We start from the raw sequence: 115343 nt of genomic DNA, 5'->3' as shown, positions 1-115343 counted from the left end.
TTGACGCGGTTGACGTAGTCGCACCCTGATTATCAGTGGCAATTGCAGTCACTTGGGTTGCGCCTAAAGCGGCAGTCCAATCGGTTTGGAAAGGCGCTTGTGTGATGACGGCGATCGATACGCCATCAATCAAAAATTCAACCTGTGCCACGCTACCATCGCTATCAGACGCCGTGGCTTGCAGCGTGATTAAGCTGCCTTGTGGGATTTGTGCATTATTGGCAGGAGAAACGAGATTTAGCGTGGGTGGAACATTGCCACCACCGCTGTCACACTGCCCGAGTGATAGCCAAAATGCCCAGGGGCCGTTATTGCTTGCAGGATCATTTCCCTGCGTCCAATAGTTAGCTTGATAGGCTGCGTTAGATTGCGTCACTTTATCGCCGGACGTATAAATGGCGGCCGTATCCCAAGAGCCCAAGCCATCACAGTTATAGGCTTGAGCTTGGTAGCTTATCCCTAACGTTGTAATAATGGCGGCTCTGAGTAGATAAGAACTCATTGTTCTCTCCTTTGCTTATGAATAATTAACCCGTTCCCAAGTAACTTGACGTGGTGGCCTGCAATACGCGAGATAAAGACAAGGCAACATCAAGTAGGCAGGGTATATAACTAATAAGCTAGAGGACGAGAATTGCACTCTAAATAACTGATAATTTTAATTATCTCAACTCAAAATCACGGCATGATTTCAACATCAACACCGCTTGCAAATCTTTTTCGGCGGACTTCACGAACTCACCTAATCACACGTCGTTGAGAAATTGATATGGTCAATATTATTTTGGTGAGGTGGATGGATAAAAATGCCGGCTCTGTTAGCCGGCATCGAAAATACAAAATGTATGGTGGGTTTTCGTAACCAATAGAAACGCTACGTTTATAGCGACAAAATAACCCCAGCAAGCGCAGCACTCATCAAGTTAGCCAGCACGCCAGCGCTGATCGCTCGAAAACCATATTGAGAGATGAAGCTGCGACGCTCTGGCACCAAACTGCCCAAACCACCGATCAATACTGCCATGGTCGAAATATTGGCAAAGCCGCACAGAGCAAAAGTTACAATCGCTTGAGAATGTTCACTGAGCGAATCTTTTACGTCCATCAATTGGATAAAAGCGACAAACTCGTTCACGACAATTTTATTACCAATAAGTGAGCCTGCTGTCATCGCTTCGCTCCATGGAATGCCCACCAGCCACGCAACTGGAGCAAATAGGTAGCCTAAAATCAACTCAAAGCTAAGGGTTAAGCCAAACAGACCGCCCACCCAGCCCAATAGGCCGTTGAGTAGCGCAATCACACTGATAAAGGCCAGTAACGTTGCCCCAACCGCAACCGCGATACGAAGCCCAGACATTGCACCATCAGCTACGGCTTCAACCACATTAGTTGCTTTTGGTATCTCAACCTCTTCGTTGGCCACCTGCTGACTTTGCGCTTCGGTTTCCGGCACCAAAATTTTCGCCATCAACAAACCGGCTGGAGCTGACATAAATGCCGCCGCAATAAGATAGTTAAGGTTAACGCCCAGTGAGGCATAACCCACTAACGTACCACCCGCAACCGAGGCTAAGCCACACGTCATCACCGCAAAAAATTGCGAATCACTCATGTGCTTTAAATAGGGCTTAACGACTAACGGCGCTTCAATCATGCCGACAAAAATGTTCGCCGTGGCTGACAGTGACTCTGCACGCCCCGTACCCAATAATTTTTGCAAACCACCGCCAATCAAATTAATCACTTTAGGCATCAAACCAATGTGGTACAAACCGGAGATCAAAGCGGAGAAGAAAATGATGATGCCAAGCACATTAATCGCAAACACAAAACCAACGCTACCATTGGCTAAACCGCCAAAGAGAAAGCCAATTCCCTCTTGCCCATAATTGATCAAATTCGATACCGCACCCGTGACACTGTTGAGCACTTCTTTCCCCATAGGGACATACAGAACCAATAGTGCAAAGCCTACTTGCAATAAAAAAGCGAGCGACACGGTTCTAAATTGGATGTTTTTTCTATTGGTAGAAAGTAGCCAAGCCGTAAATAAGATGGCGACGACGCCAAGTAATGAGTTCATTTGCTGTCAATCCAGATAACGGGGATAGGAAAGGCGCGCATTCTATCGTGCGAAAACGAATGCGCAAGTCGCAAATGTTACAGAGGTGTGCTTAAAAATAGCAGCCTTAAGCCTCTTATTTCAAGCTGTTGATTTGTAACAAGCTAAACGATTGCTTAGGCTTATCTTTTCCATATAGAAAAGATGTTTCTGAGTTGGGAAATAATAATTCGTACTCATTACACTTTTGTCAAACGGATGTAAGGCTCTAACTGAGTATCCCAGTAGCAAGGTGTACCGATTAAAGCCTTGATAAATTCAATCACGGCTGAGGTTTTCTTCGGCATATGTTGTCGGCTCGGGTAAACCGCATAAAAAGGCATACTTTGATTTGCGTGCCAATCTGGCAACAACTGGATCAGTTTACCAGTTCGAAATTCATCTCGAATTAAATAAGTCGCCAAGTAAGCAACACCCCACCCTGCCACGGCGGCGTCACGCACGGCTTCGGCTAAATCCACCGAATAGTTACCCGACACATTGATGTTGACCTTTTGCTCTGGATTAGCAAACGACCAACTGGTGTAATCTCGCTCCCAACTGCGGTAGATAAGGCAGTTGTGACCTAACAGATCACCAGGTGTCTGAGGGGGTGAATGGTTTAATAAGTATTCCGGTGACGCCGCCAGCACAAATTGGCAATCGGCGAGACGCTGCGCCACGTACCCTTCCGGCAAATGTTCGTTGTTGGTCACCCACAAATCAAGCCCTTCTTCGAGCATATCGACTCTATAATCGAACAAATGCACTTCCACTTGTAGTTTTGGATAACGCTGACGAAGCGCCTCCAGTGCTGGCAAAATGTGCAAAGAACCAAACGACTGTGAAAGACCAAGCTTAATCAGCCCAGACACCTCATCACGCTGGCTTTCCATTTCAGACTGCGCAGCATCCATCAACCCAACGACCGCAATACAATGGCGATAAAAAGCCTCTCCAGCCTCGGTTGTGGTGAAGCTGCGGGTGGTTCGCTGAACGAGCTTCACCCCGAGCGAGGCTTCCAGTAAGGCCAACTGCTTACTAACATGCGATACTGATACGCCTAAGCTTTTGGCCGCAGCGGTAAAGCCTTGATGTTTGATTAACGCAGCAAATATCACCATTTGCCCTGCACGTTCAACTAGCACACGCTCTCCAGAAATAGCAAAGGGCTCATGATGAGCCCTTTGCGTTCAATTAAGGTTCAAATCAATAGGTAATTCTATCCGCCAAATGGCTCACCGCGAGGGCGAAATAATATGAACGGTTCCACTTCATCAACACATTATAGTTGTTGTATACCAAGTAAACGCGGCCATTTTCATCATCTGGCATGATAAGCCAAGCTTGAACGTTGTCTAAATTAGGCAGTGGTTTACCTTCGTAACGGGTAATACCGAGCTTGTTCCACTCTCTCAATGATTTCCCTTTTTCGGGCTGTCGCCCTTCTAAAGTGCGGTCAAAGCCATGCGGAACTTTAACTTGACGGCCCCAAGTGTATTTATCATCCCATCCCGATTGGCTGAGATAATTGGCCGTCGACGCGAATACATCTTCCTTTGAGCGCCAAATGTCTTTTTTGCCATCGCCATTACCATCGGAAGCGAACGCCAAAAACGAACTCGGCATAAACTGGCATTGTCCCATCGCGCCAGCCCATGAACCTTTCATCTCATCAGCTTGGATATGACCTTGCTGTAGAATTTGCAACGCGGCCATCGTCTCCTTGCGGAAAAATTCTTCTCGACGACCGTCATAAGCCATAGTCGTCAGCGCATCAATAACACTAAAACCACCGGTCAACGCACCAAAATTACTTTCTACGCCCCACAAAGCCACGATAAAGCGCGGCTGTACGCCATATTGCTCGCCAATGCGGCTAAGCTCTGCATAGTGCTTTTCATACAGCGCCTTTGCTTGGTTCACTTTCCATTCTGGAACCGCGCGTGGGATATATTCATCCAGCGTCAGTTTCTTTTCTGGTTGATTGCGATCGGCCGTCACAGCACGTGGCTTGTACTCCACATTTTTAAACGCATCGATTAAAATTTGCTCTGAAATGCCTTCATTTCGTGCTTGCTGCTTCAAGCCTTCGACATAGTGTTCAAAACTAACCTCATTCGCCATCAATGGCGTGGAGAGGCTTAATCCCAATACGACTGACAATAACTTTCTCAAATCGTCCTCCTTGAGCTGAAAACTTAGCTATCTTTTTGCTGAGCCTTTTGCTGCTTATATTGTTCTAATAAATTTTGTGGCGGTGGCGGTAACTGTAGGAAAAAGCCCTCATTTTCTAGAGACTCTTTTACTTTTTCAATGTTCACTTGGGCAAGTGTACGCCCTTCCAGTTTCACTACCATGACTAAAGTAGGTTTACCGAACATCGCCATTAATGTGTCAGGAACCTGTGAAAAGTCATCCTTTTTGGGGATATAGAGATAGGTACCTTCTTTTTTAGAGCTTTTGTAGATAGAGCAAAGCATGACAAACCTTTTATTGTAATAAACTGGCTTTTCGAGCCAATTAAGTTAGAAACGTTAAACTTTTACCAAATTTGAGATTAAAACAAACATTTGACCGCAAGATAACTTGCTGAGCTAAGTCAGGGAATATAACATGACAACCCTAGTTTCAGGCAACGCCCTTTCTAGTGAAGCCATTAGTTATTGAGGTCAATATAAGATGTCGAATACTCCTGACCTAAAAGGTAGCAGTTTTACTTTGTCAGTGTTACACCTTTGCGACAGTGAAGTTGCCAATACCGTTGAGTTTCTCAAGGAAAAAGTCGCCCAAGCTCCTGCTTTTTTTGCCTCTGCACCTGTGGTGATCAATATTGCTAAAGTGATTGGCGATATTGATTTTGCGATACTCAAACAAGGCATCACTGAAGCGGGAATGATCCCGGTCGGTGTGACAGGTTGCCGTGATAAACGCAGCCAAAACTTAGCCTCAGAAGCTGGCTTTGCCGTGATGGCAGCAAGCAAGTCGCCTTCTCAAGCACCCGCTCAAATAGCGCCAACCAAGGTGATTCGCACGCCCATTCGCTCTGGCCAGCAAGTGTATGCCAAAGATAGCGATTTAGTGATCCTCAATCACGTCAGCGCGGGGGCCGAAGTGATCGCCGATGGTTCAATTCACATTCATGGTTCACTGCGCGGAAGGGCCATTGCCGGTGCCAGCGGCCAAACGGAAGCAAAAATTATTTGTCACGATTTACAAGCAGAGCTGGTCTCCATTGCTGGAAATTATTGGCTTAGCGATCAAATTGAAAGTGAGTTTTGGCAGAAGAAAGTGATGCTCAGCATGGTTGATGATTCACTGCATTTTGAAACGCTCACGATTTAAAATTAACAAGGAAAACATAATGGCACGCATTATTGTTGTAACGTCAGGAAAAGGCGGCGTTGGTAAAACAACCTCAAGCGCAGCAATTGCTTCTGGCTTGGCTTTAAAAGGTAAAAAGACAGCGGTCATCGATTTTGATATCGGTCTGCGTAACCTTGACTTAATCATGGGTTGTGAGCGCCGCGTGGTGTACGACTTTGTTAACGTCATCAACGGTGAGGCGACACTTAACCAAGCGATGATCAAAGATAAACGCACCGAAAACCTGTTTATTCTGCCTGCCTCACAAACCCGTGATAAAGATGCACTCACCAAAGAGGGCGTAAAGCGCGTTTTGGATGAACTCGATACGATGGGCTTTGATTTCGTCATTTGCGACTCACCAGCAGGTATTGAGCAAGGCGCGTTGATGGCTTTGTACTTTGCTGATGAAGCGATTGTAACGACGAACCCTGAAGTCTCTTCCGTGCGCGACTCGGACCGCATTTTAGGGATTTTGGATTCCAAATCAATGCGCTCAGAGCAAGGGTTAGAGCCTGTTAAACAGCACCTTTTATTAACCCGTTATAACCCTACTCGCGTGACACAAGGTGAAATGTTGAGCGTGGAAGATGTTGAAGAGATTTTACATATCTCTTTACTTGGCGTGATCCCAGAAAGCCAAGCGGTGCTTAATGCCTCCAACAAAGGTGTTCCGGTTATTTTTGACGATCAATCAGACGCAGGCCAAGCTTATGCTGACGCTGTCGAGCGCTTATTAGGGCAAGAAGTCGAGTTTCGTTTTCTAACGGAGCAGAAAAAGGGCATCTTTAAACGACTTTTCGGGGGTTAATATTATGTCTCTACTTGAGTTTTTCCGACCACAAAAGAAAACGACCTCAGCAAGCCTTGCCAAAGAGCGTTTGCAAATTATCGTCGCCGAACGTCGTAGTGAAAATGACCCTGCACCGACCTATTTGCCTCAATTGAAAGAAGACATTCTCAAGGTGATCGCCAAATACGTCGCGGTTGACCCTTCGATGGTTGAAGTCTCTTTTGAGCACAAAGATGATGATATCTCTGTGCTGGAATTGAACGTGAAACTGCCAGACGAAGAAAAGTAATCCTTATGATAAAAGAGCCTGCAAAATTGCAGGCTCTTTCTCTTTACTAACCAATTTTACTCAACCAATTTGTTGAGCCGTTCACCGAGAATAGGTAAGCGCCAACTCTGCATCACATCCGGCAATTGCGCGGGATCTCTCTCTTTCTTCCACACCCAACTCAATAGCTGGTTGAGCTGTTTTTTAGAGGCTAAAAATTCAGTCGCTAAACCCGTGGTTTGAGACACTGATTTAACTTCATCTTTCAACCGTTTAAACAACTGTTTATAGCCGGGATAGTCCATCAAAGGGTCGATTTTAGGTGGGTATTGATCAGCCGGAGTCTGCTGGCCCGCTTTCACCAATGCAATGATTTTGGCACTGTGACGTTGAATCGATCTCGGATCGGCCCCTTCATCAATCATACGGCTTGCACTCGTCAATCCCAAACGAGCGATAGTCAGCAAATCTGTCTCTTTGACCACAAAATTGAGCGCCAAATCACGGCGTACCGCCTCTTCGTAGCGCCAAGTAGCTAAGGGTTTGAGAATCGCTAATTCTTGCGGTGTTAGTTGCCATGCCCCTTTGATATCCAAATAGGCCAAATCGGGATTAGTCTGTTTAATGCGTTTGACGCTCAATAGTTCAGATTCTTGCTGCGCCGCTTGCCACCAGCCCGCCTGCGTCACTTTATCAAGTAATTTCTCGTAAATCGGCAGCAAATAAAACACATCGGCGGCAGCGTAATCCAACTGCTTTTGCGATAAAGGCCTTGCTAACCAATCAGTACGCGATTCACTTTTATCAATTTCAATCCCTAAGAATTCATTAACCAATGCGGCAAATCCGGTAGACAGTCCATGGCCGAGAAAGGCTGCCATTACTTGTGTATCGACCATTGGAAACGGTGTACAGCCAAATGCATTATGAAACACTTCGAGATCTTCACCACACGCATGCAGCACTTTGAGCACGGAGGTGTCTTGCAGTAGCTCGACAAAAGGGGCCATGTCATCAAAGGCAAGTGGGTCGATTAAAGAGAGGTTTTCACCATCATAAAGCTGGATCAATCCGAGCTGTGGGTAAAAGGTACGCACTCGGACAAACTCGGTATCGAGCATCACCACATCGGCATCTCGCGCGGCAAGGCATACATGTTGTAGGTCGTTAGGCTGGGTAATTATTTGGTAGTTCACTAATGGCTCACTTTGGGCAACCCTACTAGAGGGGACATAAAAATGCCGACGGTTTGAGTCGGCATTCTAGCACTATTTTTTCATACTGACTTGATGCTTAGGCACGTTTTGTTTGTTCAATTGCCGCATCATTTTCTTCACGAAGTACGCGGCGTAAAATTTTACCCACATTACTCTTTGGTAAATCTTCCCTAAACTCAATCAACTTAGGCACTTTATAGCCAGTCAAATGTTTACGGCAATGGGCAATGATTTCATCTTTGGTTAAGCTCGGATCACGCTTAACCACATAAATCTTGACGATTTCACCAGACACTTCATGAGGCTGGCCGATAGCGGCCACTTCTAATACTTTGCCATGTAGTGCAACCACATCTTCAATCTCATTAGGATAGACGTTGAATCCAGAGACTAAAATCATGTCTTTTTTGCGATCGACAATATAGACCATTCCTTGCTCATCAAACTTGACGATATCGCCTGTAGAGAGCCAACCATCGGCATCAATCACTTCTTTCGTCGCTTCCGGTCTTTGCCAATAACCTTGCATCACTTGTGGGCCACGCACTTGCAACTCACCGACTTGATCATACGCCAGCACTTTGCCTTCATCATCAATAATTCGCACTTCGGTTGAAGGAACGGGTAAACCAATGGCTCCCGAATAATCACTTAAATCATAAGGATTACCTGTCACCAGTGGTGCACATTCAGTCAAACCGTAACCTTCAAGCAGGTGGATACCCGTCACTTTTTTCCACTGATCGGCCACCGCGCGCTGTACCGCCATGCCACCACCAACAGAAAGCTTAAGATTTTTGAAATCAAGTTCATGGAAATCTTCGTTGTTGACCAACGCATTAAACAGCGTATTCACCCCCGTAATGGCAGTAAATGGGTACTTTTGCAGCTCTTTGACAAAGCCTGGAATATCGCGTGGATTAGTAATCAATAGGTTACGCCCACCCATTTCGACGAACAGTAAACAGTTTACGGTCAGTGCAAATACGTGATAAAGCGGTAATGCCGTCACAACCAGTTCGCGGCCTTCGGCCAATACTGGGCCATATGCCCCTTTTGCTTGGAGCACATTCGCAATCATGTTGCGGTGGGTCAGAATTGCCCCTTTTGCCACACCGGTTGTACCACCGGTATATTGTAAAAATGCAATGTCGTCGCCAGACATAAAAGGCTTCACATACTGTAAACGGCGACCTTTGTGCAACGCCTTACGCATGGAAATGGCACCTGGTAAGTCATATTTTGGCACCATCCCTTTCACATATTTCACAACGAAATCAACCAACGTCCCTTTTGCTCTAGGTAACATCTGTCCAAGGCTGGTCAATACCACATGTTTTACCGAGGTATTTTCAACAATTTGCTCTAAGGTATTGGCAAAATTCGAGACGATGACGATCGCCTTTGCATCGGCGTCATTCAGTTGATGTTCAAGCTCTCGCGGGGTGTACAACGGGTTAACATTCACCGCAATCAACCCGGCTCGTAATACGCCAAATAACGCGACCGGATACTGCAATAGGTTAGGCATCATTAAGGCGACACGATCACCTTTTTTCAGCTTTAGCTCATTTTGCAAATAGGCGGCAAATGCTCGGCTGCGCTCTTCCAGTTTACGAAAAGTCATGACCGAACCCATATTCATAAAGGCTGGTTGATCGGCATATTTATGAACCGATTGCTCAAACATTTCGACCAAAGAGAGGTACTGATCAGGGTTGATGAATTCAGGTACGTCAGTTGGATAGCGTGAAAGCCAAGGTTTCTCCACGGTAATACTCCTCGTTATTGGCGGCTGCTCTACGGCGATATTTTTATGTGCGCTATTACAGCACAGCCAAAGCGCTTGAGCACGAAACACTCAAACACTTGTTTAAATTTTGTTAACTAAGCCAAAAATTAGTTCAGCGACTTGCGAAGGTTGCTCAAGATGGCAATGATGACCACCAGAAATAGTGAACATCTCTTGCCGATCATCGGCGAAATAGCCTCGAGCGGCTCGTAACTCAGAAAAACCGTGTGTACCGAGAATCACACGTTGTGGGCATTGGATGTGCGCCATTATGTGCTGAGCATGCTCATACGACATGCGATACAAGGAATCGCTGTTTAACTGTGGGTCATGACGCCAATACCACTCGTCATTGCACAGCTCAACCCCTCGAATAACGATGGGTTGGATCAAGGCTGCTTCTAACTGGTTGACTTCGGCTCGGCGAGCAACAGCGTATTCTAAGTTAGGTAACCTACGACGAGGCTTACGCCGGATCCGCTGGCGGCTGAGTACGCCATTGCGCAGCCTGGCCACACTCTCTAGTGGCGATTCAGCCAATGGAGCCATTCCTTCGATTTGAACTAATCCTGCGACTTGCTCAGGAAAGGCGGCACTATAGCAACTTGCGATTAAAGCACCAAGGGAATGCCCTACGATCACTAACCTGTTTGGTGATAAGTTGAGCAAAAATGAGTAAATATCATCAATATAGTCATGAAATGGGTAAAAATGACCGTCGGCTTTATGGCTTGAAAGGCCATGTCCCGGTAAATCGATTGCGCAAAGGTGTAACTGTGGATTAAGGTGACTTAACGCTTTGATAACGGTAAGAAAACTGGATGAATTATCTAACCAACCATGCAAAAAAACGACCGATAAGTCGGCCGTTTGTGCGTTTCCCAACTCTTGAGTCGCAATCATTCCTTGCGCAAGAGAGTACTGTTTTTGTTGCATCGCTATTTCACTTCTTGTACCACGCGCCCTTCACGAGCACCAATGTACATTTGACGACAATATAAGCTGTGGCAAGGGTACATATAAGTACCGAGATCATTCACGACCACTCTTTCTTCAACTCGCCACAAATGTAGCCCTTTTACGGCCATGGTTGGGAAAGTGTATTCAAACTCACCCACTTTGGCTTTTTCTGGAGCAAGGCTGGTTCCCACTAGCGTCACCAAACGATCTTTCGCATAAGCCACTGGGTCAACAAACCCGTCAACATAGCCAACAAAACGCCCTTGCGGTTCGCGGTCGATATCCGGTCGGCCTGATGAGCTAATTGGCAAATTGACTATTTCAATCCGTGTTTTATCCGCCAAATTAGTCACACTGGCGATGACGCCGCCCAGCCGGACTTCATCTTGTTCATTGGTTGGCGTATTGACCCAAGTGGCGTAATCGGTGATCACGGCATCACTACTGGCACGAAGATCATCCGGTAAGCTTGAGCATGCACCAAGCAGCAATGTGGACGATAACAATAGTAGCGTTTTAGAAGTGGAAAAAGATCGCATCATAATGACCTTGTTGGATTAGATGTAGATATCGACTCCAATCAGTTGAGCAAGTTCCTCTTTTTTTGCTTGGTTCATCACGTCCATGTACTCTTCCATCGCCTTTCTTGATCGGCCTTCAGGAAGATCGTATTCCAGATTAGCCCGATGAATCTCTGATGGATCGACATGACGAATTGAATGAGAAACAGCATTCGCCACCTTAGTAGGTTGGCCTACTCCGGTTTTGGCATCGCCTTTCTTTACCCCATTGTTCTTATTTGCGCGATTAGCCCTATTGCTACCGGGCACTATCGCAGGAGGTAAACCGTTAATTGAAACCATACTGTTCCTATTCAATTAGAGCAAGACGAATGCAACGCCTTGCCTTTCACTGATTATTCTCGGCCCGGTAACTTCTTCCAAGCCACGTTATCACGCAGGTAAACAGGGCTCGACTCTTCGACTGTTAGCGTGTTTCCTTTAGCAAACTCATACTGAGCAAGAAACACCATATCCTGTGCATCTGGGTACAAGACTTCCCCCATTTGACACGAGATAGGCAACGTATCTAACTCTTCTTTATAAGCCGCCCAACCCGTTCCAGCGCAGCCCCAAGTGATGCTGTCAGCTTTGATTTGCTCAGCAAGAGTATTAGGAGCAATGACGCACTCTGCATCTATCTCTTGCCAAGAGCCATCTTCTTGACGTGTATAACGACCCCAGTAAATCTCACTCATTCTGGCGTCAATTGCACACGCCACCTGCTGGTAACCCTGTAAACGATAGCAGCCTTGCGCCATCGCTGCCAGGGTCGAAATACCTATCATAGGTAAATCAGCACCGAATGCTAAACCTTGTGCAATTCCAATGCCAATCCGTACTCCGGTAAAACTGCCCGGACCACGGCCAAAGGCTAGCGCGTCTAGTTCCTGTAAGGTGATGCCCGCTTCTTTGAGGACGGAATCCACCATGGGTAGAATTTTTTTGGTGTGATCGCGAGGGGCAACTTCACTGCGAACGTACAGTTTGCCGTTCATCATTAAAGCAACAGAACAGTTCTCTGTTGCTGTGTCTAAGGCAAGGATCTTTGCGCTCATTACTGTCTCTAATTGTTGTTAATAGTTACGGGTGTCGTGACTGAAATTTGACTTAAGAAATCTTTTACTTTGTCCAAATCCCGCGTACGTGGAATGGGCGGTAAACTGGCAAGAAATAGCCCACCGTAGTCACGGGTGACTAAACGGTTATCACAAATGATCAGTACACCTTTGTCATGTTTATCGCGGATCAAACGCCCGACCCCTTGTTTCAAGGTGATGACGGCATCGGGTAGTTGTACTTGCGCAAATGGATCTCCACCGCGCATTCGGCAATCTTCAATTCGCGCTTTCAACAACGGATCATCCGGTGCGGTAAATGGAAGTTTGTCGATAATAACACAGCTTAATGCGTCACCTCTAACATCTATCCCTTCCCAAAATGCCCCTGTCGCGACCAATAAGGCATTACCTAATTCCATAAATTCGGCCAACGTTTTTTGTTTACTCGTCTCCCCTTGCATCAGCACTGGCACGGTTAACACTTCTCGAAAACGTTCACCTAACTCGCGCATCATGCTGTGGGAAGTACACAAAAAGAAGCAGCGGCCTTGGTTTTGCTCAATCACTGGCGACAAAATACGCACCAATTTATCGGCAAGGCCTGGGCTATTGGGTTCAGGTAAATAGCGTGGCACACACAGCCGTGCCTGCTGCTGATAGTCAAACGGGCTTGGTAATGAAAACTGAGCTTGGGGCTTTAGCCCTAAACGCTGAGTGAAATGGCTAAAATCGTCGTTTACGGCCAAAGTTGCGGAGGTGAAAATCCATGCGCCCTGCTTTTGTTGCACCTGTTCGTGAAATTTATCGGCCACCGAAAGTGGGGTGATGTGTAAACTAAAATGACGCGGCGTGGTGTCATACCAATAGGAATAACCGGTAATAGAGACATCACACACTCGATCAATTCGTCCTTTGATTAAGTTGGCGCGCTCAAATGCGGTATCCAATAACTGGCTGTGACCTAACGCGAGTTTTAACACATCGATAGCAAAATCTAAGCTGTCTCGCAAACGCGCTAATTCTCGCGAAATCGATGGTGAAGCTAACGCCTCACGCCAGTTGCCTCGAAAACTGGGTTCACCCAACACAATGCGTAAATCCATCGCTGACTGCACCAGTTTATCGCCCACTTTCTGCAATTGGCGCATATCTTTTGCTTCAGTGCGATAGCCGATTTCAATATCTTTCGCCAGCTCTTGAACTTGGCGACTGGAGACTGATTGACCAAAATATTGGCTGGCGATATCCGGTAACTGATGCGCTTCGTCGAAGATAAAGACCTCTGCTTCGGGGATCAACTCACCAAACCCGGTTTCTTTGATCGCCAGATCGGCCAGAAAAAGGTGATGGTTGACCACGACAACGTCGGCATCCATCGCCTTTTTGCGCGCTTTAGAGACAAAACAGTCGACGTAACTTGGACACTCTTTGCCAAGGCAATTGTCGTTGGTTGAGGTGATGGTTGGAATGACCGCACTGTCTTCAGGCAACTCTTCACATTCGCCTAAATCACCACTTTTGGTTTCCGATGACCAACGACGCACTTTCACTAATTGAGTCAGCAGCTGTGGATCAGATTGGTTGGTGTGGCTTTCCACCATTTGGCGGCTTAGCCTATCAAGGCACAGATAGTTTGCTCGGCCTTTTAATAGCGCAACATTGCCATAGAAACCGAGCGCATCAATCATCAAGGGTAAATCACGATGAAAAAGCTGCTCTTGTAGGTTTTTAGAACCCGTACTGATAATGACTTTTTTACCACTGAGCAGCGCAGGCACCAGATACGCAAAGGTTTTGCCTGTACCAGTCCCTGCTTCAACCACTAATTGCGATTGTTGGGCAATCGCCTTAGCGACCGCTTCAGCCATGTCAATTTGCGCTTGTCGAGCTTGAAAACCGGCAATGGCCTTGCCTAATGCGCCTTGTGAAGAGAAGGTTTTTGCAATCATCAAAAAGTGGAGGTAAGTGTTCGTTGCGGGGCATTATGTCAGGTTTGATGAGCTGGCGCGAATCCAAGTGCAACCCGCGCCAGTTAGGTGTGTTCTATTTGCGATTGAGGTAACGAGATAACCAAGCTGGTCCTTCGTACCCATTCTCCGTTTGGGTCATTGCTTTTGCCGCCTCGGCGGGTGACGCTCGGTTCTCCCACATGTCTTCCAAAATGATTTCGTCAATTTGATGGTCTCCCATCAATGCACTCACTCTTTCCATATACAGCTTTCGTGCGAGGAGTTCTCTATCCATAAATACCGCCTTAAGACACTCTGTGAGGAAGAAATTTAGTAAAAGCCTAACGGTGAACCCGTTTATATATTGAAACCAACTTAATAATAGATTAATTATAGCCCTTATATTGCGGGGCGCCTCACCGTTCACACGCTCACGAATTAGTTTTTAGAACGAAAAAAATCATGCACGGAAGTAATTAATAATGGAAAGAAAAACACTGCTCACTCATTGTAGTGATGCGCCCGGACTTATCTCTAAAATCACGAACATTTGTTATAAACATCAACTCAATATTATTCATAATAATGAGTATGTTGATAACATCAGTGGTCACTTTTTTATGCGTACTGAATTGGAAGGCTACTTTAACGACACCACCCTTTTAGCCGACCTTGACCAAGCCTTGCCTGCACACGCAAAACGTAAACTGATTGATTCTTCGCGCAAACGCATCGTTATTTTGGTGACTAAAGAAGCACATTGCTTGGGCGATATTTTGATTAAGAATTATGATGGCAGCTTGGATGTCGATATTGCTGCAGTGATTGGCAATTACGATACGCTGCAAAATCTGACCGAAAAGTTTGATATCCCGTATCACCATGTTTCTCATGAAGGGCTAAACCGCGAGGAACATGAGCAGAAATTGTTAGAAGTGCTGGACCAATATCACGCCGACTATTTGGTCCTCGCCAAATACATGCGGGTACTCACTCCTGGTTTTGTCGATAAGTACCATCACAAAATTATTAATATTCACCACAGTTTTTTACCGGCATTCATTGGTGCAAAACCTTACCAGCAAGCATACGAGCGCGGTGTAAAAATCATTGGTGCGACGGCGCACTTTGTCACTAATGATTTAGATGAAGGCCCGATTATTAAGCAAGATGTGATCCCGGTTGATCACACATTCAGCGCGCAAAACATGGCGCAAGCTGGACGGGATGTTGAGAAAAATGTGCTGAGTAAAGCCTTGAACAAAGTTATCAACGATCACGTTTTTGTTTATGGCAACAAAACGGTCATTTTATAGCAAAGCGAAGACTGTTCTTCACGAACATAGGAAAGACAAAAGGCGCGATTTGCGCCTTTTGTTGTTTTACGATTGCTGGCTGATCACTCCAAGTGATAGCACCACCGGCTAGCTTGGACCATAGATTATAACTTAATCGCCAGCTCTACCCCCTGACGAATCGCACGCACAGCATCAAGCTCACCAGCATAATCGGCACCACCAATCACATGCATCTTCTCACCCAATGATGCCCATTTATCTTCAAAAGGACGTACCGATTCTTGCCCGGCACAAATCACAATTTTATCGGCGTCTAACAGCAAAGGATTACCGTCAAGCGTGATATGTAAACCGTCAGCGGCAATTTTTTCATAACCGACACCACCCAGTAGATTCACTCCACGCTTTTCTAAGGTGCGTTTATGGATCCAACCTGTGGTCTTACCGGGGCCTTTACCTACTCGTCCTTTGCGACGCTGCAATAGCCATACCGTTTTCTCACTCATACAATCGGGAAATGGGTACAAACCTCCGGGATAAGCAATCTCTTTATCGATGCCCCAATCATGCAGCCAATCATCAAGCGTATGCTCTGTCGGCTCAGTCAACATAGTGGCGACGTCGACACCAATTCCGCCAGCACCAACAATCGCGACTTTTTCGCCAACGGGTGTTTTTTCACGGATCAGCGTTTGGTAATCCACCACCTTTTCTAGGTTATCAATACCATCAATTTTTACTTTTCTCGGCTCGACACCCGACGCCATCACTACTTCATCGTACGGTTCGAGCATCTCAAAATTGACGTCAGTATCTAAATGCAGATGCACACCGGTTTGATCAATACGATTTGCAAAGTAGCGAATGGTTTCTCGAAACTCTTCTTTGCCGGGAATTTGCATCGCCAAACGGAACTGGCCACCAATGCGATCATTTTTTTCAAACAGATCAACATGATGCCCACGCTCAGCCAAGGTAGTCGCGCAAGCAAGTCCCGCAGGACCTGCGCCAATCACCGCCATTTTTTTCGGCTGAGCCGCAGGGCGAATAACCATTTCCGTTTCATAGCAGGCCCGCGGGTTAACGAGGCAACTGGCCCGTTTGCCTTTAAATACGTTATCTAAACAGGCTTGGTTACAGCCGATACACGTATTGATCAGCGCGGCTTTTCCTTGCTCGGCTTTGGCAACAAATTCTGGATCGGCAAGAAACGGACGCGCCATCGACACCATATCCGCTTGACCCGTTGCTAATATTTTTTCTGCTTCTTCTGGAGTGTTGATACGATTACAGGTCACGACGGGCACAGAGAGATGTGGGCGGATCTTTTCCGTTACCCAAGTAAAAGCAGCACGGGGTACTTGAGTCGCTATCGTTGGAACGCGCGCTTCATGCCAACCGATGCCCGTATTGATAATGGTCACGCCAGCTTGTTCAAGTGCCTTAGCGAGCATTAAAACCTCTTCAAAAGTACTGCCCTCTTCGACTAAATCCAGCATTGAAAGGCGGAAAATGATGATGAACTCTTTACCAACCACTGCGCGAATCGCTTTCACTATCTCAATGGGTAAACGGATACGATTTTCGTAACTACCGCCCCAATCGTCGTAACGCATGTTGGTACGTTTACAGATAAATTGGTTGATCAAATACCCTTCCGAGCCCATCACTTCCACACCATCGTATCCTGCAAGGTGAGCTAATTCAGCACTACTGACAAAGGCATCAATGGTTTTTTTTATCTGACGGGCACTCATTTCACTCGGTGCAAAACGCGCAATAGGTGCTTTAATCGCCGAAGCACTTTGAGCAAAAGGGTGCATTGCGTATCGGCCTGCGTGCAGCAATTGCAAGGCGATTTTTCCACCTTGGCGATGCACTGCCTCAGTTACAACTTGGTGTGCACGCGCATGTTTTGCCTTGCTAAATTCGGCACTGAAAGGGTGAAGTCGACCGCGCAAATTAGGCGAAAACCCGCCCGTCACAATCAGCCCAACCCCACCTTTTGCACGCTCTTCATAAAAAGCGGCCAGCTTATGGAGCCCTTCCTTGTGCTCTTCTAATCCCGTGTGCATTGATCCCATCAATACACGGTTGCGTAACTGAGTAAATCCTAAATCCAAAGGCTCTAACAGATGTGGGTACATGGCGACTTCACTTTTATAATTATGCGTTATGGTCTGACCAGAATATTATTGCCCACAAAAAAAATCAAACAAGTGTTTACATTTTTGTAACACCGATCAATCTTGCGGTTGTTTGGGTATACTAGATCACGTAGGATGTAAGCCATTAATATCTCAAGGTTAATCCCTTGATTCATTTAAACACGCTTGCGAATAGCCGCAGTGGAGAAACAATGAAATCACTATTTCGATTTATCGGTTTGATATTTAAAGGTTTTTGGAAAATCATTACCTTTATTCGTTTAGCCTTAACCAACCTGTTCTTTTTGCTCAGTATTGCACTGATTTATTTCTTGTATGTGCATGCCGATTCTCCCCTGCCTACCATAGAAAAAGAGTCCGCATTAGTAATGAACTTATCAGGACCGATTGTTGAACAGAGTTCTTACATCAATCCGATGGATTCAATGACTGGTTCATTTTTTGGCAAAGACTTGCCCAAAGAAAATGTATTATTTGATGTAGTAGAGACCATTCGCCATGCGAAAGACGATGCGAAAATCACAGGCATTGTGCTCGCTCTCGGAGAAATGCCTGAAACCAACCTCACTAAGCTACGTTACATTGCTAAAGCGTTGAACGAATTTAAAGCCACGGGCAAACCCATCTACGCGGTGGGAGATTTCTATAATCAAAGCCAATATTATTTGGCAAGCTACGCCGATAAAGTCTATTTGGCACCGGATGGCGCAGTGATGCTGAAAGGCTACAGTGCCTATTCAATGTACTACAAAACTTTGCTGGAAAAGCTGGACGTTAATACGCACGTTTTCCGTGTCGGGACTTATAAATCAGCCATTGAGCCATTTATTCGTGACGATATGTCCGACGCGGCGAAAGAGTCCGCCTCTCGCTGGTTAACGCAGTTGTGGGGAGCGTACGTTGATGACGTAGCGACCAACCGTAAGATTGACGGGAAAACGTTAAACCCATCAATGGATGAATTTCTGACGCAATTAAAAGCGACCGAGGGTGATCTCGCTGCTTTATCATTAAAATTAGGGTTAGTGGATGAATTGGCCACTCGCCAACAAATGCGCCTATCGCTCGCCGAAACATTTGGCAGCAATGGAGAAGATAGCTACAACGCCGTAGGTTACTACGAATATCAAGCCACCATTAGGCCACAGTTTAACGCTGATATGGACGATGTGGCCGTGATCGTGGCTAGTGGTACCATCATGGATGGAGATCACCCACGAGGCACAGTCGGTGGTGATACCACCGCCGCATTACTTCGCCAAGCGCGTAACGATGATAAAGTCAAAGCCGTCGTATTGCGTGTGGACAGCCCAGGAGGCAGCGCCTTTGCCTCCGAAGTTATTCGTAATGAAATTCAAGCGTTAAAAGACGCAGGCAAACCGGTTGTCGTCTCAATGTCAAGCCTTGCAGCGTCTGGCGGTTATTGGATTTCAATGAGTGCGGATAAAATTATCGCGCAGCCAACCACGTTAACCGGTTCGATTGGTATTTTTAGTGTCATCACCACATTCGAAAAAGGACTCAATAAATTGGGGGTTTATACCGATGGCGTAGGAACCTCACCTTTTTCTGGTGTCGGTGTCACCACAGGGCTAACAAAAGGCGTGGCCAACGCACTGCAACTGGGCATTAACCATGGTTACCAGCGTTTCATTAGTTTGGTGGGAGAGAACCGTGGCCTTTCATTGGCACAAGTCGATCAGGTCGCGCAAGGCCGCGTATGGACAGGACAAGATGCGATGGATCATGGTTTAGTCGATCAAATGGGTGACTTTGATGATGCCATTAAGCTCGCAGCACAACTGGCAAAATTAGAGACCTACAATATTTATTGGGTAGAAGAACCCCTTTCACCCGCTGAGCAATTCTTGCAAGACATCATGAATCAAGTGCAAGTTCGCTTCGGTTTTGATGTATCAACACTAGTGCCAGCGTCGCTGCAACCTGTAGCAAAACAATGGGTGCAAGATGCCAGCTTGCTCAACCATTTTAATGATCCGAAAGGGCAATATGCGTTCTGCCTAAACTGCCAAGTTCAGTAGCAATATCAATCTGTAATGACTAAAAACCATTGGGGCGCTTTGTGTTGAGCGCCCCTTTTTATATTAAGTGAATACGCTATAATCCCCCGCTCTGTTCCCCTACACGAGTGATTTCTAGCTATGGCAAGAAAACATATCTACATCGCCTACACTGGCGGTACTATCGGCATGCTAAAATCCGACCATGGTTATGTCCCTATTGCGGGCTTCATGGAAAAACAACTCGCAAGTATGCCTGAGTTTCAGCGCCCTGAAATGCCTGAGTTCACCATTCATGAATATGACCCTCTGATTGACTCCTCGGACATGACACCTGAAGATTGGCAACAAATCGCCAACGATATTCGAGATAATTATGATAAATACGATGGCTTTGTGATTTTACATGGTACGGATACCATGGCTTACACGGCATCGGCACTCTCTTTCATGCTGGAAAACTTGGGTAAACCCGTCATTGTGACAGGCTCACAAATTCCGTTGGCCGAATTGCGCTCTGACGGACAAGCGAATTTACTTAATGCGTTGCACATCGCCGCTAATTACCCCATCAATGAAGTGACGTTATTCTTCAATAATCAGTTGATGCGGGGTAACCGCAGTGTCAAATCACACGCCGATGGTTTTAATGCGTTTACCTCGCCGAACCTTCCTCCGCTGTTAGAAGCTGGGATCAATATTCAAATCAGCAGTAACGTTAAAGTTGGCGAACAGCCGCAAGGAGCCTTCCGAGTCCATAACATTACACCACAACCGATCGGTGTGATTACCATGTACCCTGGCATCTCTCACGAAGTGATCCGCAATACCTTATTACAGCCAGTCAACGCGATGATTTTGCTGACTTTTGGTGTGGGAAATGCACCTCAAAATGCGCAACTATTAGCGCATTTAAAAGAAGCCTCAGAACGTGGCGTGATCGTCATGAACTTAACTCAATGCTTAGCAGGTAAAGTCAACATGGGGGGTTACGCGACAGGCTGTGCCCTTGCAGAAGCAGGCGTGATCAGCGGCTACGACATGACACCCGAAGCCGCTTTAGCCAAGCTTCACTATTTACTGAGCCAGAATCTTTCTTATGAAGAAGTGAAGCAGAAAATGCAGGAAGTATTACGTGGTGAAATGAGCTTATAGCTTTAAGCACCCACAATATATTTTCCCTTCATTAACAAAATCCCCAACTCAATGAATTGGGGATTTTTGTATTCTGTACAAGTCAAATAGACTCATTCGTGGTTTGGATTGACTCGAACAATATCGTCTTGTCCGTTTTGAAAGCGCTTTTTAAGCTCATTTTTTGACTTAAAACTGATTTCTCCACCGGCGGCAACTGTCATATGGTCCGCTTCTACATTATGCTTAGATTGATACAACATCACAGCTTGCATGCATGAATCTCGCTGTGTTTGTGAAAGTGGTGTACCTTCGGGCCACTTACCCGTTTCAACAGCGTGCATTAATCGCTTGTAAGCTTCGGGGGTGATGGCGTTAATGAGTTGATCGGCATCCATGGTCTATCCTTAATTAACGAATTCGTCACAAACATAACTTGCCATGATATTGAGTCAAGACAAGCCCAATAAATAAGTGTATTTGATCACAAGCTAATATTATGAATTTGATAAAAGTGCCCATGATTCTCAGCCTATCACTTCTTATAAGTGGCTGCTTTGAGAATAACAGAGATACCGACAAGCTATGTGCAGATAATCCTAATTTGCGCTGTGAAAGGCTCAATATAAATGATGGGCAATGTAGAGTTCCACGCACGGACCTCATCTGGCATCGATTTGAAGTACTTAAAAATCCAAGCGATAGCAACAAGATTAAAGAATACGGATTAGTTCAAGCTTATCGAAAATGTCTCGAGCTCGCTTCACAAATTCAAGCTATTGATCAAACGGAACTGAAACAACGTCGATTTTCAGCACTCGTCAATACAGGGAAAGATTTAGAGCAGATTGAAAAAGAGCTTCAGTCATCCAGCTCCGCGGAAACCTTATACTTTCTCTGGAGTCAGATTGGTGATAAAAGTGCACAAAGAAAATTCTTACAACGTGAAGGTAAACCCGAGCTAGATACAGCAGAAATGCAATACGCTCTCGCTACTTTTTATGTTCAACGGGATCGAGAAAAAGCAATCTATTTGCTCCATCGAACCTTAGAACTCAGCCCAAAAGGCAGTATCAACCTTGATGCTATCAAATCTCTTGCCAGTACCAACCAAATTCTCAAACAGAAAGAAAAAGCTTACATTTGGGCGATGGTAGGAAAAACATTCAATGTGCCGGTTGCTTCAGAGACAGAACTCAAATTGCTGTATGGGTTTGATCAAGAAAAATTTGATGCACTCGACGATATCGCCGAAAAAATCGTTGACGCTATCAAAAATGGACAGTTTAAACCAGAGCTCATTCCTCTCGACTTTGCCAACTAACAAAATGTAATCATAAAACAAAGAGCGGTGATAAGTTCACCGCTTTTTCACTTTTTGTTGAAAATTAACGACACTGAATTGACACAAAATCGTTCACCTGTTGTTTGAGGTCCATCAGGAAAAACATGCCCTAGATGGCTATCACACACCGCACAACGGATCTCAGTTCGAATCATTCCATGCGTTAAATCTTCAAGATAGCGGATTGCAGTATCATTGATCGGTGCATCAAAACTTGGCCAACCACACCCCGAATCATACTTATTGTTGGAGACAAATAACGGGCTGCTGCAACAGGTACACGCGTACACACCTGTGTCACGATTATGTAATAACTTGCCACTAAACGGGGCTTCTGTACCGCGTTGACGGCAAACATAAAACTCATCATCCGTTAGTCTTTCACGCCAGTATTCATCAGGCTTAACATTATTCTCAATCTTCGATTTCACTTACAAAACTTCCCTTCTTCTCAATATTGCACTGGTACTTTTTATGCCAAAAACTTGCATACTCCACTCTTTGTAGCACATACTTTCTCACCATGAAATGGTAGGTATGTGATTTCTAACTGCCTTAGAAGGCTAAAGTATTTTACGCCAACTGAAAGTAAACAGAAGCGGTATAAAGTTTAAAATTTAATCACTTACGATTAATTGTGAAAAAAAGCGTCGCTTTTTTTTGACTTTAAACAAGTTAAGTCCGATTATCTGTTGCAGACATTTACTGGATTCTGTAATTTTACTACCAGTTATCTTTAATCAGAAATTAAGTTGTGGAGCAACTATAATGACTATCAAAGTAGGTATTAACGGTTTTGGCCGTATCGGTCGTTTCGTATTCCGTGCAGCGCAAGAGCGCAACGACATCGAAGTTGTAGGTATTAACGACCTTATCGACGTAGATTATATGGCATACATGTTAAAGTATGACTCAACTCATGGCCGTTTCAACGGTACTGTTGAAGTTGAAGCTGGCAACCTAGTTGTAAACGGCAAAACTGTACGTGTAACAGCTGAGCGTAACCCAGAAGATCTAAAATGGGATGCAATCGGTGTTGACGTGGTTGCTGAAGCAACAGGTCTATTCCTAGACGATGCAACCGCTCGTAAGCACATCATTGCTGGCGCGAAAAAAGTTGTTCTAACTGGTCCTTCAAAAGACGCGACTCCAATGTTCGTAATGGGTGTTAACCACGCTTCTTACGCTGGCCAAGACATCGTTTCTAACGCTTCTTGTACTACAAACTGCCTAGCACCTATCGCTAAAGTTCTTAACGACAAGTGGGGCATCGAGTCTGGTCTTATGACTACTGTTCACGCAACTACAGCGACTCAAAAAACTGTAGATGGTCCTTCTGCGAAAGACTGGCGTGGTGGTCGTGGTGCTTCTCAAAACATCATCCCATCTTCAACTGGCGCAGCTAAAGCGGTTGGCGTTGTAATCCCAGAACTAAACGGCAAACTGACTGGTATGGCTTTCCGCGTACCGACAGCGAACGTTTCTGTAGTTGACCTAACTGTTAACCTACAAAACCCAGCATCTTACGCAGAAATTTGTGCTGAAATGAAGCGCGCTTCTGAAAACGAATTCGCTGGCGTTCTAGGCTACACTGAAGATGCAGTTGTTTCTCAAGACTTCATCGGCGAAATCAACACATCTGTATTCGATGCTAAAGCTGGTATCGCACTAACTGACAAATTCGTTAAAGTTGTATCTTGGTACGACAACGAAATCGGTTACTCAAACAAAGTTCTAGACCTAATCGCTCACGTTTCTAAATAATCGTAGTGTTTAGCGAAGAAATTCGTTGAGAACAAAAAGGCGGCCATTGTGTCGCCTTTTTAGTATCTGTCCCTTTCATTAATGGGACTGCGTTAGACAATCCGAGCCGTTCCTCACTTATTTATCCGGTAGGAATGGTATGAGGTATCGAATTTATGGATCTGCAATCTCTCCCTACCCTGACTTATCTTTCTGACAACGTCACCATCGTTGAGAAAGAGGGCGTTAAAATTGTTCGCGTTATTCATGACAAAGCGACCGCCGGAATTACACTACATGGCGGCCATGTCATCTCATTCACTCCTAAAGGACAAGATGAGCTCATTTGGATGAGTGACACGGCCATTTTTGACGGTAAAGCCGCTCTAAGAGGCGGGATCCCTGTTTGTTGGCCATGGTTTGGCCGTATTGCTGCACCAGCCCATGGTTTCGCACGCACCAGTGAATGGGCATTGATTGAACATAGAGAAAACGAGCAGGGCGTTATTATCGTGCTAGGGCTCGACCATTCGCCCCAAACACTGGCTATTTGGCCATTTCAATTCAAAACCCGTCTTTATGTTGAAATCGGTGACAAGTTAAAAGTCACTTTAGAAACGACCAATACGGATGAGAAAGCATGGACGTTTTCTGCAGCGCTGCACAGCTACCTCAAGGTTGGTAATATTACCCAGACCACTACTACAGGTATGGGCGTTGAATATATAGACAGCTTACAAGATGCAAAAATGTGTCAAGGTGGTTCAACACTCATCCTCACCGATACGATTGATCGCGTCTATACCGCACCTGAAGCACAAATTCAGGTCCAAGATCCTGTTTTGAATCGCACGTTAGTGGTTGAAAACTCTGGGCACAACTCTGCCGTCTTGTGGAATCCGTGGGCTCAAGGCGCTCAATCAATGGTAGATATGCCTGACGATGGTTATCAAACGATGCTGTGTGTTGAATCTACACTGCATGCCCCTTGCTTGTCCGCTGGAAAAACCTTGCAACCAGGTGAAAGCCATCAGCTCGTCACGACGGTTTTTTCCAACTAAGCTTTTTTGGCGAATTTTCCGTCATCATACTCGTGCTGAGGGCAGTGAAATCACGCTGTCCTTTTTATTTCTAGCCGCAGACGCTAAACTGGCACCTTTGTTTTTCAAGCGAGATCTTCATGGCGTATCTGTGCCCCCTTTGCCAGCAACCTCTGTTGCAACAGCAGCAAATATTGAAATGTGAAAATAATCATCAATTTGATATAGCCAAAGAGGGCTACGTCAATTTGATGCCTGCACATCATAAACGCTCAAAAGATCCGGGTGATAATAAAGAGATGATGCAAGCTCGGCGCCGTTTTCTTGAAGGTGGACATTACGATCTGATGCGTCAGACGGTCGCTCAGTTGTGCAGTAAATATCTGCAAGATTCTTCTTATCAGTTTTTAGACATCGGCTGCGGCGAAGGTTACTACACCCAATTTGTCGCTCAAACGCTTGCACAACACTCGACACAATCGGTCACCTATGGGTTAGATATCTCTAAAATCGCCGTCCGTTATGCAGCAAAGCGCTACCCTATGGTCAACTTTGTCGTCGCCTCCAGCCACCGCTTGCCCTTTGACGATGCTTCCCTAGCCGGTATATTACGAATTTATGCGCCCTGTAAAGCGCAAGAGCTTTACCGCTGCATTCAAAACCAAGGAGTGGTGATTACCGTTACACCCGCGGCAAGGCACCTCTATCAGTTAAAAGAAGGGATCTATCCTAATGTTCAACTGCATGATGAAACCGCAGAAGAGATAGCTGGGTTTACATTAGTAGAGCAACAAAAACTGCACTACACCATGGCATTAAGTGGTAACGATGCTTTTGATTTATTACAGATGACGCCGTTTGCATGGCGGGCCAGTGATGAGCTAAGAGCGCAATTAAAGCAAGCTGAGCAATTTAATTGTGAGGCCGATTTTATGATCAGCGTTTATCGCAAAGTTAGTTGATAATAATTCTCATTATATTGCAAATCCACAGTGTCTCCATTATTATGCCAAATTCAAAATGGAGACACTCATGCGCTTAGTTACTTCTCTGGCTCTACTATTACCACTTTTTGGCTGTGCTTCGCACCAGCCGAAGCCCATTGCTCACTTTTATGACTACCAATTATCCACCCCTAGCGGCAAACCATTGAATCTCAATTCGCTGCCGAATGAGATAAAAAATGCCGATATCATTTTAGTCGGTGAGTGGCATACACACCCAGCCATTCATCGCTTCCAAACCGAGCTATTGGCACAACTCAGCCGCGAAAACACCCATGTTGCCTTGTCTATGGAACAATTTTCACGCGATGAGCAAGAGATACTGAACCGCTATCTAGCAGGAGAAATCGGCGAACAATACCTTATTTCTCAGACCAGAGCGTGGCCAAACTACCAAAGTGACTACCGCCCACTGGTTGAATTTGCAAAATCACAGCAGTTGGATGTCATTGCCGCTAATGCGCCTAAACCTTTCGTACGTTGTATCGGCAAAGTAGGGATCAAATACCTTGATAAATTAACGCCAGTAGAGCGGGCTCAGGTTGCACACCAAATTGACACCTCAGCCTCTCCCTACAAAGCGAAATTCATGGAATCAATGCACCACGGTTCAAAAGAGCAAACTGAAAAACAGTATGCAGCTCAGGTCACTTGGGATGAAACGATGGCAGAAAGCATGGTGGATTATTTACAAAACCACCCGACAGCTCAGGTGATGCACATCGCAGGTAAGTTCCACACCGAGCAGGGTTTAGGCACGGCGCATTCTATCCTTCGTCGAAATCCTGATTTAAAGATTGCCATCATCACGCCCGTAGAGGATACCCAGGCGTCGTATCCTGATTTCCAACTCACTGTACTGCCAATTCCCACCGCCTATGTTCAAGCAGAGCATCGCATGCAAGCCTATCAACAGATAAAGAATCGCAACACAGATCTCACTTGCGACTAATTAGCGGCGAATAACGGGCCTGCTTATTCTTTTCATATAAAGTAGGCGCGTTTTTTGCTTGTACATGCTTCATACAAATTGCGAATTTTTTGCACAAGTTTTTCATAAATCTGTCGATACATTAACTGATGGCATTTATAGGAGAGAAGTATGACACCGGTAGGGACAAGCTCAGCGCAACTGCATTCACTCCAGCAAGTTAAAGCTCAAGCAAATTCTACAGCGGCATCCCCCCCCTCTGCCCCGCTCAAAGTGGAGCAGAATACCGTCACTTTGTCTGATGAAGGCAAAGCCTTGCTCGCAGCGCTGCAACAACTCGACAAAGAGAGTAAGTTAGAAAACAAAGAGAAAACTGTGACTGGCAAAGTGGAATCATTTGCTCATGGTGCTTTGGGGTTAGATCATCCAGATAAAAAACCAGAAGAAGATGATAGCTCCTATTCCGCAGGGAAATATTTTTCCGCTGCAGCAACAGTAGGAGGTTTGTTACTGCTTCTCTAATTTTTTAGATTTCTATTGGATATTAATTGCGGTTGGGATGGTTGATGATGTGATCCTCCCAGTCGATAACATCAATCTCATAAACGACTTTGTTGCGAACACTTTCTTGCGCGGCGTGCATCGCCTCTTTGGAGCCGGTAATCAAAGGATGCCATTGCGGCAATGTTTTGCCTTCTGACAGTACACGATAGGCGCACGTATCCGGCAACCAGTTAAATTCATCAATTTTATCACGCGTCAGTTTTAAGCACTCCTCACCAGAATTGAAACGGTTTGGATAATCCTTGCATGAGCAGGTATCGCTGTTTAACCAACTGCAAGCGACATTGGTGTAATAGACCTCATCACTATCTTCATCCATTAACTTGTGTAAGCAGCACTTACCGCATCCATCACAAAGCGATTCCCACTCCGATTCCGTCATTTGTTCTAATTTCTTATTTTGCCAGAATGGTGTGTTCATGAGTCTCTATCTAACTTAACGAATGGGGTGCGTGTTATACCTCCACACCAACCAAAGTTCAAGGATAAAAACGGCTTGTTAATTTAGGAAGCTATTGCTGTACACTTCGGTCACATCTGCTAGGATCGTAACCCTTTTCTTTTACTGGTACTCAATTATGGAATGCAGACTTGGTTGTGGTGCGTGTTGTATCGCCCCTAGTATTTCTTCCTCCATCCCGGGTATGGAGCAAGGAAAGCCAGCAGGTGTACGTTGCATTCAACTTAATGACGCTAATTTGTGCAAGTTATTTGGTAAGCCTGAACGTCCAAAAGTATGCCACGAATTTAAGCCTTGCCCGATGGTCTGTGGCAACACGAACCAAGAAGCTTTGAGCAACATTACCGAACTCGAAAAAATCACTTGATGGCACTGCTTTGTTTGCCTTAATTGATGGCGCCACTCAAAATTGCCCCAGCAGCTAGGGCAATGATTCGAAAGGTGCTACAGCTTTTGTCTGCCAAGCAAAGAATGTGATAGCGTCGTGCCATCAACAAGCTCAAGCTCACCGCCAACAGGCACACCATGAGCAATACGGCTCGCAGAGACTTGATGGGCGCGACATAATTCCGCAATGTAGTGCGCGGTCGCTTCCCCTTCAACGGTTGGGTTAGTGGCAAGAATGACTTCGGCAATGCCACCACGTTGCAAACGGTAATCCAGCGTATCTAAACCAATATCACTCGGGCCGATACCATCTAAAGGTGATAAGTGTCCCATCAGAACAAAATAACGTCCAGAATATTGGCCTGTAGCTTCAATGGCCGCAATATCAGCAGGGCTTTCGACTACACAGAGTTGGCCATTATCCTGCCGCTTAGGGTTGCTACAAATATGACAAGTTTCTTCTTCAGTGAAAGTTCGACATTCACTGCAATGTCCAATTTCTGTCATGGCTTGGCTTAAAGCATCGGCGAGCTGTAAGCCGCCTTTTCTATCGCGCTGTAACAAATGAAAGGCCATACGCTGTGCTGACTTGGGACCCACCCCAGGCAGACAACGTAAGGCCTCCATCAAATGCTCCAGCATATGACTGGTACGCATTAGTAACCTATTTTGTTTGTTAAAAAGGTTGTTTGTTAAAAAGTCGTTCGTTAAAACGGCATCTTCATACCTGGTGGTAATTGCATACCGCCAGTGACAGAAGCCATTTTTTCTTTTTGAGTCTCTTCCACGCGGCGCGCAGCATCATTGAAAGCGGCGGCAATCAGATCTTCTAGCATCTCTTTGTCGTCTTCCATTAAGCTTTCATCAATCTCTACACGGCGTACGCTGTGGCTACCAGTAATGGTCACTTTTACCAGACCAGCACCAGACTCACCAACCACTTCCATATTCGCAATTTCTTCTTGTAGCTTTTGCATGCGCTCTTGCATTTGTTGGGCTTGCTTCATTAGGTTGCCCATACCGCCTTTACCAAACATGTTTATCTCTCTGGTTGAATTGGGTGTTTCACATAAGGTGGGGTCATAACATATAGATTCAACCCCACACTCGCTTAATTGATTAAATCGGCCGCACACTGTCGCGATCAAGTTCCGCATCAAAACGTCGCTTGAAGAACATTACGTGAGGGTCGGCCTCCAAGCTGTTCAATGCTTGCTCTAATTTGAGTTGGTAAAGACGCTCTCTAAGCTCCAATGGAGTCTCACCTTGCTCACCAATTGTCACGCTAAGGTGGCACTCTTCAGCTAATGTCTCATTGAGCGCTTCTAACAACTCGCTTTGTGCTTTATCGGTATTAAGATGGGCCTGACTTGGCCGCAGCACTAGCTCAATTGATGAGCCCGATTTGTGGTAGACAGAATTAAGTGCTAATTGTTCCACTAACTTGGCAATATCGAGCTGGTGGATCAGAGCTGCCCATTCATCTTGTTCTATCGATTCTGCAAGTAACTTTTCTGCCATCTCTGGCGTTTTAATATGTTCTAGCGCTTGCTTAATTTGTGTCGGTGTCAGCTCTGTTTTTTGTTGTTCAACCACCACAGGTTGCAGCGTTGGACGCCACTGATAAGGCTCGTTGTCCAAAGTTGGGACAGCTTCAGGAGCGGATGTTGACAAAGGCGACACTCGAGCTGATTTTCCATGCGAGGCAACACGCTCAAGCACAGATTCAGATTTAGTCGATGCCGCATTAGGCTTTTTTGTCCCGTTGCTCTTTGTTTCATTCACTCCTTTTGCTGGCTGAGCAACCCCTTGGCGCTGTGAACGCAACTGGTGTCGCAGCCCTGCAATCGGTGAGGGACGTGGAGCTGAAGAAGGTGCTGGTGGTTGAGGAACTGGTGCAGGCTCATACGATTCTGGGGCATATTCCATTGCACTGGACATGTCATCATTCATATCCGCATAGCGGTTATCGTAATCTTGAACGATGCCATAATCAGGCTGAGTATCCTCATGCCTTTGTGGCTCATTAACCTGACTATCCGATACGGGAGCCACCGACGTTTGCGTAGGTTCAGTTAGAGGCGTTACCACTGATACAGGTTTTTGTGAAGGAGTGCCGTGGCTTGGCACTGCGACATCTGAACTCACTTCAGTACTGAACGTATTCACCAACGATACCGAAGCAGGACGAAACGCCATCATACGTAGCACAATCATTTCCAGCCCCGTTCGAGCGGTTGGCGAAAGTGCTAAATCTTCACGTCCTTTTAAAGCAATTTGATAATAGAGCTGCACATCTTGTGGGCTCAGTGCTTTGCTAAGCAGTTGCACTTTCTCTGAGTCAGGTTGGGTTTTGTCCAGTGTTGCTGGCAACGCTTGATACATCGCAATACGGTGTAACTGCGCCGAGAGTTGTTGTAGTAATCCATCCCAATCCACACCATTTTGTGCTAAATGTGCAACGCTATCCATCGCCGTTTGAGGCTGTTTACTGCTAATGGCTTGCAGTAAATGGAGTGCTTGATCTGTGTCTAGCGTGCCAAGCATTGGGGCGACTACATCGGCCATCACCTGGTTATTACCTAGTGCAATCGCTTGATCAGTTAAGCTAAGTGCATCACGCATACTGCCATCGGCAGCATGAGCGATCATTCTTAATGCTCTCGCTTCACAAGGGATCTGCTCTGCCGCTAAAACATGCTCAAGCTGATCGTGGATATTTTCAACACTGATCGGCTTAAGATGAAACTGTAAGCAGCGCGATAAAATCGTAACCGGCAGCTTTTGCGGATCTGTCGTAGCGAGCAAGAATTTCACATACTCAGGCGGCTCTTCCAACGTTTTAAGCAAAGCGTTAAAACTGTGGCGCGACAGCATGTGAACTTCATCGATTAAGTACACCTTGAATCGACCGCGAGCAGGCTTGTATTGCACGTTATCAAGTAATTCGCGCGTATCTTCGACTTTGGTTCGTGATGCCGCATCTATTTCTAAAAGATCAACAAAACGGCCTTGGTCAATCTCTCGACAAGTATCACATTGGCCACAAGGTGTGGCCGTAATACCTGTTTCACAGTTTAACCCCTTGGCAAACAAGCGACCAATCGTCGTCTTGCCTACACCACGTGTACCGCTGAATAAATACGCATGGTGCAATCTATTTTGGGCCAACGCATTTTCTAGTGCAGTTAAGACATGTGCTTGTCCCACCACCTCATTAAATTTTGTTGGTCGCCATTTTCGCGCTAAGGCAAGATAACTCATGAGTACGTCCAGTTGATTAGCTTAATGACCTTCAAATTCACAAATACTATAAACGTTCAGGCCCAAACCTTGTAAACGTTTGTCTCCGCCAATTTCAGGCAGGTTGATGACAAAAGCCGCGTGCTCAACTTCACCACCAAGCTGGCGGATCAATTTAGTCGTCGCTTCAATCGTACCACCCGTTGCCAGTAGATCATCCACCACCAGCACTTTATCACCTTGTTTGATCGCATCAACGTGAATTTCTAATGTGTCAGTACCGTATTCCAATTCGTAAGATTGAGCTAACGTTTCGCGTGGTAACTTACCCGGCTTACGTACAGGTACAAACCCCAAACCAAGCTCTAAAGCCAATGGCGCGCCAAATAGGAAACCACGCGCTTCTGTACCCACAACTTTGGTAAAGCCCATGTCTTTATATTTTTCGACTAATAAAGCAATGGTTGCTTGATAGGCTTTTGCATCCTCTAGCAGGCTAGTTACATCACGAAACAAAATGCCAGGTTTTGGGTAGTTAGGGATGCTTTGAATGCTCGATTTGATCAAAGAGATAGTTTCGGTTGTCATAACTTACATTTACTTAGATTGGCTCTTCATTTCTCACGATACATTTACGTATCAGAATGATAGAGCGTGAGCTCTCAGCAACATAGATAAGCCACAATATCTTAGCCGCTGAAAAAACAAACGCCCATTCGAAGAATGGGCACACTTCCCCATAATGCTAGTGATTTTCTTGTTGGTTAGCAACCTGCTCATGAGTGGGAAGTCGAATAAACCAAGTGATCAGGACCACAAGCATAGTAAACAACATAATTTTGAGCCAAAAGTGTGGGACAACCCAGATGGAAAAAATAAAGCTTAGAATAATCCACAAACATCCCCGTTGTTTCACTTGCCGCGAAACAGCGCCATGTTGCTGCCAATTATCCAGTATTGGGCCTAGCGTCTGATGTTGATGCAACCAAGCATGAAAACGAGGGCTACTTCGTAAGAAGCAAGCGCTAGCAAGGAGTATGAAAGGGGTTGTGGGGAGTAGCGGTAAGAATATGCCTATCACGCCTAACAGAAGGCAGAGCCCACCAGCCACCGTAAGAAGAAAATGACGAATATTGATGGTGAACTCCCAACGTACTATCCAACTCAGAAAGTTGAATAACCATTAAACACACGGATCCAAGTCAGTATTGCTGGCAATGTAGGGATCGAAAGTACGGCAATAAAGCCTAAAAAATAAAAAATGTTGTAAGGTTCTTTAAAATTCTGCTCTTCCATCATAACTTCTCTAGTGTTGGATGACTCCGTTCGTTTTGGCACCATAAACAAAGTTAATGTAACGTAAACGAATTGGGTGATTGTTGTTCTAGACGCGAACTATACCTCAAACAAATCACCGCAAACACCGACTAAATATAAGGTTATTAACTGCTGCCACCTTGGTAAATATTGAGTTTGAAACTACTCGAACCTAAGCGATTAGTTGATAGCTGACAAGTTGAGTTGATCGGTAAATCTTTAGTGATAAAGTTTTTTAAACAGTTCTGCCCAAGGCTAACACCCGCAGCAATATGTTGAGTTAAGTAGCCATTTGACCATTGACTGTCGAGCCCAGCTGGCAGGATAGAGAGTGTACCTTCGCTTAAATCCGCAATACCGAATACTGCGTTGATTGGATTAGCACACTCTGAGCATTCAATACCTTTTTCCAGTATGTCGGCAAGGTCTTTCAGATCGGCACTGAAGCTTTTTAAGTTGCGAAGATAATCGTGAAACAGAGCACGAACGAGCAATGTTGAAGCCACACTATTTTCATAATGAGCATCTGAATCGACCAAGTAAAAGGCAAACTGCCCGTTCATCAACCACGCATAGTCAAATACCAGCGGCATCACATCCGCCGATTGTAAAAGACGGTAACTACACTTCCAACTGCCTTGTGAAGTATCCTTTTCTGGTAATAACGCGTGCAGCAAATCTTTCGCAGTACTAGGGTTTTCTCGTAAATACTCCAGATGCCAATGCAACTCTTGCTCTTCTGGAATATCACCACCATCGTCAACCCGGAACCACTGCGTCGAAAAATCGCGCTGATCAGATAAACGACTGAACGTATCTTCGAGCGTACTTTCTATTGCACTGCTTAAATACTGGTGGTTACCAATCGGTTTAGGAAGAAAATCCTTAACACCAAATCGCAGCACTTTTGCAACATCAGCCATTTCATCAGTTGCAGAGACCACAATCAGTGGCAGCGAGGGATACTCAAGGCTCACCTCTTCAACAAACTCAATGCCGTTCAGTACTGGCATTGCTAAGTCACACACAACAAGGTCAGGCTCCGCATCTTTTAACTTGCGCAACCCCTCTAAGCCATTTTCAGCTTCAAGCACTTTATAGCCTTGAGCCGACAAATAACCACTGGTTATTCGCCTAAAAATTGGGTCATCATCAACGAGCATGATCAGTTTTTGCTCGACATGCTGATTGTCTGAAGGTTTTTTCGCCAAGAACTCACTAGCCTGAATGTGAGATTTATACATAATCCTGCCTCACAATGCTTTTAAAAAGCAGTTATTTTATTGTTATAGGATAAATTGATAGGTTACTTTATAAAGTAGTCGCAAAATAAGATTTATACAAATGTTCCACTTTGTAACTCGGTTGCATACTATATATATGGGCTATGTATGGATTGTACGGAATGTTACTTTCGTCAAACAAGTTGATATGACTCAAGATTTGACAAATGATATACGTATAAATTACTCAAATTCGAAAAATAATGTGTCAGGAACAATGAAATTAGATGACCTAAACCTCTTTCGACTGGTTGTCGAAAATGGAAGCTATACCGCAACTTCTCGTAAAACAATGATCCCCGTTGCGACCATTACCCGACGCATTCAAGCATTGGAAGATTCTCTGAATCTTAGATTGTTGAATCGCCATGCTCGAAAACTTTCGCTGACTGAAGCGGGTGAACGTTTTTTTCAAGAGTGCTCACCGTTGCTGCATCGCTTAGCTGCAACAGCAGAAGAGCTCACCGATGAATGTCGTGGCGCTTCAGGCAAACTAAGAATATCGTCACCATCTAATGTCACGAAACGCATGATGATGCCTATCTTCAATGCCTTCATGATGCAGTACCCAGATATCAACATAGAATTGACCACCAGCAATCAGGCCGATCAACTCGACCCAACCGAATGGGATGTCATTTTTAGAGTTGGACCTCAACGAGACTCCAGTTTGATTGCGCGAAAAATTAATGAAGTGAAAGATGTGTTAGTCGCAAGCCCAGGGTATTTAGCGAAACACCCTGCACCAACTCATGCCGAAGAGCTCAGTAATCATTCATTATTGAAGGGATATCCTCTAGTAAAATGGCAGTTGACCAACAATAAAGGGGAATGCGTGGTCAATTGTGATACTGGTCGTTTTCAGGCCAACGCTTTAAACGTAGTGCGCAGCGCTTGCTCTGAGGGGCTGGGTATCACCTTAATGCCAGATGTAATGATTAAAGAATTTATCGAAGAAGGCAGCTTAGTCAGAGTACTGGAAGACTGGGTTTCCAACCCTCGTGATATTTATATGCTGTATAACCACAAGGATCATCTACCTGAAAAAGTCAGGCTATTTATTGATTTTGTGATTGCCTATCACATCCACTAGATTTTAGGCCCAGCATTGCTGGGCCATGAGTTATCGCAGCGGCAGATAGTCAATAAACTCGCTATAGAAACTCAATAAATTTACTCAAATCACGTTCAGGCACTTTCATTGGCGTGCACCCTGCAGTTCCTAGGTATAAGAAACCAACGATTTGATCATCGCCCTTAGCACCTAATGCTTGCCGAACGTGAGAGTGGAACATCCAGCTTCCCGAACGCCAGAAACCTTGAAAACCTTGGGCTACCGCAGCCATTTGCATCGCTTGTACTGCGCATCCCGCAGAGAGATGCTGTTCAATCGCTGGCACCTTTTCATGCTCCGTAACTTTCGCGATCACTGTGATTACCATGGGTGCTCGAAACGGTGCATTTTTCGCTTTTTCTATCTCTGCATCACTGCCGTTATCCGCTCGCACAGCAGACGCCAAAATACCCGACAACTTTTGCAAACCCGCTCCCTGAGCAATCACGAAACGCCAAGGGGTTAAACCGCCATGATCGGGCGCTCGCAAGCCTGCTCTAATAATATTTTCCAAGACCAGACCTTCAGGTGCAGGCGATGTGAGATTGGCGATTGAACGACGGTTAAGCAGCAACTCTAGTGCATCCATTTCGATTCCTTATTGATGATTTTCCATAATCTTATACCAAACTGAGAATAACTCGCATAAAGAGATGACCTCATTGGCTATAAATGAAAAAAAGCGAGGATATTCCCTCGCCTAATTTAAGCAAACATATGGATGAAAACAGCCGAGATGACTACGGATAAAAACGTGCTTCAACCCCAGCTCGAGTCAGTAGCCCATCACAAGGAGCGAATTTATCGCCATACTTCTCAGCATGTTGATTCATCATTTCCACTAATTTCTTGATACCAATTTGGTCTATGTAACGGAATGGGCCGCCCAAAAACGGCGGGAAACCGATACCGAAAATCGCACCAATATCGCCATCTCGCGCACAACGAATTACGCCCTCATCCAAACAACGTACGGCTTCATTCAGCATAAGTAGCACGCAACGCAGCGCGATCTCCTTATCACTCTGCTTGGCATCTGGCGTGATTTTCAGCAATTTATAGATAGATTTGTCGATTTCTTTTTTCTTACCTTTATAGGTATAGAATCCCTTACCACTTTTACGCCCTTTGCGGTTGTCATTGAGCAGCAAATCAAATACGTCTGGTCCTTGAAAACGTGGGCCGAGTTCTTGCACTAGAATTGGCATGATTTTCGAGCCAACATCAATGCCCACTTCGTCCAATAACGTGATAGGGCCGACTGGGAAACCGAAATCGAGTAAAGCCGTATCTATCTTTTCAATCGACTCACCCGCCATCAGGATCTGCGCTGCTTCATTCATGTAAGGTGCAAGGATACGGTTAACATAAAAACCAGCGCAATCTTTGACCACAATCGGCGTTTTGCCCTGTTTTTTCGCCAAGGCCACTACTGTGGCTATCGTCTCTTGCGATGTGGTTTGATGAGGGATTACTTCCACCAGAGGCATTTTTTCAACAGGACTGAAATAGTGCAACCCAATCACATTCTCTGGACGCGCCGCCTTCGCTGCAATTTTCTGGATTGGAAGCGAAGAAGTATTCGTCGCAAAAATGGTGCTGGTTTTGGCATTCGCTTCAACATCAGCCACCATTTGCTGCTTAAGCGTGAGATCTTCAAATACCGCTTCAATGACAACATCGATATGCTGATAGCTGGTAAAATCAATCCCGCCAGACAATTGCGCCATTTTTGTTTGCATCTGCGCTTTGGATAAAATGCGACGCTTGCGCTGTTTATCGAATAATTTGTAGTTGTAATTGAGCGCGTTTAATACCCCATCATTCGAAACATCTTTGATTCGTACGGGAACCTTGGCTTTTGCAACGCTAACATGGCTGATCCCTGCCCCCATTAAACCACCGCCCAATACGCCGATACGTTTCACGGTTTGAGGTTTTGCGTCGCTGCCCGTCTCTTTTTTCATTTCTGTGGTGGCAAAGAAAATCGAGCGCAGTGCTTTGGATTCCGAGCTCATCACCAAATCACCAAATCGCTTCGCTTCAAGCTCTAACCCGGCTTTAAAACCACGATCTAAACCGTGGCGGATCACCTCTAAAATCGCGTCTGCAGCTGGGTAATTACCTCGTGTTTTTTGCTTAGTCTTTTTAGCGGCCTGATCAAAAATTAATTTGCGACCAAGCTGCGTATGAGAAATTAATTTCTCTTTGGCTGACGTATTGGCCTGATGACGTTTTTTCCCAGAATTATCGAGCACATACTTCTTGGCCACATCCAGCAAGATAGTCTCTGCTACGCAAGCATCAATAACACCCAGCTGTTTTGCTTTTTTTGCTCGCAGCTGTTTACCCGTCAAAATCAAATCAAGAGAAGGTAACAAACCAATCAAACGCGGCAACCGCTGCGTTCCACCGGAGCCTGGTAGCAAGCCTAATTGCACTTCGGGCAAACCCAAACGCGTGATATCCGCGTCGCTGCACACCCGGTAGTGACAAGCCAGCGCCAGCTCTAAACCACCACCTAAGCATGGGCCATGAATCGCGGCAACCACTGGGAATGGCAAATCCGATAAGGTTTGAAACATCTCCTGACCTTGCTTGGCCAAGGCTTGTGCTTCGCTGGCCGATTGGCAAGCGTTCAGCATACGGACATCCGCTCCAGCAATGAAATTATCTGGCTTAAGCGAGTGAATCACCATCCCCTTTAGGCTGGTTTTTTGAGCCTCCAAGGTCGCAAAAACCTCTTGCATCTCTTGGGCAAACGCCGCTTGTAGCGTATTCATTTTTTCGCCGGGAACATCAATCGCCAGCCACGCAATATTTTGTTCATCAATTGTTAAATGAAAAGCTCTCTCTGTGCTCATTATTCAACCTCCAAAATCATTGCCGCGCCCAAACCACCCGCTGCACAAGCGGTATTCAGCCCTAAACCACCACCACGTCGTTTTAGTTCACGCAGTGTTTGTGTGATCATGCGCGCACCCGTCGCCGCAAAGGGGTGACCATACGCAATAGAACCACCTAGCACATTAAATTTATCCATATCAATTTCGCCAATCGCTTTTGCTCGACCAAGATGTTCCTGTGCAAACTTATCACTGGCGAACATTTTCATATTAGAGAGGGTTTGCGCGGCAAACGCTTCATGCATGTCAATCAATGTGAGATCGGAAAGCTCAATACCTGCACGTTGTAAGGCTAACGGTGTCGCATAAGACGGCCCCATTAACATATCGTGTTCAACACCAATCGCTGAAAAAGCGTAAGAACGGATATAGCCCATAATCTCCAAACCAAGCTCTTTAGCACGGCCTTCACGCATTAATAGAATAGCGGCAGCGCCATCGGTTAGTGGTGTGCTGTTGGCGGCCGTCACGCTACCATATTGCCTATCAAACGCTGGACGTAACTTGGCATAACCTTCCAGAGTCGAGTCATGACGAATATTGTTATCTTCAGCGATCCACTTTTTATAGGGCTCTGGGAATGCCGTCATGACTTCGCCTTGGATTTTGCCCTCTTTCCAAGCTTGTGAAGCTAGAGAGTGAGAACGATGTGCCAAAGCATCTTGATCCAGTCGGCTTATGTGATGAGATTTTGCCATCTGCTCAGCCGTTTGCCCCATCGAAAGGCCCGTTGAATATTCAGCGACCGCGGGGGGGACTGGCATTAAATCTTTAAAAGATAATGATTTTAAGATGCTGAGTTTCTGAGCAACGGTTTTGGTTTTACTTAAAGCGAGTAAGCTAGCGGCTAATTTTTTAGACACTCCAATCGGCAAAACGGAAGACGAATCGGCACCACCAGCCATACCAATATCAATCGTGCCAGCCATTATGCTTTCAGCCACATTCACCGCCGCCTGAAAACTGGTAGCGCACGCTCGTGTGACGCTGTACGCATCGGTATGGATGCTCATTCCTGTCCCTAAAACGATCTCACGCGCGATGTTTGGTGCCTCAGGCATTTGCACGACTTGTCCAAAGACGAGTTGTTCGATCAATTTAGGATCGAGTTCCGTTCGCGCAAGCAGTTCACTCACCACCATCTTGCCTAAATCGACTGCAGGAACTTGACTAAATTCGGTACTTTGACGCGCAAAAGGGGTACGCAACCCCGCGACGATAGCCACACGCTCACCAGAGCGCGTTTTGACTTCCTGTTTGCCCATTGTTTCTCCTTAGAATAGAGGTCTGACCTGGCACATTGTAACGAGGTTGTTAAAACAATCAAACAAGTGTTTAAATAAACGTGATATTCGCACCGAATCGAAGAAAGTAATGTAGGGAGAGGAGATGGATAACCACTTAATCTTTAAATGAATAATGGAGTTATACCCAAACAACTTGGAGTTGCAGGTAGGCGGCAAGTGAGTGAGTCCCAATGAGCATAGGCAAACTATGTGATTGGGGTGAACGAACGTAGCCAACACCGCTGCTGCTTCAAGTAGGAAGGGTATATAAGCAAAAAAAAACCACACAATAATGTGTGGTCGGAATATATAAAGCAATTAACTTACGCCAATTGAAATAATCAGTTTCCTGATTAGGAGAAAGTAAAGTCAGCCTTCAAAAGGAAGTGTCATCTTGCTCAACATGTTAGTCGCAATGACTAACGAGATGACAAGGTGTACTATAGCCACTTCGTGCTATGAGATTTTGAAGTAGATCAATTTTATATTGATTTATTCCATACTATGAAATTAAAAAGCCGTCGACGCTTGAATTGATGTTACCGAACAACTTGAACGGATCGAAAGCGAACGAATACGCAAAGCGTTCATCGCAAGACGACCATAAAATGGCCTAAACAAAGAAGAAATCACAGAGCAAACGGAGACTCATGTGTCGATAATAACCATGTTTGGAAAGAAAAAGTCCAGCAGCCCGGTCAATAGTAATATTGACAGACAGAGAAAATATGAAACGCTTGTGCGTGCTTATCACCGAGATCTTTTTCGTTATGCCTATTGGCTATGTAAAGATAAAAGCATTGCTGAAGATTTAGTCCAAGAAACCTGCTTGAGGGCTTGGAAATCTCTCGATAGTTTGCTCGACGAGAAAGCGGCCAAATCGTGGCTTATAACTATTCTTCGTCGTGAGAACGCGCGCCGCTTTGAGCGCAAGCAGTTTGAGTTGGTCGATATTGATGACTACAGCGGTGACGTAAAAGTCAACGATGATCCTCATCATCAACAAGAGTGGTTGCAGGCACAGATAATGAAGCTGGATATTGAATACCGCGAACCTCTTTTCCTACAAGTCATTGGGGGTTTTAGTGGTGATGAAATTGGCGAGATCCTCGAACTCAATAAGAACACGGTCATGACTCGTCTGTTTCGAGCTCGTAATCAATTAAAAGAACAATTGGATTCATCAGAAGCGTATAAGGGGCAGCAAAATGGATGAATTAGAATTTCGCCGCCGAGTTATGTCCGATCCAAAACAGCATGACCAAGAGATTATCCAAGCGGCATCCACTAGTGATACTAATCGTCAGTTCCTAGAGGACATATTGAGCTTAGATGCAACGATTGCTACTGCAATGAATGTAGACGTGCCTGACGATCTCGCAGACCGTATTCTATTTAGTCAGACCACAATGGCAAGCAATGTCATCCGCCCTACTTTTGCCAAGCAAGCGATGACATTGGCTGCATCGATTGCTTTTGTGTTTGGTTTATTGGTTGGCCAAATCAATTGGCGAAATGTGCTCATTCCACCGGCGCAGGCAAGCCTAATGGACACCGCCATCAAACACGTCATTGATGAAGAAGGCTTTGTCAACCAACTGGATGAACAAGTGAATTCAACGCAGATCAACGCCAAAATGCTGCCATTCGCTTATCAGTTAAGCAGTAACTTCCCTTACCACGTTTATTACCTAAACCACTGTGGTTTTGGCAAGGCAAACGCTCTGCACATGGTTTTTCAAGGTGAAAGCGGGAAAGTGACGCTCTTTTTCACAGGCATTGCCAGTGAACAAGCCGTGAACTTTAATGAGCAAGGCATGGCAGGAATCATCGAACCCGTCGGTGATGCTAGCCTGATCCTTGTCGGTGAAAATGGCGAAGATGTCACGAACATCGCTAAAAAACTAATGCCTATGCTAAAACCTTCCCATTAAAACCATTCCTGGCCTGTATATAATGCAGGCCAGGTTCCCTAGACAAAAGTAGAGCTTAAACTCTATAAATAAGCATTTTCCGCCTTTTTCCTGCCAAATAGACATCATTTCTGCAATTTTATCATTCAATTAGACAATGGTCGGATTTCTATCTTCTATACTTGCCTCTAGTATCAGCCACCAATTGAGCATTTGCTCAAAAACAACGTCCATTAGAGGCGATGAAATCAAAAAGGAAAAGCACCATGAACAAGACGCGTCTGTTTAAAAAATCGTTACTTGCCGTAACGGTAGCTCTCGCTTCACAACAAGCACTGGCAGCGGGCTTTCAGCTCAATGCACAATCTGCGACTGGCCTAGGTCGTGCATTTGCTGGTGATGCTGTTATTGCCGATAACGCATCGGTGATGGCTCGTAACCCTGCCGCAATGGCGTTGTTTGATGAAACCTCACTCTCTTTGGGCTTTGTATCGATCACATCGAAAATAAAAGTTAAAGATGCAAAATATTCAGCGATTACAGCACCTGGCTCATCTTTTGATTCAAATTATGATGATGCGGGTGACACTTCTATTGCACCGAATATTCACTTAATTGTGCCAGTCAATGATCAATTTGCATGGGGTATTAATGCCTATTCAAACTTCGGTACAAAAACTGAGTTTGATAGCTCCTTTGTTGGCGCTGAATACGGCGGCTTAACTGATGTGAAAAGTGCAAACTTTGGTTTATCAGGTTCTTACCGTTTAAATGAACAATGGAGTCTAGGTTTAGGTTTAGATTTGATTTATGGTCAAGGAAAACTCGAACGAAGAACAAGTCAATACCTAGGTAGCTCTACAGCGTTAGAAGCTGATGCCGATGGTTGGGCATTAGGCTTTAACTTAGGCACTGTTTATGAGCTGGATGAACATAACCGCTTTGGTTTTTCTTACCGTTATAGCCCAGACTTAGAAGCTGATGGAGATGTCAATTATTCTCGTTCAGGAAAAGGTAAAGTTGATGACACTCTCATTATGCCACTTCCTGATATGGCTGAATTCTCAGGCTTCCACCGCTTAAATGAACAGTTTGCCGTGCATTATAGCGTTCAATGGATTGGCTGGGCTGAGTTTGACAAGCTAGAAGCTAAAACAAGCGGGGTATTGAACGAGTATAAATGGCAAAATGGTATGCATTACTCGATTGGTGGTACTTACTACTTAAACCAAGATTGGACACTGCGTGCTGGCTACATGTATGACACCAGTGCTCAAGATCAAAAAACATCCGTTTCAGTTCCTGATTCAGATCGTAACTGGCTGTCGGCTGGCTTTACTTACCATTTAGACCAACACTCAAACATTGATTTTGGTTTCACGTATTTAATGGGCAAAGACGTTCAGGTTAACGAATCCACACCTCACCCAACATTACCAGTAGAGCTGTCTTCTATTTCAGCAACGACCCACGCAGATGCAATCCTAGTCGGCTTACAATATAGCCGCAGCTTCTAAGCGCAACGTTTATTAGCATAGCGTCAATAAAGGGCTGGTTTTCCAGCCCTTTTTAATGCTTGTAATATCATCTCCTCGCCTAATTCAGCTAACAACTGTACCTTTTTGGCCTTAAACCACACTACAAGTGTTCGCCAAAAATCAGAAACACTTTTGCAACAAGCAGAGTATTACGCTTATAATTAAATCTTTAATAGATTTTAATTTCAAAAACAACAAATTCACTGCTTTATATTTTTAAAGCATTAGCTCTAACCTTAAAATCCCCACACCGAATTCAAATATTTCAGCGAACATTATAATGAAATCAAATAAAACTCTTCTTTCACTTGCAGTGGCATGTGGACTATTCAGCGTATCAAACGCATCTCAAGCCGCCGGTTTCCAATTGGCAGAATACTCTGCAACAGGCCTTGGGCGTGCTTACGCCGGTGAAGCGGCTATGGCTGATAACGCCAGTGCACAATGGCGTAACCCTGCCATGCTGACTTATTTGAAAGGTACGCAAATTTCTGTTGGTGCAATTTACGTTAACCCGAATGTTGATGTGAATGGCACCGTGAGCCACTCATTACTTGGCACAACGCAAGCAAGCGCAAAAGACTTCGCTCATGATGCGGTTATTCCTAATTTTTACTTATCTCATCAGTTGAATGAACAACTAGTGCTGGGCTTTGCGCTAGGAACAAACTATGGGATGGAAACCGAACTGGGTAATGATTTTGCTGCCTCACACTTTGGCAATCAAGCAAGCGTTATTACTAAAGAAGCGAATCTCAATGTCGCTTATCAAGTAACCACTGAATTTAGTATTGGTGGTGGCGTACGCTATGTGATCGGAGAAGGCCATTTTGGTGCCACCGCTCCAGCAAAAAATGCACTGACTCTTCCGCAAGGTACAACCCTAAAATATATGGAAGGCGAAGATAACTCTTGGGGATGGCAAGTCGGTACAGCTTGGCAGATCAATGAAACAAACCGTATTGGCGCAAGCTATAAATCCGAAGTGATGATGGATTTTGATGGGCACGCTAAAGGCATTACTTACGGTGCTTACAAACCTGGGATGATGTCTGTTGCCTTGCCCGCCACAGCAGAGCTTGCTAGTTACCATCAATTAAATGAGAAACTGGCACTGCATGCCAGCGTGAACTGGACAGATTGGAGCTCATTCAAGGAACTGACTGCCGTATTCCCAGAGAAATCAGATCTGATCAAATCAGAAAACTGGGAAGATAACTACCGCTTTGCCTTAGGTGCGACTTACCAATACGACGCTAAAATCGCTCTGCGTACAGGTATTGCGTATGACACATCAGCAGTGGACGATAAAAACCGCACAGCAACAATCCCAGAGACTGACCGAACTTGGCTTAGTATCGGTGCAAGTTACGTTGCCACACCACAGCTAACACTTGACGCTGGCTTTACCTATATTTTTGCAAAAGATGCCACCATCAACGAACCGAGAGATGCCTCTGATGCCACTTCAGCACAAATTGGTGGTGCATTTAATGGTGAAGTAACGGGCAATGTTTGGCTTATCGGTGTACAAGCCAATTACCGCTTCTAATATCCAGTCAAATATTCAAGGCCAGAGCATTGCTCTGGCTTTTTTATTCCTTGTAATTTCGATGGTTTTTGCTGCCGAGTAGTTGAGCTATGATAGCGGCAACGCTATTAATGAACAGGATTGAGCATGTCGACTGAAGAAATTAAAAATGAACGCCATAAAGCGAGACAACAGAAAGTAAAAGAGCAAGTCGATGCACGAATTGCCGCGGCTCAGCAAGAGAAAGGGTTGTTATTGATCATTACCGGCAATGGTAAAGGGAAATCCACCTCAGGTTTTGGCACCATTGCGCGCGCTGTCGGCCACGGTTTGAAATGTTCGGTAGCTCAGTTCATTAAAGGAACCTGGGAAAACGGTGAACGTAATCTGCTTGAAAAACTGGGCGTCGAATTTCAAGTCATGGCGACGGGCTTTACTTGGGAAACACAAAACAAAGAAGCCGATACCGCAGCGGCGCAAGGGGTTTGGCAAGAATGCAAACGCATGCTTAAAGATGAGTCGATTGATGTGGTGTTGTTTGATGAGCTGACCTACATGGTGAGCTATGGCTATATCGAATTAGACGAAGTGATTGAAGCCTTAACAACACGGCCAACAATGCAGTCGGTGGTGATCACGGGCCGAGGAGCACACCGCAGCTTGATTGAAATCGCCGATACGGTGTCGGAAGTCAAAAATGTGAAACACGCCTTTGAGTCGGGCATCAAAGCACGAAAAGGCATCGACTGGTGATAAAAAAGCCTCCTCTAAATCGAGGAGGCTTGATCAATCATAATCAAATCAACCCAGTAAATTACTTAAAAAGACTTTTTAATAAGCCATCAACCGCTTTCTTGGTTTTCTCGTCTTTTATCTCAACGCCGAGCTTTTCCAAGCCACGGTCAATCTCTTTTTCCGCTTTTTGTCTTAACACATCATCAAAAACCAATTTGAATTTAGGATCGCTCCATTGCCCTGAGATGTTGATAGGAATCGTGACGTCTCGCAACTCATCAATGTCTTTGCCACCTTGCCCCTCTAGCGTTCCCACCACAGAAGTGCTCACCAAAAAATCAACCGTTTGTTGCAGATAATTCGCTTTACCCTCACCACGAATACGCAACAGTGGTGATTGCATGGCGAGGTTATTGGTGGTGACTTCCCCTTTGTTCAATTTCAGCGTAGCGGTCATGGCGCTAAAATCGGTTTTCTTCACTGGGTCGTCATCAACTTTGTTACCTTTAATTTTGGCGTAATTGCTACGGATAAGGTGAGCAACGTTAATACCATTGACTGCACCATCGGCAAAGTTGATGTTCACGGTTCCGACAAGGTTTTGTTGAATGCCCGTTGGCGTCAAACTGCGCCCTTTTACGTCCACATCGATGTTACCCGTGCCTTGTAACATCTCATTATTGAGTACATCTTTTAATAGCGGCAGCACCTGTACTCCCTTAACGCTTTTTTTAGCGCTATAAGTGGCAGGTACTTTGGTTGCATCCAGTTGAGCGGTCGCCTGAATAGTACCTTGGTAAAGGTTGGCACTGAATGAGGTTAAATTCACGATTCCACGATCGACGCTAAAGCTGGTTTGCACATTCTGTAATCGAGCATTATTAGCTTTGAACTTGTCTATGGTGACCTTGCCTTGCACATCCAACGTTTTTAATGCACTGAGATCCGGTTCCACTTCAGCGCTCACCGTAGCAGGCGCTGCTGACGTTGAGCCTGACGATGCCTTACTTTCACTCACGGCACTGCTTGCCGTTGCTGGATTCGCAAGCCCTAAAAATTCATCCAAATCGATATTTGGGCTATGCATATTGAAGCGGATTTTAGGGATCTCAGCCAACGTCACTTTGACATCACCATCAAATTCTAATGCATTTGCGGTTAATTTACTGAGTAGGACATCCAGTTGGTTTTTAGAGAGATCAAAACGAATGTTCGAAGTTAAACCGATCTGCATGGGGCTTTGTGGCAAACTGGTTCCTTCTAGATTAGTATCCAGCACCAACGTATCAATCTTCACCAAGCTCATGGCTTTATCGAGAGTCAGTTGCGCACTCCCCTTCACATCAAGTTTTAAATCCGCTACCTTTCCTTTCACGCTGAATGACAGCGCATTCTTCTTATCAAACTCGAACGTGGCTAATTCAATCTTCGCAGAATCAATCTGGTTTGATGGATCACTAAAGCTCGCATCAAGCACAACGTTCTTCAGCGCATAATCCTTGAAACCAGCGGCTAATTTGAATTCAGCTCGCCCTTCTGCGGCAAAGTTTTGTTGGTTATTTTTACCTTTGGCGGCAAAAGTTGCTGACGTCCATTTGTCCACCGCAAACTCTGAAAGATTGACCGCCACGTCATACAGCTTGGTATGTGTACCGGCTTTGCGGTCTTGTATTTCCAGTAATGCGTTTTCGACGCTAACGCCCGCTAAGTTAATCGTCCACTCTTGAACAGGGTTGCTCGCATTGACGCTGCTTGTCTCTTCTTGTGCTGGTTTTGTTTCGTTTACGGCGGAAGAGGCGGCTGGTTGAGGCGCGGCTTGAGTTAAGCTATCTAAGTTTGAACGGCCATCTTTAAGGGTTTCAAGATGGAACTCAGCACCATTTAGGCGGATATTGCCAATTTCCAGTTGCTTATCCAGCAATGGCATCACCGAAATTTCAATGCCAACTTGATCGACTTTAAACAGGTTTGGAGCGCTGAAACCTTGTGGGTTTCTGAGTTCAGTTTGGCCCAGCTCAAAGCCAAGCGAAGGGAAGAAACTCCAACTGATATCTCCTTCAATGACTAAGTCCAACCCCGTTTTCTGTTTGGCTTGTTCTACAATCAAGGGCTTAAATTGGTTAGGATTGACCAACAGGACAAGTGCGAGCGCGGCAGCGATTAACGCACCGATAATAATGGCAATGAAAAGAAACAGTTTTTTCATCAGCTTTTTCCTTGCTTAATTAGAAAAAGAAAGTGGCACCTAAAGTGCCACTTGTCTGCTTAAAAATAAAGACCACAAAAGTTAAGATTTCAACAATTTCGCGATGTGGGCTTTTAATACATCAATGGCGATACGGTTTTTACCGCCACGAGGAACGATAATGTCCGCGTACTGTTTTGACGGTTCGATAAACTGCATAAACATAGGGCGAACCGTTTTTTGGTATTGCTTCAATACCGAATCCATGGTGCGGCCACGCTCTTCTACATCACGCTTCACTCGGCGTAATAAACAGATATCAAGCGGAGTGTCCATAAATACGGTCGCATGCATTAAGTCACGTAAACGTGGGTCTGTCAGCAGTAAAATACCTTCTAAAATAATCACTTTCTTGGGTGTTAATAGCGTTGTATTCGCGGTGCGAGTATGCTCAGTGTAGCTGTACTCTGGCACTTCAACCGCTTCGCCACGGGTTAATTGTTCTAAATGTTGGCAAAGTAGATCATGGTCAAGTGCATTCGGGTGGTCGTAGTTTGTCTTAACGCGCTCTTCCATACTGAGATGGCTTTGGTCGTTGTAATAGCAATCTTCCGTAATCACACCAATTTGGTGGTCGCCTACTTTGGCACGAAGTTCGTTATAAATCGTGCTCGCAATCAGGCTTTTTCCAGAAGCTGAAGCGCCAGCAATACCTACGATGACGCATTGATTATTCTCAGACATTATTTTTGCACCCGGTGATGGTTTGGTGATGAAAATAGATAAACTGCCCGATTATAGGGACTTCAACCACCTGATACCAGTCTCGATTTAGACTTTGGAAGAGGTTTGAATAACAAACTACCAAGCAAACGTTTTCGTCGTATTTCAGAAGAGATCACCACAGTGCTACTTTCATAGCACTGTGGACCAACACTAGTCTACCAATGTAAAACTGATTGCATCTGGCTTAGGCTTTCCTTGCCAATATAGGCTTGAACAGACTCGTTCCGCCAGTTGAAGATAACGCTGTGTATGCTCACTTTCTGGTTGAGCAACCACGGTAGGACGACCTTGGTCGATGTCTTCACGCAGGGCAATGTGCAGAGGAATTTGTGCAAGCAGCGCCAACCCATATTCACAGGCCAGTTTCTGCGCGCCACCGACACCAAAGATATGCTCTTTCTCTCCACAATGACTGCAGATGTGATAGCTCATATTTTCAATAAGCCCGATAACCGGAACGTCGACTTTTTCGAACATGGCCGCCCCTTTGCGCGCATCCGCTAGCGCCAGATCTTGCGGAGTGGTGACGATCACCGCGCCCGTTACCGGAATTTGTTGTGACAAGGTGAGTTGAATATCACCAGTCCCCGGTGGCATGTCGATGACCAGATAATCCACATCTGGCCACTCGGTTTCATTGAGCAGTTGCGCCAGTGCTTTCGATGCCATCGGCCCGCGCCAAATCGCCGCTTCAGATTTATCAACCAGATAGCCAATCGAATGACTGAAAATGCCAAATGCCTCAACTGGCTGCATCCACTTATTATCACGCACATCTGGCTTTGCTTCTTGCTTGCCAAGCATCATCGGCACTGAAGGGCCATAAATATCCGCATCCAACAAGCCAACTTTCGCCCCAGATTGAGCAATGGCTAGAGCAAGATTGGCGGCGGTGGTTGATTTGCCGACGCCCCCTTTGGCTGAAGTCACCGCAATAATATTTTTAACACCATTAACACTATGAGCGACCGTCGTCGCTAGCGCTTTCGGCGCAATGATTATCTCAACACTGAATGGAGCAAGCGCATCGGTTTGCTGCTTGGAGACGACCCATTCGGAAAGCTCATCCAGCAGATTTTTAGCGGCAAATGGAATATGAACCGTCAAACGTCCCGCTGTTGTAACCGAAACCCAATGAGGTTGGTTTGCCCACCCCGCAATAAGATGAGGGTGTTCAAATTGGTTTAACCAATCGCAAAAATCTTGTTTAGATGTGAACGGCTGCATAGCTTCTCCTTTTTGCTCATGCTATCACTCTCTATTGTCAGACTGAACCCCAAAAAAGTTGCGGGATTCCTTAGGCTCACGCCTTGGAGTCGCTCGCTGCATAAGGTAGTATTGGTCTCTATTTTTCATACCTATCAAAAAAGCGAATATTAAGTATGGCGACTGACCCAAGAAACGTTTCTTCAAGGAAACTGCTGGTAACTTGTGCCCTTCCGTACGCTAACGGTTCGATCCACCTTGGTCATATGCTTGAGCATATCCAAGCTGACATTTGGGTTCGTTACCAACGCCTACGCGGCAACACTGTAAACTTCATCTGTGCAGACGATGCTCACGGCACGCCAATTATGCTTAAAGCACAACAGATGGGTATTACACCTGAAGAGATGATCGCCGCAGTAAGTGAAGAGCACCAAAAAGATTTTGCAGGTTTTGATATCAGCTTTGACAATTATCACAGCACTCACAGCGAAGAGAACCGCGAGCTGGCTTCTCACATTTATCTTGAGCTGAAAAAAAATGGCTTCATTTCAAGCCGCACCATTTCTCAGCTGTTTGACCCAGAAAAAGAGATGTTCTTGCCTGATCGCTTCGTGAAAGGCACTTGCCCAAAATGCAAGTCAGAAGATCAATACGGTGATAACTGCGATGCGTGTGGCGAAACCTATAGCCCAACAGAGCTTATCAACCCGAAATCGGCCGTTTCTGGCGCGACGCCAGTAATGAAGGATTCCGAGCATTTCTTCTTTGACCTTCCTCAATTTGAAAGCATGCTCAAAGAGTGGACTCGCTCTGGCTCGCTACAAACAGAAACCGCCAATAAAATGCAAGAGTGGTTCGAAGGCGGCCTGCAACAGTGGGATATTTCACGTGATGCGCCATACTTTGGCTTTGAAATCCCTGGCGAAAAGAACAAATTCTTCTACGTGTGGTTAGACGCACCTATCGGCTACATGGGTTCATTTAAAAACCTATGTAACAAACGCGATGACTTAGACTTTGACGAATACTGGAATAAAGACAGTAAAACCGAACTGTACCATTTCATCGGTAAGGATATTGTTTACTTCCACAGCCTATTCTGGCCAGCGATGCTTGATGGCAGTGGTTTCCGTAAGCCTAATAACGTCTTCGTGCACGGTTATGTCACAGTCAATGGCGCGAAGATGTCGAAGTCTAAAGGAACGTTTGTCAAAGCAAGCACTTACTTAAACCACCTAGACCCAGAATGCTTACGCTACTACTACGCCGCAAAACTCAATAGCCGTATCGACGATCTTGATTTGAACCTTGAGGATTTCACCCAACGTGTGAACGCCGATGTGGTCAATAAAATCGTCAACCTGGCATCGCGTAATGCAGGCTTCATCACCAAACGTTTTGAAAATCAGTTATCTGCAACCTTTGCCGAACCAGAGCTGTACGCAGAATTTGCCGCAGCAGCGGATCGCATTGCTGATCTTTACGAAAGCCGTGAATTTAACCGTGCCATTCGTGAAATCACCGCATTGGCGGACAAAGCGAACCAATACGTGGATGAAAAAGCGCCTTGGGTTGTGGCTAAACAAGAAGATCAAGAGCAAGAGCTACAAGACATTTGCTCAGTGGGCATCAACCTATTCCGCGTGTTAATGACTTACTTAAAACCTGTGATGCCAGCACTAGCGGCGCGCACCGAAGCATTCTTAAACCAAGAACTCACTTGGGAAGGTGTACAAACACCATTAACAAGCCATACGCTCACGCCATTCAAAGCGCTGTTTAATCGCATTGATCCGAAACACGTTGAAGCGATGATTGAAGCGTCTAAAGAAGAAGCGGCAGCAGAAAAAGCTGCGATTGAGAGCGCGCAACCAACCACAGTTGAAACTGAGCTAAGTAAAGACCCTATTGCAGCTGAAATCGAATTTGATGATTTTGCTAAAGTGGACTTACGCGTCGCTAAGATCATCGCTTGCGAAGCGGTGCCAAAAGCAGATAAATTGCTTAAATTCCAATTAGATATTGGTGGCGAAACTCGCCAAGTGTTTTCAGGTATTAAAGCCGCTTATTCACCCGAAGAGTTAGTAGGCAAGTACACTGTCATGGTAGCGAACCTCAAACCGCGTAAAATGAAGTTTGGTATGTCAGAAGGCATGATCTTAGCCGCAGGCCCTGGTGGCAGCGAGCTATGGATTCTTGAGCCACATGAAGGTGCTCAAGCTGGCATGCGCATCCTGTAATACATCAATCTTCACGATAGCATCCCCAACACGCTCTGTGTTGGGGATTTTTTATCACCATACTGCTCAAAATCGATCCAGCTCACACTTTTAGTTCAAAATGCACCAATAAGATGCATCACTTCAACGCGAAAATACATAAGCAATTGAATTTAAACAAATAAAAAACTGGCATTAACCCTGCTAACTCTAGATTGGTATAACATTAACAAGGAGTTGGTTATGTTTGTTTTTATCTCAATGCTTATCTCTATCGGTATATTGTGGCTGATGTTTTATCTGGCAAAACAGCGTGAATCCACATTACAACGTAAATATCAACTGCTGATCGACCTTCGCCAGCTACTGTTTTTATGCCGTCAGCACCGTAACATTACCCATCAAACACTAGCCTCTGGTCAAAGACGCGACACTGAGTTGAATGAATTGCAAGATACGCTATACGAAAAAAGTAATCACTTAATTGCTATCGCACACTTTGATAACAAACCAATGTACCGTGTGCTACAAATTAAGCTTAAAGCACTCATGAAGGAGTGGCCAGAGCGCTCTGTGGCTCGTAACCAAATGATGCATGGTAAAATAATTCGTCACTGTATGTTCTTAATGGATGAGGTGATACTGGCTTGGTTGGTGGAATCCAACCGCGAAGATCTCAGCGATGAATACCATATTAATTGGCAACAGGTCATTGATGCGATGGACGCGCTAACTCAGTTACGCATCAGCATTGATGAAATGGATACTCAAGATGGCCGCATACGCTTGCAGCATTATAGTGAGGTTGTCAGGCGTAGGATGAATCAACTCGCCTTAATCAGCCCTTTAACGGTAGCTTCGCCAAGCTGCTCAGCCGCGCTACATAGCCTGAGCGAACTGCATGATCATCCTGCCTTTCAAATAGAAGCTGGCGCGATGTACCAAATCACTTCGGATATTTCACTCAGCATCTCTCACGTTTACGACCAGATGCTCAGCGACTTAACCGAGAGCTTGTACATTCCATTGCCTAAATTGGCGATTGCTTAGTGAGTAATTGTTTAGCTGGTGATTATTTAGAAAGTAAAAAGGCCACTTTATTCAAAAGTGGCCTAATCACTCACCGTGTACATAGATACATCAGTGTAAATTCAGAACTCAATTACAGCATTTTACGCGCCGCTTCGACAACCACTTTGATTGAACGAGCTTCGGTCTCTTTGAGTGTCGCGTGATCTGGGATCTCTTTTTGAGTACGGTTGATGATCACACCCGCCACACAACCTGCTTTCAAACCTGAGCTCGCACACATGGTTAGCAAAGTGGCGGATTCCATCTCAAAGTTCAATACGCCCATGTCTTGCCACTCTTTCATCGAGCCTTGGAAACGACGCACAACACGACCAGTGAAAGTGTCATAACGCTCTTGGCCTGGGTAGAAAGTATCACTTGATGCGGTAACGCCCATGTGCACGGTTGCACCACTTTCAACTACAGCCGCTTTCATTGCAGTGGCGACATCGAAATCAGCCACAGCAGGGAATTCCATTGGCGCAAAGTGCAAACTTGCACCGTCAAGGCGAACCGAACCTGTGCTGACAATCATATCACCCACATTGACATGAGGTTGGATTGCACCAGTAGTACCTACGCGTAAGAAAGTACGCACGCCAAGTTGAGCAAGCTCTTCAACCGCAATAGACGTAGAAGGACCACCGATACCAGTAGAACAAACAACGACTGGCTTACCGTCTAACTCTGCGCGGTACACAGTGTATTCACGGTGGCTAGCAAGAAAGACTGGATTTTCCATCTCTTCAGCGATTTTTTGTACGCGAGCTGGATCCCCAGGGATAATGGCCAAAGTAGCACCATTCAGATCGGCTTCGGTAACACCTAGATGGAAAACGGCTTGAGACATAAGTGACTCCTTATTGCGGCTTGTTCAGCTCATAGATATACATCGGGTATGCAGCTACTCTAGCGGACCACGCGCCAACAAAGAGTGATCAAATTCACAATGAATGACGCAATGTAACGAACACATTCTCATAAAAACGGTTTGCATCACAAAAAACAGCAAGATTGATGAAATAACACCCAACCCTAAAAGATGATTTCCAACACTGCATAACAAAATACAAGCGCAATATCGACGCATTTCACACTATTACCACAATAGGGTGCAAACCCAACAGGCATGAGAGATAACGACCCGCCATGCCTTGCTGAGCTTTTTAGTTTTTAGTTTTTAGTTTTTAGTTTTTAGTCTCGGACTATTTTTTAAATTTCAATAGACGCAACGCATTGAGCGTCACTAACGCGGTAGCTCCACTATCGGCCAGCACCGCTACCCATAAGCCCGTAATACCGAGTAAACTCGTGACTAAAAAGATACTTTTTAAGCCTAGCGCTAGCGTGACATTCTGGCGAATATTGGCGAGGGTTGCTTGTGATAGCTCGATCATGGTGGCGAGCTCGACCAATCGATTATGAGTAATTGCCGCATCGGCCGTTTCCAACGCAACATCGGTACCACCCCCCATCGCAATACCAATGCTGGCTGCTTTCATTGCTGGTGCATCATTAATGCCATCCCCGACCATCGCCACTTGTTTTTGTTGCGCCAACTGTTGAATGTATTCCACTTTATCTTGCGGTAATAAACTGGCTTTGAAATCTATCCCTAATTGAGCACTCATCGTCGCAGCGCTTCTAGGGTTATCGCCAGTGAGCATAATAGTGTCGATCCCCAAACGGCGCAGTGCTTCAATGGCGGCTTTGGCATCTTCACGCAAGGTATCTTGCCATGCGATTAAACCGACAATGTTCTCTTGCTCAAAAACCACCACCACTGTTTTGCCTTGCATCTCTAGCGCTTCCACTTGCGCGCTAAATGCATCAGAAAACGGAACATTCGCTTTGCTTGGCGCTAATACGCGCAGTGATTTCCCCTCCACAACCCCCGAAACCCCACTGCCAACTAACGCTCGCTTCTCTATCGCTTCTGGAATGGGCAAAGCCATCGCTTGCACTTTTTTCACTAAAGAGGTTGCCAGAGGATGGCTCGAGCCCATTTCAACCGCTGCGACATAGCGCAACAATTGCTCTTCATCCCAGCCATTGAGCGCAACCACATCCGTAACTTCCGGTTTACCTTTGGTCAAAGTACCCGTTTTATCAAAAGCAATACTCTCTATTTTCCCAAGTTGTTCGAGCGCCGCGCCCCCTTTGATCAGTGCACCACGACGCGCCGCTGCGGCAAGGCCAGAAGTAATGGCCGCCGGAGTTGAGATAACCAACGCACATGGACAAGCAATCAGCAGTAAGGCTAAGCCACGGTAAACCCATGTTTCCCATGGCTGCGCAAACAGTGTCGGCGGTATCACAACCACGGCTAATGAAACCAACATCATTAATGGGGTATACCAGCGACTAAATTTATCAAGAAAACGTTCTAACGGCGCTTTGCGAGATTCCGCTTCTTCAATCAGATGTAAAATACGGTCAATCGCGTTTTCACCCTGTTTGGAGGTGATGGTGAAACGCACCACCTGATCCGCGACCACTGCACCCGCCATGATACTGTCACCTTGATAGCGTTCGACAGGCAGTGATTCGCCCGTTAACGCGCTCTCATCAAAGCTGGCCGACGCTTCGTGCAATTGACCATCCGCAGGTAGCCGAGAGCCGGGAGAAACTTCCACTACATCCCCCGGTTTTAGCTCATGTGCCGCCACCGTGATGCGTTCTCCTGCCACAATTTTTGTTGCCGTTTCAGGCACCAGTGCCATTAAAGCTTGTACACCGCTACGCGCTTTAGAAGCGGCAAAAGCTTCTAGCCGCTCTCCGATGAGGAAGAGTAATAGCACCATCGCTGCTTCAACCGTTTCACCAAGATAGAGCGCTCCGAGCGCCGCAACGCTCATTAAGGTTTCAATCGCAAAAGGTGTGCCTGAGCGTGCCAGTTGAATCGCTTTTTTACCGATAGGATACAAACCGGCAAGGCAGGTCAAAATGAACATCCCATCGCTGATTTGAGGGAAATAAGGCTGCACAATAGCGGCGAGTACCACGGCGCCAGCAATGGAGAGGATCTGCGCGTTCTGTTTTATGACTGACTTCCAATCGCTACGAATGGGGGCAGAAACTGGATTAGCCGCATCAATGCGGTGAGCCGTAAAACCCGCGTTACGAACCGCTTGCTCTATTTCAAGCGCTGCCTCTTCGGTATTAAACTTGACCACCAATTTTTCAGTGGCAAACAGCACTTTGGCGTCGATCACATTACCCACTTTTTTAAGCGCCGTTTCAACCTTACGTGCGCAAGATGGGCAATCCATCCCTTCAATTTTCCAGCTTTGGTTAAACTGTGTTTTAACGGATGTGAGCTGCGCGGGTTCATCATCAGGATCATTGCTTGCGCACTCTCGTGACCCGCAGCACCCCTCTTCATTTGAATCAACGCCCGCAGCCCTAATCGCGGTAATTTTAAGACTAGAGCATGACACCGCCTGCGGGTTTGCCATGCTATTTTTTGTAGTACTGCAAGCTTCATGTTTTGTACACATAGGATTCTCCTTCTCTGATGCACAAAGCTTAAACCTTAGAGTCAACTCCAAGGTCAAGCGCATTTTTATCAAACCTGCACTTAACGCACATTCACCTTGATTAGATGGGAAAGAGGTGCACTGCACCTCTAGAATTTTATTTATTACTGCTGATATACCCAAACAACTTGGAGTTGCAGGTAGGCGGCAAGTGAGTGAGTCCCCATGAGCATAGGCAAACTATGTGATTGGGGTGAACGAACGTAGCCAACACTGCTGCAGCTTCAAGTAGGAAGGGTATAGTTTGCTATGTTGGTTTTTTAAAACAATGCGTTAAGTTTTTCCCTAATGCTCTCAGTACATCTCTGCGCGTAATAATGCCAACCAATTTACCTTGATCGATCACGGGATAAACTTTCGGTTTTCCTACTTTCATCATGTCAGCAAGCTCAATAATAGAGGTGTCTGATGAAACGGACAGCACTTCAGGGTGCATGCAGTCACGGACTAAATGGGTGTCTTCACAGAAATAACTCACCTTCACCAATTTATCGAGCAAATCCTGCTCTGATAGAAAGCCAATCACTTGTTCTTGGTCGTTAATAACAGGACCACCAAGATGCTCCGAACGCATCACTTTTTCTAAAGCCGCAGTCATTGGCATGTCCGGTTTGAAGGTGATGGCTTGTAATGTCATATAGTCTTTAACTATTAGCGATTGCATATCTGTCTCCTTGGTTGCAACGGTATGCTGCCTTAAGTTAAGTGTTGACTAATTTCACCGTTTTGCTAAATGGAAAAAATCGATTTTGCTCATCGGCACAAACTATCGATATTACAAATAGTTAATTTTTATCAAGGGTAAATGGCAAAATCTTTTATCAAAACGTCTCATTTTTGAATCAAACAACACGTTAAGAACACGATGTCTCGCAAGATTTTACAGTTAATATCATTTATATCTTAAACATTGACCGTTGTATTAATAAGGACTGGGCATGGTGAATTCGCCACTGTTTTCCGAGATTATAGAAAACCCAGCACTGATGCGCAGCTTGTTGGAGTCATTACCCGAACCCACTTTTCTGATTAACCGCGATGGCGTATATGTGGAGGCCTTAGGAGGCACGGATCGCAGCCGACACCACGACCCAAGGGTTCTCATTGGCCTCACTCTATACCAGGTATTACCCGAAAAAAAAGCCGCTTGGTTTCATCAAATTATCCAAGAAGTCATTGATAACGGACAAATGCGAGAGTTTGAATACGATCTCGACCTAAGGGTGATAGCTCAATTTAAAGGCAGCTCTGGCCCTATCGATATTCAGTTTTTTAACGCATTGGTCATCCCGCTGAAAAATACTGAGTACGTGCTATGGATTGTGAGAAATATTACCGCTTATAAGCGCACGTTAGAGCGGCTTTCTATACACCAACTTGAGTTAGAAAAACTGACCAATGTGGATCATTTAACTCAGGTCTATAACCGTTATGCGATGGACTCATTGCTGCCCAAAGCGTTAGATAAGATCAAGCGTGAGCAAAGTAGTGCTGCAATTTTCATGATCGACTTAGATTGTTTCAAAGAATATAACGACCACTATGGCCATGTGAATGGCGATACTGTGCTGCGCAAGATAGCGAGCACTCTGCAGCATTGGAAACGTAAAGATGACCTCTGCTTTCGCTATGGAGGAGATGAATTTCTACTATTTATTGCGGATATTGATATTAAACAGTGCGAGCAAAAAGCATTGCAACTACTTAATCAAGTGAGAGAGCTGCAAATTCCTCACCGCTATTCTCGTGTGTCGTCTTATGTATCGATTACTATCGGCATTCAATATTGCGAACAGATACCGACTGGCATAACGCCAGAACAGTTTGTATCAACGGCCGATAAAGCGCTGTTTCACGCGAAGAATCAACAGCGCGGAACTATTCATATACTACACAAGGCTTAGTCGATGGTGTGATGATTAGCCCAACGTTGCGCGGCTTGGGCATCTGAATCTCGAGACTCCACCCAGCGTGTTTGTTCGGTGGTGCGCTCTTTCTTCCAAAACGGTGCTTTGGCTTTAAGGTAATCCATAACGAATTCGCACGCCTCAAAAGCCGCACCACGATGTGAGCTCGACACGCCTACAAACACGATTTGATCGCCAATATCTAAATCACCGATTCGGTGGATCACACGGATTTTTTGCACCGGCCAACGTGCCTGAGCCTGATCACAAATATCACTCAAAGCTTTTTCTGTCATTCCCGGATAGTGCTCAAGCGTTAAGCCAATAACATTATCACCTAAATTCATATCACGAACTTTGCCAATAAAGGTAACCACAGCGCCAGCGGAAGTACCTTGCGACAAATCACGGTATTCTGCGTCTACCGAGAAATCTGATATTTGAACGGAAATACGGCTATCCATCACTAGCCTCCGGTTACTGGAGGAAAAAAAGCCACTTCATCACCATCACTTAACGGGTAATCAAAGGCAACGATGGTTTGATTGACTGCCACCAGCAGTTTTCCCGGTTGCAAGGCTAAATCCCATTTCCCAGGCTGCGAGGCTAAGTGGCTACGCAGCGCTGCAACCGTAGCAAACTGTGCCTTGAGTTGAATGCTGTCTTGGCCGATCAACTCACGAGTTTGAGCAAAAAAGAGGACATTAATCATGCGTGACCTTTTGTTGTGGCTGAGCGCTAAAGTAACCCGATTTCCCGCCGCTTTTTTCAAGTAAGCGCACTTGTTCAATCACGATATCTTTTTGTACTGCTTTACACATGTCGTAAATGGTTAACGCCGCCACCGATGCCGCAGTTAAGGCTTCCATTTCAACCCCTGTTTTACCGGTTAATTTACACAATGATTCAATTCGAACTTTGCTTTGTGCTTCGATGGCTTCAAGCTGCACTTCTACTTTAGTAAGCAGCAATGGGTGGCACAGTGGGATTAAATCCCACGTTTTCTTCGCCGCTTGAATGCCCGCAATTCTTGCGGTGGCAAACACATCACCTTTGTGGTGTTGCCCAGAAAGGATCAGTTGCAGCGTTTGTGGTGACATCTTCACAAAGGCTTCCGCACGTGCTTCACGTACGGTTTCAGCCTTGGCAGAGACATCGACCATATTGGCTTCGCCTGAGGCATTAATATGAGTAAATTCGCTCATTGAAACCCCGTTAAACCGAAAGATGTGGCATAAAGTTGCATGGGCGATGGCTGGCATCTAACTGCTGTTTGATGATTTTCGTCCAACCGGTTTTGCACGCTCCTGTTGAACCTGGCATGGCAAAAATAACCGTATGGTTGGCAAAACCTGCAATGGCGCGAGACTGAATAGTTGAAGTGCCAATTTCATCGTAAGAGACCAATCGGAACAGCTCGCCAAAACCTTCAACTTCTTTATCAAACAAGGGCTTTAATGCCTCTGGTGTGCTGTCGCGTGAGGTAAAACCCGTTCCACCCGTGATCAGCACGGCTTGCACGTTTTCATCCGCGATCCACTGAGACACAATCGCGCGAATTTTATACTGATCATCAATAACAATCTGCTTATCGGCCAGAATGTGTCCCGCTTGTTGAAGTTGCTCAGCTAAGTAACCGCCTGAAGTATCGTTTTCTTCAGTACGAGTATCGGAAACCGTCAGTACGGCAATATGTGCTGGTTGAAATGCGCTTTCTGCGTGACCCATGTGTTCACCTACTGTTCAAATGTGTATCAACATCACCCGCTAAACAATAGCCAGTGACAAAAAGAATTTAGCCGCCAATGGAGGCGAGATTAGGCGTCATACCCGTATTGCCATCTTGTAAAAAATGGCTGACCGACTTGGTCTGTAATTGCGCTTGAATTCGCTCAATTAAGGCTTGCTGTTGATTATCTTGGGCGAGCAGATCGCGTAATTCAACGCCTTGCTCACCGAAAAGGCACAGGTGTAACTTCCCCTTTGCCGAAACACGTAAGCGGTTGCAGCTATGGCAAAAGTTTTTCTCATACGGCATGATAAGACCGATTTCACCTTGGTAATCGGCATGAACAAATACTTGCGCTGGCCCATCATTGTGAGCTCGGGTTTTCAGCACCCAACCATTGGCAATCAGTTGATTACGAATGGCAACACCTGAAATATGGTGACGCTCAAACAGCGAGTCCATTTCACCAGTTTGCATTAGTTCAATAAAACGAAGTTGAATAGGGCGATGTTTAATCCAATCTAAAAAAGCAGGTAACTGCTGATGATTAAGGTCTTTTAGCAGCACAACGTTGACTTTAACTTGCTGGTAACCGACTTCAAAAGCGCGATCAATCCCCGCCATCACTTGCGTAAATTTGTTTTCACCCGTGATTTGGTGGAACATTCTTGGATCAAGACTATCGACACTGACATTGATATGCGTTAACCCGGCCGATTGCCAACCTTCTACTTGTTTGGCCATACGGTAACCGTTGGTGGTGGTCGCCACTTTCTCTATACCAGCGGTATTCGCCACACAAGCAATAATGTCGTTAAAGTCTTTACGCAAAGTGGGCTCCCCCCCTGTGATGCGTACTTTCGACGTACCACAGTCGGCAAAGGCTCGCACGACGCGTTGTATTTCAGGAAGGGTTAAAAAAGACGAGTTTTTCTGCCCCGAAGGTTGATAACCATCAGGCAGGCAATATGTGCATTTAAAGTTACAGACATCTGTAACAGATAAACGTAAATAATAAAATTTACGTTGGAATCTATCTTCGAACTGTTGCGCCACGGAACACCTTTCCAAATACGGGAGGCATAATCATTTCCAATTATGCCCTTGTGGTATTAGACCACTGGCTTAACCACCCTATCTCACAAAAATGAGACTTAGCCAGTTAAGCTCGGAGCTATGGCAGCCGTTGAGGTAGTATAATTAACTATCTCTACAGCAGCTGATAAGTAAAATACTTAATATTAGTAAGTGATTCTACCCTTATCGTAAAAAAAAAGAGTCCATTACCCAATTTACCTCCTAATGAGTATGGGTTGTGAACAAGCTGATTTAAATTGTAGTTAATTATTAAAAAATAAGAAGAACAGATGACTCTATACACTTCAAAGAAAGTCGTCGCCATTGGCGGAGGACATGGGCTTGGACGCATGCTAGCGGCGTTAAAAGATTTTGGCTCCAATGCGACAGGGATTGTAACCACCACAGATAACGGCGGTTCCACTGGGCGCATTCGCCACTGCCAAGGTGGCATTGCATGGGGCGATACACGTAACTGTATCAACCAGTTGATCACTGAGCCTTCCATCAGTTCGATGATGTTTGAATATCGCTTTAAAGGTGCGGGAGAACTCAATGGCCATAACCTCGGTAATTTGATGCTAACTGCATTAGATAACCTATCTGTGCGCCCTTTAGACGCGATCAACTTGATCCGCAACATGCTCAAAGTCGATGTTAATATTTTACCTATGTCAGAGCATCCTTCTGATCTTAGTGCACTTTCTATGGATGGTCATTGGGTCACGGGTGAAACGAACGTGGACGAGATGACGGAAGATTTAAGGCGCTTAGATTTATCACCTGAAGTGCCAGCAACCAAAGAAGCCATACTCGCCATCAGTGCAGCAGACTGCATCATCCTTGGCCCGGGAAGCTTTCTCACCAGTGTGATGCCACCACTACTGCTGCCCGAAATTGGCAATGCCATTGAGCAAAACGTAAAAGCAAAGCTGATTTTTGTTGAGAACTTGTCTCCCGAGCAAGGACCTGCTGGTCGCATGTCGCTACGGCAGAAATTGGAATGGTGTGAGCGCGCCTGCCACGCACGAAAAATCGATGTGGTGATCGGCGATACACCACATCCGGAGCTGGCTGAACACTGGCATTGTGTCACTACAGAGCTAGCATCATCCAATCGTGACTGGCGGCACGACCGAGTTAAACTTCAAAAAGCAATTGAGAATCAACTCACAAGCTAATCCATCAAGTGGCAGTTAATCCACCAAGTGGCAATAGCAACGATGCGTCTCTTCGATAAGAGCGCGCATCGCCGCCACTTCTTCAGCCTCATCAAAAATGCAGTTTGCCTTTCCTTTGCTATCGATATCCACTGCTTTAGCGCACAATCTATCCGCACCAAAGCTGGCGGCACTGCTTTTTAGAGCATGGCTGATGTCTTTTAAATATTCGATTTTATCCGGCAGATTTTGATCAGCTAGCTTCTGTGTATAGGCGCTCAGCTCGCTGAGAAAAATATCGAGCAATATTGGCACATTCTCTTCTCCAATTTCTTGGGCCAAATGCGCAATTTTGTTTTTATTGATCAGTTCCATATCTCTATGAGTTCTCTCTACTGTTCCACGCTTGAAGCTTGCGGTAGATCGTTGAAGGGCTAACGTCTAAATAACTGGCTGCTTTAGGAATATTACCATCACACGCTTCTATCGCTTGTTCGATGGCTTGTTTTTCCGTCATCCATAAAGGAAAAATATCGTGCACGGTTATATTTTCCTTGCGCGTATCCGTCGTTAGGTTTGCTAATCGGATCTTGTTATCCACGACTTGATTTAGCGGTGGCGGTAACATGCTCAGTTCGATCTCGTTACCGTGGTTCAATACCACCACATTCCGCAACACGTTTTGCAGTTGACGCACATTACCCGGCCATTCATAGCGCGTAAAACGCTCCACAACCTCTGGCGCTAAGCGGACAAAACCTTTGCCTTCTTCTTTAGACATAAAGCCGAGCAAAGAGTAAGCAATTTCAATAACGTCATCGCCTCGCTCGCGTAGCGGTGGTAAATGCAATGGGATCACATAAAGACGATAGTACAAATCTTCACGAAAACGACCCTCTTGTACCTCTTTCCATGGATCGCGGTTGGTAGCGCAGACAAAACGAACATCGACACTTTTCATCTTCGATGAGCCCACTTTCTGGAATGTGCCCGTTTGGATAAAGCGCAACAGCTTGGTCTGCAAATCCAAATCCATTTCACACAGTTCATCCAAAAACAGTGTGCCGCCATCAGCCAACTCGGCTGCGCCTTGGCGGTCGGTCGCTGCGCCAGTAAATGCGCCTTTCACGTGGCCAAAGAGTTCACTCTCTATCAAGTCTTTAGGAATGGCGGCGCAGTTAATCGCAATGAAGGGTTTATCGCCACGTTTACTGGCCGCATGAATCGCTTCTGCGCACACCTCTTTACCCGTGCCACTTTCGCCAGTAATAAAAATACTGGCTTTACTGGAGGCCGCTGAGTCAATGGTTCGATAGACTGATTGCATGGTTTGACTGCTGCCGATAAAACCTTGGTAGTTCTGATTACCCGGGTTACCAGCCTCATTTTTTAGTTTGCTAGCTTTACGTATGGCGTTGTTAACCGTGACGCGCAAGCGGTCTGCTTCACAAGGTTTGATCAAGAAATCTTGGGCACCGTGACGCATCGCTTCCACTGCGGTATCAATCGAACCATGAGCGGTCATGAATATCACTGGCACATTGGGGTAGTGACTTTTCACAGCATGTAAAACGTCCATGCCCGTCATATCGGGTAATCGAAGATCCAGCAATATGAGGTCCGGCTCTCGGTGAGCTAAACTCTCTATCGCATCACGACCTGTACCAACAATATTGATATCGATTTCAAGGGGGGTGAGGTATGAACGATACAGCGCCGCAACGGAAGCCGTATCTTCCACCATCAAAAGATATTTAGCCTTTTGTAGAGAAAAGTCAGGTTGCATATTCTAGCCATTATTATTTTGCACTTTGCCTTAACTATTGCATTAAGGTTCGCATTTTGCAAAATAAAATAACAAAAAGGCACTAATTCGTTAGTTAATAGCCCTTTTTGCATAAAATTAATTGGCACGATATGTGCTCTATTCAATATGACCCTTAGGGGTCACCTAGCCAACTGACGTTGTTAGTGAATAAAGTGTTCACAAATAACAGCCAATAGACCTTTTTCTATTGGCTATTTTTTTAACTGTTGGTAATGAACTGCTGACGCAGTTTTTCAATTTGGTCACGCTTTTCGGCAGCCAATTCAAATTCTAGGTTTTGTGCGTGTTTGTACATTAACCCTTCTAGTTTGGCGATCTCTTTTTCCAGTTGTAGTGGCGTGAATATTTCATAAGTTTGCGAGCTTTCTGCCACCTTCGACAAAGGTACTTGTTTGCTCATCCTCTGCTGCTTGGACTTAGTAATATCACCTAACTCCATAATATCTTTGACATTACGTTTCAGCGCCTGAGGTGTTATCCCTTGTTCTTCATTATGTGCTTGCTGCTTTTCACGGCGACGATCTGTCTCATCCATCGCTTTCTTCATTGAGTTAGTAATGCGGTCAGCATAGAGAATCGCTTTGCCTTCAATGTTACGTGCCGCACGGCCAATGGTCTGAATTAATGAACGTTCTGAACGTAGAAAGCCTTCTTTATCCGCATCAAGAATTGCGACGAGAGAGACTTCAGGCATATCCAAACCTTCACGCAGTAAGTTAATACCCACTAACACATCAAACTCGCCTAGGCGAAGGTCGCGAATAATCTCAACCCTCTCAACAGTATCAATATCTGAGTGCAGATATCTGACCTTAACCCCATGTTCATGAAGATACTCAGTTAAGTCTTCAGCCATGCGTTTAGTCAATGTCGTGATCAGCACACGTTCATCTTTCGCTGAGCGAATGCGGATCTCTGACAACACATCATCCACTTGTGTTGCGACTGGTCGTACTTCCAGCACGGGATCAAGTAGTCCGGTTGGGCGCACCACTTGATCCACAATTTGTCCGGCTGATTTTTCTAGCTCATAGTTGCCCGGGGTAGCAGAAACAAAAATCGTCTGCGGCGCAAGTGATTCGAACTCTTCAAACTTTAATGGACGGTTATCTAAAGCGGAAGGCAACCGGAAACCAAACTCCACTAACGTTTCTTTGCGTGAACGATCGCCTTTGAACATCGCGCCAATTTGCGGCACGGTTACGTGTGATTCGTCGATAATCAATAAACCGTCATGCGGTAGATAGTCAAACAGGGTCGGAGGCGGCTCTCCCTCTTTTCGCCCACTAAGATAACGTGAATAGTTTTCAATACCTGAACAAAAACCGAGCTCATTCATCATTTCAATATCAAATTGAGTACGCTGCGATATGCGCTGCTCTTCGAGTAGTTTATTGTTTTCCAACAGGTAGGCTTGGCGAGTTCGCAGCTCCTCTTTGATGTGCTCTATCGCATCGACAATGCGCTCTCTTGGCGTAACATAGTGCGTTTTAGGATAGATGGTATAGCGAGGAAGATCTCGCTGAATCATTGCGCCCGTCAATGGGTCAAACAAACTGATGCAATCTACCTCATCATCAAACATTTCAACACGCACGGCCGCATAATCCGACTCCGCGGGAAAGATATCGATCACCTCTCCACGAACTCTAAATTGACCACGTTCAAACGCCATATCGTTACGTGTGTATTGGAGCTCGGCTAAACGGCGGATAATGTCGCGCTGATCCATTACATCGCCACGGCGAACATGCAGCATCATTTTCAGATAAGAATCAGGATCACCCAAACCGTAGATCGCCGATACAGAAGCCACAATAATCGCATCTTTACGCTCAAGCAGCGCTTTAGTCGCGGAGAGTCGCATTTGTTCTATGTGTGAGTTAATCGAGGAATCTTTTTCTATAAATGTGTCCGTGGTCGGCACATACGCCTCTGGCTGATAGTAGTCGTAATAAGAGACGAAATACTCAACCGCATTATTGGGGAAAAATGACTTCATCTCACCATACAGCTGGGCTGCGAGCGTTTTATTCGGTGCCAACAAGATAACCGGACGCTGCGCCTTGGCGATCACATTAGCCAAGGTGAATGTTTTCCCTGAACCCGTCACACCCAATAAGGTTTGATGAGCAAGACCTGCATCTAGCCCATCAAACAATTGCTTGATCGCCGTAGGTTGATCGCCTGACGGTTGATAACCCGATACCAATTCAAACGTTTTGCTCATAATGCCGTTGTCCTCTATAACTGAATAGGCATTCTCGCTGTTAGCCATGTTTTGTTGCAAGTAATTGTTCAAAATAGTTGCGTCGTAAATCACCCCTGTTTTGAAAAAATGCTAGTTTCTTCTCCATACGTTTGCTACCATCTTCGGCCAGATTCGTAAAAAACCACTCCTAACTTTCAAAAATAATCCACTTGTTTTCCCCAAAATTTCAAAATGACTCCCTTTTTCTCATCGCCATTCATTTTCATTTCTTATTGATAATTTCAGTTGATAAATCAAAAAATAAAATAAAAAACATAGTGTTATATAAAAAATAAACTCAACAAATGAGTAGAGTAATAACTCAACATTCATTGATGAAACGAATTGCTCAGGATTCGTCAACACACTTATCCACAATTTTGGTGGATAACTAAACCTAGCCTAATGCCGATAAGGGGTACAGAAAAGTAAAGTATTTTCAGGGAAATATTTTTACTTTTTCTTCGGCTGGAAAGGTTGACACTGGACACCCCACTCGCTACCATTCGCACCGCTCAAAGCAATTCCCCCTTAGTTCAGTCGGTAGAACGGCGGACTGTTAATCCGTATGTCGCAAGTTCAAGTCTTGCAGGGGGAGCCAAATTCCAGAAAAAAGACGTCCCAGGACGTCTTTTTTTGTATCTAAATCTAGCTATTTCAAGGGATTGTATTCTCTTAACGTCTTTTCCTGACTCGTACTAGCTTAGAAGTTTAGGTGCATAAATATTTTCCCCAAACCAAAAAAGTGACCCGTTAATCAATATAATTGCCCTTCATCCAAAGCAGAAGAAACCCAAACGAGAGGAGCATTCCAATTAATCGTGATCTCATTAAACGACCATGCATTAATGTTATCTCTATAACAGGTTTGGCCAACACACTGCCCCTTCAATGTCGCAGCGACTGGATCACTGTAACTCACGGAGTTGGGTCCACCCACTAGTGCGCCAGGTGCTGGAGCTGGTGACTTTTCATCCGCAGCATGTGCCCAAAAACGGTGATGTGGACTTTTAGCCGCATTGGTGCCGTAACCTGTAATATAAGACAGGTTCATTGGGTTCGCGCCTAGTAAGTAATCCATCGCATTTGCAGCCGCTTTTACATACTTAATATCGCCGGTGAAATCATTCGCATAGATTAAGAAGATAGCTCTATTTACAAAACTCGAGTTCGATCCCCATGGATACTCTTCTACCGTGTAAGGAATATGATAACCCTCGTTATTAATCTGGCCCACAAAGTTATCAGAGGTTGCGATTAAGTTTTTCCTTGCAACTTTAATTTGATCATCACCCAATCCATTAGGCACAACGGCCAAGCTTATTGTTGCTAAAGGCGCTGTGTACCCCCAGAACATTTCGCCATCTGCTTCAATGTTACCTTTTGGTGTCTCTAGATAATGAGGAGAAGCTTTCAGTGCTTTAAGGTACTTGCTGTCACCAGTGGTGATATAAAGTTCACTTGCAGCCCAGTAGAACTCGTCTGAAAGCTCTTTATCATCATATGGGCCCGACCCTGTGAAGTTATCATAGGCAAGAATATTAGGATTTTTGCTCGCGGCTTCCCAAGCCTCTTGCGCCGCATTCAAACAGTTTTTTGAGAACGCAGGATCAATCTCTTTCCAAATTCGCGCACATTGAGCACCAATTGCTGACAAGTTCAACGTAGCCGCAGTGGTTGGATAACCCACATATCGCTTCTGGGTGTCCATATGAGGTGGCAGTGGCATACCTGTCCAAGCTTCATCAGCAACTTTATGGAAAGCCATACCTTTTGCGTCAATCTTAGTCAGTTTAAGTGTTTTGTCTTCAGACTGGTCACCAACAGGAACCGCTACAGGTTTGTCACTATGGATCTGCATTGCCAATATAAATTCGATATTCCAACGAGCCTCTGACAACAAAGGATTAACGCCATTTCCAGCTTCTGGAATTTTCACTTTCCCTTCTGCAAAAGGAATTGGTGCGTTATCTAGCCATTTACCTCTTTCAAACAGGTTCAAAAGAGTCCAAGTCGAGATACCGCTGTTAACCGTATACTTACCATGGTCGCCAGCGTCATACCAACCGCCAGTTACATCGACAGAAAAATCACAGCCTGGCCATTTATTACCCCAGCTGTCCGTCTTATTAAAACAGGTAACCACATCGCTCATATGACCGCCGGGACGCGCTAGATCGTCACGCTGTACCAGAGCCTTATCAATCTCAATACCACTACGGTTTTGGTAGAAGTAAAACAATGCATCGTACTTCAACTGACTGTAGATATCTTTGCTAATGCTAAATGGCAAGCTCTCGTCTTCACCGACTTTTACTTTCAAGCCACTCATATCTGATCTGTAGTTCGATAGGTCAATACGGTGAATAAACTCGCCTGATGCCTTATTAAGACCAAAAACTTCCGTTTTACCTAAATCGACATTGATATTGCTGTTGTTTGTTAGCACCCACTTTAAGGGCTCTTTAGATTCATTCGCGACAAACACAAACTTATCTGCTTGAGGAAGGTAACCGACTTGGTTAGCACGAACAGAATTTATCTTCAGCTCTTCAATGTATTTCTCACCGACGACTGAAACATTGCTAACGCATACGGTTCCCTTTTTCTGGGCGCCCATTTGAAACTGGAACTCAGTTTTAGCATCGCTTTCAACATCATGGCTGAACTTAAACTTATAGCTCTTCTTCTTCAGTGAGACTTTTGTATCATCCACAAAATAGTTGGTATAAGGAGGACCTTCATGCTGAATAAGCGTTCTCATTTGAGTATCAACGGTTGCATAAGCATCAAATGAAACTTCATAATCTGCTTTGTTTGCCAACCCAATCCCGCCCTGTCCTAAAATCACATTCCAAGGATTCTCTCCTGGACTTCTAATCTCAAGACATGCTTCGCCATTTTTGATTTTTACATCTGCACCAGCATTCCACCAACCATCCATGTTCCCGTTAAATTTGCCGTTCTTAATTTGCTCATTTGCATAAGCAGAACACGATGAAAGAATGAGTATTGTTGCCAATGATAGTTTGAACCTATGCATATTTACTCCTAGACATATAAATTACAACACCATTGAAATTAAGCGATTTTCATGGCTAATAAGTAGATGTCTGAGCACAAAAGAACCTTTCTAAAAACGCCTATTTCTCTCTTCGTGATACTGCTAGCACTTACCTCTAGGTTAATGAACCTGTTTCAAGGAAATCTCATCGATAAATTGACTTGTTTTCTAGCGAATAATTATATCAATCGGAGGTAAACTAACTTTATAGCCTTTACAACATGCTCTTGAGTCCGGCTAACTATCTAGACCTTTGATGTGAACAATATTAGTATGACCGAGTTGTAAGAAAATATAACCACCAAGAACGTTACCAACGTTATATAAGAGGCTATTTTCTCCTTCCGAGATATAAGTTGTCCGGTTTTAACGAAGGTTCATGATTTTTTCAAATTTGAAAAAATCATCTTCATTTGAATCTATCCCATCCTCTATACCATTAACTTCATAATTTTTTTTCGGATGAAATTTATTATAAAACTCAACAATATGAAAGCCACACTTATTGATATAGAAGTTGATGTTCCTTTTTTCAAAATAAGGCGTAACTGTTGTCCAAACCTTAGTTTCTGGATATGTAGCTTCAATGGCTCTCCATGATTTCTGCCCTAAACCTTTGTTATGACTTTCGGGATAAATAAAAAACAGGTCGAGACTGTTATATTGGGTATCCGTATTAATATTCAGCACCACACCACCCACTCTCTCCTCGCCGAGTACGATATGATTTATTACGGCACCCTTGGCGTTAAAAGAGCCAAATATATCTTCATCGGAAGGTATCGGCTCACTGTAAGATGGGCCAAACTGTTCGATTAACGCATTGGTAAAAGTCTGCTGTAACTTAGTTTTAAATTCAGGCAGCTCGTCACTTTTCACTTTAGTGAGTTTTATAATTTCATTTTTCATTTTTAAAATAACGCTCTTGAATACTCATCACGAACACGAAGAAAACAGGTACAAAGTAAATGGCAAGTAATGTAGCGCTAACCATTCCACCGAACACACCGGTTCCGATAGCTCGTTGAGTCTCTGCACTAGCGCCTGAAGCCAGCATCAGTGGTACAACACCAAGACCAAATGCCAGAGAGGTCATCAAGATAGGTCTTAATCGCAACTTCGCCGCTTGAACGGCTGACTGAACCAATCCGTTGCCTTGCTCTCTTAACTGTTTGGCAAACTCTACAATTAGAATTGCGTTTTTCGCCGAAAGACCAATTACGGTGATCATGCCGACTTTGAAGAAAACGTCGTTTGGCATGTCACGAACCACAATAGCGAGTACCGCACCTAACAATCCCAAGGGCACGACCAACATCACCGATAAAGGAATAGCCCAACTCTCATAAAGTGCCGCAAGCACTAAGAAAACGACTAGCATCGACAGTGCCATTAACATCGGTGCTTGTTTCGCTGAGTGAAGCTCTTGTAATGCCTGCCCTGTCCATGCAATGGTAAAGCCTGACGGAAGTTGCTTAGCCATTTGTTCTATTTCAGCCATCGCATCTCCGCTGGCAACGCCCGCAGCTGCACTACCAGAAATTCGAACCGCAGGATAACCTTGGAAGCGAATAAACTGCGGAGCTGACTCAGACCAAATAGGTGTCACAATTTCTGATAGCGGAACCATTCCACCATTAATATTTCGCACATAGAGCTTGAGCACATCCTCAATCTGCATCCTTGATGAAGCATCTGCTTGCATAATGACTTGCTGCATTCTGCCTTCATTAGGAAAGTCGTTGATGTATAGTGATCCAATCGCCGTTGATAGCGTCTCACTAATACTCGTGAATGAAACACCTAACACCTCAGCTTTCTGGCGATCAATATCTAAATGAATACTTGTACCCGCAGGAAGCCCATCAGAATAGACATCGCTAAGTGATTTGCTATTTTTCGCCAACTCTAACATCTTCGTCTCAACGGCTTTTAATGCCTCGTATCCCTGATTTCCGCGATCTTGCAAGAAAAACGTAATATCAGAGCTCGTACCTAGCTCTTCAATAGAAGGAGGTAGCATGTGCATAACCGTGCCTTCTTTTACGTCAGCCATCGCCTCCTCAGCAAGTCTTAACTCATCCAGTGCTGTGGTATCGTCGCGTGATTCCCAATCTTTCAACGTGGTAAAACTCTGCGCGGTGTTAGTACCTGAACCGGAAAATCCAAAACCAATCACTGTCATTGTTGACTCAATTGCTGGACGGCTTAACGCATGCTGTTCAAATTTTTTCACAACATCCAACGTACGCACTGTGGTTGCGTCTGCTGGAAGCTGAATATTGGTAATAAAATATCCTTGGTCTTCTTCTGGCAAAAACGATGACGGCAGCTGCCTATACACTAGAACCAAAATCGCGCACAGAAACACAAAGCCAAGCATCATTCGTCCTTTGCGATTCACTAACACGTTGACCTGAGATTCATACCGATTGTTCATTCGGTTAAAGCCACGATTAAACCATTTCGCAAATCTTGTTTGCTCATGGTGATTAGCATTAACCGGCTTTAGCAACGTGGCACAAAGCGCCGGTGTTAGTGTTAGAGCCAAAAATGCTGAGAACAGAATTGATACTGCCATCGATAAGGTAAACTGCTTATAAATGGCGCCAACCGAATCACTGGCAAATGCCATCGGGATGAAAACTGCCGTTAACACAAGTGTGATGCCTATAATGGCGCCAGTAATCTCTTTCATCGCCTTAGATGTCGCTTCTTTCGGAGATAAGCCTTTTTCCGACATCAATCGTTCCACGTTTTCGACAACGACAATCGCATCATCGACGATAATACCGATCGCCAGAACCATACCAAACATCGTTAACACGTTGATTGAAAAGCCAGTTAACAACATGACGGTGAACGTCCCCAACAAGGCTATCGGTGCAACAATAGCGGGGATCAAGGTGTAACGAATATTCTGTAAAAACAGAAACATAACAAAAAACACCAGCACCATAGCTTCAACTAAGGTATGAATAACCTTATTGATCGAAACTTTAACGAAAGGTGCTGTATTAAATGGAATTGAATAGGTCATCCCAGAAGGTAGACTTTGACTCAACTCCGCCAAACGCTTTTGTACCGCATCTGCAGTTTTAACGGCATTCGCTCCCGGAGTAAGCTGAATAGCCGCAGCCGTCGCTGTTTTACCATTTTCACGATTCAAATAACCATAGGATTGAGAACCGATTTCAACACGCGCAACGTCACTTAGGACGACTTTCGAGCCATTGTTGTTTGCACGAAGAATGATATTAGAGAATTCTTCAACGCTGGTTAACTGGCCTTGAACGGTTAATGGAACCGTTACTCGTTGCCCTAAAACCGTCGGTGCAGCACCGATACTTCCGGGTGCGATTTGTGTATTTTGCGAAGTGATAGCCTGACTAACATCATTCATTGTTAAACCCAATGAATTGAGCTTACTCGGGTCAACCCAGATCCTCATTGCCTTCTCAGCACCAAATGACTGAACACGCCCTACACCTTCAATACGGCGCAATTCATCTACGATGTTGCGAGCCAAATAGTCGTTCAATGCGATTTCATCAAAGCGGTTATCATCAGATTTCAACCCGACAATCATCAAAAAGTTGGATGTAGCAGATTCTACGGACAAGCCGCTTTGACGCACCACCTGCGGTAAACGAGATTCAACCGCTTTCAGTTGGTTTTGAACGTCAACTTGCGCCATATCAGAGTCTGTTCCCGGCTTAAATGTAACCGTAATAGACGCAGAACCGGAGTTGTCAGCAGACGACTCGAAATACATTAAGTTCTTAACGTTCGACAGCTCACCCTCAATAAGACTAAGCACACCATCATTCATTTCCTTCGGACTGGCTCCCGGATACGTCGCCATAATACTGACCGTTGGAGGCGCCACAGACGGGTAACGAGAAATAGGTAACTTCGGAATAGAAATACATCCAAACAAAATAATGAAAAGAGCAATAACCCAAGCAAATACGGGGCGATGAATAAAAAACTGAGACATAAAAAGCCACTCTAACCTTAATCAGTTTGTCGCAGATGTTAAAAGAACCTCAGGTTCTTCCCATTTGCGTTGGTCTACGAGAACGCCGCTCTCAAGCCTTTCCTTGCCCTCGACTACGATATTTTCTCTTTCATGAACGCCCGATTTCACGCGGTACTGACCATCAATCAATTCTCCGAGCTTTACAGGTTTTAAATGTGCATATCCTTCCTGATCAATACTCCAAAGATGAGGAGCACCTGCAAGATGCATAACCGCCTGTTGCGGAACCATTAACGCGTGGTTATAACTCGAATGAAGTACTTTGGTTTTTACGAACATCCCCGGTAATAAACAGCGTTGAGAGTTATCTACGAGCACGCGCAGCAAAACATCGCCAGTGCTTACGTCAATATTGATACCAGAAAACAGGATTTGGCCTTTGACTGGATAAGGGGTGCCGTTACTGCGTAAAATTTTAATTTTTGTTCCATCAACACCAGGTTCACCATCTGCATTTGCTGCTAAATCTTCACGAATAGCTTCTAATGAAGACGCAGGTCGACGAATATCAACAAAGACTTGATCGACCTGTTGGATACGCGCCATCGGTACTGCATCCGTACTGCTGACTAATGCACCCTCGGTCACCAAGGTTTGCTCTATCAGTCCAGATATCGGTGCGGTCACATTTGCAAACTTCAGATCAAGCATACGACGAGTGAGAGTCGCTTTAGCGACCGCAACATCAGCAACAGCTTGATCTCGGAGCAAAACCACATCGTCATAGTCTTGACGACTGATAGAATCTTTTTTTACCAAAGGTTTTAATCGTAACTCTTTTTCCAGAGCACGTTGATAAGTCACCTGCGCTCTCTGTAAGTTTGCTTTGGCAGTATCAACTTCCGCTTCAAATGGCGCAGGATCAATCTGGAATAACGACTGGCCAGCTTTCACTTCAGCACCTTGTTTGAACAAGCGATGTTGTACTATCCCAACCACTTGTGGGCGAATCTCTGCAACGCGCACGGCCAACACTCTTCCGGGAAGCTCTTCATAAACATCTAAATGTTGTGGTTGTATTGTTATCGTTGAAACTAAAGGCAAAGACTCTTTTAGTCCGACTTCACTTTCATCTTTATTGGATTGATTACAGCCAACTAAAAAGAAAAGTACCAATATATGTAAGCTACTAGATACACATATATTTATCTTTTTCACTGAGGTATCCTCTGAACAAATCAAAGCGGACTATCCGCTGTCGATAGTTGTTGAGTCTAATACCTGTGTGTGGAGGTCCCGCTGAGTGAATGTGGAGATTTGATGGAGATGAACAATTTGTACGTTGAGGGGCAGAAATTTGCTGCAGATTCAGGCCCAGATTCAGGAACCGGGTCTTATCGTCAGGCGTTAATTCTGATCGCTGAGGATGAATTTGAAATTGTCGATATACTCTCCGCTTATCTAACGCGCAGCAATATGCGTACGATTCACGCTGCAGATGGTCAAAGAACACTAGAACTTCATTCATCCATGAAGCCAGATCTTATACTGCTTGATATCCAGATGCCTAAAATGGATGGATGGAAAGTGTTGTCGGAACTTCGTCAGAAAAGTAACACCCCTGTCATCATGCTTACCGCAATGGACCAAGATTTAGATAAATTGATGGCACTCAGAATCGGAGCTGATGATTACGTCGTTAAGCCGTTTAATCCGGCAGAAGTCGTCGCGAGAGTCCAAGCCGTTCTAAGACGCACCTTAGAAGTGAATCAACTTCACAACAAAAATATACTGCGAGCCGAACCGTTTGAAGTCGATTTAGAGAGTCACGAAATCGCTGTTCATGTGGATGGAGAACGTCATACTCTACTGCTAACCTTAACTGAGTTTAAGTTGTTGACTCACTTCATTCGTTCACCCAAGCGAGTGTTTAGCCGAACAGAACTATTAAGTACGTGCCTACCTGAGGGTGACACGCTGGAACGAACGATCGACAGCCACATCAGCAAAATCCGCAAAAAACTTGAAGCCTACGGTATTCAAGGCGTTCCGGCTGGTGTTCGTGGTGTCGGTTACCGTTTTAAGGGCGACCAATGAAATTAAGTGGTTTGAGCCGTCAGATTGCATTCTCAATGATAAAAATCGCAATCGGTTCAGCATTACTTGCCACAATGGGCTCGTTTATTTTTTACTATCTTTGGGATAAATATTGGCCCAATTATATACCGAGTGAAGATGCTCTCACTCCTTCTTGGCCAGAATGGGTTTGGCTCGCACTAACCTGCGTTATTGTCATTCTGCTAGCCGTCAAACTTGCTACTAAGTTATCCCAACGCATTTTGGAACCGCTAAGTGCTGTTGCGCAAGGAATGCGAAAAATCGCTGAAGGCGACTTACATTTCCGCGCTAACGTTGGAGACCGTTCATTAGGTGAAGCCGCTTTATTAGTAGACGATTTCAACCTCTTAGCGGATAAACTTCAACGAATGACAGAAGAGCACGCCTTTTGGAATGCAGCGATCGCCCATGAACTCAGAACCCCGGTGACAATTTTACGGGGCCGATTACAAGGGTTAGCAGAAGGTGTCTTTACTCCAGATAAAAACCAGTTCACTAAACTATTAGTACAAATTGAAGGGTTATCTCGATTAATAGAAGATCTGCGTGTTATTAGCTTAATGAATAGTGATGAATTAAGAATAAATAGAAAAGAAACCAACTTAGCGACAGAAATAAAATTACTTACTGATTTGTCGGTAAATATGCTGAATGAAGCAAATCAACATGTAGAACTTAATGTAACCACACAATCTGTCTTTTGTGACCCAACCAGAATAAGACAAGCTTTGTTGGCTATACTGGAAAATGCGAGTAAATATGCTCTTCCGGGTGCAATAACTATCTCTACTCAGCTTAAAGATGGCTTTTGCCATTTAAATGTGGAAGATTCTGGCCCGGGAGTTTCACCTGATTTAATTCCGCATATTTTTACAGCATTTCGCAGTGCTAAGGACACCCCAAAAAGCGGCAGCGGATTAGGATTGGCCGTTGTTGCTGCTATTGCCACAGCACATGAAGGAAGCGTTAGTTGTCGTATAAGCAATAAAGGCGGAACGATTATTGAACTCTGTTGGCCAACTTAATCAAAATCACGAGAACGATTAAATCCACCATAAACCTAAGTATTCATTAATTTTTCACATCAAAGCGATTCAATAACAAAATGGAGAGACTGGTTCACCACACATGAATCAATAACGTCGAAAGCCTATATACAGGGTGATCAGAACCAAATTTACATATTGACAATTGTACAAATGTTTCACACTATCGAAAACAATTAATGATAATGGTTATCATTACGTCGTAATGTTTATGCGGATAGTGCCCATGAAATCTCTACATAATGTGATGAACGCTTCATCAATCACTCCTTTACCCAATCTCTACCTTCTAGACAAATCATCAGAAACCGATAATCAACGATCAATGGCCGTTCACCAACACAGACAAGATATTCAAAATATCTTGGCGGGTCGTGACTCAAGGATGTTGGTGATTATTGGGCCATGTTCAATCCACGACCCTGAGGCTGCAATTGACTATGCACAACGACTCGCAAAGGCACAAAAACAGTTCAGCAGCACTCTTAAATTGGTGATGCGAACCTATTTTGAAAAACCGAGAACGCGGACTGGCTGGAAAGGATACATGGTTGACCCTGATCTCAACGGTCAATTTAACTTACTCAAAGGGCTCAGCTCTAGCCGTGAATTACTCAAGTCAGTCTTAGCGCTAGGTGTACCAACAGCAACTGAGTTTTTAGATACGCATATCGCTCCGTATATCGCGGACCTTATTTGTTGGGGTGCGGTTGGCGCAAGAACCACAGAATCACAACCGCATCGCCAACTCGCGTCGGCATTGCACTGCCCTATTGGTTTTAAAAATGGTACTGACGGCAATACGACAATTGCAATCGATGCGATTCATGCCGCTAACGATTCACATCTGTTGATTATGGCGGGTGAGAATGGACAACCGGTTGCGGTGCAAACTCAAGGTAATCCATATTGCCATATTATTTTACGTGGTGGTGTCACGCCAAACTATGCAAGTCACAGTGTTAAAAGTGCGGCTTATCAATTACACCATAGCCAACTCAGTAGTAGGCTAGTGGTTGACTGCAGCCACGGCAATAGTGGAAAAATCGCTAAGAATCAATTGGATGTAATAAACAACATAGCCCAGCAACTGCTGTCTGGAGAGCGCCACATTGCGGGAGTAATGTGCGAAAGCTTTTTGCAAGGCGGTAGCCAAGCTTTGGATAAAGGCCCGCTCTGCTACGGTCAATCGATCACTGATGAGTGCTTAAGTTGGGAGGATACAATGTGCTTTTTAAATACGCTCGATGATGCGGTCGCAACACTTCAACAGCAGCAATATTGTCACGCTCCAGTGTAAACGACCACTAAGGTGAAGCTCCCGTTTGCTTCACCTTGCCTATCGTCAGTGGCCTTCACCTAATTATCGAGCGTAGCGCCGCCATCCACTCTCAAATCATGCATGGTGATTTGACTTGCTGCATTCGACATCAAAAACATAACAACCCCAGCAATGTCTTCGGGCTCCGCCATTTTGCCAAGGGGTATCCCCAAACGGTACTGTTCAAGATTACCTTTTATCACTTCTCTTTCACCATATTCGCTGTTCCATAACTGCGTTTGCATTTCGGTGCGTGTTGAGCCTGGGCTAACGATATTGCATCGAATTCCATCGTTTGCAAGCTCAAGAGCTGCGCACTTGACCAACATATGCAAAGCCGATTTAGATGCCGCATATGCTCCAATATTGAGCCGAGGCGTATTCGCTGAATTAGAGCCAATCACAATAACATTGCCACGCTGGCGCACTTTCATTCCTATCGCAACCCCTTTCAAAGCGGCTAAGGTGCCAAACGTATTGACATCAAACATCGCTTTGATCTCTGACATCGATAATTCGGTTATTGAACCAAGGTGCAATATGCCCGCGCAGCTGATGAAATGATCAAACTGATAGCGCTCATTCAGTTCTTGTACCCTTTTTTTTACGTCGTCATGATGCTGTAAATCAAGCTCATAGCAATGAAGCTGCTCGGTATAGCGCGCGTTCAAACTCGCTAATTGCTGAGTTAATTGGTGGTGATTTCTATCCGTCGCTACAACTCGATAACCGCTCGCCAGTAAAGATTCCAATACGGCATAACCAATCCCCTGTCCGGCTCCAGTCAATAAAACCGTTTCGTCTAATTTCATCATTTTCCTAACTTTACTCCGTTAAATCCACACTAAACCATAGCCATAACTGAATCTCAGCCTTAGTTAATAACATTAATTATCATTTGTTATTGATAATTATTATCATATATAATCTGCGTACTTTAGTGGTTTGTAAAATAATAAGCAATTAGGCGTAACACGTTATTAATGGAGTTTTGGTGATGAAACGTGAAGTTATTGGGTTTTCAAAAATGGCTAATCAGCTATTGGATGAGCACTTAAAAGAATCTCCCTTCTTTTTTGCTTCGCCTCACAACACCATGCTTGGCGTGGGAGTCGCTCATCAGTTCAATCAAGCGATCCCATTCTGTGAGCTGGCGGATCAAGCAACCAAGATGCTAGAAGCAGCACAAACAGATGAGTACGATAATCCTATTTTATTTGCGACGATTCCTTTTAATGAAGAGACGGCGACGCGTTTCTTTATTCCAGAAAAGCTCTATGTTTCTGGTAGCCCGCGGGCCAGTGAAAAAGAGGAGCAGCAGAGCCACAAAGCGACCATTGTTTCACCGCCAACAGGCAACGACTACAAACAAGGAGTCACAACCTTACTTGAGCTGTTTAATACCACCGAACTATCAAAAGTGGTGCTATCACGTTTAGTGAAACTCTCGACTCCGCAACACATCGATCAAACTCGTTTATTGCGTAATCTGTTGTCCATCAATCGCAATGGCTACACTTTTTCTACTGAAATTGGCCCTAACGCCAAGTTAATGGGAGCCAGTCCCGAGTTGTTGTTGGCGAAGAAAGGCGGGTTTATCGTTTCTAACCCCCTAGCAGGCTCGCGGCCTAAATCAAACAACGCGGTGCAAAACCAACAACGCTCTGCTTCATTACTTGATACGCAAAAAGATCTGAATGAACATGCCTTCGTCGTCGAGGAAGTTGAGAAAGTACTCAGCCGCTACTGCCATAACTTATTTACCCCTATGGTCCCATCAGTGATTGAAACCGAAACGATGCTGCATTTATCAACAGTGCTTGAAGGACAAGCCGATGATCCGATGATTAACTCGCTGCGCATTGCAGCAGAGTTACACCCAACACCCGCGGTGTGTGGTTATCCAAGATTATCGGCTTATCAAGCGATTAAGCAGATCGAAACCTTCGACCGCGGCTACTTCACTGGCATGATCGGTTGGTGCGATGCTCGGGGGAATGGCGAGTGGGTTGTCACGATACGCTGTGCTGAAGTGAGCCAAAACGAGATGAGTGTGTTCGCTGGAGCTGGCATTGTGAATGAATCTTCACCGCAGAGTGAACTTGATGAAACAGGGGCCAAAATGAGTACCATTTTGAAAGCCGCTGGTATTGAAATTGATGAATTGCTTACCGCCTAAGGAGTGGTCATGAATAATCTTAACCCGACCGATTTTACCCCTTGGCCAGAGCAATTCAGCCACCGCTATCGTGAGCAAGGCTACTGGCAACAAAGAACCTTATTTGATTACTTCAGTGATTCCGTCAAAAAAAGCCCTGACGCCATCGCACTGATTGATGAGTTCGGCCAGTACAGCTATCAAAATTTATATCAGAAAATGATCAGCCTTGCGGCTGGCTTGAGCTCACTAGGTTTGCAGCGGGGTGATAATGTCGTACTACAAATGGCCAATCGTGCTGAATTCTATCTCTGCTTTTTTGCCTTGACCATGCGAGGCATTAAACCGGTTCTAGCTCTGCCAGCGCACCGCTATCTAGAGCTGAGCTATTTTTGCCAACATACTCACGCCAAAGCCTATATTTTTTCAGACGATATCGTGGGCTTTGACGCGAAGCAGACCGCGCAGAAACTACGAAGTAGTTGCCCTTATCTCTTGCATACCATTGTTTGCGGTCAATCCTCACACGAGCAAATTCAGGAATTAGATACGCTTTACCACTGCGGGGAAGACGATCCTATTACTCATTCGGTCTTGGCTGATCAAGTGGCTTTTTTTCAGCTTTCCGGCGGAACGACCGGTACTCCCAAATTGATCCCTCGTACGCACAATGACTACGCTTATAGCGTACTTGGTAGCATTCAAATTTGTCAGTTTGGTCCACAAACGAGGTATTTGTGTGTTCTTCCCGTTGCGCATAACTTTCCACTCAGCTCGCCCGGCGCATTGGGCGTCTTTTACGCCGGCGGTTGTGTCGTGCTCGCTTCCGATACCACACCGCACACCGCTTTCCGTTTAATTGAGAAGCACCACATTACTGTCGCAGCACTAGTGCCGCCGTTAGCGCTACTGTGGATGAAATACGCCGAGTCCGCTACAGAAAACATCGAGAGCCTCACTCTGGTACAAGTCGGCGGAGCGAAGTTTAGTGAGGCCGCAGCAATGCGCTTACCGACGACTCTTCACTGTCAATTACAGCAAGTGTTTGGAATGGCTGAAGGGTTGGTTAATTACACACGACTTGATGACCCACTCAGCGTGATTGTTACTACTCAAGGACGCCCAATTTCAACTGATGATGAAGTGATGATAATCAACGATGAGGGTGAGCCCGCCGCCATGGGTGAGGAAGGCTTACTCATGACCAGAGGCCCTTATACGATTCGAGGTTATTACCGAGCTCCAGAACATAACCAGCGCTCATTCACCGACCAAGGCTTCTATATCACAGGTGACAGAGTGCGTAGGACGGCTGAAGGAAATATTATCGTCACGGGACGAGAGAAAGATCAGATCAATCGTGGTGGAGAAAAAATCGCAGCCGAAGAGGTTGAAAACCTGCTACTTCAACATCAGGATGTTCATGATGTGGCTTTGGTTGCTATTGCTGATGAGTTTCTTGGTGAACGCAGTTGCGCCATTGTCGTTCCAGATAATGGTAAAACGCTTAAACCCATTACTCTGAAACGATTTTTACACGCTCAAGGATTAGCAGAATTTAAGATCCCTGATCACATCCATTTCGTCGATGAATTACCCAAAACCCCCGTGGGCAAAGTCAACAAGAAATGGTTAAGAACGCAATACTCTCACTAATCATGGCAATACAGGCGCTCAAAATAACGTGAAGATGAAAAAGCCGATATCGTCGATATCGGCTTTTTCTGGGCGATGCGTTCTCTTTCGCTAGTCTAGTCGCCCAGTATACTCAAACCGGTTGCTCTTCAGTGGAACGCGTGTCCGTGACTTGATGTGACGACTGAGCAACAACACTAGGCTCCATCACATGCCACCACTCTCTTAAAGTTGAATATTTAATCATCTCTGAAAAGGCGCACTCTATGCCCATCTTGCGCCATGATTCAAATAAGGTAACCGCACGGATAGAATCTAAGCCAAGAAAAGTGAGCTTCTCATCTACATCCACTTCATCTAAATCGAGATCCAATAGCTCAGCCACTTGCTGACGCATCTGTTCAAGGCTCAATAATCTGGTTTCTTGTCTGTGGATCATTTGTGGTTTTAGTGCCTCAAGCGAAGTCACGCAGCCAACACGCTCTGTGATGTATTTCAACGTATGATGATGATCTTCCAAAGAGAAATCAGCCACAGCATCACCGACCACAAAAGGCTGTATATCCAACATAAAGGCATCTAACGCCGTTGATAAGATACCTATATGTGCATAGACACCCACAATGATCAACTGGTCACGCTGTGTCTCTTTCATCCACTCCAACAGCGGCGTTTTCTTAAACGCGCTATAACGCCATTTGGTGTATTGGATATCCCCGTCTTCAGGTGAAAGCTCAGACACAATCTCAGTATCTTTTGTCAGCCCTGTTCCCCAAAAATCAGTCAGCAGCGCTCTCTCTACTGGGTCTTGGTTAGGAGGTTGTGCTGTGTACACCACGGGGATATTTGCCTGACGAGCCAGTGATTTCAGCTCTGAAATATTCGCTAATAACTCAGGAACGGGTGCCTGAGAATGATCAAAAAAGTTGATAAAGTACTTTTGCATATCGTGAATGAGCAGTACTGCTCTATCGGCTTGGACATGCCAATGAACTTTGTTTTTCGGAAATGTTTCAGCCAACGGAATGGAGTAGCTGGCTATTTTGGGAATCGCCATAAATATAATCCTTGTTAAAAGAAGCTTTTCTCGTTCGTGATGCCTTAAAGCCAATAACGACTTCAGAAATAAGAGGCTCGTATTCGTCGACAACCGCCACCTAAATGGTAACAATTATCATTTCATTAATACTAAAGCAGTCTACGCATAAAAATCAATTGTTAATGAGATTAATTCTCAATTATATGTGCAACATGTCGCTCTCGACTCACGGCAACACAACAAGAGCCCACCACAAAACGAATAGCTAATTCATCGTTTGCGCCGCAGGTTGGGAAGTGACCTCATCTGAGGAGACGTTAGGTTCTGAGCTTGTGCTAACGATAAGCGCTGGATCAAACAGAGTCGCTTGGCGTAATGAGCGAAATGCCATCACCATCAACGCACCAATTCCCGTTGCACCCAAACCAAAAGTGAGGATCGACATCGTTGGTGCTAGCACTTTACCCAACGCCCCTAAACCGAGTGCTCCAATCGAGTCTCCCGATACATCTTGCGCCGTCCATAAGCTACTTACGCGGCCTAACAGATGATCTGGAGTGTGTCCTTGTACGATCGAATATTGAATCAAAGAAGCGACCGAACCCAAATAACCATAGCCAACTAAGATGAGAGCAAACCACCAAAAATTATTCACAAGCCCCATAGCCACAATCGCTAAAAATGAACCTAACGTCGCGTAGATTAAGACCATTCCTGGCTTTTGCGACTGTTTTACCCAACCTGAAGTCAGTGCGCCACACATCGCCCCCAACGGAATGGCCGAATACATCACACCTGCGTTAGCGGCGGTGCCCTGAAATGAGACTAAAGCTAACGCAGGGAACATCACTCTAATCGCAGTTGCTAATGTTTCGAGTGTGCCAAACAGCACCACACAGCCAACCACTTTGTTTGAAAATAGAAATTGAACACCTTCATACAGTGATTGAAATGGATTCTCTGGCGAATGATGTTGCGGTTTCATCGAAGGTAATCTAAACAGTGGGATCAGCGTACAAAGCGTTCCAACAGAAGCCGCAATATAGTTCCAACTGACATCACCGACAGTGATCAGTAAGCCGCCAATCGCTGGTGAGAGAACCATACCTAATCGAACCGTTAACATGCTCAATGCGGCAGCTTCAGGTAATTTTTGTCGCCCAACAATGGTCGGTAAAGCAGCCATCAAGGCCGTCATACCCATAGCGCCAAAAAAACCATCCCACACCGAGAGGATATAGAGAGCCGCTAAGGAGGATTGCGCGACTATGCTATTGAATGCTAATGCAGCAAACCCAATACCACAGGTCGCGCGTGCGAACAAAATCAATCGACGGCGATCGTACTTATCGGCCAATACGCCTCCTAGCAGCAGGCCAACAAACATCCCGATACCATCCAATGCCATGATAAGACCTACCTGCAAGGTCGAACCGGTCATTTGATGTATCTGTATCGGCACTGCGACCGTCATCATGCCAAGAGCAAGCACTGACATCATGCGGGCCATAAAGACCATTCGGAAATGTGGGTTGTTTTTCAGTAGGCTAAAATCTAAAAATATATTCTTTATATTCATACTATTATCTATTCAAACCAGAATGTAATGCTTTCGAAACATCGCGAAGATTAAGACGAAACCAGCCTTGATACGCACTGGTTTCGTCGATGGTGGTTTTTGTTATTTTTTCAGTGCAGCCTTCGACTCCAGCAGCATATTTAAACATTCGCCAATCTGGCGTACATTTTCTGGGGCCAAGATATCTTCATGTGAACAATCAAACTGATGTTTAATCAACTGGCCGACAAAAGATTGCCAATGAGCATCAATATCATAACCATCTGGCACCGTACGCTGCGCCACGAAAAGGTGGGCCGGACCTTGATAATCAGACGTTTGTGCCTGTGCAAGTAGACGTACCGCATCTTCATAGTTAGCGGTAATCTCATTGAACATCGCCAAACGTTGCTCATCTAATTCAATATCGGTTAGCTCATTGATGGCCAGAAACTGCTCTTTTTCACGCTCAATTTCGTACTGCTCTTCTTCATCCATCGGGCCATCCCAGTTCTGACCCTCCGGTGGATAGGTATCCAATAACCCTAAAAAGTGCACCTCTTCACCCTGCTGTTTAAGCTTCGCGGCCAATTTTTGTGCCACAATCCCGCCAAATGAATAGCCTAATAGATGGTAAGGTCCAAATGGCTGTATCTCTCTTAAGACGGGTAATAAACGATCACACACTTCTTCCATCGTTTCACTGGTCGCCATCGCTCCGCCGGGCCGAGGTGATTGCAAACCATAAATGGGATAATGTCCTGTCAGATATTTAGGTAGCCCTGTGTATTGCCAAGCAAAGCCAGAAGCAGAGTTGACGCAAAAAAGTGCTGGGCCACTTCCGGCACGGATAGGCAGCACTTCGCCAAAACCAGCTAAGGTTGGGTCGTTAAAAGCATCGTCATCTAGCAGCAAACTCGCCAGTTTCTCCACCGTAGGATTGACCATGATTTGACCCACTGTGACAGGTAGGTTTAGCGCTCTTCGAATATCTGCCGCTAGTTTCATCGCCAGCAGTGAATGCCCGCCGAGCGTAAAGAAGTCATCATCAGCAAACAGTGTTTCGACAGCCAATACTTGAGCAAATAGCGTCACCAATTGTGTTTCAAGGCCCGGATGAGCCTTGCGCCCTACCCGTACTGCGACGTCATTTGGCCGCGGTAATGCTTTTTTATCTAGCTTACCGTTGGCGCTAAGCGGATAGTGATCCAGTAACACGATAGCCGCGGGAACCATATGGGCTGGTAAATGTTCGGAAAGTTCAGCGCGTAGCTTCTCGCCATTCGTTACGCTCATATCATGCGCGATGACGTAACCGATAATTTGCCGTTCATCAGCGCCTAACATACCTGAATGAGTAGAGAGCGTCTGAGCACAGACCACCGCTTGTTTTACCGCAGGAAGTGCCTGTAATGCGCTTTCAATTTCACCCAGCTCCACACGCTGCCCGCGAATTTTTATCTGATCATCACTGCGTCCTAAATACTCAATCGAGCCACACGCTAACCAACGTACGACATCACCAGTGCGGTACATTCGCTCGCCACAAGTAAACGGATTGGCGATAAACCGATCCGCCGTTAACGCACTGCGATTAAAGTAACCGATGGCTAATTGCTCGCCAGCAAGATAGAGCTCGCCCGGTACACCGATTGGTACCGCTCTTAAAAAGCTATCGAGCACATAGACTTGGGTGTTCCATACCGGTAAACCAATCGGTGCACTACGGCCAACGCTTGCGTTTAATGCCTCGCCGTAAGCTGGATAGTAAGTCACGTCAACCGCCGCTTCTGTCGGGCCGTACAAGTTATGCAGCGGTGCATTAATTCTACGTGCGTACTGATGGCAGAGCTCTTTCGCAAGCGCTTCACCTGAGCAAAATACTTGCTTGAGGCTTGGTGCTACGGTGAAACCCGTTGGGTGAGTTGCTTCAATTGAGGCCATGAAAGCAGCCAGCATTGAAGGTACAAAGTGCATCGTGGTCACGTGATAATCGTCAATTATTTGCAATAACCATTCAGGGTCTTTATGCGCTTCAGCCGGAGCCATCACTAAACTCGCCCCTTCCAGCAAGGGCCAGAAAAACTCCCACACGGAGACATCAAAACTGCACGGCGTTTTTTGCAATACCACATCATCAGAGCTCAAGGGATATTGGTGCTGCATCCACTTCAATCGGTTGACAATCGCTTGATGAGAAACCAACACCCCTTTAGGGTTACCCGTTGAACCCGAAGTGTAAAGCAAGTAGGCCGCATTTGAGGGGGTAAGCCCATCTGCGCGGTTCTGCCGCTCTGCGCGCACGGGGGCTGGTAACTTATCCAACAACAATAGCGCCGCTAAACCTTCAAAACGTGAGGTGAATGAAGAGCAAGTGATGATCAGCGCAGGCTTAGCATCATTGATCATGTAGGCTAAGCGCTCATCCGGATAGCCAACATCCAACGGTAAATAAGCCGCACCACATTCAATAATACTGTAGATCGCCAAGCTCAAGGTTGCGCTGCGTGGCAAGGCAACAGCAACAATATCCCCGGCCTTAACACCTTGCTGAAGCAGCAAATCGGCAATGGCGGCCACCTGCTCAGCCAGTGCTTGATAGGTAAAACGGTGCTCACTATCAATTAAAGCCAACTGATGTGGAGAACGTTGTTGCTGCGTGATCATCAAATCACGCAGTGTCATGCGTTCAACGGCGGTTTTGGTCTGGTTGACGCGTTGCTGCAATTCAATTTCGCCACTTAACCGCAGATCCCATTCAGCGAAAGGCTTATCACTCGAAACCATAAACTCATCCAGCATTTGCTCAAATCGTTGTACGATCTGTTTTGCTACGCCGACTCGGTCTCGATATTCAAACAGGATATGCAGTTGCTCTCCCGGTAAGACGAGAATGGTTAATGGATAATGGGTATAGCCACGATTGTGGATAGCCATTAATTTCGCGCCGCTAAAATCTTGCTGGTACCAACGGCTATGATCTGGATAGTTTTCGACCACCAGCAAAGTATCAAAGAGTGTTTTTCCGCCCACCAGTTGCTGGATCTCACCCAAGCCAAGTTCATCGTGCTCCAGTAATTGGATTTGGATCGCTTGGTGCGCTTTTAATTGTTCACTCAAACTAAGGTGAGGTTGCAGTGTCACACGCACCGGCACGGTATTACTGAATAACCCTATCTGTTCATCAATACCAGCAATACGGCTGAACCGACCAGAGATTGGCGTACCAAAAACCACCTCTTCGCGGCCCGTCATGCTGGCGAGAATACTCGCCCAAAGGCCTTGCATTAAGGTGCTCATGGTTAAGCCATGATGTCGTAAACACTGATTTAACTGATCCGTTTTATGCTTTGATAGCCATAACTGATGCTCGTTAACTTCCTCGCTAAGCGGAATATCATCAAAAGCCATACACGGCTGGACATCTGCTAATACTTTGCACCAAAGCTCGGTCGCAACGGTTTTATCACGCTGCGTTAGCTGGCTCACAACATGAGCATAGCCGACGGTTACCGGAGGTAAATTCGAGACCCCTTGTGCGTATGCACTGAGAAAGTCATTCAATAAAATCGGCGTTGACCAGCCATCGACTACCAGATGATGTGCTGAAAGGAGCAGTGTACTTTGCTGATCACCATGAAAAATCAACTGGGCCTGCAACAGGCTGTGGGTAGGATCGTTAAGGTCAAACTGGCGGCTTAGCTCTTGCTTCTCTAACTGATCAATCAACGCGCTTTGCTCATCACCACTCATGTTGGTTATGTCATAACGTGTCAGTGGCCAACTTGGATTAATCTGCGTCATCACCTGTACGGTACGCCCCAATATCGAACTATCAAATCGAGCGAGTAACTGCGGATGACGCCTAATCACCGCATTAAGCGCTTCGCTCACGCGATGTTCAGACAGTTGACCTTGGAAAGTAAGACGCGTGGTGGAGTTATAACTGCTATTTTTATCCCCTAATTGAGATTGGAACAGTAATCCTTCTTGCAAAGGCAATGCTGGCAGTACATCCGCTAACTTGCCATAGTGGTGTTGCAATAGGCTCGCTTGTCGCAGTGTGATTCCCGGCTCGGTATAGTCAGCAGGCACAGAGAGGTCCAACTCAGCACCATCGCCAACTTGTAGCGCTTGCTGTATTTTGAGCAGCTCACTTTCAATCTGTTGGCTCAGCGACACCATTTCCTGTTGGCTGAACAGGTGAGCATTCCAAGACCAGTTGAGCACCAATCGTGGCGTTGCCGATTCTTCGACGAAAATATTTAGCTCTAAGGGATGCTGCAAAGCCCGTTCACTGTTTAAGGTGACGGCAAATGTATCGGCAAACTGCCCACTATATTGCTGTGGTGACCACTGACCATCGCTGCTTTGGAAACGGCCAAGGTAATTAAACAGCAATGACGGTTGGCGTGTATTCGCCAACGTGCGTAACTCATCTCGATACGGATTATCAAGATAGCGCAGCACCATATAACCTAGCCCTTTATCTTTCACACTGCGCTTACTTTGCTTCACTTCACGCAATCGCTCGCGGTAATCACCCTGCTTTGGCACGCTAATGATCAACGGATATTCGGTGGTAAACCACCCTAGGGTTTGATTGAGATCGATCCCCTCTTTACACTCTTCACGGCCATGAGATTCGACGTTTACTTTAATCTCTTCACACCCATAAAGTCTTGCGATCGCCCCCGTGACCGCCGCTAATAGCATCTCTTCAATATCGAGATTCGTCTGGTGTGTGGGTAATTCCAATAACGGCTGCGTAACGGCATGAGAGAGTGGCGTACGCCAATGCGCCATGCGTATTTTATCGACAGGATCCTTGATGGGAGCAACAGCACGCTGTGCCTGCGCTCGCCAAAATGGCATTTGCGCAGCAGCGACCGCTAAATGTTGATACAGCGCTTTTGACCAACAATGGATACCGGTAACCTCCTCAGAAATCACCGCTACTTCACCTGTGACTTGTGCTTGAGTTAATGCCTGCAACTGCGGAAGTAATATTCGCCAAGAGACACCATCGATAAGGAAATGGTGAGCAAGGATCATGAGACTTTTACGCCCACTGCGCTCCGTTATCATCACCAAGCGTAATAGCTGACCCGATGATATTGACATCGACTGACTGCGCTGGCTAAACAGACTGTCCAACACGTTGCCATCTAGCCTCTCAAGCGAAACCGATTCAACCCAGTTTTTTACATCAAGATTTTGCAGCGCCTCAATATGGTATTGCTGTTCTTTTTGGACCAAGCGACATACGGAATGGTTGGCGACCAGTTGCACTAAACTGGCTTGCAAGTGCGCTAATTGGGTTTCGCTTTCCACCTCAACAAGCACACTTTGCACATAACTGGTTGTATTAGAAAATGTCTCCTCAAACCATTGCCACATAGGTAGAGGCCGAATAATGCCTTCTTGTTTCTCGCGCTGTTGCTGCTGTAGTGGCACCATTTGGCTCGCCATCATACCCAGTTGACGGGCTGCAAAAATAGCTTTGGGTCGTAGATCATAGCCCGCCGTTCGCAATCGCGTCCCAAGGCTCATTGCCGAAATACTGTCCCCGCCTAGGTTAAAGAAGTCATCTGACATTCCTACGTCACTGACACCGAGTAGCTCGGTGATCGCATCACATAACAGCTGCTCTGGTTGGGTTATTGGGGCCACGCGTTCGCTACGCGTGCCTGCCGAGTACTTAGGGAGCGCTTTTCTATCGATTTTCCCATTCACATTCAAAGAGAAAGCATCCAAGATCATCACATTGGTTGGCTGCATATAGTCAGGCAGCGCCTGTGCGATAAGACTTTGCAGTCTTTGCTCTGTGAACGCGGGTTGAACTGACTCACCCTGAGTCCCTTTCTCTAAAGTACAGTAAGCCAATAAACGATGAGTATCGCCAACAGGCTCTGCCACGACTACCGTCGTATTAACACCATCAATCGCATTAATAGCGCTTTCTACATCGCCCAATTCAATACGAAAACCGCGAATTTTAATTTGGTGATCACACCTGCCAACAAAATCAAGTAGCCCATTGTCTCGCCACTTCACCAAATCACCAGTGCGGTACATTATCTTGCCATACGCAAAGGGGTTCGCCACAAAACGTTCTGCTGTCATACTTGGCTGGTTGAGGTAGCCCTTTGCTAACCCCGCACCCGATAAATAAAGCTCACCCACCTCACCAATAGCGACAGGCTCTAAATTTTCATCAAGCACGTAAACACAAGCACCGGCAATGGGTCGACCAATGACAGGCGATGCATCTGCATCAAGCGAAGCGCTGATCGCATCAACCGTAAATTCGGTTGGTCCATAAAAGTTTTCCACCAGCAGTTCGGGAAACTCACTCACACGGGACCAAAGCTTTTGTGGTATGGCTTCACTACCAATCAAAACTAACGTCGGCACGTGATCGTTCGTCATTAATCCACTATCGAGCATTTGATCAAACAGTGAAGGCGGTAAATCAAGAGCATCGATATTATCTTCAGCAACACACTGAACCAGTTCGTAGGCGTCTTTCCGTTGTTCATCGTCATACAAATACATAGTATGGCCAGACAACATCCAGAGTACTTGCTCCCAAGAAGCATCGAAGGAGAATGACGTCGTATGCGCTGCACGAACAGTAATAGCTTGTTCTGGTAATTGACGACGTGTCGCCAGTTTTCTGATGGCCGCAGAAAAAATCGAACCTTGATGAGAGCGCAGTAAATTCAACAGCGCTCCATGTGTGTTCATGACCCCTTTCGGGTGACCAGTCGAACCTGAAGTAAAGATGATATAAGCCACGTCGCTGTGACTGATCGTCGGTTTGGGTTGTGGTGCTGTGTGAATGCGAGCCAATTCAGGAAGAGCAATAAACCTAGGGACGTAGCTTATCGATGAATAAGCCATGTTTTGCTCATTCTCCTCCACAACTAAGCACCAAGGGCGTGCTTGTTCAACAATCGATTCAATACGTTCAACGGGATAATCAAGATCGATAGGCAGATAAATCGCACCCACTCGCAAAATGGCTAGCATAGTCACGACGCTTTCAGGCCCACGTCGTAACGCGACACCTGCAATATCACCTTGGCGCAAGCCCGCGGTAATCAGTTGATCCGCTCGAGTTTCAATGAGGTGATTGAAGGCATCAAATGTCCAACGCTGCTGTTTAAACACCAAGCCATCTTCGTTTGGCTTGCTCTCAACTGTCTGTTGCCACACATCCAGCACGGTTTGCTCTGTTTCATGTTCATGTTGTGGCCCCACCGACCACAAAGCAATCTGCTGCTTCTCGCTCGGCGGGATTAACTCTACCAAATCAAGTGGCTGTGTTGGATGGTTGGCAATCTGCTCTACCATCGCAACGAAACGAGCGGCATGAAGTTCTAATGACTCTTGGCTATATTTGGTGCTGTTGGCCGTGATATTAACACTCAGTGTCTGACCATCGAGCACTGGCGAAAATTCAATCTCATCAATCGGACCTGCCGAGAGGATATGTGTCTCAGTCTCTACGCCAGATAAACTCAGTGCAGCTTCAAAGGGTTTAAAGTTGAGTATCGGGCCATAGAGCGGCTGGCCTACTAATCCCAAATCACGCTGGATCTGCTCAGCGTCATACATCTGGTGGCGACGAACTTGGCGGATGGTTTTATTCATCTCTCGCGCCACATCAATAATGCTCATTTGTGGATGAAGTGACAGCGCCACCGGCAGTACATTCACTACCGCACCAGCGGCACAAGTGGCGGCATTGCCCATTCGGCGCATAAAGGGGACACCGACACACACTTGCTCTTGCCCAGAATGTAAATGGAGATAAGCAAATACCATCGCCATCGCAAGCTCGGCGGGTAACAACTGTGGACTATAGCGAGTTAACCACTCTCCACTGATTAATGGCACGGTGTGAGTGATCGTGCTCGATGATGTATTGGCTGCGCTACCTGTGGTGAGCGAAATAACATTGGGTAAATGAGCCGCTTGCGTTTGCCAAAAGTCGTACGCCTGCTGGCGCGCTGCTGAGTCTAAAAATTGCTGATATTCTTGAATTACATCACTAAAAGCGCTGAACTCTTGAGGTTTCGCAGCGCCAATCCGCCAATGGTTATATAGTTGGCAGATATATTGACTGATGGCATTCACGCTGAACCCATCCACGTCAATATGATGGTAACGTTGATACCAAAACCATTGCGGTGCATTGCTTGAACCAACATCAATTAAACAGTGTCGGAAACGCCTCTTTCTTGATGAAATGTCCAACCGCTGCGCAAGATCGTGCTTCATCCACTCCCGAGCCGACTCTTCTGGCAAGGCGGCTTGTGAAAAGTCGAGAATCTCAAGCCACTGCCCTTCTTCATACGCTGGATAAAACTGCTGCCTCACGCTGCCATCGCTCTCTAAATAATGGCAGTGAAGGGAATCAACGCCTTGCAAGCCGATGGCTACCGCGTTTGAAAATAACTCAATATCGATTTGACCTTGAATCACCACGTAGTGGGCAACATTAAATTGCTCTGGATTGGGCATCATCTGCTCGGCAAACCAAATACCTTGCTGTGTGCCGATAAGAGGCCACTGATCCTCTTGCACTGATGAGTTGTACATCTCTTTATTCCTAACAAAAGTCATTGCCTATGTCCCTTTTTGTTACCCCGCTTAACAAGCATGAATGAACAGCGCCGCTATTGCAGGAGTCAAAACTCGTTTGGTTTAAGCTCGAATATCTAACCACTGAGCTTCGATGTAGTTGCAACACTCTTGTTTTGACCTCGGTCCAAGGATGGCTTGCCAACCAGCGGGAATGGCTTTGAATTCTGGCCATAAACTGTATTGATTATGCGAATTGATCAGCACTAAAAATTGATGCTTAGATTCATCAAAAGGGTTGGTGTATTTTTCTGACATATTTCTCTCTACCGCTGAAAATTAAAGATAAGGTTCTAAAACATATGACAAGCCATCGATGATCCCGCCGCGCCAACAGAGTCGGTCATGACCGCCGTCAAACAGACGAAATTGAATCCGATGCTGTTGTGAAGCCAACTGTTGGTATAGATCTCGACTTAAATCGATCATGATGTCTTCACCGCTACCCACTTCGAGGAAAAGCGCAAGACGTGAATTGGCACCTAAACCTTGATGTACCTCTTGGCTCATTTTGCTTAATCGCGAGTCGCTTTTCGGTGGACAATATTCACTGGGGGGTTTAACGATCGAGAAATCGGGCCACCAAAATGAACCCGATTGACAAACCACAGAACCGAATCGCTGCGGCCAGTGTAATGCTGCGTACATTGCCGCTAAGCCTCCTAAACTCTGGCCTACGATCACCGTTTGGTCTGCATCGCGGGTTACTCTGACGCGCTCGTTAATCGAGGGGAGTAACTCCTCCATCACGGCTTGCCAAAACAGCGGATTACAGCTGAGATCATCACTGCGTTGTTGAGCGCTAATTTCATCAATCAACACATAGAGCGCCGCTGGAAGCTTTCCACTGTGGGTCGCCTGTGAAAGAGCCTCATAAACCGGCATCGATTGAGACCAAAAACGGCCATCCAGCATCAACACCAAAGGTAACGGCTCAGTGGTGGGTCTTTGCGCGGTCGAATAAAGCCAAATCTCACGCGATGTACCGAGCAAAGTGCAGCTCCAAGTAAAGGTCGAATCAGCACTTTTGAAGCACTGACCTTGCGCTGAATCGAAACCGAGCCACTCTGTTTGCGTAAGCGCTTTAGGCATATGACAAGGTGTTTTCGCGCGCCCCCACTCGCATTTTGACAAATCATTTTGAGCCAGTGGATCAGCGCAACTCAGTGGAAAAATGGAGCGTAGCCATTGCCGATGTTGGTGGCGCATTGCATCGTATGAACCTTGGTAACTCGGCTGCATTAACGCTTCTGGGACAGGAATAAAAGAGTACCCTCCTCGCCAACTTGGTTTGACGCTATCGATATAAAACCACACATCGGTATTGTCGATATGAGTAAACTTCGCCATCGAAAAACTGTGATGATCGGTGACACCATTAATATCAACGTAGATCGCTTGATTTGCGGCCACACTCGGCTCCGGCCCACGCCATAAAAAAAGAACCTTTGCATATTCGCCATTTATTTCAATCACATAAGGCATGCCGATCGATTGCACATGTGCCCACCAAGGCTCGTCACCAATAGAGCCGCCCTCTTGAATAAAACGGGCCAACACCCCATTGAGCTCAGCCCTCTCTTGTGAGCTCTCCTGATTAACAACCATTACTAAAACCACCCCATATCAAGCCTAGTATTTTTGAAACATAGAAACTAAGTAGCATAAAACTGCATTGATGATATTGCAAATAATAACAATTATCATTAACATTACAACCAGCAACAGTTGATTCTATAATGGTTGCAGCAACATCATTTTTTCTATTAAGGAACTTTTAGGTCATGAAGCCCATGGATATGAATAACGGTAATGGTAAGGCAGTCAGAAATATCAATAAGACTCAACTCGCCACACTGATTGGCATCCTCTGCGTGAGTACTAGCGCAAATGTTGTCGCGGAACAGCTCGAAAAAAAAGAGCCACAGAAAAAGCAAGATACTGTGGTTGTGGTGGGTGAGAAATTGGGAGGAACACTGGCCGAAAACACCAGTTCGCTCACCCTATTCACCGATGAAGTGGATGATGGTGAAAGCCGAGATTACTACGATCTGCTCGACCGCGTACCCAACGTACTCAATGCACCTTCGGGCATTCCACACATTCGTGGGGTCGATGGACGTGGCCCTGGCGAAGGTTTTCTGACCTTCATGACAGGCGCAACACCTCGCGTCAATACCACGGTAGACGGCGTGTCTGAATCTTGGTCTGGAGAAGCGTTTGGTAAAGCTGGACTGTGGGATACAGAACAAGTGGAAGTCTATAAAGGGCCGCAATCCACCAACCAAGGCCGAAATAGTATTGCCGGTGCGGTTGTGATCAAAACTAAGGATCCAACGTTCCACCGTGAGGGTAAAGTTCGCGCTGGTTATGAAAATGAAGACAGTAAATATCATCTCGCAGGGGTCGTGTCGGCACCTCTGGTTGAAGATACTTTAGCGTTTCGTCTTGCCGCCGAAGGTACCAAAGGCAATACCCCTATCGATTACTCTCTGCCTAACGGCGATCAGTACCCTTGGGATCCTTCCGAGCTCGAATCCTATAATGTCCGTGGTAAATTATTGTGGAAACCTCAAGGAAATGACAAGCTAACAGCCAAGCTAACGGTTGGTAGCCGTAATGAAGAGGGGCAATACACCAACTTCGTTACCAAGCCGGGCACACTTGAACTGCATAGCAAAAGTGGCACGCGTCGCCAAGAAACCAAAAGCTGGAATATCAACCTAGACGTCAATTATGTGATTAATGATGAACTGACAACGGATATTTTAGTCGCCCATCGTAACTACACCACCAAGTTCAAAGCTTATCCTGATACTAATTGGTATGGTGATGTGGATGAAGATAACTACACCGCAGAAGCAAAGCTTACATATCAATCACTTGATGAAAAGTACAATGCGATTCTAGGCCTAGCCAGCTTCTTCAAAGATCAATACACCGAAACAGATTCATTAAAACGTAAAGATGAAGTTTTAACCAACTCAATCTACTTTGATTCAAGAATTCGTTTGGATAATCGCTGGCAGCTATTATTAGGTGCACGTTATGAAAGAGATGAACTGAAGCGAGATTTCGATCACGCTACCCTACCACTCGATTTTAAAGCCGATGAAGATGACGGCATCCTATTGCCTAAGATTGGTCTATTACTTGATGTCTCAGATCACTCCACCCTCGGTCTTACGGCCCGTAAAGGCTACAATGCCGGTGGATTAGGCTATAACGAGTACAAAGAAGAAGTTTTTGTTTTTGAACAAGAAAAAGTCTGGAGCTACGAGCTAAGTTCTCGTTCAAGTTTCCTGGATGACAAGCTGGATCTGACTGCTAACCTGTTCTACAACGACTACAAAAATTATCAAACTTCGGTCTCTGGTGACAGCGGCAAACGCTTCGACACCTATATTACCAATATACCGAAAGGGAAAACTTACGGTACGGAAGTTGAAGCCTCTTACTGGTTTGATTCTGGGCTCGACCTGTTTGCGTTTGTCGGTCTTCTTAAAACGGACATCAGCGAAGGACCAACCGGTACCTCTACCAATCTCTCAGGCAATGAGTTCAGTTACGCTCCTAAACTGTCTGCAGGTGCGGGCTTTACGCAACACTTAGATTTTGGTCTATTTTTTGGTGCTCGTGTTAACCACGTTTCTGATTACTATACCGATTTAGCCAACACAGAGAGTAAAACGGCTGGCGATTACACTGTGTTGAATCTGAATGCAGGTTATACTCTCAACGATTTGACTATTCGCGCTTACGTGAAAAACGTCACTGATGAAGAGTACGTGATTCGCCAGAAAAGTGATCTCTACGAAGTCGGCGGGCCACGCACCTTTGGCATAGTCGCTGATTACCAGTTCTAGTTAATAACTCTGACTCACTCTCCTAGACATCAACACTTTGTTTTTGACTGGGGGAGTGATTTTTCACTCAATCTGAGATAAACGTCACCACGCAGGCGACGCATCGAACAAGTTCACTCACTCGATAGGTAAAATAGGCATGCTCATCATTCCAAACTGGCCATCTTTCATCCAATACCACCAGCTTGAAGTGAAGTATCTACCTGAATACAAAAATAAACTTGAAGAGCAAGGGATCTCCCTGCCCTCTTCTTTAAACCAAGCCGTGCTAAAACGCCATTGTGAATTTTTAGCTGGCAGGATGTGTGCAAAACACTGCCTAACCAAACTGGATCAATCACAGTCGCTAACGTTAGAGATTGGCAAGGGGAATCAAGCGGTTTGGCCGCAAAATATCGTAGGCTCAATATCCCATTGCCATGGCTACGCTATCGCAGCCGCCACTCACCAGACTCAAGCGTGTGCCGCTCTTGGTATTGATATTGAACAACTCATACGAGATGAATGGCTCAGTGATATTCGCCAGCAAGTAATGACACCCGCAGAGCACATTTTTGCTCATCACTTTGCCCAATTAGCGAGCTTTATTACGCTGATTTTTTCCGCGAAGGAATCGATTTATAAAGCCATTTATCCATGGGTTGAACAGGTTCTTGATTTTCACGTGGTAGAACTGATCCATGTTGACAAACACGCCAAACGACTCATTTTTCAGATTCACACTGATCTTCATCCTTTTTTAAATCCATCATACACAATCAGCGTTGGCTACCACTGGCCTGACAGTGAGTATGTACTGACTTGGTGTTATTTAAGTCAAGCCCATTTTTCGACACATAAAAAATAGCCGGCTAACACTGCTTTATAACGCCCCATATCAACCTAATACTGGCGCAGCAGCGTACAAAATTCCGTCAAAGGTATAAAACCTTATCTTTCCTTGGTTGTTATTCGCTTGGCAAAGCACGATAATCACCAGATCGGAACTTAAGACTTATATAACTATGACCGAATATTTTTTGTTATTAATCGGCACTGTACTGGTCAATAACTTTGTACTGGTAAAGTTTCTAGGGCTATGTCCTTTCATGGGCGTATCAAAAAAACTAGAAACCGCAATAGGGATGGGGTTAGCGACGACTTTCGTGCTAACTCTAGCGTCAGTGTGTGCGTATTTAGTAGAAAGCTATGTCCTTAAACCATTAGGTATTGAGTACTTACGCACCATGAGCTTTATTTTAGTGATCGCCGTGGTGGTGCAGTTCACCGAAATGGTGGTACACAAAACCAGCCCAACGTTATATCGCCTGCTCGGGATTTTCCTTCCTCTTATCACCACCAACTGTGCGGTACTTGGGGTTGCGCTTCTCAACATCAACGAAAATCATAACTTCATTCAATCCATTATTTATGGTTTTGGTGCCGCGGTTGGATTCTCATTGGTATTGATTCTGTTTGCTTCCATGCGCGAACGCATCGGCGTAGCCGACGTACCAACGCCCTTCAAAGGCGCATCAATTGCTATGATAACCGCAGGTCTTATGTCACTCGCCTTCATGGGTTTTACAGGATTGGTGAAGTTGTAATATGAGCACAATACTCATCGCTATTCTTGCACTTGTCGCATTGGCCGCTGTGTTTGGCGCTATCTTAGGTTTTGCCTCTATCCGCTTTAAAGTAGAAGCCGATCCTATCGTCGATCAGATTGATGCGATTTTACCGCAGACACAATGCGGTCAATGTGGCTATCCGGGCTGTCGCCCTTATGCACAAGCCATTGCCAATGGCGATAAAATCAATAAATGCCCGCCCGGCGGCCAAGCAACCATTGAAAAATTGGCTGACTTAATGGGCGTTGAAGCCGAAGAGTCTGCACATGATCTTGATAATAAGGTCAAAACCGTTGCCTTCATTCATGAAGATATGTGCATCGGTTGTACAAAATGCATTCAAGCTTGTCCCGTAGATGCCATTGTTGGTGGAACTAAGGCTCTGCATACCGTGATCAAGTCAGAATGTACTGGCTGTGATCTGTGTGTTGCTCCCTGCCCAACGGACTGTATTGAAATGATCCCGGTAGAAACTACGACCGATACTTGGAAGTGGCAAATGAACGCGATTCCTGTTGTTGATGTTACCGACTCTGCCCCACGTGCGCAGAAAAGCGTGAATTAAGGATTGGCATGTTGTCATTAATAGAACAAATCAAAGCTGGCACTCTCTGGAACTTCCCAGGAGGCATTCACCCGCCAGAAAATAAACAGCAGTCAAATCAAACGGCACTGACTCATGCCGGTATACCGCAAGAAATTGTATTGCCACTCAAACAGCATATTGGCCGAGCCGGTGATTTATTGGTCAGCGTTGGCGATAAAGTACTCAAAGGCCAACCACTAACACAATACACCTCAACCTTCATGTTGCCTGTACACGCTTCAACCTCTGGCATCATTACCGCCATTGAACCGCGCACCACGGCGCACCCTTCTGGGTTAAGTGAAATGTGTATTGTCATCACGCCTGATCAACAAGATGAGTGGGCAGTGCGCGCACCACTGGCTGATTATCGACAACACTCCCCAGAGCAATTGATTGAAATCATTCGTCAAGCTGGCATCTCTGGGTTGGGCGGCGCCGGTTTTCCTACTGCAAAAAAAATGCAATCAGGCCTCGCTCGCACTGATATTTTGATCATCAACGCCGCCGAATGTGAACCTTACATCACGGCCGATGATGTACTCATGCAGCACCATGCCGCAGAGATCATCGATGGGATCAGTATTGTAGAGCACATTCTTAGGCCCAAATTAACCATCATCGGTATTGAAGATAACAAACCAGAAGCAATTCAAGCGTTAGAAGCCGCCGCAATACATAAAGACATCGTGATCCGCGTGATCCCAACCAAATACCCTTCAGGTGGTGAAAAGCAGTTAATTAAATTGCTGACCAACCAAGAAGTGCCTGCGGGTAAAATTCCAGCCGATATTGGCTTGATGGTACAAAATGTTGGCTCTATCTACGCGATTAAACGCGCCGTCATGGATGGCGAACCCCTGATTAACCGCTTAGTCACCTTAACGGGCAATACGTTTAAACAGCCCCGGAATGTCTGGGTTTTATTAGGCACACCCGTACAATATTTACTCGAACAATTTGGCTATAAGGCAGATAAAAAATTACCGCGTCTTATCATGGGCGGCCCGATGATGGGGTTCACCCTGCCTCATTCACAAGTTCCGATCACCAAAACCACCAACTGCATTCTGGCACCCACTCGTAAAGAGATTGCCTCTTCACAAAATGAAATGGCCTGCATTCGCTGTGGTCAGTGCGCGGAAGCCTGCCCGGCCTCCTTATTACCTCAGCAACTGTTCTGGCACGCGAAAGCGGAAGAATATGATAAGTGTGAAGAACTGAACCTCAAAGATTGCATTGAGTGCGGGGCTTGTGCTTATGTTTGCCCCAGTGAAATTCCATTGGTGCAATACTATCGTCAAGCCAAGGCCGAGATAAAAACTCGCCAGCAAGAATCAGAAGCCGCTGAACGTGCCAGAGTACGTTTCGAAGAGAAAAAAGCACGTTTAGAACGCGATAAAGCCGATCGCGAGAATCGCTTCAAAAAAGCAGCCGATGAACGTCGTCAAGAGATGAAACACACAGGCGGCGACGATGCGATTGCAGCGGCCATTGCTCGCGTTCAAGCGCAAAAAGCACAAACAGAAAACAACCCAAGCACCGTAAAACCCGCCGTTGCTGCGGCTATTGCTCGCGCTAAAGCCAAGCAAGCCGAAGCACTGCAAGCAGGTCAAGTCGAGCCTGATAACGCTGAAATGGTTAAATTGCGCGAAGAGCGCAAACGTCAAGCTCGCGAGAAAAAAGCGCAGCAAACCAGTGCTGATGCGCCACCAGCAGAAACTGGTGATGATAAAAAAGCAGCAGTCGCGGCTGCCATTGCCCGCGCGAAAGCGCGCAAAGCAGAACAGCAAACGGCGCCAAGTGATCCCCAACCAACGCTTGAAGCTGCACCAACTCAACCTGAGGACGTTAAAAAAGCGGCAGTCGCGGCTGCTATTGCCCGCGCGAAAGCGCGCAAAGCAGAACAGCAAACGGCGCCAAGTGATCGCCAGCCAACGCTTGAACCTGCACCTGCTCAACCTGAGGATGCAAAAAAAGCGGCAGTCGCTGCTGCCATTGCCCGCGCCAAAGCGCGCAAGGCAGAGCAGCAAACGGCGCCAAGTGAACCTCAGCCAACGCTTGAACCTGCACCTGCTCAACCTGAGGATGCCAAAAAAGCGGCAGTCGCTGCTGCCATTGCCCGCGCCAAAGCACGCAAAGCCGAGCAGCAAACGGCGCCGAGTGAGCCTCAACCAACGCTTGAACCTGCGCCTGCTCAACCTGAGGATGCCAAAAAAGCGGCAGTCGCTGCCGCCATTGCCCGCGCCAAAGCGCGCAAGGCAGAGCAGCAAACGGCACAAGCGAAAAACAATCATAATTCTGAGGAGAATAATTAGTGGCCTTTTTTATTGCCAGCTCCCCCCATGCACACAGCAAACGCAGCACATCAGAGCTGATGAAGTGGGTCGCCTTGTGCGCCTTACCGGGGCTTATCGCGCAGAGCTACTTCTTTGGTTGGGGTACTCTCATTCAACTGATGCTCGCTATCATCATCGCTTTGGCTTTTGAATCTGCCGTTATGCTACTGCGTAAGCGCTTACCACTGTTGGCAATCAAAGATTACAGCGCCGTGGTCACCGCTTGGCTTCTGGCCATTGCCATTCCTCCGATGTCCCCTTGGTGGGTTATCTTTATTGGCCTTATTTTTGCCATCATTATTGCAAAACACTTATACGGCGGACTAGGACAAAACCCATTCAACCCCGCCATGATTGCTTATGTGGTTTTGCTTATCTCTTTCCCTGTGCAGATGACCAGTTGGATTGCTCCAACGGAATTAGCCCCGGATCCCAGCTCGTTTAGTGATGCATTTTCACTTATTTTCAGTGGCTTCAACGTAGAAGGTTTATCACTACAACAAATCCGAACGGGTATCGATGGTGTCACTATGGCCACCCCATTGGACGCCGTAAAAACCGGATTACATAATGGTGAGACTCTGCATGAAGCGATGAGCCAGCCTCAATTTAGTGGGTTAGCTGGGCTTGGCTGGGAATGGGTTAACCTTGCCTATTTAGCTGGCGGCTTATTATTGATCAAACTACGTGTGATCAACTGGCATATCCCGATTGCGGTGCTGTGTGGTTTAGTAACGGCAAGTGCTTTCACTGCGCTTATTGAACCGGGAGCAACCGCCTCACCCTTGTTTCATTTGCTCTCGGGCGCGACTATGCTCGGCGCTTTTTTCATCGCAACCGATCCAGTCACCGCTTCCACAACCGTCAAAGGTCGCTTAATTTACGGCGCATTTATTGGCATGATGATTTTCATTATCCGCAGCTGGGGAGGCTTCCCTGACGGGGTAGCCTTCGCTGTATTACTTGCCAACATGTGTGTCCCACTGATTGATTACTACACTAAACCTCGAACCTACGGGCATTAAGGAGCGCTATGTTAACCGCCATTCGCAATAACGGTTTGATTCTCGCTATCTTTGCCTGTGCTTCAACAGGTGTTGTAGCGTTAACCCAATACCTAACAAAAGATCAAATAACCAAGCAAGAGCAGATTCAACTGCAATCGATTTTAAACCAAGTGATCCCGCACAGTTTGCACGACAACGAACTGTACAAATCCTGTACACTGGTGACTGACCCTGCACTTGGTACAGACCAACCTATGCACGCTTATATTGCCACACAAAACGGTGAACCGAGTGGACTGGCTATTGAAGCCATCGCACCTGATGGCTATAACGGCGCGATCAAGGTAATTATTGGCATCAAGCACGATGGCACCATCACAGGGACTCGCGTTCTGTCTCATCAAGAAACACCGGGGTTAGGTGACAAAATAGATTTACGCGTCACTGATTGGATATTGAGCTTTACTGGCAAGCAAGTCACTGAGCAAAATATCGAGACTTGGAAAGTGCGCAAAGATGGGGGACAATTTGATCAGTTTACTGGAGCGACGATTACGCCGCGAGCCGTCGTCAAAGCGGTGAAAAATACCGCTCAGTTTGTGAATCAACATCGAGAAGCACTATTAGCACAACCTTTTGACTGTAAAGGAGCCAGCAATGAGTGATCATAAGACACTGATTAAAAACGGGATGTGGAGCAACAACCCTGCGCTCGTTCAACAACTTGGACTGTGCCCTTTACTAGCGGTTTCTTCCACTGTCACGAATGCGCTAGGTTTAGGCGTTGCGACATTGCTGGTTCTCGTCTGTTCAAATGTCACCATCTCATTAGTACGAGATTATGTCCCCAAAGAAGTTCGTATTCCTGTGTTTGTGATGATCATCGCCGCACTAGTAACTTGCGTACAACTGTTAATGAATGCCTACGCTTACGGCCTGTACCTATCGCTAGGGATCTTCATTCCTCTGATTGTGACCAACTGTATCATCATCGGTCGCGCCGAAGCATTTGCCTCAAAAAATGCAGTGTTGCCTTCAGCACAAGATGGATTTTGGATGGGAATGGGAATGACCACTATTCTGGTCATTTTGGGCGCACTGCGTGAAGTAATTGGCAATGGCACACTGTTTGATGGTGCTGATTTATTACTGGGTCATTGGGCAACCATTTTACGCATTGAGGTCTTCCATTTTGACAACAGCTTCTTGCTTGCGCTCTTGCCGCCTGGAGCTTTTATTGGTGTTGGCTTTTTGATTGCAGCTAAAAATATCATCGATAAAAATCTGGCTGCTCGCCAACCTAAAGAACAAAAGCCCGTCATAGAACGAGCACGCGTCACCAACGCTTAGCGAAATCATAAGGAAGTTTTCCAAACGATGAATAATGTCAAACGAGTCGAGATCCTCGAGCGTTTACGGGCCAATAACCCGAAGCCAGAAACCGAGCTTAAATGGAGCACACCGTTTGAGTTACTGATCTCAGTACTGCTTTCCGCTCAAGCGACTGACGTCAGCGTTAATAAGGCCACTGACAAGCTTTACCCTATTGCTAATACGCCACAAGCCATCTTTGAGCTTGGCGTTGATGGGCTAAAGCAATACATCAAAACCATTGGTTTATTCAATTCCAAAGCAGAAAACGTCATCAAAACTTGCCGTATCTTATTGGATCAATACGCAGGAGAAGTGCCAGAGAGCCGTGAAGCATTAGAATCGCTGCCCGGCGTTGGCAGAAAAACGGCCAATGTGGTATTGAACACCGCTTTCGGGTGGCCAACCATCGCCGTTGACACGCATATTTTCCGTGTTTCAAATCGAACCAAGTTTGCGGTGGGTAAAAACGTTGATGAAGTGGAACAAAAGCTGCTCAAAGTCGTCCCTAAAGAATTCAAAGTTGATGTTCATCACTGGTTGATCTTACATGGTCGCTACACCTGTGTCGCAAGAAAGCCGCGTTGTGGCAGTTGTATCATTGAAGATCTTTGCGAATTCTCTGATAAAACTGACCTATAAAATTTAACCAGATCCCCAAAAGACTCAACTCTGCAAGTAGGCAGTAAGTAAACAAATTCCTTTGAACATAGATAAACTCTGTGATTGGAGTGGATGAACGTAAGCCAACATCATCGCCACAGTGGTCGGGTGGGGATAGATATTTCATCAGAAAGTTAGGAGCTCAACATGTCAAATAGTCGTATTTTGCACACCATGCTACGCGTAGGCGATTTAGAAAAATCGATCGCGTTTTACACCAAGGTCATGGGTATGCAACTGCTTCGTACTAATGAAAATACAGAATACAAATACACATTGGCATTTCTGGGTTATGGCGATGAATCTCAGGGTGCGGTGATCGAACTGACCTATAACTGGGGCACCACAAGCTATGACCTCGGTAGTGCTTTTGGCCACATCGCGATTGGTGTTGAAGATGTGTATACCACCTGTGACGCGATTAAAGCAGCTGGAGGTAATGTGACCCGTGAAGCTGGCCCAGTAAAAGGTGGCACCACGCATATCGCTTTTGTGAAAGATCCTGATGGTTACATGATTGAACTTATCCAAAACAAACAAGCATCAGCAGGTTTAGAAGGATAAGCCTCTTTGCAGCATCGGCTAGTTATATAAACTAGATGCGTAAGGTTTCCCGGATAACATCACAAAAAGCAGCCTTTAAAATGGGCTGCTTTTTTGCTCTAGCGTTATTAGATAATTGTTCGACCCAGTGAAATAACCACGCGACGGTTTTTATCTTTGCCGATGGGTGATGCGTTGTCGGCGATCGGTCTACGTTTACCATAGCCTTGCACTTGAATGCGATCCTCAGGTAACCCCAGTGATTTAAAGTAATCTCTTAATACCTCAGCCCTACGCTCAGAAAGATCCTGACTCACTCCTCGACTATCAACAGAGTCGGTATAGGTAGAAACCAGCACCAAATCAATATCTTGGTTATAGCGAATATAGTCGGCAATTTGCGCAAGCCGTTTTTGCGAAGCTTTATTGAGTTGCACATTATCGCGGTCGTAATGCAGAATCGTAAATGAGATATCTTCAAAACTGTACGTCAGCAAATTGCTTACACAATCGCTAAACACGTTGTACTTCTCTTGAAAAAGAACCGACGAGAGAGCCACTTCAATGCGCTGATCTCGGCTTTGCCAATCTTGGTAGCTAAAGGTTGGATAGCGTCCTTTTTCCAATTCACTGAGTAGGCTCCAAGCGGTTTGGCCACCGATGTAACCATCGAACTGTTTGAAGAATTGCAAATTGGTAATACGGTCTGCACTCTCACCCGGACGCCAACTCGGTGGTAATGACACTAAACTTACATTGCGAGTTTCGCCCATTGGACGACGCATTTTGAGTTCGAAATCGAGGTTAATCTTCTTATTCGCACGTGAAGAGAATTCAGCGTCACCGTAATTAGGGATAGGATGGACCAAACGACACTCTAAAGGGGTATTCGTCACCATCTGCCACGTAGACTGCTGTGGTGTTGCCACATAACGCTTATCCATCGCCATAGGGGCAAAGGATGTCAGTATGCTGGTCATCACAATAGTGGCAGTAACCCATTTATTCATAACGATTTTATTCTCCGAGCGATACTACAACGATGGCGGAAAATTGCCGCTTCGCTTTCTATTGACTAAGTTAATGCAAAAATCTAGCCACATCACCGCACTATCCAACGCATAGTGAAACCTGCATTTATTAACGTGTTTGGTTTTTATCGTAGAAAGAATCTGTAATAATGCTAGCCCTGTCACACAACCAAGAGCTAGCATGACTGAAGTAAATGAAGCATTGACACTGAAAAAGCGTTTCCGCGGTTATTTTCCCGTCGTCATCGACGTCGAAACAGCCGGTTTCAATGCAAAGACCGATGCACTATTAGAAATCTGCGCGATTACGTTGCGTATGGATGAACAAGGTGATCTGCACCCAGCATCGACGATTCACTTTCATGTTGAGCCTTTTGAAGGTGCCAACCTTGAAAAAGAGGCGCTTGAGTTTAATGGCATTCGTGACCCATTTAGCCCATTACGCGGTGCTGTCAGCGAAGCCGAAGCACTCAGAGAAATTTATAAGCTAGTCCGAAAAGAGCAACGCGACAATGACTGTAGCCGCGCGATCATGGTGGCGCACAATGCTACCTTTGACTTGAATTTCGTGATGGCAGCCAGTGAACGCTGCAAGCTAAAACGAGTCCCTTTCCACCCTTTTGCGACTTTTGATACCGCCGCGCTAAGTGGTTTAGCTTATGGCCAAACCGTTTTAGCCAAAGCGTGCAAATCCGCAGGGATGGAATTTGACAATAGAGAAGCGCATTCAGCGCTATACGATACGCAAAAAACAGCCGAACTTTTTTGCGGTATCGTCAACAAATGGAAGGCCCTTGGCGGATGGCCACTTGTTGAACCTTCAGAAAACAATAACAAGTAAACACAACTAACCGAGAAATATATGAATCCTGTAGTAATTTCTGTATGCATCATGCTGCTTCTTGCGCTGATGCGGGTCAATGTCGTCGTCGCACTGACATTCAGTGCGATCGTCGGTGGTTTAGTTGCAGGGATGAGTTTAAATGACGCTGTTTCTGCATTTGAAAGTGGCTTAGGCGGCGGTGCAACCATCGCACTAAGTTATGCGATGCTAGGCACCTTTGCCGTCGCGATTTCTAAATCTGGTATTACTGACTTACTGGCGCAAAACGTGATTAAGCGTATCCATGGCAAAGAGCATGGCGCGGCCACCACAGGTTTGAAGTATGCAGTTCTAGTCGCGCTGGTTCTAGTTACCATGTCATCGCAAAATATCATTCCTGTCCATATCGCCTTTATTCCGATTTTAATTCCACCGCTATTGGGCGTCTTTGCCAAACTGAAGCTTGACCGTCGCCTGATTGCTTGCGTACTCACTTTTGGTCTTATCACGCCCTATATGGTCTTGCCTGTCGGCTTTGGTGGGATTTTCCTCAATAATATCTTGCTCAAGAATTTACGCGATAATGGCCTTGAAAACGTGACGGCAAGCCAAGTGCCAATAGCAATGCTGCTACCCGCCGCAGGGATGATTTTTGGCTTACTGGTCGCCATTTTCTTTACCTATCGTAAACCTCGCCAGTATCAAGAGACGGAACATACTGTCATTAATACCGAACCAAAAGCGATCAACAAAAAGCATATTTTGATTGCCGCGCTCGGTATTATCACGGCACTTGCCGTACAACTGTCCACAGGTTCAATGATCATCGGCGCACTGGCTGGTTTTATGGTCTTCACTTTTGGTGGTGTGATCGCGTGGAAAGAGACGCACGATGTGTTCACCAAAGGTGTACATATGATGGCCATGATTGGCTTTATTATGATTTCAGCGGCCGGATTTGCCGCCGTAATGAAAGCCACTGGTGGCGTTGAGTCGCTCGTCGAGGCCTTATCAGTAAGCATTGGCGACAACAAAGCGTTATCCGCTTTATTAATGCTGATCGTCGGTTTGTTGGTCACTATGGGCATTGGTTCATCCTTCTCAACGATTCCAATCATCGCAACCATTTACGTGCCCCTTGCCCTCGCCTTTGGCTTTTCGCCTATGGCGACCATTGCGCTAGTGGGTACCGCTGCTGCGTTGGGCGATGCAGGCTCTCCAGCGTCAGATTCCACCTTGGGGCCAACATCAGGCCTAAATGCGGATGGCCAGCACGAACATATTTGGGAAACGGTGGTTCCAACCTTTATCCATTATAATATTCCACTGATTGTGTTTGGCTGGATTGCAGCAATGATCCTTTAGTCGAACCCTGTTAACGAGCACAAAAAAGGCTTCCTAGATAGAAGCCTTTTTCTTTGCAGCCTATTTGGGGAGATGCGCTCGATTACGCGCCTTCGTTATGAATCTCTAGGTTGGCGAGATCTTGCTGGATTTCTCGAACCGTTTTTGCATCGTCGCTGCGCATCGATTCAAGAAAATCAAGATACTGCTGATCAATATCGCCCGTGACATATTCGCCGTTAAATACCGACGCTTCAAATTTTGCAATATCGCGGTTACCCATACCGACGGCATCCACTAAATCTTCCAGATTTTGGAAAATCAGAGCATCGGCACCAATTCGCTGCGCAATTTCATCGGCATCTCGACCATGAGCAATCAACTCGTTAGCACTTGGCATATCAATGCCATAGACGTTAGGGAAACGGATCTCAGGCGCGGCTGACACCATGTACACCTTGTTTGCACCAGAATCACGAGCCATCTCAATAATTTGCTCTGACGTAGTTCCACGCACTATCGAGTCATCCACTAGCAACACGTTTTTGCCCTTAAATTCAGAACGAATCGCATTGAGTTTACGGCGCACCGATTTTTTACGCTGTTGCTGGCCCGGCATAATAAATGTGCGGCCAACGTAGCGGTTTTTGACAAAACCTTGGCGATATGGAATATCAATCGCTTGTGCAATTTGCAATGCGATATCGCACGAAGTCTCAGGAATGGGGATCACGACATCAATATCTAAGTCAGCAAATTCGTTTTTGATGCGCTCACCCAACTTTTTACCCATTTCTACACGCGCGCTGTAAACCGAAATTTTGTCGATAAACGAATCTGGGCGGGCGAAGTAGACAAATTCAAAAATGCATGGGTTAAGTGTTGGATTATCGGCACATTGTTTAGTAAATAGCTGGCCATCAAAGGTCGCATACACCGCTTCCCCGGGGGCAAGGTCACGCACAAAATCAAAGCCGACAGCATCTAGCGCCACCGACTCCGAAGCGGCCATGTATTCGGTACGGCCATCGACTTCACGTTTACCTAAGCAGATAGGACGAATACCATGCGGGTCACGAAACGCGATCATCCCATGCCCAATGATCATCGCGACAACAGCATAAGCACCGCGAATGGTGCGATGTACATTGGCGACAGCACGAAACACATCTTCTGCGGTTACATTGCCTCTGACTGTATCAATTTCATGCGCCAAGACGTTAAGCAGCACTTCGGAATCTGAAGTGGTATTGATATGGCGACGATCTTTTTCAAACAACTTCTGGCGTACTTCGTTGGCATTGGTAAGGTTGCCGTTATGAGCAAGCGTGATACCAAACGGGGAGTTAACGTAGAAAGGTTGAGCTTCTGAGGCACTCGAACTACCCGCAGTAGGATAACGAACATGTCCAATACCCACCGTTCCTTGAAGACGCTGCATGTGTTTTGCTTCAAAGACATCTTTCACTAAACCGTTCGCCTTACGCAGACGGAAACGATTGCTTTCTATGGTACAAATACCAGCGGCATCTTGGCCACGATGCTGCAATACCGTTAACGCGTCATAAATTGACTGGTTTACCAGCGTTGTACCCACGATTCCAACAATACCACACATGTCCTGATCCTCGATTTGCGACAGTAACTGGCGCTAAATCGCGCCAGAGAGAAAACTTGATGTTGCTTGTAAGTGCTCAAAGAACGGCGCAATGATACGGCTAAATTCCGGTACCAATTGCGAGCTCTTCCACCACTCTGAATTTGGAAATGCGGTAAACGCATCCATAAAAAACAAGGCAGCTGAAACAATCAACACACCACGCAATGCTCCAAAAACAATGCCCAGTACCCGATCAGTTCCTGATAGGCCCGTTTTTTGTACCAATTGAGCAATCACATAGTTAATGATCGCTCCGACAATGAGTGTTGCAACAAACAGTGCTGCGATGGCCGCGCCATTACGAAACATGTCATCTTTGATATTTGAAAAATACACCGCAAGTTTTGCGTAGTATTGGCTGGCAATAAAAAATGCACCGAACCATATCACTAATGACAACGCTTCTTTAGCAAAGCCACGGACTAAACTGATCAATGCCGATAGGCCGATCACACTTAAAATGACAATATCTAACCAATTCATGAGTTCTACATCTTAAGTTGGCGCGCATTTTAACAGAAAAAAACGCGACGCAAACGTTTTCTTATGGGTTTAGTGGTTTAAATTTGAGCAATTGACCTTTTGCACCGGTAATTTTTTCCAGTTCTAAGAGTTGACGCTCAAGCTTAGTTTTGGAAACATCTGGGCCAATAATGATCCGAGTGAAGCCATTTTCTTGCTTAGTATGAGCTTGATAACCCCGTTTTTGCAGATCTTTAACCACGGTTTTTGCGTTTTCGGCATTCTTTAATGCCATCAACTGAATGAGCCAAGCACTATCTTGGTAATCATTTCTTTCCGCCGTTTCTTTCACTTTCACAGCGAGTGGCTTGCTCTGCGTTGCTGCATCGCTCTGGTTAGTTTGTGCGATCACTTCAACAGGCGAATCGGGCAACGCGACTTGATCTTCAACGGGGTCGAGAATTTCAAACTTCTCTACGTCGCTGTCTAATTCGGGCTTAATTGGGATGCTGGCGATATCTTCTTTGTAGTGGGTCTTTTTGCCATCCAATACATCAGGTAACACTATCACCCCTATCGCCACCAATATAATTGTTCCTACCAAGCGGCTCTGAAACTTACTTGCCATTTATACTCCTTTGTTCTGCCAGTGCTCTAATACTTCACCCACAGTATGAAACGACCCAACCACGATAATGACATCATTGCTATCGGCTTGTGTCATCGCGGCTTCAAAAGCGCTGACTGGGTTAGCAAACGGTTTAACGCCTGGCTCAAGGTACTGACACAGTTCATTCGCTTGCGCGGCTCTAGGGCCACTTAATGAAGCAGGATACCAAACGTTAGCGATTGATTTCAGTTGATGAAGCGTGGCCTTCACATCTTTATCATGCAGCATGCCAATCACTACATGGACCTTTTTGTGTGCGTAACGCTGTTTGAACTGCGCCACCAAATATTCGGCCGAATGGGGATTATGTGCAACATCAAGAATGATTTCTGGGCTATCACTGATTTTTTGCATCCGCCCAGCAAGTGTTGCGTTGCTAAGCCCATTGACGATATTGACATCACTCACAGCTAAACCGGAGCAGCCAAGTGCCATTAATGCCGTAGCCGCATTAGGCAAGGGCAAGCGAGGGAGCGGTAAATCAGATAACTCAAATGGACCACTTCGCCAATTCCACGTTGTTTCAGAGGCCAGTTCATAGGAAAACTGAATACCGACTTGGTACATCTCCGCACCAATATCATCGGCATGCGCTGCAACCGTTGGTGGTGGCTTAGGCTGGCCGCAAATGGCGGGTTTACCTGCGCGATAAATCCCCGCTTTCTCATAGCCAATAACATTGATGTCATCGCCGAGCCAATCCACGTGATCAATCGCCAAGCTGGTGATCACAGAAACATCGTGATCCACGATATTGGTCGCATCAAGTCGGCCACCTAGCCCAACTTCCAATAAAATGACATCCACCGCTTGCGTTTGAAATAAACGCAGCGCCGCCAATGTACCGAACTCAAATAGGCTTAAACTGATCTCACCCCGTTGCGCTTCAACAAAAGCGAAGGCTTGCGTATGCTGCTCATCGCTGAGCTCAAGCGCATTAATACGCACGCGTTCGTTATAACGGATAAGATGAGGTGAGCTATAAACGCCCACGCGATAACCTGCATCCAATAAAATGGCTTCCATTAATGCACAGGTCGAGCCTTTGCCATTCGTTCCAGCCACGGTAATTACGGTAGGTGCAGGTTTAATAAGATTCGCTTTTTGAGCCACAGCTTGAACACGATCCAAGCCAAGGTCGATAGCGGAGGTATGAATATTCGCTAAATAATCAAGCCACATCGCAAGAGAGGATGTGGCTTGTGGGATAAGGTTTTGAGTCATCTAACGTTTATAACCATTAAGCAGTTAGTGTGTTAGTGCCTACTTTACCCTTTTTCGTGCGCTTCTGGTACAGCGTAATCAGGTTCAATCGGTGAATCATCAACAGAAACGACCAATGGTGAGCTGTGATTGGTCAATTTAGCGATCAATCCACCTACGCGTTGACGCATTTCACGGCGATCGACAATCATATCAATCGCACCATGCTCAATTAGGAATTCGCTGCGTTGGAAACCTTCAGGTAGATCTTCACGTACCGTTTGTTCGATAACTCGACGACCTGCAAAACCAATCAGTGCTTTAGGTTCACCAATATTGATGTCACCAAGCATCGCTAAACTTGCCGATACGCCACCCATGGTCGGGTCCGTCATCACTGAGATATAAGGTAAGCCTTTGCTTGATAAACGTTCAAGTGCCGCACTGGTTTTTGCCATCTGCATCAATGACATTAACGCTTCTTGCATACGCGCGCCGCCACTGGCAGAAAAGCAGACCAAACCACAGTTGTTTTCTATAGCGGCATCAACAGCTCGTACGAAACGCGCACCAACTACAGACCCCATTGAACCACCCATGAAAGAAAACTCAAAAGCACAAGCAACCAAAGGCATACCCAATAGTTCGCCTTGCATCACCACAAGAGCGTCTTTCTCACCACTGCTTTTTTGAGCGGCTGAAAGGCGTTCTTTATAACGTTTTGAGTCTTTAAACTTGAGTTTATCTTGCGGCTCTAACTCGTCACCAATCTCGACACGATTCTGTTCATCAAGAAAAGTCTCTAAGCGGCGACGTGCTTTCATGCGCATGTGATGATCACATTTAGGACACACTTCCAAGTTACGCTCAAGCTCAGCGTGATATAACACTTGCTCACAAGAAGTACATTTAGTCCAAACCCCTTCAGGGATGGATGCTTTACGCGAAGTTACGATATTGCTTTTTTCTAAAATCTTTTCAAGCCAACTCATGGAAGACCTTTACTCTTAACTCTCTCGCGTGATTGCGAGAGATACAAATTTGGGATTTATGCGTGAGGATTAAAACATATAAAATGCTTAGTGTAGACAAAAAACTGGTTGTACCTATTTTCTGGCTGTCATTTCCACACACGTCACGACTCTGTTTTGGACACTTTACGCGTTATTAGTTCAAATTATCAGCTAAAAATAGCGGCCCAAGCGACTCTTTTGGTAAAGAAAATTCTTCTGGATAATCAACAGCAACTAAATATAATCCTTCCGCTTTGGCTGTTGCACCCGCCAGTTTTCTATCTTTGGCTTCAAGCAGCCATTTTATCCATTCGGGAGGCTGCTCACCACGGCCGACAACGATGAGGCTACCGGTAATATTTCGCACCATATGATGGACAAAAGCATTTGCTTTAATGTCGATGACGACATAGTTGCCATGCCGAGTCACATTCAAATGCATGACGTTTCGCCAAGGACTATTCGATTGACAATGCACAGCGCGAAAAGAGGTGAAATCATTTTCGCCCAATAAAAGCTGCCCTGCTTGCTGCATTTTCTCAACGTCTAAATCGCCATGATAATGACTGACACCTGAAGATAATATGCCAGGGCGATAAGCATGATTATAAATGATGTAGCGATAACGGCGTGCTGTAGCCGAAAAGCGAGCGTGAAAATCGCTTGAAACCTCAGTTGCCCAACGAACAGCGATATCTTTTGGTAAATGAGCATTGACACCCATTGTCCAAGCGACCATTTTTCGGCAAGCCGTAGTATCAAAATGTATCACCTGCCCTGTGCCGTGAACCCCTGCATCGGTGCGCCCCGCACACAATACTTCAACCGGATGGTTCGCCACAACTGTGAGTGCTTTTTCTAATTCTTCTTGGACACTTTTAACGTCACGTTGTCGCTGCCAACCATAGTATTGAGAACCATTGTACTCAATACCTAAAGCGATTCTCATCATCTGATTCTCTTTGAAAATGGGTCGGGCAGTATAATCGCAATCAAAAAAAAATTCTAATCGGCAAGCCATCTACCCCGACAACTTTCAATGTGAAGTTCAGGTCATCTGCAAGTCAGAAAAGGCTATTCAATAACAACGAGGCCGTATATTCACGGCCTCGTTTGTTTTTAAGCTCGGCGATTAATGCTGTCAATCAAGGATTTCGCTTCTCGTCGAATATCATCACTACCATCAACAATGGCTTCCTCTAACAGTTTTATCGCCCCTTTATCATCGTTCATCTCGATGTAAATTTTGGCGAGGTCAAGCTTACCCGCCGCCTCAGAGTTATTGTCTACATCGATATCACCAATGTCACCAATCACATCCGGAAATTCACTTAAACCAACATCTAACTTGAGTTCTTCATCTTCAGGGCTAATCCCCTCTTCACCCTCAACTTGAGCCATTAGCTCATCGATGGTCATGTACTGGCTCTTTTGGGCTTCAAAATCATCGAGTTCATCTTGAATTCCCCAGTTTTCATCAAGAATTTGAGGCTCGTCGGTTTGGATATCATCGTTCCAAACGGCAAGCTCTTCTTCAGGCACGTCATCTGGGATGGAAGCTTGTTGATCTGGCGTTAAATTAAAACCGTTCCAATCTTCACCGCCTACCTCTAACATTGCATCAATATTCATACCAGCACTATCAATGGTACGAGCATCTAATGGTCGATCAAAAGAGAATGGCGCAGAAGAGACACTTTCCTCATCTAGCCAATCTTTTAAGGCTTTCTCATCGAACTCCTGTTTTGAAACACTCTGCAATTGGTCTGCGTCATCATCTTCTAAAAGCGGCTGTTGATCTGTTTCTAGTGCTGGTTCGTTAATTGAAGCGAGTGCATCTTCTTCACTGAATTCAGGCAAGGCTTGCTCGTCAATCGCTTCAAAACTTTCTTGAGCAACAGGCTCTGACGCCGCCTCTTGAGGCTCGGCTATCGCATCCGCCAGCGCGTCTTCTTCTGTGTATTCTGGCAGCTCAAGATCCGTAAGTTCGCTCCCGTCTTCCTTTTCATCTAGAGAAGGCTCACTAATTGAAGCAAGTGCATCTTCTTCACTAAATTCAGGCAAGGATTGCTCGTCAATCGCTTCAAAACTTTCTTGAGCGACAGGCTCTGACGCCGCTTCTTGAGGCTCGGCTATCGCATCCGCTAGCGCGTCTTCTTCTGTGTACTCTGGCAGCTCAAGATCCGTAAGGTCGCTCCCGTCTTCCTTTTCTTCTAGAGGAGGCTCGTTAATTGAAGCAAGTGCATCTTCTTCATCGAATTCAGGCAAGGCTTGCTCGTCAATCGCTTCAAAACTTTCTTGAGCAACAGGCTCTGACGCCGCTTCTTGAGGCTCGGCTATCGCATCCGCCAGCGCGTCTTCTTCTGTGTACTCTGGCAGCTCAAGATCCGTAAGGTCGCTCTCGTCTTCTTTTTCTTCTAGAGGAGGCTCGTTGATTGAAGCAAGTGCATCTTCTTCACTGAATTCAGGCAAGGCTTGCTCGTCAATCGCTTCAAAACTTTCTTGAGCAACAGGCTCTGACGCCGCTTCTTGAGGCTCGGCTATCGCATCCGCCAGCGCGTCTTCTTCTGTGTACTCTGGCAGCTCA

Annotated in this window: 98 protein-coding genes, 1 tRNA gene and 1 riboswitch (1 of these 100 running past the window's edge); of the genes, 41 read left to right on the top strand and 58 right to left on the bottom strand. The window is 45.6% G+C overall.

Annotation, left to right across the window (positions count from 1 at the left end; genetic code table 11):
• The 5 genes from AACQ79_RS11605 to AACQ79_RS11585 form a co-directional block, all read right to left on the bottom strand.
• Nucleotides 1-502 carry the beginning of an Ig-like domain-containing protein gene (locus AACQ79_RS11605; RefSeq protein WP_170899121.1) on the bottom strand. The gene continues 2039 nt to the left of window position 1, outside the view, so the window shows 502 of its 2541 coding nt (coding positions 1-502); it begins with the start codon at nt 500-502; the stop codon falls past the left edge of the window.
• 378 nt (nt 503-880) lie between these two features.
• Entirely contained in the window at nt 881-2086 is a 1206-nt protein-coding gene (locus AACQ79_RS11600; protein ID WP_019282015.1) for a NupC/NupG family nucleoside CNT transporter, read from the bottom strand.
• 218 nt (nt 2087-2304) lie between these two features.
• Nucleotides 2305-3252 carry a LysR family transcriptional regulator gene (locus tag AACQ79_RS11595; RefSeq protein WP_019282016.1) on the bottom strand — a complete coding sequence of 316 codons (948 nt, stop codon included), beginning with the start codon at nt 3250-3252 and terminating at the stop codon, nt 2305-2307.
• Between the two features lie 61 nt (nt 3253-3313).
• Nucleotides 3314-4282, bottom strand: a complete 969-nt coding sequence (locus AACQ79_RS11590; protein ID WP_013857211.1) for a lytic murein transglycosylase — start codon at nt 4280-4282, stop codon at nt 3314-3316.
• Nucleotides 4283-4305: 23 nt separating this feature from the next.
• Nucleotides 4306-4587, bottom strand: coding sequence for a YcgL domain-containing protein (locus AACQ79_RS11585; protein ID WP_017044579.1), 282 nt, complete (start codon nt 4585-4587; stop codon nt 4306-4308).
• 199 nt (nt 4588-4786) lie between these two features.
• Here AACQ79_RS11585 and minC point away from each other — a divergent pair, with 199 nt between their 5' ends.
• The 3 genes from minC to minE are packed head-to-tail and all read left to right on the top strand — an operon-like array spanning nt 4787 to nt 6552.
• Nucleotides 4787-5449 (top strand): septum site-determining protein MinC, encoded by a 663-nt coding sequence (gene minC, locus AACQ79_RS11580; protein WP_013857213.1) that lies wholly within the window; start codon nt 4787-4789, stop codon nt 5447-5449.
• A 19-nt stretch (nt 5450-5468) separates the two neighbouring features.
• On the top strand, nt 5469-6281 hold the full coding sequence (minD, locus tag AACQ79_RS11575) for a septum site-determining protein MinD (RefSeq protein WP_013857214.1): 813 nt from the start codon (nt 5469-5471) through the stop codon (nt 6279-6281).
• Between the two features lie 4 nt (nt 6282-6285).
• Nucleotides 6286-6552 carry a cell division topological specificity factor MinE gene (minE, locus tag AACQ79_RS11570; RefSeq protein ID WP_010317176.1) on the top strand — a complete coding sequence of 89 codons (267 nt, stop codon included), beginning with the start codon at nt 6286-6288 and terminating at the stop codon, nt 6550-6552.
• Between the two features lie 56 nt (nt 6553-6608).
• Here minE and rnd read toward each other — a convergent pair whose 3' ends face one another.
• The 8 genes from rnd to AACQ79_RS11530 form a co-directional block, all read right to left on the bottom strand.
• Entirely contained in the window at nt 6609-7727 is a 1119-nt protein-coding gene (gene rnd / locus AACQ79_RS11565; RefSeq protein WP_129532397.1) for a ribonuclease D, read from the bottom strand.
• A 97-nt stretch (nt 7728-7824) separates the two neighbouring features.
• A complete protein-coding gene (fadD, locus tag AACQ79_RS11560) occupies nt 7825-9519 on the bottom strand; it encodes a long-chain-fatty-acid--CoA ligase FadD (protein ID WP_170899120.1) in 1695 nt (564 codons plus the stop codon).
• A gap of 102 nt (nt 9520-9621) precedes the next feature.
• Nucleotides 9622-10476, bottom strand: a complete 855-nt coding sequence (locus AACQ79_RS11555; protein ID WP_094147918.1) for an alpha/beta fold hydrolase — start codon at nt 10474-10476, stop codon at nt 9622-9624.
• 2 nt (nt 10477-10478) lie between these two features.
• Nucleotides 10479-11042 carry a Slp family lipoprotein gene (locus tag AACQ79_RS11550; protein WP_017047796.1) on the bottom strand — a complete coding sequence of 188 codons (564 nt, stop codon included), beginning with the start codon at nt 11040-11042 and terminating at the stop codon, nt 10479-10481.
• Between the two features lie 15 nt (nt 11043-11057).
• Complete coding sequence (locus AACQ79_RS11545; RefSeq protein WP_170899119.1) at nt 11058-11363, bottom strand: chromosome partitioning protein ParA; 306 nt, start codon at nt 11361-11363, stop codon at nt 11058-11060.
• A gap of 53 nt (nt 11364-11416) precedes the next feature.
• Nucleotides 11417-12118 carry a tRNA (adenosine(37)-N6)-threonylcarbamoyltransferase complex dimerization subunit type 1 TsaB gene (gene tsaB / locus AACQ79_RS11540; protein ID WP_170899118.1) on the bottom strand — a complete coding sequence of 234 codons (702 nt, stop codon included), beginning with the start codon at nt 12116-12118 and terminating at the stop codon, nt 11417-11419.
• A gap of 8 nt (nt 12119-12126) precedes the next feature.
• Nucleotides 12127-14070 carry an ATP-dependent DNA helicase gene (locus AACQ79_RS11535; RefSeq protein ID WP_170899117.1) on the bottom strand — a complete coding sequence of 648 codons (1944 nt, stop codon included), beginning with the start codon at nt 14068-14070 and terminating at the stop codon, nt 12127-12129.
• Nucleotides 14071-14164: 94 nt separating this feature from the next.
• Entirely contained in the window at nt 14165-14365 is a 201-nt protein-coding gene (locus tag AACQ79_RS11530; RefSeq protein ID WP_013857222.1) for a hypothetical protein, read from the bottom strand.
• A gap of 187 nt (nt 14366-14552) precedes the next feature.
• On the opposite strand from AACQ79_RS11530, the gene purU reads away from it, so the two are divergent.
• Nucleotides 14553-15386: a formyltetrahydrofolate deformylase gene (gene purU, locus AACQ79_RS11525; RefSeq protein ID WP_010317194.1), complete on the top strand. Its 834-nt coding sequence runs from the start codon at nt 14553-14555 to the stop codon at nt 15384-15386.
• 125 nt (nt 15387-15511) lie between these two features.
• Here purU and AACQ79_RS11520 read toward each other — a convergent pair whose 3' ends face one another.
• Nucleotides 15512-17515, bottom strand: coding sequence for an NADPH-dependent 2,4-dienoyl-CoA reductase (locus AACQ79_RS11520; protein ID WP_170899116.1), 2004 nt, complete (start codon nt 17513-17515; stop codon nt 15512-15514).
• A 212-nt stretch (nt 17516-17727) separates the two neighbouring features.
• Between AACQ79_RS11520 and sppA the strand changes: the two genes are divergently transcribed.
• Both sppA and ansA read left to right on the top strand, forming a co-directional pair.
• A complete protein-coding gene (gene sppA / locus AACQ79_RS11515) occupies nt 17728-19578 on the top strand; it encodes a signal peptide peptidase SppA (RefSeq protein ID WP_170899115.1) in 1851 nt (616 codons plus the stop codon).
• A gap of 120 nt (nt 19579-19698) precedes the next feature.
• Nucleotides 19699-20712: an asparaginase gene (gene ansA, locus AACQ79_RS11510; protein WP_017044568.1), complete on the top strand. Its 1014-nt coding sequence runs from the start codon at nt 19699-19701 to the stop codon at nt 20710-20712.
• 92 nt (nt 20713-20804) lie between these two features.
• On the opposite strand, the gene AACQ79_RS11505 is transcribed toward ansA, so the two are convergent.
• Nucleotides 20805-21089, bottom strand: coding sequence for a YeaC family protein (locus AACQ79_RS11505; protein WP_013857226.1), 285 nt, complete (start codon nt 21087-21089; stop codon nt 20805-20807).
• Between the two features lie 101 nt (nt 21090-21190).
• Here AACQ79_RS11505 and AACQ79_RS11500 point away from each other — a divergent pair, with 101 nt between their 5' ends.
• Entirely contained in the window at nt 21191-22015 is an 825-nt protein-coding gene (locus AACQ79_RS11500; protein WP_013857227.1) for a DUF2989 domain-containing protein, read from the top strand.
• Between the two features lie 47 nt (nt 22016-22062).
• Here the strand turns inward: AACQ79_RS11500 and msrB are convergent, their stop codons facing one another.
• Nucleotides 22063-22467, bottom strand: coding sequence for a peptide-methionine (R)-S-oxide reductase MsrB (gene msrB / locus AACQ79_RS11495; RefSeq protein ID WP_013857228.1), 405 nt, complete (start codon nt 22465-22467; stop codon nt 22063-22065).
• 337 nt (nt 22468-22804) lie between these two features.
• Between msrB and gap the strand changes: the two genes are divergently transcribed.
• The 5 genes from gap to AACQ79_RS11470 all read left to right on the top strand — a co-directional run bounded on the left by gap (nt 22805) and on the right by AACQ79_RS11470 (nt 27276).
• Entirely contained in the window at nt 22805-23800 is a 996-nt protein-coding gene (gene gap, locus AACQ79_RS11490) for a type I glyceraldehyde-3-phosphate dehydrogenase (RefSeq protein ID WP_170899114.1), read from the top strand.
• A gap of 155 nt (nt 23801-23955) precedes the next feature.
• Nucleotides 23956-24840, top strand: coding sequence for a D-hexose-6-phosphate mutarotase (locus AACQ79_RS11485; protein ID WP_170899113.1), 885 nt, complete (start codon nt 23956-23958; stop codon nt 24838-24840).
• A gap of 119 nt (nt 24841-24959) precedes the next feature.
• Nucleotides 24960-25781, top strand: coding sequence for a 23S rRNA (guanine(745)-N(1))-methyltransferase (rlmA, locus tag AACQ79_RS11480; RefSeq protein ID WP_017047803.1), 822 nt, complete (start codon nt 24960-24962; stop codon nt 25779-25781).
• A gap of 70 nt (nt 25782-25851) precedes the next feature.
• Nucleotides 25852-26775 carry a ChaN family lipoprotein gene (locus AACQ79_RS11475; RefSeq protein ID WP_249339198.1) on the top strand — a complete coding sequence of 308 codons (924 nt, stop codon included), beginning with the start codon at nt 25852-25854 and terminating at the stop codon, nt 26773-26775.
• Between the two features lie 150 nt (nt 26776-26925).
• On the top strand, nt 26926-27276 hold the full coding sequence (locus tag AACQ79_RS11470) for a hypothetical protein (RefSeq protein ID WP_017044563.1): 351 nt from the start codon (nt 26926-26928) through the stop codon (nt 27274-27276).
• A 22-nt stretch (nt 27277-27298) separates the two neighbouring features.
• Here AACQ79_RS11470 and AACQ79_RS11465 read toward each other — a convergent pair whose 3' ends face one another.
• A complete protein-coding gene (locus AACQ79_RS11465; protein ID WP_017047805.1) occupies nt 27299-27739 on the bottom strand; it encodes a YcgN family cysteine cluster protein in 441 nt (146 codons plus the stop codon).
• Between the two features lie 157 nt (nt 27740-27896).
• Between AACQ79_RS11465 and AACQ79_RS11460 the strand changes: the two genes are divergently transcribed.
• A complete protein-coding gene (locus AACQ79_RS11460) occupies nt 27897-28145 on the top strand; it encodes a YkgJ family cysteine cluster protein (RefSeq protein WP_013857235.1) in 249 nt (82 codons plus the stop codon).
• Nucleotides 28146-28222: 77 nt separating this feature from the next.
• Here AACQ79_RS11460 and recR read toward each other — a convergent pair whose 3' ends face one another.
• The 6 genes from recR to AACQ79_RS11430 all read right to left on the bottom strand — a co-directional run bounded on the left by recR (nt 28223) and on the right by AACQ79_RS11430 (nt 33969).
• Entirely contained in the window at nt 28223-28822 is a 600-nt protein-coding gene (recR, locus tag AACQ79_RS11455) for a recombination mediator RecR (protein WP_013857236.1), read from the bottom strand.
• Nucleotides 28823-28872: 50 nt separating this feature from the next.
• Entirely contained in the window at nt 28873-29202 is a 330-nt protein-coding gene (locus AACQ79_RS11450; RefSeq protein ID WP_013857237.1) for a YbaB/EbfC family nucleoid-associated protein, read from the bottom strand.
• A gap of 82 nt (nt 29203-29284) precedes the next feature.
• Nucleotides 29285-31429 carry a DNA polymerase III subunit gamma/tau gene (gene dnaX, locus AACQ79_RS11445; RefSeq protein ID WP_094165717.1) on the bottom strand — a complete coding sequence of 715 codons (2145 nt, stop codon included), beginning with the start codon at nt 31427-31429 and terminating at the stop codon, nt 29285-29287.
• Between the two features lie 21 nt (nt 31430-31450).
• Nucleotides 31451-31996 (bottom strand): adenine phosphoribosyltransferase, encoded by a 546-nt coding sequence (gene apt / locus AACQ79_RS11440; RefSeq protein ID WP_013857239.1) that lies wholly within the window; start codon nt 31994-31996, stop codon nt 31451-31453.
• Between the two features lie 157 nt (nt 31997-32153).
• Nucleotides 32154-32519 (bottom strand): YbaN family protein, encoded by a 366-nt coding sequence (locus AACQ79_RS11435; RefSeq protein WP_017044101.1) that lies wholly within the window; start codon nt 32517-32519, stop codon nt 32154-32156.
• A gap of 331 nt (nt 32520-32850) precedes the next feature.
• Nucleotides 32851-33969 carry a response regulator gene (locus tag AACQ79_RS11430; protein ID WP_017044561.1) on the bottom strand — a complete coding sequence of 373 codons (1119 nt, stop codon included), beginning with the start codon at nt 33967-33969 and terminating at the stop codon, nt 32851-32853.
• A 256-nt stretch (nt 33970-34225) separates the two neighbouring features.
• Here AACQ79_RS11430 and AACQ79_RS11425 point away from each other — a divergent pair, with 256 nt between their 5' ends.
• Complete coding sequence (locus AACQ79_RS11425) at nt 34226-35101, top strand: LysR family transcriptional regulator (protein ID WP_026027659.1); 876 nt, start codon at nt 34226-34228, stop codon at nt 35099-35101.
• Nucleotides 35102-35162: 61 nt separating this feature from the next.
• Here AACQ79_RS11425 and AACQ79_RS11420 read toward each other — a convergent pair whose 3' ends face one another.
• From AACQ79_RS11420 to fadI, 3 genes are all read right to left on the bottom strand, one after another.
• Nucleotides 35163-35711 (bottom strand): NAD(P)H nitroreductase, encoded by a 549-nt coding sequence (locus tag AACQ79_RS11420; protein ID WP_013857243.1) that lies wholly within the window; start codon nt 35709-35711, stop codon nt 35163-35165.
• Nucleotides 35712-35862: 151 nt separating this feature from the next.
• Nucleotides 35863-37986, bottom strand: a complete 2124-nt coding sequence (fadJ, locus tag AACQ79_RS11415) for a fatty acid oxidation complex subunit alpha FadJ (protein ID WP_017044103.1) — start codon at nt 37984-37986, stop codon at nt 35863-35865.
• Nucleotides 37986-39293, bottom strand: coding sequence for an acetyl-CoA C-acyltransferase FadI (gene fadI, locus AACQ79_RS11410; protein WP_017044558.1), 1308 nt, complete (start codon nt 39291-39293; stop codon nt 37986-37988). Before fadI ends, fadJ begins: the two co-directional genes overlap by 1 nt.
• A 688-nt stretch (nt 39294-39981) precedes the next feature.
• Here fadI and AACQ79_RS11405 point away from each other — a divergent pair.
• From AACQ79_RS11405 to cobO, 5 genes are all read left to right on the top strand, one after another.
• Nucleotides 39982-40530, top strand: coding sequence for a sigma-70 family RNA polymerase sigma factor (locus AACQ79_RS11405; RefSeq protein WP_088717986.1), 549 nt, complete (start codon nt 39982-39984; stop codon nt 40528-40530).
• The gene (locus tag AACQ79_RS11400; protein WP_017044335.1) at nt 40523-41248 is read left to right on the top strand and encodes a DUF3379 domain-containing protein; all 726 of its coding nucleotides are present in this window, start codon (nt 40523-40525) and stop codon (nt 41246-41248) included. The genes AACQ79_RS11405 and AACQ79_RS11400 overlap by 8 nt, the downstream gene beginning before the upstream one ends.
• A 245-nt stretch (nt 41249-41493) precedes the next feature.
• Nucleotides 41494-42744 carry an outer membrane protein transport protein gene (locus AACQ79_RS11395; protein ID WP_170899111.1) on the top strand — a complete coding sequence of 417 codons (1251 nt, stop codon included), beginning with the start codon at nt 41494-41496 and terminating at the stop codon, nt 42742-42744.
• 301 nt (nt 42745-43045) lie between these two features.
• Entirely contained in the window at nt 43046-44317 is a 1272-nt protein-coding gene (locus tag AACQ79_RS11390; protein ID WP_094132908.1) for an outer membrane protein transport protein, read from the top strand.
• A gap of 126 nt (nt 44318-44443) precedes the next feature.
• Nucleotides 44444-45049, top strand: coding sequence for a cob(I)yrinic acid a,c-diamide adenosyltransferase (gene cobO / locus AACQ79_RS11385; RefSeq protein ID WP_026028813.1), 606 nt, complete (start codon nt 44444-44446; stop codon nt 45047-45049).
• Between the two features lie 61 nt (nt 45050-45110).
• Here the strand turns inward: cobO and AACQ79_RS11380 are convergent, their stop codons facing one another.
• From AACQ79_RS11380 to apbC, 3 genes are all read right to left on the bottom strand, one after another.
• Nucleotides 45111-47237 (bottom strand): AsmA family protein, encoded by a 2127-nt coding sequence (locus tag AACQ79_RS11380; protein WP_170899110.1) that lies wholly within the window; start codon nt 47235-47237, stop codon nt 45111-45113.
• Nucleotides 47238-47318: 81 nt separating this feature from the next.
• Nucleotides 47319-47960, bottom strand: a complete 642-nt coding sequence (gene udk, locus AACQ79_RS11375) for a uridine kinase (protein ID WP_010320672.1) — start codon at nt 47958-47960, stop codon at nt 47319-47321.
• Nucleotides 47961-48152: 192 nt separating this feature from the next.
• Complete coding sequence (gene apbC / locus AACQ79_RS11370; protein WP_170899109.1) at nt 48153-49229, bottom strand: iron-sulfur cluster carrier protein ApbC; 1077 nt, start codon at nt 49227-49229, stop codon at nt 48153-48155.
• 155 nt (nt 49230-49384) lie between these two features.
• Between apbC and metG the strand changes: the two genes are divergently transcribed.
• Nucleotides 49385-51451 carry a methionine--tRNA ligase gene (gene metG / locus AACQ79_RS11365; RefSeq protein WP_170899108.1) on the top strand — a complete coding sequence of 689 codons (2067 nt, stop codon included), beginning with the start codon at nt 49385-49387 and terminating at the stop codon, nt 51449-51451.
• A gap of 216 nt (nt 51452-51667) precedes the next feature.
• On the top strand, nt 51668-52480 hold the full coding sequence (locus AACQ79_RS11360) for a hypothetical protein (RefSeq protein ID WP_013857254.1): 813 nt from the start codon (nt 51668-51670) through the stop codon (nt 52478-52480).
• A gap of 112 nt (nt 52481-52592) precedes the next feature.
• Here the strand turns inward: AACQ79_RS11360 and udp are convergent, their stop codons facing one another.
• From udp to AACQ79_RS11345, 3 genes are all read right to left on the bottom strand, one after another.
• Nucleotides 52593-53351, bottom strand: a complete 759-nt coding sequence (gene udp, locus AACQ79_RS11355) for a uridine phosphorylase (RefSeq protein WP_010320675.1) — start codon at nt 53349-53351, stop codon at nt 52593-52595.
• A gap of 355 nt (nt 53352-53706) precedes the next feature.
• The gene (locus AACQ79_RS11350; RefSeq protein WP_170899107.1) at nt 53707-56001 is read right to left on the bottom strand and encodes a zinc/cadmium/mercury/lead-transporting ATPase; all 2295 of its coding nucleotides are present in this window, start codon (nt 55999-56001) and stop codon (nt 53707-53709) included.
• A gap of 286 nt (nt 56002-56287) precedes the next feature.
• Nucleotides 56288-56704 carry a CBS domain-containing protein gene (locus AACQ79_RS11345; protein WP_013857256.1) on the bottom strand — a complete coding sequence of 139 codons (417 nt, stop codon included), beginning with the start codon at nt 56702-56704 and terminating at the stop codon, nt 56288-56290.
• A gap of 274 nt (nt 56705-56978) precedes the next feature.
• Between AACQ79_RS11345 and AACQ79_RS11340 the strand changes: the two genes are divergently transcribed.
• Nucleotides 56979-57944, top strand: coding sequence for a sensor domain-containing diguanylate cyclase (locus AACQ79_RS11340; protein ID WP_170899106.1), 966 nt, complete (start codon nt 56979-56981; stop codon nt 57942-57944).
• Here the strand turns inward: AACQ79_RS11340 and moaE are convergent.
• The 5 genes from moaE to moaA form a co-directional block, all read right to left on the bottom strand.
• Nucleotides 57941-58411, bottom strand: a complete 471-nt coding sequence (gene moaE, locus AACQ79_RS11335) for a molybdopterin synthase catalytic subunit MoaE (RefSeq protein WP_038148363.1) — start codon at nt 58409-58411, stop codon at nt 57941-57943. The two genes, AACQ79_RS11340 and moaE, sit on opposite strands and share 4 nt — an antisense overlap.
• A 2-nt stretch (nt 58412-58413) precedes the next feature.
• Nucleotides 58414-58659: a molybdopterin synthase sulfur carrier subunit gene (gene moaD, locus AACQ79_RS11330; RefSeq protein ID WP_170899105.1), complete on the bottom strand. Its 246-nt coding sequence runs from the start codon at nt 58657-58659 to the stop codon at nt 58414-58416.
• A complete protein-coding gene (gene moaC, locus AACQ79_RS11325) occupies nt 58652-59152 on the bottom strand; it encodes a cyclic pyranopterin monophosphate synthase MoaC (protein ID WP_010320681.1) in 501 nt (166 codons plus the stop codon). Before moaC ends, moaD begins: the two co-directional genes overlap by 8 nt.
• A 10-nt stretch (nt 59153-59162) precedes the next feature.
• Complete coding sequence (moaB, locus tag AACQ79_RS11320; protein ID WP_010320682.1) at nt 59163-59675, bottom strand: molybdenum cofactor biosynthesis protein B; 513 nt, start codon at nt 59673-59675, stop codon at nt 59163-59165.
• A 67-nt stretch (nt 59676-59742) separates the two neighbouring features.
• The gene (gene moaA, locus AACQ79_RS11315; RefSeq protein ID WP_026028246.1) at nt 59743-60732 is read right to left on the bottom strand and encodes a GTP 3',8-cyclase MoaA; all 990 of its coding nucleotides are present in this window, start codon (nt 60730-60732) and stop codon (nt 59743-59745) included.
• A riboswitch (molybdenum cofactor riboswitch) is annotated at nt 60721-60864 on the bottom strand. (Overlaps the previous gene by 12 nt.)
• Before the next feature lie 179 nt (nt 60865-61043).
• Between moaA and AACQ79_RS11310 the strand changes: the two genes are divergently transcribed.
• Nucleotides 61044-61934, top strand: a complete 891-nt coding sequence (locus AACQ79_RS11310) for a YvcK family protein (protein WP_013857260.1) — start codon at nt 61044-61046, stop codon at nt 61932-61934.
• A 15-nt stretch (nt 61935-61949) separates the two neighbouring features.
• Here the strand turns inward: AACQ79_RS11310 and luxU are convergent, their stop codons facing one another.
• The 3 genes from luxU to uvrB all read right to left on the bottom strand — a co-directional run bounded on the left by luxU (nt 61950) and on the right by uvrB (nt 65971).
• Nucleotides 61950-62288, bottom strand: coding sequence for a quorum-sensing phosphorelay protein LuxU (gene luxU / locus AACQ79_RS11305; RefSeq protein ID WP_064624851.1), 339 nt, complete (start codon nt 62286-62288; stop codon nt 61950-61952).
• A 4-nt stretch (nt 62289-62292) separates the two neighbouring features.
• On the bottom strand, nt 62293-63699 hold the full coding sequence (gene luxO / locus AACQ79_RS11300) for a quorum-sensing sigma-54 dependent transcriptional regulator LuxO (protein ID WP_026028245.1): 1407 nt from the start codon (nt 63697-63699) through the stop codon (nt 62293-62295).
• A gap of 241 nt (nt 63700-63940) precedes the next feature.
• On the bottom strand, nt 63941-65971 hold the full coding sequence (gene uvrB / locus AACQ79_RS11295) for an excinuclease ABC subunit UvrB (RefSeq protein WP_029189720.1): 2031 nt from the start codon (nt 65969-65971) through the stop codon (nt 63941-63943).
• A gap of 546 nt (nt 65972-66517) precedes the next feature.
• Between uvrB and AACQ79_RS11290 the strand changes: the two genes are divergently transcribed.
• Nucleotides 66518-66593 (top strand) — tRNA-Asn (locus AACQ79_RS11290).
• 156 nt (nt 66594-66749) lie between these two features.
• On the opposite strand, the gene AACQ79_RS11285 is transcribed toward AACQ79_RS11290, so the two are convergent.
• The 4 genes from AACQ79_RS11285 to AACQ79_RS11270 all read right to left on the bottom strand — a co-directional run bounded on the left by AACQ79_RS11285 (nt 66750) and on the right by AACQ79_RS11270 (nt 74256).
• Nucleotides 66750-69035: a glycoside hydrolase family 9 protein gene (locus AACQ79_RS11285; RefSeq protein WP_170899104.1), complete on the bottom strand. Its 2286-nt coding sequence runs from the start codon at nt 69033-69035 to the stop codon at nt 66750-66752.
• Between the two features lie 387 nt (nt 69036-69422).
• Nucleotides 69423-69965, bottom strand: coding sequence for a GNAT family N-acetyltransferase (locus tag AACQ79_RS11280; protein WP_170899103.1), 543 nt, complete (start codon nt 69963-69965; stop codon nt 69423-69425).
• The gene (locus AACQ79_RS11275; protein WP_170899102.1) at nt 69955-73056 is read right to left on the bottom strand and encodes an efflux RND transporter permease subunit; all 3102 of its coding nucleotides are present in this window, start codon (nt 73054-73056) and stop codon (nt 69955-69957) included. The genes AACQ79_RS11280 and AACQ79_RS11275 overlap by 11 nt, the downstream gene beginning before the upstream one ends.
• A gap of 21 nt (nt 73057-73077) precedes the next feature.
• Nucleotides 73078-74256, bottom strand: coding sequence for an efflux RND transporter periplasmic adaptor subunit (locus AACQ79_RS11270; RefSeq protein WP_339366742.1), 1179 nt, complete (start codon nt 74254-74256; stop codon nt 73078-73080).
• 102 nt (nt 74257-74358) lie between these two features.
• Here AACQ79_RS11270 and AACQ79_RS11265 point away from each other — a divergent pair, with 102 nt between their 5' ends.
• From AACQ79_RS11265 to AACQ79_RS11255, 3 genes are all read left to right on the top strand, one after another.
• Nucleotides 74359-75135: a response regulator gene (locus AACQ79_RS11265; RefSeq protein ID WP_170899101.1), complete on the top strand. Its 777-nt coding sequence runs from the start codon at nt 74359-74361 to the stop codon at nt 75133-75135.
• Nucleotides 75132-76181 carry an ATP-binding protein gene (locus AACQ79_RS11260; protein WP_170899100.1) on the top strand — a complete coding sequence of 350 codons (1050 nt, stop codon included), beginning with the start codon at nt 75132-75134 and terminating at the stop codon, nt 76179-76181. The genes AACQ79_RS11265 and AACQ79_RS11260 overlap by 4 nt, the downstream gene beginning before the upstream one ends.
• Before the next feature lie 247 nt (nt 76182-76428).
• Nucleotides 76429-77502 carry a 3-deoxy-7-phosphoheptulonate synthase gene (locus tag AACQ79_RS11255; protein WP_170899099.1) on the top strand — a complete coding sequence of 358 codons (1074 nt, stop codon included), beginning with the start codon at nt 76429-76431 and terminating at the stop codon, nt 77500-77502.
• A 59-nt stretch (nt 77503-77561) separates the two neighbouring features.
• On the opposite strand, the gene AACQ79_RS11250 is transcribed toward AACQ79_RS11255, so the two are convergent.
• A complete protein-coding gene (locus tag AACQ79_RS11250) occupies nt 77562-78338 on the bottom strand; it encodes a 2,3-dihydro-2,3-dihydroxybenzoate dehydrogenase (protein WP_170899098.1) in 777 nt (258 codons plus the stop codon).
• 176 nt (nt 78339-78514) lie between these two features.
• Between AACQ79_RS11250 and AACQ79_RS11245 the strand changes: the two genes are divergently transcribed.
• On the top strand, nt 78515-79702 hold the full coding sequence (locus AACQ79_RS11245; protein WP_170899097.1) for an isochorismate synthase: 1188 nt from the start codon (nt 78515-78517) through the stop codon (nt 79700-79702).
• 3 nt (nt 79703-79705) lie between these two features.
• Nucleotides 79706-81337, top strand: a complete 1632-nt coding sequence (vabE, locus tag AACQ79_RS11240; RefSeq protein WP_170899096.1) for a 2,3-dihydroxybenzoate-AMP ligase VabE — start codon at nt 79706-79708, stop codon at nt 81335-81337.
• A gap of 112 nt (nt 81338-81449) precedes the next feature.
• Here vabE and AACQ79_RS11235 read toward each other — a convergent pair whose 3' ends face one another.
• The 5 genes from AACQ79_RS11235 to vabH form a co-directional block, all read right to left on the bottom strand.
• The gene (locus tag AACQ79_RS11235; RefSeq protein ID WP_170899095.1) at nt 81450-82373 is read right to left on the bottom strand and encodes an isochorismatase family protein; all 924 of its coding nucleotides are present in this window, start codon (nt 82371-82373) and stop codon (nt 81450-81452) included.
• 247 nt (nt 82374-82620) lie between these two features.
• Nucleotides 82621-83934: a vanchrobactin export MFS transporter VabS gene (gene vabS, locus AACQ79_RS11230; protein ID WP_017048406.1), complete on the bottom strand. Its 1314-nt coding sequence runs from the start codon at nt 83932-83934 to the stop codon at nt 82621-82623.
• 102 nt (nt 83935-84036) lie between these two features.
• Entirely contained in the window at nt 84037-92523 is an 8487-nt protein-coding gene (vabF, locus tag AACQ79_RS11225) for a vanchrobactin non-ribosomal peptide synthetase VabF (RefSeq protein ID WP_170899194.1), read from the bottom strand.
• A gap of 105 nt (nt 92524-92628) precedes the next feature.
• Nucleotides 92629-92823 (bottom strand): MbtH family protein, encoded by a 195-nt coding sequence (locus AACQ79_RS11220; RefSeq protein WP_013857274.1) that lies wholly within the window; start codon nt 92821-92823, stop codon nt 92629-92631.
• A gap of 21 nt (nt 92824-92844) precedes the next feature.
• Complete coding sequence (gene vabH / locus AACQ79_RS11215; protein WP_170899094.1) at nt 92845-94185, bottom strand: vanchrobactin esterase VabH; 1341 nt, start codon at nt 94183-94185, stop codon at nt 92845-92847.
• A gap of 164 nt (nt 94186-94349) precedes the next feature.
• Here vabH and fvtA point away from each other — a divergent pair, with 164 nt between their 5' ends.
• The 10 genes from fvtA (at nt 94350) to gloA (ending at nt 104571) form a co-directional block, all read left to right on the top strand.
• Entirely contained in the window at nt 94350-96431 is a 2082-nt protein-coding gene (fvtA, locus tag AACQ79_RS11210; protein WP_170899093.1) for a TonB-dependent siderophore vanchrobactin receptor FvtA, read from the top strand.
• A 139-nt stretch (nt 96432-96570) separates the two neighbouring features.
• On the top strand, nt 96571-97278 hold the full coding sequence (locus AACQ79_RS11205) for a 4'-phosphopantetheinyl transferase family protein (RefSeq protein ID WP_010318462.1): 708 nt from the start codon (nt 96571-96573) through the stop codon (nt 97276-97278).
• A gap of 157 nt (nt 97279-97435) precedes the next feature.
• The gene (rsxA, locus tag AACQ79_RS11200) at nt 97436-98017 is read left to right on the top strand and encodes an electron transport complex subunit RsxA (protein ID WP_010318463.1); all 582 of its coding nucleotides are present in this window, start codon (nt 97436-97438) and stop codon (nt 98015-98017) included.
• A 1-nt stretch (nt 98018) separates the two neighbouring features.
• Nucleotides 98019-98606, top strand: a complete 588-nt coding sequence (gene rsxB / locus AACQ79_RS11195; RefSeq protein WP_094165735.1) for an electron transport complex subunit RsxB — start codon at nt 98019-98021, stop codon at nt 98604-98606.
• A gap of 8 nt (nt 98607-98614) precedes the next feature.
• Nucleotides 98615-100945 (top strand): electron transport complex subunit RsxC, encoded by a 2331-nt coding sequence (gene rsxC / locus AACQ79_RS11190; protein ID WP_170899092.1) that lies wholly within the window; start codon nt 98615-98617, stop codon nt 100943-100945.
• Complete coding sequence (rsxD, locus tag AACQ79_RS11185; protein WP_170899091.1) at nt 100945-101991, top strand: electron transport complex subunit RsxD; 1047 nt, start codon at nt 100945-100947, stop codon at nt 101989-101991. The genes rsxC and rsxD overlap by 1 nt, the downstream gene beginning before the upstream one ends.
• A gap of 8 nt (nt 101992-101999) precedes the next feature.
• Nucleotides 102000-102638, top strand: coding sequence for an electron transport complex subunit RsxG (gene rsxG / locus AACQ79_RS11180; RefSeq protein WP_013857283.1), 639 nt, complete (start codon nt 102000-102002; stop codon nt 102636-102638).
• On the top strand, nt 102631-103323 hold the full coding sequence (locus tag AACQ79_RS11175; protein ID WP_010318468.1) for an electron transport complex subunit E: 693 nt from the start codon (nt 102631-102633) through the stop codon (nt 103321-103323). Before rsxG ends, AACQ79_RS11175 begins: the two co-directional genes overlap by 8 nt.
• Before the next feature lie 27 nt (nt 103324-103350).
• Nucleotides 103351-103986, top strand: a complete 636-nt coding sequence (gene nth / locus AACQ79_RS11170; RefSeq protein WP_010318469.1) for an endonuclease III — start codon at nt 103351-103353, stop codon at nt 103984-103986.
• 168 nt (nt 103987-104154) lie between these two features.
• Entirely contained in the window at nt 104155-104571 is a 417-nt protein-coding gene (gene gloA, locus AACQ79_RS11165; RefSeq protein WP_017043475.1) for a lactoylglutathione lyase, read from the top strand.
• Between the two features lie 107 nt (nt 104572-104678).
• On the opposite strand, the gene motY is transcribed toward gloA, so the two are convergent.
• The gene (motY, locus tag AACQ79_RS11160) at nt 104679-105560 is read right to left on the bottom strand and encodes a flagellar protein MotY (protein WP_013857286.1); all 882 of its coding nucleotides are present in this window, start codon (nt 105558-105560) and stop codon (nt 104679-104681) included.
• A gap of 202 nt (nt 105561-105762) precedes the next feature.
• On the opposite strand from motY, the gene rnt reads away from it, so the two are divergent.
• Complete coding sequence (gene rnt, locus AACQ79_RS11155; RefSeq protein ID WP_010318472.1) at nt 105763-106422, top strand: ribonuclease T; 660 nt, start codon at nt 105763-105765, stop codon at nt 106420-106422.
• A gap of 21 nt (nt 106423-106443) precedes the next feature.
• Complete coding sequence (locus AACQ79_RS11150; RefSeq protein WP_010318473.1) at nt 106444-107769, top strand: Na+/H+ antiporter family protein; 1326 nt, start codon at nt 106444-106446, stop codon at nt 107767-107769.
• 82 nt (nt 107770-107851) lie between these two features.
• Here AACQ79_RS11150 and purF read toward each other — a convergent pair whose 3' ends face one another.
• The 7 genes from purF to AACQ79_RS11115 all read right to left on the bottom strand — a co-directional run.
• Nucleotides 107852-109366 carry an amidophosphoribosyltransferase gene (gene purF / locus AACQ79_RS11145; protein WP_013857289.1) on the bottom strand — a complete coding sequence of 505 codons (1515 nt, stop codon included), beginning with the start codon at nt 109364-109366 and terminating at the stop codon, nt 107852-107854.
• 33 nt (nt 109367-109399) lie between these two features.
• Entirely contained in the window at nt 109400-109891 is a 492-nt protein-coding gene (locus tag AACQ79_RS11140; RefSeq protein ID WP_013857290.1) for a CvpA family protein, read from the bottom strand.
• 61 nt (nt 109892-109952) lie between these two features.
• Nucleotides 109953-110498, bottom strand: coding sequence for an SPOR domain-containing protein (locus tag AACQ79_RS11135; RefSeq protein ID WP_094165738.1), 546 nt, complete (start codon nt 110496-110498; stop codon nt 109953-109955).
• Nucleotides 110499-111764, bottom strand: a complete 1266-nt coding sequence (gene folC, locus AACQ79_RS11130; RefSeq protein WP_170899090.1) for a bifunctional tetrahydrofolate synthase/dihydrofolate synthase — start codon at nt 111762-111764, stop codon at nt 110499-110501.
• Nucleotides 111765-111808: 44 nt separating this feature from the next.
• Complete coding sequence (gene accD / locus AACQ79_RS11125) at nt 111809-112735, bottom strand: acetyl-CoA carboxylase, carboxyltransferase subunit beta (protein WP_013857293.1); 927 nt, start codon at nt 112733-112735, stop codon at nt 111809-111811.
• 175 nt (nt 112736-112910) lie between these two features.
• Nucleotides 112911-113705, bottom strand: coding sequence for a tRNA pseudouridine(38-40) synthase TruA (truA, locus tag AACQ79_RS11120; RefSeq protein WP_026027499.1), 795 nt, complete (start codon nt 113703-113705; stop codon nt 112911-112913).
• A gap of 170 nt (nt 113706-113875) precedes the next feature.
• On the bottom strand, nt 113876-115343 hold a 1468-nt coding region (locus AACQ79_RS11115; protein ID WP_276568704.1), incomplete at its 5' end, for a FimV/HubP family polar landmark protein.

Source organism: Vibrio sp. 3-2(1), from assembly GCF_963887575.1.
Taxonomy (GTDB): Bacteria; Pseudomonadota; Gammaproteobacteria; order Enterobacterales; family Vibrionaceae; genus Vibrio; species Vibrio anguillarum.
This window is presented reverse-complemented; position numbering and strand designations above follow the sequence as displayed.

Bases quoted from the DNA above. Each gene is read 5' to 3' on its own strand.
- AACQ79_RS11600 (WP_019282015.1), bottom strand. From the start codon at position 2,086: ATGAACTCATTACTTGGCGTCGTCGCCATCTTATTTACGGCTTGGCTA.
- AACQ79_RS11585 (WP_017044579.1), bottom strand. From the start codon at position 4,587: ATGCTTTGCTCTATCTACAAAAGCTCTAAAAAAGAAGGTACCTATCTC.
- minC (WP_013857213.1), top strand. From the start codon at position 4,787: ATGTCGAATACTCCTGACCTAAAAGGTAGCAGTTTTACTTTGTCAGTG.
- minD (WP_013857214.1), top strand. From the start codon at position 5,469: ATGGCACGCATTATTGTTGTAACGTCAGGAAAAGGCGGCGTTGGTAAA.
- minE (WP_010317176.1), top strand. From the start codon at position 6,286: ATGTCTCTACTTGAGTTTTTCCGACCACAAAAGAAAACGACCTCAGCA.
- AACQ79_RS11555 (WP_094147918.1), bottom strand. From the start codon at position 10,476: ATGCAACAAAAACAGTACTCTCTTGCGCAAGGAATGATTGCGACTCAA.
- AACQ79_RS11550 (WP_017047796.1), bottom strand. From the start codon at position 11,042: ATGATGCGATCTTTTTCCACTTCTAAAACGCTACTATTGTTATCGTCC.
- AACQ79_RS11545 (WP_170899119.1), bottom strand. From the start codon at position 11,363: ATGGTTTCAATTAACGGTTTACCTCCTGCGATAGTGCCCGGTAGCAAT.
- tsaB (WP_170899118.1), bottom strand. From the start codon at position 12,118: ATGAGCGCAAAGATCCTTGCCTTAGACACAGCAACAGAGAACTGTTCT.
- AACQ79_RS11535 (WP_170899117.1), bottom strand. From the start codon at position 14,070: ATGATTGCAAAAACCTTCTCTTCACAAGGCGCATTAGGCAAGGCCATT.
- AACQ79_RS11530 (WP_013857222.1), bottom strand. From the start codon at position 14,365: ATGGATAGAGAACTCCTCGCACGAAAGCTGTATATGGAAAGAGTGAGT.
- purU (WP_010317194.1), top strand. From the start codon at position 14,553: ATGGAAAGAAAAACACTGCTCACTCATTGTAGTGATGCGCCCGGACTT.
- AACQ79_RS11520 (WP_170899116.1), bottom strand. From the start codon at position 17,515: ATGTACCCACATCTGTTAGAGCCTTTGGATTTAGGATTTACTCAGTTA.
- sppA (WP_170899115.1), top strand. From the start codon at position 17,728: ATGAAATCACTATTTCGATTTATCGGTTTGATATTTAAAGGTTTTTGG.
- ansA (WP_017044568.1), top strand. From the start codon at position 19,699: ATGGCAAGAAAACATATCTACATCGCCTACACTGGCGGTACTATCGGC.
- AACQ79_RS11505 (WP_013857226.1), bottom strand. From the start codon at position 21,089: ATGGATGCCGATCAACTCATTAACGCCATCACCCCCGAAGCTTACAAG.
- AACQ79_RS11500 (WP_013857227.1), top strand. From the start codon at position 21,191: ATGAATTTGATAAAAGTGCCCATGATTCTCAGCCTATCACTTCTTATA.
- gap (WP_170899114.1), top strand. From the start codon at position 22,805: ATGACTATCAAAGTAGGTATTAACGGTTTTGGCCGTATCGGTCGTTTC.
- AACQ79_RS11485 (WP_170899113.1), top strand. From the start codon at position 23,956: ATGGATCTGCAATCTCTCCCTACCCTGACTTATCTTTCTGACAACGTC.
- rlmA (WP_017047803.1), top strand. From the start codon at position 24,960: ATGGCGTATCTGTGCCCCCTTTGCCAGCAACCTCTGTTGCAACAGCAG.
- AACQ79_RS11475 (WP_249339198.1), top strand. From the start codon at position 25,852: ATGCGCTTAGTTACTTCTCTGGCTCTACTATTACCACTTTTTGGCTGT.
- AACQ79_RS11470 (WP_017044563.1), top strand. From the start codon at position 26,926: ATGACACCGGTAGGGACAAGCTCAGCGCAACTGCATTCACTCCAGCAA.
- AACQ79_RS11465 (WP_017047805.1), bottom strand. From the start codon at position 27,739: ATGAACACACCATTCTGGCAAAATAAGAAATTAGAACAAATGACGGAA.
- AACQ79_RS11460 (WP_013857235.1), top strand. From the start codon at position 27,897: ATGGAATGCAGACTTGGTTGTGGTGCGTGTTGTATCGCCCCTAGTATT.
- recR (WP_013857236.1), bottom strand. From the start codon at position 28,822: ATGCGTACCAGTCATATGCTGGAGCATTTGATGGAGGCCTTACGTTGT.
- AACQ79_RS11450 (WP_013857237.1), bottom strand. From the start codon at position 29,202: ATGTTTGGTAAAGGCGGTATGGGCAACCTAATGAAGCAAGCCCAACAA.
- dnaX (WP_094165717.1), bottom strand. From the start codon at position 31,429: ATGAGTTATCTTGCCTTAGCGCGAAAATGGCGACCAACAAAATTTAAT.
- apt (WP_013857239.1), bottom strand. From the start codon at position 31,996: ATGACAACCGAAACTATCTCTTTGATCAAATCGAGCATTCAAAGCATC.
- AACQ79_RS11430 (WP_017044561.1), bottom strand. From the start codon at position 33,969: ATGTATAAATCTCACATTCAGGCTAGTGAGTTCTTGGCGAAAAAACCT.
- AACQ79_RS11425 (WP_026027659.1), top strand. From the start codon at position 34,226: ATGAAATTAGATGACCTAAACCTCTTTCGACTGGTTGTCGAAAATGGA.
- AACQ79_RS11420 (WP_013857243.1), bottom strand. From the start codon at position 35,711: ATGGATGCACTAGAGTTGCTGCTTAACCGTCGTTCAATCGCCAATCTC.
- fadJ (WP_017044103.1), bottom strand. From the start codon at position 37,986: ATGAGCACAGAGAGAGCTTTTCATTTAACAATTGATGAACAAAATATT.
- fadI (WP_017044558.1), bottom strand. From the start codon at position 39,293: ATGGGCAAACAGGAAGTCAAAACGCGCTCTGGTGAGCGTGTGGCTATC.
- AACQ79_RS11405 (WP_088717986.1), top strand. From the start codon at position 39,982: ATGTTTGGAAAGAAAAAGTCCAGCAGCCCGGTCAATAGTAATATTGAC.
- AACQ79_RS11400 (WP_017044335.1), top strand. From the start codon at position 40,523: ATGGATGAATTAGAATTTCGCCGCCGAGTTATGTCCGATCCAAAACAG.
- AACQ79_RS11395 (WP_170899111.1), top strand. From the start codon at position 41,494: ATGAACAAGACGCGTCTGTTTAAAAAATCGTTACTTGCCGTAACGGTA.
- AACQ79_RS11390 (WP_094132908.1), top strand. From the start codon at position 43,046: ATGAAATCAAATAAAACTCTTCTTTCACTTGCAGTGGCATGTGGACTA.
- cobO (WP_026028813.1), top strand. From the start codon at position 44,444: ATGTCGACTGAAGAAATTAAAAATGAACGCCATAAAGCGAGACAACAG.
- AACQ79_RS11380 (WP_170899110.1), bottom strand. From the start codon at position 47,237: ATGAAAAAACTGTTTCTTTTCATTGCCATTATTATCGGTGCGTTAATC.
- udk (WP_010320672.1), bottom strand. From the start codon at position 47,960: ATGTCTGAGAATAATCAATGCGTCATCGTAGGTATTGCTGGCGCTTCA.
- apbC (WP_170899109.1), bottom strand. From the start codon at position 49,229: ATGCAGCCGTTCACATCTAAACAAGATTTTTGCGATTGGTTAAACCAA.
- metG (WP_170899108.1), top strand. From the start codon at position 49,385: ATGGCGACTGACCCAAGAAACGTTTCTTCAAGGAAACTGCTGGTAACT.
- udp (WP_010320675.1), bottom strand. From the start codon at position 53,351: ATGTCTCAAGCCGTTTTCCATCTAGGTGTTACCGAAGCCGATCTGAAT.
- AACQ79_RS11350 (WP_170899107.1), bottom strand. From the start codon at position 56,001: ATGTGTACAAAACATGAAGCTTGCAGTACTACAAAAAATAGCATGGCA.
- AACQ79_RS11345 (WP_013857256.1), bottom strand. From the start codon at position 56,704: ATGCAATCGCTAATAGTTAAAGACTATATGACATTACAAGCCATCACC.
- AACQ79_RS11340 (WP_170899106.1), top strand. From the start codon at position 56,979: ATGGTGAATTCGCCACTGTTTTCCGAGATTATAGAAAACCCAGCACTG.
- moaE (WP_038148363.1), bottom strand. From the start codon at position 58,411: ATGGATAGCCGTATTTCCGTTCAAATATCAGATTTCTCGGTAGACGCA.
- moaD (WP_170899105.1), bottom strand. From the start codon at position 58,659: ATGATTAATGTCCTCTTTTTTGCTCAAACTCGTGAGTTGATCGGCCAA.
- moaC (WP_010320681.1), bottom strand. From the start codon at position 59,152: ATGAGCGAATTTACTCATATTAATGCCTCAGGCGAAGCCAATATGGTC.
- moaB (WP_010320682.1), bottom strand. From the start codon at position 59,675: ATGGGTCACGCAGAAAGCGCATTTCAACCAGCACATATTGCCGTACTG.
- AACQ79_RS11310 (WP_013857260.1), top strand. From the start codon at position 61,044: ATGACTCTATACACTTCAAAGAAAGTCGTCGCCATTGGCGGAGGACAT.
- luxU (WP_064624851.1), bottom strand. From the start codon at position 62,288: ATGGAACTGATCAATAAAAACAAAATTGCGCATTTGGCCCAAGAAATT.
- luxO (WP_026028245.1), bottom strand. From the start codon at position 63,699: ATGCAACCTGACTTTTCTCTACAAAAGGCTAAATATCTTTTGATGGTG.
- uvrB (WP_029189720.1), bottom strand. From the start codon at position 65,971: ATGAGCAAAACGTTTGAATTGGTATCGGGTTATCAACCGTCAGGCGAT.
- AACQ79_RS11285 (WP_170899104.1), bottom strand. From the start codon at position 69,035: ATGCATAGGTTCAAACTATCATTGGCAACAATACTCATTCTTTCATCG.
- AACQ79_RS11280 (WP_170899103.1), bottom strand. From the start codon at position 69,965: ATGAAAAATGAAATTATAAAACTCACTAAAGTGAAAAGTGACGAGCTG.
- AACQ79_RS11275 (WP_170899102.1), bottom strand. From the start codon at position 73,056: ATGTCTCAGTTTTTTATTCATCGCCCCGTATTTGCTTGGGTTATTGCT.
- AACQ79_RS11265 (WP_170899101.1), top strand. From the start codon at position 74,359: ATGGAGATGAACAATTTGTACGTTGAGGGGCAGAAATTTGCTGCAGAT.
- AACQ79_RS11260 (WP_170899100.1), top strand. From the start codon at position 75,132: ATGAAATTAAGTGGTTTGAGCCGTCAGATTGCATTCTCAATGATAAAA.
- AACQ79_RS11255 (WP_170899099.1), top strand. From the start codon at position 76,429: ATGAAATCTCTACATAATGTGATGAACGCTTCATCAATCACTCCTTTA.
- AACQ79_RS11250 (WP_170899098.1), bottom strand. From the start codon at position 78,338: ATGATGAAATTAGACGAAACGGTTTTATTGACTGGAGCCGGACAGGGG.
- AACQ79_RS11235 (WP_170899095.1), bottom strand. From the start codon at position 82,373: ATGGCGATTCCCAAAATAGCCAGCTACTCCATTCCGTTGGCTGAAACA.
- vabS (WP_017048406.1), bottom strand. From the start codon at position 83,934: ATGAATATAAAGAATATATTTTTAGATTTTAGCCTACTGAAAAACAAC.
- vabF (WP_170899194.1), bottom strand. From the start codon at position 92,523: ATGTACAACTCATCAGTGCAAGAGGATCAGTGGCCTCTTATCGGCACA.
- AACQ79_RS11220 (WP_013857274.1), bottom strand. From the start codon at position 92,823: ATGTCAGAAAAATACACCAACCCTTTTGATGAATCTAAGCATCAATTT.
- fvtA (WP_170899093.1), top strand. From the start codon at position 94,350: ATGAAGCCCATGGATATGAATAACGGTAATGGTAAGGCAGTCAGAAAT.
- AACQ79_RS11205 (WP_010318462.1), top strand. From the start codon at position 96,571: ATGCTCATCATTCCAAACTGGCCATCTTTCATCCAATACCACCAGCTT.
- rsxA (WP_010318463.1), top strand. From the start codon at position 97,436: ATGACCGAATATTTTTTGTTATTAATCGGCACTGTACTGGTCAATAAC.
- rsxB (WP_094165735.1), top strand. From the start codon at position 98,019: ATGAGCACAATACTCATCGCTATTCTTGCACTTGTCGCATTGGCCGCT.
- rsxC (WP_170899092.1), top strand. From the start codon at position 98,615: ATGTTGTCATTAATAGAACAAATCAAAGCTGGCACTCTCTGGAACTTC.
- rsxG (WP_013857283.1), top strand. From the start codon at position 102,000: ATGTTAACCGCCATTCGCAATAACGGTTTGATTCTCGCTATCTTTGCC.
- AACQ79_RS11175 (WP_010318468.1), top strand. From the start codon at position 102,631: ATGAGTGATCATAAGACACTGATTAAAAACGGGATGTGGAGCAACAAC.
- nth (WP_010318469.1), top strand. From the start codon at position 103,351: ATGAATAATGTCAAACGAGTCGAGATCCTCGAGCGTTTACGGGCCAAT.
- gloA (WP_017043475.1), top strand. From the start codon at position 104,155: ATGTCAAATAGTCGTATTTTGCACACCATGCTACGCGTAGGCGATTTA.
- motY (WP_013857286.1), bottom strand. From the start codon at position 105,560: ATGAATAAATGGGTTACTGCCACTATTGTGATGACCAGCATACTGACA.
- rnt (WP_010318472.1), top strand. From the start codon at position 105,763: ATGACTGAAGTAAATGAAGCATTGACACTGAAAAAGCGTTTCCGCGGT.
- AACQ79_RS11150 (WP_010318473.1), top strand. From the start codon at position 106,444: ATGAATCCTGTAGTAATTTCTGTATGCATCATGCTGCTTCTTGCGCTG.
- purF (WP_013857289.1), bottom strand. From the start codon at position 109,366: ATGTGTGGTATTGTTGGAATCGTGGGTACAACGCTGGTAAACCAGTCA.
- AACQ79_RS11140 (WP_013857290.1), bottom strand. From the start codon at position 109,891: ATGAATTGGTTAGATATTGTCATTTTAAGTGTGATCGGCCTATCGGCA.
- AACQ79_RS11135 (WP_094165738.1), bottom strand. From the start codon at position 110,498: ATGGCAAGTAAGTTTCAGAGCCGCTTGGTAGGAACAATTATATTGGTG.
- folC (WP_170899090.1), bottom strand. From the start codon at position 111,764: ATGACTCAAAACCTTATCCCACAAGCCACATCCTCTCTTGCGATGTGG.
- accD (WP_013857293.1), bottom strand. From the start codon at position 112,735: ATGAGTTGGCTTGAAAAGATTTTAGAAAAAAGCAATATCGTAACTTCG.
- truA (WP_026027499.1), bottom strand. From the start codon at position 113,705: ATGAGAATCGCTTTAGGTATTGAGTACAATGGTTCTCAATACTATGGT.